Genomic DNA, 114418 nt, shown 5'->3' with positions numbered 1-114418 from the left:
CCACGTTGACGATGGCGCCGCGCCCGGCGGCGCCCATGCGCTGGACGACCGGTCCCATGACGTGCACGTAGGCGAAGAATTTGGCGGCCATGGCGTCGTGCCAGGCCTGCGCCGACAGCTCGGCGAAGGGCGTGCGGCGCGCGGCGCCGGCGCAGTTGACCAGCACGTCGAGCGGGCCCCGCTCGTCCCATGCCCGCGCCACCACGTCCTCGGCTGCGGCGGCCTCGCGCAGGTCGGCGCACCAGCCCTGCGCGTCCACGCCCGCGTCGGCGAGCTGCCGCACGGCGGCGTCCATCGCGGCTGCGTCGCGCGCCACCAGCGTGAGCCGGGCGCCCTCGCGGCCGAAGGCCTGCGCGCAGGCCAGTCCGATGCCCTTGCTGCCGCCGGTCACGAGCACGTGGCGGCCGCGGAGTTCGAGATCCATGGTCAAGACCTTCCGCTCACGCGCGCTCGAAGACGGCCGCGATGCCCTGGCCGCCGCCGATGCACATGGTGACCAGCGCATAGCGGCCCTGCACGCGCTGCAGCTCGTACAGGGCCTTGGTGGTGATGATCGCGCCGGTGGCGCCCACCGGGTGTCCCAGCGAGATGCCCGAGCCGTTCGGGTTCACCCGCGCCGGATCGAAGCCGAGTTCACGCGCGACGGCGCAGGCCTGCGCAGCAAAGGCTTCGTTGGATTCGATGACGTCGAGGCGATCGACGCTGAGCCCCGTCTTCTCGAGCACGCGCCGGGTGGCCGGCACCGGGCCGATGCCCATGACCTTCGGATCGACACCGGCGTGGGCATAGCCCACCAGGCGCGCGAGCGGCCGCAGCTTGTGGGCGCGTACGGCCTCGCCGGTGGCCAGCACCACCGCGGCCGCACCGTCGTTGATGCCGGAGGCGTTGCCAGCGGTGACGGTGCCACCCTCCTTGCGGAACGCCGGCTTCATGCCGGCGAGCAGTTCGACCGTGGTGGCGGGCTTGACGTGTTCGTCCGTGTCGAACACCACCTCGCCCTTGCGGCTTGCGATGCGCACCGGAACGATCTGCTCCTTGAAGCGGCCTTCGGTGATGGCGGCGGCGGCGCGCCGGTGGCTCTCGGCGGCCAGTGCATCCATCTGCTCGCGCGTGATGCCGAACTGATCGGCCACGTTTTCGGCCGTCACGCCCATGTGGATGCGGTGGAAGGGGTCGTGCAGGATGTTCAACATGTAGTCGAGCAACTGCATGTCGCCCATGCGCGCGCCCCAGCGTGCCGCGGTGGCGAAGTACGGCCCGCGCGACATCGATTCGGCGCCGGCGCCGATGGCGAGCTGCGCGTCGCCCAGCATCAGCGACTGGGCCGCCGATACGATGGCCTGCAGGCCCGAGCCGCAGAGCCTGTTGACGTTCATGGCCGCGACCTCCTGGGGCAGGCCGGCCTGCATCGCCGCGACGCGGCTGAGGTAGGCGTCGCGCGGTTCGGTGGGGATCACGTTGCCCATGACCAGGTGACCGAACGCGTCGGCGGGTGCACCGCTGCGCTCCAGGGCGGCGCGCACCGCCGTGGTGGCGAGGTCACAGAGGGAAACGTCTTTCAGGCTGCCGCCGAAGGTGCCGATGGCGGTGCGGGCAGCGGAGACGACGAAGACTTCGGGCTGGGACATGGGAGGGCTCCAACGTCAAAAAGGGGATGTACGTGGGGGAAACGAAACCGGGAGAACGAATCGGAGGACCGAAGAAAAAGGAAAGTCGGCAGAAAGCGCGAGACGGAAGCAGGCGAGCCGAAGCACGGAAGCCGGAGGCGCCATTGTCGGGCAGGCAAGGCCCCCGCGCGCGCAGGAAAGCCCCGCGCAGCGCTAGGTCAGCACCAGCGGCCGGCTGCCGCTCGCGCCCAGCCAGAAGTTGAGTGCTCCGCCCAGCAGGCCTGCATCGATCGGCTTGGCCAGATAGTCGTTCATCCCGGCGGCGAGGCACCGATCGCGGTCGTCGCTCACGGCACCGGCCGTGAGCGCGATGATGGGCATGTCGAAACCCAGCTCGCGCAGGCGGCGGGTGGCCTCGAAACCGTCCATCACCGGCATCTGGCAATCCATCAGCACGGCGGCGAAAGGCTGCTCCTGGCACAGGCGCACCGCTTCTTCGCCGTTCTCGGCGACGCGCACCGTGCTGAAGCCCAGCTTGTCGAGCAGGGCTTCGGCCACGAGCTGGTTGATCGGGTTGTCCTCGACCAGCAGGATCGCGTCGGAGGCGCCTGCGCTGGACGCCTCGGGCGCAACGGCAGGTTCGCCGGCGGCTTCCACCATCGGTATCTCCAAAGTGAAAGTGGCACCGCAGCCGGGTGCGCTGGACAGGCGGATATCGCCACCCATGAGCACCGCCAGGTCGCGCGAGATCGCCAGGCCGAGACCGCTGCCCTGGAAGCGGCGGGTGCTGGAGGCGTCCACCTGGGAGAAGCGCTTGAAAAGCTTGGCCTGGTCTTCGGCAGCGATACCGATGCCGGTATCGGTGACATCGAAGCGCAGCGAGCGCTGGCGCGCGAGGGCGCCGGTCGTGACGGTGAGGCTGAAGCCGCCGTCGGCGGTGAACTTCAGTGCGTTGCCGAGCAGGTTCAGCAGGATCTGACGCAGCCGGTGGTTGTCCACCGTGACCCACCGCGGCACGCAGGGCTTCACGTCCACGCTGAAACCGATCCCCTTGGATCGCGCGCGATCGGAGAAGACGTCGCTGACCTCCTGTACCAGCGCCTGCAGGTCGCAGGCCGTGGGCTCCAGCACCATCTGGCCCGCATCGATCTTGGAGAAATCGAGAACGTCGTTGACCATGCCGAGCAGGGACTTGGCGCAGCTGTTGATCAGCCGCACGTAGCCGGCCTCCCGCGGGGGCAGCTCCGACTGCTCCAGCACGCGGGCCAGGCCGATGACGCCGTTGAGCGGCGTGCGGATCTCGTGGCTCATGGTCGCCAGGAACTCGGCCTTCGCGCGGCTCGCGCTCTGCGCGGCATCGGCAGCGGCCTGCAGCGCGCGCTCTTGCTCCTTGCGCTGGGTGATGTTGCGGGTGGTGCCGACCACGCGCAGGGCGCGGCCGTTCGCATCGCGCGCGGCCACCTGCGCCTCGCTTTGCAGCCAGACCCGCGTGCCCGAGGCCTTCACCGCCTCGTGCTCCACGCAGATGTGGCTCGACACGCCCTTGAGCAGGTCGATCAGTTCGGAGTGGAACGGCTCGGCGCCGCCGGCGACGGCCATTCCGAGCAGCTCGCTGGAGGGAACCGTCCGTGCCTCGGGCGCGAAGCCCATGATCTGCTGCCAGCTGGGAGACAGATAGACCATGCCGTCATCGGGCGTGAACTCCCACAGCCCCACGCCGGACACGTTCAGCGCGAGGGCCAGCCGCTCCTCGCTGGAGCGCATGCGCAGTTCGGCGGCGCGCTGCGCCGTCACGTCGTGCAAGGCGTGGACTTGCCAGCCGCTGGCCATGTGGTTGATGCACAGCTGCAGCACGCGCCCGTCCGGCGTCGCGAGCTCCAGCTCGGAGTGCGAGCGGACAAGCCGCACCTGCTCGGCCACCTGGTGCGACAGCTCGCCGGGGCCGTAGTCGCCGCGCCGGGCAAGATAGGTCACGAGCGACTCGAGGCCGGCGTCCGGCTGCTCGAACAGGTCGTGCGGCAGCGAGACCATCTCCCGCACCCGCGCGTTGCTCGCGACATGCCGCAGCCGCTCGTCGAAGACGATCAGGCCACAAGGCATGTTCTCGATCACCAGCTCCAGCAGGGCGTTGCGCTGCTGGAGGGCGGGGTCGGACAGGAGGGATTGGAGATTCATGCGGCAAAGGCGGACGCGGTCGAAAGTCGCAGCGGATCCGGCTGGCGCATCCTAGCGCACTGCACAGCCGCAACCGGCGCCAAGCCCCTTCGATGTGGCGGCGATGCCGCCTGATGGGGGCGGTGGCGTCAAGAATGCACGGTCGCGCGTCAGGCTCCGGGCTGCGAGCTCTCATGGGCGCAGCGCGCCGCGACCGCGCGCCAGGGCGTGCCTGCCGTCAGCGTCGGCGCGGCTCCAGCGGGATCGCCAGCACCACGCGTGCGTGCCGCTGGTCCTGGGCGCCGCCCTGCTCGCCCAGGTGCAGCGCCAGGCTGCGCCCGCTCGCCAGGCCCCAACGCAGCGACAAGGCCACCACATGTTCGGCCGGAGCCTCCCAGACGTGCTGGTGCCCGACGCTCAGCCCGGCCTCGAGGCGCCGACCGAGGCTGCCGCGCACGGCTGCCTCCAGCCGCGAGCGCAGGGCGGCCTCGCCCGGCACGGCACCAGCCGGTGTGAACTCGCGGTCGAACGTGTCCCAGGACAGGCGCCACGCCGCGCCCAGCGCCTGGCGCGCGAGTCCCAGCCCCCAGCGCCGGCCGACTCCACCGTCGGCCTCGGACTGCGCCACCACCCCGTGCACCAGGTTGCCTGGTGCGCCAAACCCTCGCACCAGTTCCAGCCCGGCCGCCCGGCGCACGCTCGAGACTTCCGCGCGCGCCTCGCCGGTCATGCGCCCGCCCAGGCCACGCCGCCAGGCGGCGGCCGCGAACCCCCGGCCGTAGGCGTCCGCTTCGGTGCCCCAGCCGGTGCGCAGAAGCCCGGCCTCGAACTCATAGTCGGATGCGCCGGCCGCCAGCTCGACCGGGCCGGACACCGGCAGCAGGCCGGGCGCGGGCGCGCGACCGAAAAGGCCTGCCAGCCGGTCCGACGACGCCTGCGCCCAGGCTAGCGACATCGGCGCTGCGGCCGTCGGCAGCGCCGCGGCGCCGGCGACGCCGTTCGGGGCGAGCGCATCGAACCCTGGTCGCAGCGCCAGCGGGCGCCCGATGCGCAGACCACCGAGTCGCACCGGACGGCTCCAGCCGCCGCCGCTGGCCAGGGTGTCGCCCAGCACCACCGTCTGCAGGGGTCCCGATGCACGCCACTGCCAGCCGGTGTCCAGCCGTGCCATGCGGTGCGAAGCCTGCGCCTGGGGACTCAGAAGCGCGCTGCTGCGCAGCTCCCACCGGCGGCCGGACACGATGCCTTCGAGCCGGCCGGGGCTGGTCGGGATGTCTGTGTCCTCCAGCCGGCGGTAGCGGATCTCGACACCCGAAGCCGGCTGCACCGACACCACGGAAGGCAGGCGCAGCGGCACGGGCAGCGTGGGCGGCCCGGCGGAGGCCGAAGCGGACACGCAGGCCAGACCGGCGGCGAGCGCCGACCATGGCAGCAGCCGAAGCGAAGGCAGCGGGTGACGACCGGACATGGGCATGCTTGAGCTGGCCATGGTAGAGCCAGGCGACGGTCGTGCACATGGGATGAGCTACGGGACGCGCGGCGCACGCACATCCGGCAATACGTCACACCTGATGGAGCCGGTGGACCCGCGGACCGCCGTGCCGCTGCCGCCGGACGCGGTGGCGCTGCAGACAGCTCAGTCGGTCCTGCCGCGCAGCAGGTACGGCAGCCAGGCGGGCGCTGCGGCCAGTGCCACGCCCACGCAGGCCCACGCCGGCCACGCCGCGCTGCCGGGTGCAGGGAACAGCAGCCAGCCAACGCCGACGAGCAGCCCGAACAGCGACAGCGCAGCTGCCAGCGTGGCGCCCAGGGCGCGAGCCATCCCGGTCGCCGGCGCGGGGGTTTCGCCGGCCGCACCCTGCGCTGCAGGAGTGCCACCGCCACCGCCGCCGGCGGCTGCGCTGGCCTGCCCGGCCAGGCGTGCCGTGCGCCGCCACCAGCCGATCGGACGCACCCGCAGGTAGAACGCGGCAAGCGTGGCGTCGTCCGTGGCAGGCGTGGCCAGGCTCGCGGCAATGGCGGCCGCCGTGGTCACCAGCGCCATGATCGCCAGCCGCAGCCACTCGCCCTGGGGGTCGGTGCCGAGGGTGACGAGGAGCACCGGCGCCGTGACCAGCGAGCTCGCCATGGCCGCCAGCTCGCCCCACAGGTTGATGCGCTCCCACAGCCATCGCAGCACCAGCACGCCGCCCATGCCGGCGCCGAACAGCAGCGAGATGAACCAGGCCGTCTGGATCGAGCCGAGCTGCGTCATCACGGCCACCGCAAGCCCCAGGATCAGCACGCCGGACAAGCGCGCGACCAGCACCAGTTCGCGCTCGCCCGGCGCGCGCTGCAGCAGCCGCCGGCACAGCGCGGCGTCATACAGGTCCCGGCTCCAGTACGAGGCGCCCCAGTTCAGATGCGTGTCCACCGTGGACGCGAGCGCCGCCAGCAGCCCCACCAGCATCAGGCCGCGCAATCCGGGCGGCAGCAGGTCCTGGATGCCGGTGACGAAGAGCATCTCGCGCGCCGCGGCGAAGCCCGGCTCCTGCGCCGCCCCGGGTGCCACCGGATAGAGCACCAGCAGCCCGAGCGCGATCGCCAGCCACAGCAGGCTGCGCAGGAAGATCTGCAGCCAGGCGAACACCACCCCCGCGCTGCGGGCGTCGGCGTCGCTGCGGCAGGCCATCGCGCGCTGGGCGAGGTAGCCGGTGCCGTCGGCGTTCATCTGGAACATCCACTGCATGCCGATCAGCACCAGGAAGGGCAGCAGCACCGCACCGGCGTCCTGCTGCGGCGGACCGAAGGACATCAGACGCTGCGCCTCGGCTGCCCCGTACAGGTCCGCCAGGCGCCCGCCGAGCGCGTCGAGTCCGCCCACCGCATCGACCACGAACAGCGCGTAGGCAGCCGTTCCGACCAGCGCCAGGGCCAGCTGCACGACGTCCGTGCGGACCACCGCGCGCAGGCCGCCGGTGATGGAATAGAGCGCCGTGAACGCCAGGATCAGGCCAATCGAGATGGCGTTGTTCACGCTGGCGACTTCGGGCGCCAGTCCCGTGATGCTCTCGCCCAGCCGCCACCCGCCGGCGCGCGCGCCGTCGGCCAAGGGTGCGTACAGCGCCTGCGGAAGCCAGAGGTGCCAGGGCAGGAAAACCTCGGCGATGCGCACCGCCGCCACCAGCACCATCGCCAGCACCACGCAGTTGATCACGGTGCCGTAGTAGAGGGCCTTGACGATGCGCAGCGGCAGCACGCCCGACCCGCTGTAGCGCACCTGGGTCAGTTCGGCGTCGGTGAGCACGCCCGCGCGGCGCCACCAGGCGGCGAACAGGAAGGCGAAGAAGAGAAAGGCGAGGCCGTAGATCCAGAGGCGCCACAGTGCATATACCCCCGCCGTGGCGACCAGGCCCGTCACCAGCAGCGGTGTGTCGGCGGCGAACTGCGTCGCCGCCATCGAACTGCCGGCCTGCCAGCCGCGCAGGCTGCGCCCTGCCAGGAAATATTCCTGCAGGCTGCGCGAAGCCGTGCGCCGCGCCCGCAGTCCGCTGACCAGGCCATAGAGCACGAAGGCGACAAGGATGAGGACGTCGAGGAAGGGCAATCGCGTGGAACTCCGGCCCGGCCATTATGCGAACACGACATGCGGCCGTGGGCGCAGCCGGAGCCAGGCGCCTTCGCGCGCGGCGCTGCCGACCGGCAGCGATCCGACTGTGATGCGATGCGATGCGATTAGCATCCGTGCACCCGCGCGCGGGAGACAAGCACACACCACAACAGGAGAACAGCCTTGCGCATCGCCACCTTCACCCACGCCGGCACACGGCACGTCGGCCAGGTGTCCGCCGACGGCCAGCAGGTCACCCCCTTCCAGCTCACCCCCGACGAGGCCCGGCGCGGTGCGCTGACGCTGGTGGAGGTGCTGTCGGCCGGCGGCGTTCTGCCGCCGCTGGCCGGGCAGCCGCTGCCGCTCGAATCCGTCCGACTCGAAGCGCCCATTCCGCTGCCCCGGCGCAACCTCTGGTGCGTGGGCCGCAACTACCACGCACACGCCAAGGAGCTGGCGGCGTCGGTGTTCAAGAACAACGCGGCCAACCCCCAGGAGTGGCCGATCGTGTTCACCAAGGTGCCCGAGTGCGTGGTCGGCCCCACCGACCCGGTCTCGCTGCCGGGGCCGGCCGTGTCCGAGCAGATCGACTACGAAGCCGAGCTGGCGGTGGTCATCGGCCGAGGCGGCAAGAACATCCGTCGGGACGACGCCATGGGCCATGTGTTCGGCTACACCATCGTCAACGACGTCACTGCGCGCGACGTGCAGATGCGCCACCAGCAGTGGGACATGGGCAAGTCCTTCGACACCTTCTGCCCCATGGGCCCGTGGCTGGTCACCGCCGACGAGCTCGACGGCACCCGCACCCGCGTGCGCTGCTGGGTCAACGGCGAGCTGCGCCAGGACGGCCCCACCGAAAACATGATCTTCGACATCCCGACGCTGATCGAAACGGTCTCGCGCGGCATCACGCTCTACCCCGGCGACGTGATCGCCACCGGCACGCCGGCCGGCGTGGGCATGGGCTTCAGCCCGCCGCGCTACATCCTGCCCGGTGACGTCATCCGCATCGAGATCGACGGCATCGGCAGCATCGAGAACCGCTTCGCCTGAAGCGCCGCCGCGCGCTCAGTGCGGGCGCGCGGCCTGCAGCAGTTCGCGGTGCAGCTGCTGCGTCGCCGGGCTGGGTGCGGTGCCCAGCTCCGCGCGCATGCGCTGGCGCAGCCGTTCGTAGACCAGCAGCGCCTCGGCCCGGTTGTCGCCGCACATCAGCGCCCGCATCAGTGCGCGGTGGCCGCTCTCCCGCATCGGGGCAAGCTGCACCAGCGCACGCGCCGCCCGCTCGGCGGTCGCGACCTCGCTGCCGCCCAGACCCAGCGCGCTGGCGGCCACGCACTCGTGGGCCCGCACCAGCAGCTCTTGCAGCTCCTCGCGCATGCGTGCCACCCAGGGGGCGTCGAGTCCGTGCAGGAAGCCGCGCGCGGCGATGTGCGAGCTGACGCGCGCCGGCCCCCAGGCAGCGGCCCAATCGCTGCGCGCGACGGCGGACTCGGCGCGGTGCAGCGCCTCGCGCGCCGCCTCCAGATCGATCCAGCTGCCCGTCGGCAGCTGCAGGCGCAACTCGTGGCGACCTTCGATGGTGGCCGGCGCCAGGGCGCGCCGCAGCTTGGCCAGCAGCGCGGACAGCGCACTGTCCGACGCAGCCGGGCTGCTCTCGGGCCAGAGCAGCGTCAGCAGGTCTTCGCGCGGTACCCAGCGCGCACGCTGCGCCGCGAGATACGCGAAGAGCAGACGGCCCTGCCGCGCCGGTAGAGCGTCCTCGACGCGGCGGCCGTCGATGCGCGCGCACAGGCGCCCGCAGAGATAGACACGGTGGACGGTATCCGCCAAGGTTTCACCAAGCTGCTTGCAGGGTCGGGCGTTCATCATAGGCACCCCCTTCCCAGGAGAACACCATGTCCAAAGTCATCCATTGCGAGTGCGGTCAAGACGTGCGCGGCGCCACCGACGATGCGCTGGTGCAGGCTGCGAGCGAGCACGTGCAGCGCGACCATCCCGAACTCGTGGGCAAGCTCAGCCGAGACGACATCCTGGCAATGGCGGAAGAGGACGACTCGGCCAAGGTGTGAGGGCGCGGGCCCCGGGCGCCTGCGCCCTCAGAGCGGGCGCATCGCGCTGAAATCCGGCAGGGCGGCGCTGGCGAACCCCGTGCAGTCGAGCGAGCCGATGGCAAGCCGCCCGGCGCGTATGTCCAGCCGCACGGCCCCCTCGCGCGTGGTGTACAGGTCCGGGTGCGCCCGCGCGAACGCCTGCTGCTCGGCCTCGGGCACGGCACTCAACCCGTTCACGTAGTGGTGGCCGTTGCGCTCGACGTGGTCGATACCCAGCAGGTTCACCAGGGCGATGTCCTGTTGCACCGCCAGCCCGGCCTGGGTGGTGAGGTCCTCGGCCGACATGAAGTAGCGGGGCCTGCCTTCGGCCGCGTTCCAGGCGGCGCAGCGCGCCGCGTTCAGCACCGACTTGTACAGGCCCTTGCAGGTCTTGGACGAAACACCTTCGTAGCCGCGCGCCCGCGCCTGCACGAAGCTGTCCAGCGTGCCGTCGGACTCGTCGATGATGACCGGCTTGCCCAGCGCCCGCGCATCCAGCGGCACCTCCAGCGCGTGCTTGCGCGCGATGGGCTGCTCGATGAAGAGGATGGAGTTCCACAGGCGCGCGAGCGCCGGGCGCGAGCGGACGGCATCGACCAGCGCCTGCACGCCTTGCGCACTGTCGTATTGCTCATTGCCGTCGAGCGTCGCGACGTAGGGCTCGTCCATGCGGTCCAGCACCGCGGCGATGGCTTCGAGCCGCTGCAGGTCCGCGTCCACCTGGCCGCCGACCTTGAGCTTGAAGTGGCGGTGGCCGTAGGCGCGCACCACCTCCTCCAGCGTTTCGGGCAGTCCGTCGTTCACGCGCTCGCGCAGGTCGGCCTGCGTGATCGCATCGACCAGCCCCACCGTGTGGCGCACGGCGATGCTGGTCGCCGGCCGCCGCGCGGCAAGGAAGCCGTCGAAGTCGAAGCCGGCGAATTCCGGGTGGATCGGCCCGATGCCGGGCAGGTTGGCCTGCAGTGCGCGGTAGAACGACACGCCCTCGCCCCGGCACAGGGCGTCGAGCACGGCGCGGTCCACCAGTGCGGGGCCGTAGCTCGCCAGCAAGGGGTTGAAGCCGGCCTGCGCGCCTTCTGCGAGGCAGGCGTCGTAGGTGCGGGCGAAATGGCCGAACGCGGTGGCCGGCATGGCGTCGGCCAGCGTGGCCTCGCGGGCGATGCGCAGCACCGCGCGCAGCTGCTCGAAGTTGTCGTCGTTGCTCAGGGCCAGGTTCTTGTCGAACCACTTGGGTGCCATCAGCTCGGCGGCGGCGCCCCAGGCGCTGCGCCCGTCCTCGAACTCGATGCGCGCGCGCACGAAGGCCTGCGGCGCTTCGGTGAGCGTCACCACGCCGAAGCGGAACGGCAGGCGCAGCCGCACCGCGCGCTCCAGCAATTCGATCTCGCGCACCCGCAGGCGCGGCGCGTCATGGGCCATCGGCCACTCCTTCCAGCACACCTCTGAGATAGCCGATGGCCCGGGCGGCACAGCCCGGCCCATCGGGCACGTAGTCGAAGGGCTCCACGGCCAGGATGCCCTGGTAGTGCCCGGCGCGGCGCATGCGCTCGATGCTGCGCAGCACCGGTGCGAAGGCGAGTTCACCCTGCCCGGGTCCGCGGCGATTGGGGTCGTTCACCTGGACATGGGCGATGAGGCCGGTGGGCATCCAGCGCTCCACCAGCGCGTGCACCGGCTCGGCCTCGGCGCTGCCGGCGGCGCTGCAATCGATCATGGTCCTGAAGGCGGGGGACGCAACCGCGCGCACCATGCGCGCCGCTTCTTCGATCGAGGTGATGAAGTCGGTCTCCCGCGGCGCGAGCGGCTCGACGCAGTAGGTCACGCCGCAGCTTTCGGCGCGTCGCGCGGCCCGGACGAAGCAGGCGCGCGCGTGCTCCCAGGCCTGTTCGCGGTCGGCGCCCGGCGCCACGCTGCGCTGCCGCGGCGAGCCGTGCACCAGGTACCGCCCGCCCATGAGCGCGCACAGCTCGACGAGGCGTTCCATCACGGTGGACGTGCGCTCGCGCAGCGCGGCGTCGTCGGCCACGATGGACAGCCCCGGCGGAGCCACCAGCAGCCAGTGCAGCCCGTCGATGGACAGGCCATGGTCCGCGGCGACCTCGCGCAGCCGCCGCGCTTCGGCGTCGGTCAGCGCCATCGGGTCGGGCCCGAGCGTGAAGGGTGCGACTTCGAGCCCGTCGTAGCCGAGCTCGGCCGCCAGCCGGCACTGCGCCTCGAACGGCAAAGGCTGCAGTACCTCGTTGCACAGGGCGATCTTCATGGCGTGTCCGGGTGGTGTTCAGGTGGCGCGCAGCCTGGGCAGCCGCCGCAGCAGCCGCTGCGTAGGGCCGAGCCGCAGCAGCACCACCAGCACGATGATGCCGAACAGCACGGCGCAGATCGGCCGCGTGAAGAAAGGCGTGAGGTCGCCATCTGAGAGCACCAGGCCGCGTCGGAAGTTCTTCTCGAGCAGGTCGCCCAGCACGATGCCCAGCACCAGCGGCGCCACCGGATAGCCGAAGCGCCGCAGCAGGAAACCGATGATGCCGAAGGCGACCATCACCCAGATGTCGAACAGGCGCGAGGCCAGGGCGTAGGTGCCGATCACGCACAGCACCATCACGATGGGCACGATCAGCGGCGTCGGCACGCGCAGCACCTGCACCAGCAGCTTGGTGAGCGTGAGCCCGTAGAACAGGATGCCCAGGGTCGCGAGCAGCATCATGCCCACGATGTCGTACACGAAGTGCGGCGACTCGATCATGATCATCGGCCCGGGCGTGACGCCGTGGATCAGCATGGCCGCCATCAGCACCGCCGCCGGCGCGCTGCCCGGCACCTGCAGCGTGAGCACCGGGATGATCGCGCCGGGCACGCAGGCGTTGTCCCCGGTCTCGGCCGCCATCAGGCCCTCGACCGAGCCCTTGCCGAACAGCTCCTTTTCGCGGCTCGCGCGCTTGGCCGCCGCATACGACGACCAGGCCGCCACGTCCTCGCCCACCCCGGGAACGATCCCCATCGAGGTGCCGATCACGCCCGAGCGGATGATGGTGCGCCAGTACTTGAACACGTCCCGCAGGCGCGGCACCACCGAGTCGAGCGCGTTCAGCTTCACGGGAGCGCGCTTCTCCTGCATCGCCACCAGGATCTCGGCGAAGCCGAACGCGCCCACCAGCGCCGGCACCAGGGAGACGCCGCCGGCGAGGTCGCGGTTGCCGAAGTGGAAGCGTTCGTAGGCGTGGATGCCGTCCTGGCCGATGGTGGCGATGAACAGCCCCGCGAACCCGGCGATCCAGCCCTTGAGCGGATCGCCGCCGGTGAGCGTGGCGGCGATGATGACGCCGAACACCGCCAGCCAGAAGAACTCATAGGCCCCGAAGCGCAGCGCGAACTCGCCGAGCACCGGCGTGAACAGCGCCAGGAAGAAGATGCCGATCAGCGTGCCCAGCACCGAACCCGTGGTGGCGATGCCCATGGCCCGCCCCGCCATACCCTGCCGAGCCAGCGCATAGCCGTCGATGCAGGCGGCGGCCGACGCCGGCGTGCCGGGAATGTTCAGCAGGATGGCGCTGCGGCTGCCGCCGTAGATGGCGCCCACGTAGGTGCAGATCAGCACCAGCAGCGCCCAGCTGGAGGGCAGCTTGAGCGTCAGCGTGGTCATGAGGGCCACGCCCATGGTGGCGGTGAGGCCCGGCAGCGCGCCGACGATGACCCCCACGAGCGTCGCACCCAGCACCAGCAGGATGGTCTCGACGGTCATGAGGCCGGCCAGCGACTGGCCGAATGCGTGCAGTCCCTGGAACATCAAGGCAGCCTGACGTAGAACACGTGCTCGAAGCCGAGGCTGACCACGGCGCTGGTGGCGGCGCCCATCGCCAGCGCCAGCGCCACCTGCTTCCAGGCGGGGCGCCCGAGCGCCGACTGGCGCGCGCGATCGAACAGCAGGATGAACCCGGTGACGAACACCAGCGTGGAGAGCCAGAACGGCAATCCGTGGCCGACCATCACCAGCGCATACACGAGCATGGTGGCCAGCACCAGCGCCATGGTGGCGCGCCCTGCCCCGCCGGCCGCGCCTGCCCGCGGCTGCGTCACGCTCTCCGCGCGACGCAAGGCGCCCCGGCGCAGCGCGCGAAGCGCCAGCAGGACGCCGAGCACCGCCAGCATGCAGCCGAGAAGCCCGGGGACCAGCCCCGGGACTTCGTAGGTGTTGATGTGCAGGTTCTCCAGCCGGTCCATGCGCCAGGCAGCGAGCGCGATGGCCCCGCCGAAGGCGACCCACACCAGCGCACCGAGGAGATCGGACCGGGGCGACGCCCCGCCGCCGCTGGAGGGCGCGCTGCTCACCGCTGCCGTGCTCCGCTGCGCATCAGGCATTCCGTATCGGGCCTCGCCGCCTCGGCAATCGCCGCATCATGGCTTGGGGATGCCCACCGTGTCGGGCGACACCTTGGTCTTCCCCGTCGAGTGCAGCAGCCAGGCGTTGGCCTGGATCGCCGGCATTGCCGCCTGCTGCGCGGCGTCGCCCGCCACCGGGGCGAACAGCGCGCCCTTGCTGGTCGCGTAGGTCTTGATGGCGGCGCTGTTGGCGATGTTCTCTTTCCAGATCTTCTGCACCGTGGCGACCACCTCGGGCGGCACGCCCTTGGGAATGAAGATGCCGAAGTAGTTGGCCGGCGCCGTGAAGCCGGGGATGAACTTGCTGATCGGCTCGATGGTGCCGAAGCCCTCGATCTCCAGCGGGCGGTCGGACACCGTGGCGAGCGGGCGGATGCGCTTGCCGCGGATCATCTCGGCCTGCTCGACGGCCAGCTGGGTGGTGAGGTCGGTTTCGCCCGACACGGTCGCCACCACCGCGGGGTTGCCGCCGTCGTAGGTCACGTGGCGGTACTTGACGCCGGTGGCGCGCGCGATGGCCTCCATCGCGTTGTGCCCGCCGGAAGTCACCCCGGCCGTGGCCACCTTGATCTCGCCGGGCTTGGCCTTCATGGCGTCCAGCAGCTGCTGCATGTTCTGCCAGGGCCGCGAGGCGTTCACGCCCACCACCGGCAGGTTGGCCACGGTGAGGAACATGTGCCAGTCCTTGGCCGGGACGTCCAGCATGCCCAGCGCCTGGTAGGTGCCCAGGTCCTGCGCCGCGCCGGCGGCCCAGGTCGTGCCGTCCTTGGTTGCCTCCCAGGCGTTCTTGGTGCCGATCGATCCGGAGGCGCCGGGCTGGTTGACGATGATCACCTTCTGGCCGAGCGCCTTCTCCAGTTCGGCGGCGGTGACGCGGGTGATCTGGTCCGTGGAGCCGCCGGCGGCCCACGGCACCACGATGTTGATCGGCTTGCTGGGCGTCCACTGCTGCGCGAGCGCCGGCGCCGAGAGGCCCGCCGCGACGCAGGCACCGGCCACGGCCTTGAGGAAAAAGCGTTTGTCCATGCTGTGACTCCTGAGTGCGAGATGCGCCGCCGGATGCTGCGCGATCGATTCACCAAACGGTTAATAAGTCCGAGGCGACCGCTCACGGCATGTCCGCAGGACCGGCCGTCCCCGTGGCGCAATCTATTCACTTGGCAGTTAATTGGGCATTCCGGAGAACCCTTAGAACCTAGCGGCGACGCTGCCCTGCCGCGGCGCCAGCGTGCAAACCCGGTCGCACAAGCCGACGGCCGGGGGATACAGTGCGCGCACCGCCCAGCACTTCGATTCATGCAGTACCCACCCGCAGCACGCCCCCGCTCCGCGAGCACGTCCCGGACCGGCGCCGACACTGTTGCCACGCTGCAGGCGCGCAACGCGGAACTCGAATCCATCTTCGCGGCCGCGCCAGTGGGCATTGCCGTGCTGGACCGGGGATCGCGCTTCCTGCTGGTGAATGCGGAACTGGCCCGCATGCACGGCATCGACCTCGCCGACCACGTCGGGCGGTCCGTGCGGGACGTGGTGCCTGCGCTCGCCGAGGGCATCGAGCAGACGGTGGCGCAGGTGTTCGCCACCGGCGAGACGCTGCGCGGGCTGGAGTTCAGCGGCGACCTGCCCTCGCAGCCCGGCCTCGTGCGCCACTGGCTCAGCGGGTTCTATCCGGTGCGCAGCGCCGCGGGGCGCATCCGCGCAGTCGGCGTGTGGGTGACCGAGATCACCGAGCACAAGCAGGCCCAGGCCGCGCTCGAGGCCAGCCGGCTCAAGCTGTCCATCGGCATTCAGGCCGCGGGGCTGGTGATGGCCGAGATCGACTACCGCAGCAACCAGAACCACCTGTCGGCCGAGCTCGCGCGCCTGCTCGAATTGGGCGACGGTCCCATGACCGTCACCCGCCAGGCGGTGTTCGACCGCATCCACCCCGAAGACCGCCCGCGCTACCTCGAGGAAATCGCACGCACCACCAACCCGGCGGGCGACGGCCATCTCGCCATCGATGTGCGTCTTCTGCTCCCCAGCGGCGCGGTGCGCTGGCTCCATATCCGGTTGCAGGTCACCTTCAGCATGGTCGATGGCGAGTTGCGCGCCGACCGCGGCATCTGCGCCGCGCGCGACGCAACGGCCGAGATCGTGGCCGGGCACAGGCTGCGCGCTGCCCAGCGCCTCACCGCATCGATCATCGAGAGCGCCGGCGCACTGGTGTTCGCGAAGGACCTGCAGGGGCGCTACATCCTGTCGAACCAGTCATGGCGCGACGCGGTCGGCCTCTCTCCGGAACAGGCCGAGGGCGTGACGGACGATGCGCTGTTCGGCCCCGAGGTGGCCGCCACGCTGCGCAGCTCCGACGCACAGGTGGCGCGCACCGGTGCGCCGCTGCGGGTCGAGGAGCACGGCCTCATGCGCGGGCGCCCGGTCACCTACCGCACCAACAAGTTCCCGCTCTACGACGAAGCCGGACACATCTTCGCGGTGTGCGGCGTTTCGACCGACATCACGGATGTCGTCGAGGCCGACCGGCGCAAGGACGAGTTCATCGCGACACTGGCCCACGAACTGCGCAACCCGCTCGCGCCCATCCGCAACGGGCTGCACCTGCTGCAGCACGGCGGTGAGCTCAGCCCCTCGGGAGAGCGGGTGCGCAGCGTCATGGAGCGCCAGCTCACTCACCTGGTGCGCCTGGTCGATGATCTGCTGGACGTCTCGCGCATCAGCGGCGGCAAGGTCGAGCTGCGACCCGAGCCGGTCACGCTGCAGCGGGTTTTCGAGCATGCGGTCGAGGCCTGCCAGCCGGCGCTGGACGCCGCTGGTCACACCCTGCTGGTTACGCTGCCGCCCGAGGCGCTCTGGGTGCGTGCCGACCTGGTGCGCATTGCGCAAGTGGTGAGCAACCTGCTGAACAACGCCGCGAAGTACACCCCGCCCGGAGGACGCATCGAGCTGCGCGCCCGTGGCGATACGGGCTGCGCCGTGATCGAGGTCTGCGACAACGGCGCCGGCATCGCCCCCGAGATGGCGGCGCGCGTCTTCGAGCTCTTCGCTCAGGTCGAGGGAACCGTCAACCGCGCCCAGGGCGGACTCGGAATCGGCCTGTGGCTGGTCAAGAAACTGGTCGAGCTGCACCAGGGGAGTGTCCGGGTGGACAGCCCGGGCCTGGGACGCGGTTGCACCTTCACCGTGCGACTGCCCCTTCTGGGGTAGGCGCGCGCAGAGTTCGACGCGGCCACTCGGCACTCGGGGGCACTCCCTTCGCCTTGGTTCCACCGCGGGCATTGCCGGGTTGCGCGCGGCGGACGACCTTGGCACGCGTAGGTGGTGTCCAGACGCGCCAGCAACCCGTGGCCGGGCGAACTCTGCTCAGGCCGGCTCGCTCCGCGCCCACCGCTCGCACTGCGCCAGCACGTCCTCGAGCGGCGCTGCGATGGAGACCGCTGCAACTCCCGGCTCGCCCACGGGCGGCTCCAGATCCTGAAACTGGCTGCGCAACATGCCAGCGGCCATGAAATGTGCGCTGCGGCGCTCCATGCGCGCGCGGATGGTGGCTTCGTCGCCGTGCAGATAGAGCACCTGCAGCCCCGGCAGGCGCGCCCGCAGGAAGTCGCGGTAGCTGCGCTTGAGGGCCGAACAGGCGATGAACACGGGCGCTTCGGGGCGCGCGCTGGCTGCCCGCACGCCCGCCTCGGCCACGGCTGCAAGCCAGGGCCAGCGGTGCTCGTCGTCCAACGCCTGCCCTTGGCGCATGCGCTCGACGTTGCGGCGCGGGTGGTAGTCGTCGGCATCCAGCAGCACGCCGCCGAGCCGCTGGGCCAGCCCCTGTGCCACGCTCGACTTGCCGCTTCCCGAAACGCCCATCACCAGCCAGAAACCGCTCGCATCCTTCACCACGCGACCTGCCCTTTCCGTTTGTCGTCGCTCCATCATCCCACCGGCTGCGCACCGGCGGGGGCGCGCACGTGTGACCGGGATCTCGCGTGCCAGCCACCTCCCGTCACCGGGCACGAACCGGCAGGCGGCATGTGACGGCGGGCCGGATCGCGGCTCGCAGCAGCGCCATCGCGCCGCGCCGCACCCGTCACTGGGCCACCTCCGCTCAGATGTGCAGCGCGTGCCCCAGCGCCCGCAGGGCCGCCTCCTGCATGGCCTCGCCAAGCGTCGGGTGCGCGTGGATGGTGGCCGCCACGTCCTCCAGGCGCGATCCCATCTCCAGCGAATAGCAGAACGCCGCGCTGAGCTCGGACACGCCGCGGCCGACCGCCTGCCAGCCCACGATGGCGTGCGTGTCCTTGCGGGCCACGACCCGCACGAAGCCCTCGCCGCCTTCCATCGTCTGCGCACGCCCGTTGGCGGCGAACGGGAACTGCGCGACCAGGCAGTCCAGCCCCTGCGCGGCCGCTTGCGCGGGCGCCAGGCCGGCGCTCACCACCTCCGGGTCCGTGAAGCACACGGCAGGAATGGCCGAGGGCTCGAAGCGCCGCCGCCGGCCCGCCACGATCTCGGCCACCATCTCGCCCTGCGCCATGGCGCGGTGCGCGAGCATGGGCTCGCCGGTGAGGTCACCGATGGCCCACACGTTGCGCATCGAGGTGCGGCATTCGGCGTCGATGCGCAGGGCGCGGCCCTGCATGTCGAGGCCCAGCGATTCGAGGCCGAAGCCCTCGGTGCGGGGCCTACGCCCGACGGCCACCAGCACCCGGTCGGCCGGCAGCACGAACTCGTCGGCCTTGGCGCTGCGCACCCGCAGGCCGTCGCCGGGCTCGCTCAGTCCCTCGGCAGTGCAGTCGAGGTGCAGCGTGATGCCCAGGCGCCGCAGGCTGGCCAGCACCGGCTGCGCAAGTTCCTCGTCGTAGCCCGGCAGGATGCGCGAGGCGCTCTCGACGACCGCCACTTCGGCGCCGAGCTTGCGCCAGGCCATCCCCAGTTCGAGCCCGATGTAGCCGGCGCCGACCACGACCATCCGCTGCGGACATTCGGGCAGGGACAGCGCTTCGGTAGACCCGATGACCGACCCGCCGAACGGCAGGTGCGGCAGCGCCACCGGCTCGGAGCCGGTGGCCAGCAGCAGGTGCTCGCAGTGCACGCGCACCGGCTCGTCGTCGCCGGTGACCTCCACGGTCTTGCCGTCGATGATGCGGCCCCAGCCCCGCAGCACCTGCACGCCGGCCTTGCGCAGCAAGCCGCCGACTCCCGTGCTGAAGCGGCTGGTGATGCCGTCCTTCCAGCGCATGGTCTGGCGCAGGTCGATGGCGGGCGACTCGACCCGGATCCCCAGCTCCGAGTCGCCGGCGAAGCGGCAGGCCCGCTCGAACTCGTCGGCGGCGTGGATCAGGGCCTTGGAGGGAATGCAGCCGATGTTCAGGCAGGTGCCCCCCAGCCGCTCGCCCTCGACCAGCACCGTAGGCACGCCGAGCTGGCCGGCCCGGATGGCCGCGACATAGCCGCCTGGCCCGCCGCCGATCACGAGAAGCGTGGTGTTCTTGTTCTTCATCGGCGTCACTCCACGAACAGCAGCGCAGGGCGCTCGAGCAGCGCGCGCACCGCCTGGATGAAACGGGCCGCGTCCATGCCATCGACCACGCGGTGGTCGAAGGAGGAGGACAGGTTCATGAGCTGTCGTGCGACGACGGAGGTGCCCACGAAGACCGGCCGCTCCACGATGCGGTTGACGCCGACGATGGCGACTTCCGGGTGGTTGATGACGGGCGTGCTGGCGATGCCGCCGAGCGCCCCCAGGCTGGTGAGCGTGATGCTGGAGCCCGAGAGCTCCTCACGCGCGGCCTTGCCGCTGCGCGCGGCCTCGGCCAGGCGTGCGACCTCCCGTGCGATGCCCCAGAGATCGAGCGCCTCGGCATGGCGCACGACCGGCACCAGCAGCCCGGCGTCGGTCTGGGTCGCGACGCCGAGGTGCACCGGGTGCAGTCGGGTGACGACGCCGGCGTCGTCGTCGAAGCGCGCATTCATCTGGGGGAACTCGTCGAGCGCGACGACCATCGCGCGGGCGATGAAGGGCAGCAGGGTCAGCTTGCCGCGGCTAGCGCCGAAGCGTGCGTTGAGCTGCACCCGCAGCGCCTCGACCTCGGTGACATCGATCTCCTCGACATAGCTGAAGTGCGGGATGCGCCGCTTGGCCTCCTGCATCTTCTGCGCGATCTTGCGCCGCAGCCCGATCACCGGCACCGCCTCTTCGCCATGGCGCTGGCGCAGGCCGCTCGTGCCGACGACGGGCGCCTGGCCGCGTGCGGCGAGGTACACGTCGAGGTCTTCGTGGGTGATGCGCCCTGCCGGGCCGCTGCCGTGCACGAACTGCAGCTCGATGCCCAGGTCCCAGGCGCGCCGCCGCACCGCGGGCGAGGCGATGGGCCGCTCACCCGGCGCCCGGGTGTGCGCCGGTGCCACGCCCGGCTTGCCCGGTGCGCGCTCGTCGCGCGGTCGCGGCGGTGCCTCGCTGCGCGCGCCGGCCGTCTCGGCATGCGTGCGCGCCGGTGACGGATGCGGCAGCGCGGGCTCGGCGGTCTGCGCCCTTGCGTGCTCTCGGATGGGCGGAGTGCCGGCTTCCCGCGCCAGCGCCTGCGCGGGCTCCAGCGCACGCTCCTCATGTGCCGTGTCCCGTGCCGCTTCCCGTGCGGGTGCTTGCCCGGCCGCGGCTTGCGCAGCGCCGACGGCTCCGTGGCTTTCGCGGGAGCCGGTGAGGTTGCCCTCCCCTTGCACCTCCAGCCGGATCAGTTCCGAGCCGACTGCCATCACCTGGCCGGGCTCTCCGCCGAGCGCAGCCACGGTGCCGCGCACCGGCGCCGGGATCTCGACGGTGGCCTTGTCGGTCATCACGTCGGCGAGCACCTGGTCTTCCTCGACGGTGTCGCCCAGGCGCACGCGCCAGGCGACCAGCTCCACCTCGGCGATGCCCTCGCCGATGTCCGGCATCTTGATCGAATACATGCCCATGCCTCAGGCCTCCACCGCGCGTTGAAAGGCCGCGCCGACGCGGGCGGGACCGGGAAAGTACGCCCATTCCTGGGCGTGCGGATACGGCGTGTCCCAGCCGGCGACACGCTCGATGGGCACTTCCAGGTGGTAGAAGCAGTGCTCCTGCACCAGCGCCGCGAGCTCGGCGCCGAAGCCGCTGGTGCGGGTGGCCTCGTGCACCACGACGCAGCGGCCGGTCTTCTTGACCGAGGCGAGCACGGTGTCGAGGTCCATGGGCCAGATCGCGCGCAGGTCGATGATCTCGGCGTCGATGCCGGTTTCCTCGGCCGCGCATTGCGACACCCACACCATGGTCCCGTAGGTCAGCACGGTGAGCTGCGAGCCGGGGCGGACCACGGCCGCCGCGTCCAGGGGTACCGTGTAGTAGCCCTCGGGGACGTTGCCCAGCGCATGCTTGGACCACGGCACCACCGGCCGGTCGTGGTGGCCGTCGAAGGGGCCGTTGTACAGGCGCTTGGGCTCCAGAAAGATCACCGGATCGTCGCACTCGATGGCCGCGATGAGCAGGCCCTTGGCGTCGTACGGGTTGCTGGGGATGACGGTGCGCAGGCCGCAGACGTGCGTGAACAGCGCCTCGGGGCTCTGGCTGTGGGTCTGGCCGCCGTAGATGCCGCCGCCGCAGGGCATGCGCAGCGTCAGCGGGCAGGTGAAGTCGCCGGCCGAGCGAAAGCGCAGGCGCGCCGCCTCGGACACGATCTGGTCGGACGCCGGATAGAAGTAGTCGGCGAACTGGATCTCGGCCACCGGCCGCAGCCCGTAGGCCGCCATGCCCACGGCCACGCCCACGATGCCGCCTTCGCTGATCGGCGCATCGAAGCAGCGCGAGGTGCCGTACCTGGCCTGCAGCCCTTCGGTGACGCGGAACACGCCGCCGAAATAGCCCACGTCCTGGCCGAACACGACGACGTTGTCGTCGCGCTCCATCATGACGTCCATGGCCGAGCGCAAGGCCTGGATCATGGTCATGGGGCGCTTCTGTCCGGCGGCGGTTTCCACCGCCGCGTTGTCGATCTTTTTCAGCATGGCATCAGATCCCCAGTTCCTGCCGCTGCCGGCGCAGGTGTGCGGGCATCTCGGCGTAGACGTCTTCGAACATCGTCGCGGCGCTCGGGATGTGTCCGTCGAGCAGCGTGCCGTGGCGCTCGGCTTCCTTGAGCGCAGCGCCCACTTCGGCCTCGAGTTCCAGGCGCACCTGCTCGTGCTCCTGCTCGGACCACGCGCCCAGGCCCACCAGATGCTGCTTGAGCCGCTGGATCGGATCGCCCAGCGGGAAGCGCTCCCAGTCGTCCGCGGGGCGGTACTTGGACGGATCGTCCGAGGTGGAGTGCGCCCCCGCGCGGTAGGTGACCCATTCGATCAGCGTCGGCCCCAGGTTGCTGCGAGCCCGCTCGGCGGCCCAGCGCGAGGCGGCCAGGACGGCGAGGAAGTCGTTGCCGTCCACCCGCAGCGACGCGATACCGCAGCCCACCCCGCGCGCGGCGAAGCTGGTCGCCTCGCCGCCGGCGATGGCCTGGAAGCTGGAGATCGCCCACTGGTTGTTGACCACGTTCAGCACCACCGGTGCGCGGTAGACGTGGGCGAAGGTGAGCGCGGTGTGGAAGTCGGCCTCGGCCGTGGCCCCATCGCCGATCCAGCCCGAGGCGATGCGTGTGTCCCCCTTGATGGCCGAGGCCATGGCCCAGCCCACCGCCTGGATGAACTGGGTGGCGAGGTTGCCCGAGATCGAGAAGAAGCCGGCGCGCTTGTACGAGTACATCACCGGCAGCTGACGGCCCTTCAAAGGGTCGCGTTCGTTGCTCATGAGCTGACAGATCAGCTCGACCAGCGGAACGTCGTCACGGGAGAGCAACAGGCCCTGCTGGCGGTAGGTGGGAAAGCACATGTCGCCGGGCTCGAGCGCCTGGGCGTGCGCGACGGCGATGGCTTCCTCGCCGAGGCACTGCATGTAGAAAGAGATCTTCTTCTGGCGCTGCGCGATCTGCATGCGGGCGTCGAAGGCACGCGTCTTCATCATCGCCCTCAACCCCTTGCGCAACTGGCCCGTTCCGACCTCGGGCGCCCAGGGGCCGACGGCACGGCCTTCGCGGTCGAGCACGCGGATCAGGTCGTAGGCCAGGTCGGCCGTGTCGAAATGGCTGGTGTCCACCGGCGGCCTTCGCACGGCGCCCGCTTCGGAGACACGGAGATAGGAAAAGTCGGTGGAACAGCCGGGACGGCCGGAAGGTTCGGGCACATGCAAGCGCAAGGCCTGGTGCTGACTCATGCATCGCTCCCGCGCATTGGTGATGCGCACAGGTTGATGAACCGGCGCACAGGCTGGCGGGTGGGCCGCTTGCGCGCCGAGGCAAAGCCGCGAGGGTGGTGCGGCCGCGTCAGTCTAAGCGGGTTCGGGGGCGCCGGGCGCCAGTTCTGCCACGCGCATGGAACCCGGCTCGGGCAAGCCGTGCCGGGGGTGCGGGGAGCTCACGCCTGCGACGCGCGCGTTCTCGCGGCGATGGCCAGCCAGTGGCCCACGATGGCGGCGAACTCGTCCAGGATGACGGGCTTGGCGAGATAGTCGTTCATCCCGGCTTCCATGCAGGTCTCACGGTCGCGCAGGCCGGCACCGGCCGTCAAGGCGACGATGGGCGCCTCGAAGCCGGCTGCGCGCAATCGGCGCGTGGCCTCCAGGCCGTCGAGAACAGGCATCTGGCAGTCCATGAGGACCAGGTCGAACCCGCCGAGGGCGGCGCGCTCGAGCGCCTCGCATCCGTTCTCCGCCACGACGACATCGCGGATGCCGATCTTTTCCAGCATGGCCATCGACACGATCTGGTTCACCGGATCGTCCTCGACCAGCAGGACGCGCGCGCTGGGCTGCACGGCCAACGCCACAGGAGGCGCAGCGACCGGCGCGGGCTCGCTTTCGCAGACCGCGTACGGGACCTCCAGCGCGAAGCTCGATCCCACGTCCGGTTCGCTGCGCACCGACAGGCGACCTCCCATCAGTTGGGCGAGCTCCTGGGCGATCGCCAGCCCCAGGCCGCTGCCCCGGTACTTGCGGCTGGCCGAACTGTCGATCTGGTGGAAACGGCTGAACAGCCGCGACTGCTCGTGCGCAGCGATGCCGATGCCGGTGTCGATCACCTCGAAACGAAGACCGGGCTGCACCGACGCAGCGCCCGACAGCACGAGCGACACCGAGCCGGACGGCGTGAACTTCAGTGCATTGCCCAGCAGGTTGAGCAGCACCTGCCGCAGGCGGTTTTCATCGAGCGTGGCAAAGCGCGGAACGTCCGGTGCGATCGAAAGCCGGAAAGACAACCCCTGCTCGCGCGCCGTCGCTTCGTAGAGCGTCGCGAGTTCGCCCACGAGGGCATGGACGTCGGACCGCACCGCCGCCAGACGCATCTGGCCCGCTTCGATCTTCGACAGGTCGAGAACATCGTTCACGAGTGCGAGCAGGCTCTTGGCACAGCTTTCGATCATCGCCACGTAGTCCTTCTCGCGCGGCGGAAGCTCGGCCTGCGCGAGCATCTGCGCGAGCCCGATCACGCCGTTGATCGGCGTGCGGATCTCGTGGCTCATCGTCGCAACGAAGCTGGATTTGGCGAGGCTGGCCTGCTGCGCGGCCTGCATGGCCTGGCGCAGGCGCTCGTCGGCCAGCAGGGCCGCGCGCCGCTCGGCAGTGACGTCCGAATAGGTGAGGATCTGCCATCCGCTCTGGGTATTGCGCGACGCTTGCATCTGCAAGATGGTGCCGTCCGGGCGCGTGTGCTCGCGGGTGGCACCGTCCGGCACGGACAGCGCCCGCCCGATCACCTCGCCGACGGTGGCCTCGGTGCTGCCGCTGCCGTACTCCCCCGTCGCGGCGGCGTACCGGACCATCGACTCGAATGGCGTTCCCGGCAGCAGCAGTTCCGACGGGATGTCCAGCAGGTGCTGCATGCGCCGGTTGCTCACGACGTGCCTGCGGTCGCCGTCCAGCACCAGGAGGCCCTGCGGCAGGTGCTCGATGACCGAGTCCAGCAGTTCGCTGCGCTCGATGAACTTGCGCGAGACGTCGCGCTCGCTTTCGCGCAGCAGCAGCGTGTGCACCACGGCTCGGGCCAGTTCGACCAGCAACCCACGCTCTCGGTCGAGCAGGCGGCGCGGGGTCGGACCCGCTACGCAGAGCGTCCCGATGCGCTCGCCTCCCGGCATGATGAGCGGGGCACCCGCATAGAACCGGATGTGCGGCGCTCCGAGCACGGCGGGCTTGTTGCAAAACCGCTCGTCCAGCAAGGCGTCCTCCACCACCAGCAGATCCGCGTCGCCGGCCACCGCGTGGGTACAGAACGAATCTTCGCGGGAGGTCTGGTCGCCCTGCCCAAGGCCGACGGCGGCCTTGAACCACTGGCGATGGCGATCGATCAGCGAGATCAGTGCGATGGGTTCGGCGGTGATCGATGCGGCCAGCGTGGTGAAGCGGTCCAGTACGGGCTCCGGTCCGGTGTCCAGCAGATCGAGCGCATGGAGCCGTGCAATGCGGCGTCGCTCCCGTGCTTCTTCGTCACGGGCTGGGGACTCGTCTCCCTGGGACGAGCCGTCGAATCGAGAGGTCTTGAACACTTTGTGCTCCGTGCAACCGGGAGTCGTCCCGTGGGCGTCATGGGGTGGAGAGTTCGAGCAACCTCTTTCTGATGAGCTTTACCTTACGCCGAGTGCCGCGCTTGAGGAAGATGCCAAAAAGCGAACGCGTTCACCCGATTCCGGGGCGCAGCCTGCCGGCGCCCTACTCCCACCGCGGATACACCTGGTTCCCGGCGGCGCCGTAGACCTGCAGGAGGCACTCTCGGAAGGAGGCCGCGGGGGCTGTGAGCGCTACGCCCGAGAGCGCGACCAGCGCGTGCCGCCGCGACGGAAGGTGCAGCCCCGGCGCCCGCACCGGAGCCAGACCGCCCGCGACGAGTTCGGGAAGCGAGGATTCCGGCACCAGGGCGACGGCATCGCTTTCGCCCACCAGGGCCATCGCGATCAGTGGGTCGCAGTCGATGATCTGCTCGGGAGGCGATACGCCGGCAGCGCGGAACGCAGCGCGCAAGCGCCCGGCCTCGAGCCCGTCGGGCATGCGCGACTTGATCCACTGCAGGCGACTCAGCGCCTCGGCGGTGGGATGGCGCAGGATGGGGTGGTCTGTGCGCACCACGGGCACCTGCGCGATGGCTGCCAAGGGATGCGCCGCCAGCTGCGCATCCAGTTCGCCCGGCTCGTCGATGACGGCAAGGTCGCGGGAGCCATCGCGCAACCCTGCGAGCGCCACGCCCGTGGTGGACTGGCCGAGCACGAGCCGGATGCCGGGATGGTCCGCGCGGAATGCGGCGACCACCCGGTGCAGCCGCTTGCCCGCAATCGCCGGCGTCACGGAAACGGCCACCCGTCCGCCGGGCTCGCCCTTGAGCATGGCCAGCTCGGCTTCCAGACTCGTCAACTTGCGCAGGATGAACCGTGCGTGGCGCAGCAGCGCCTCCCCCGCCTCGGTCGGCGTGACGCCGCCATGGCGGTGAATGAGCAACGGTTGCCCGGCCGCTTCTTCCAGGGCCTGCATCCGCTTGGCCAGTGCCGCCTGGGTGACGCCGAGTCTGCGGGCCGCCGCCCGGATGCCTCCGCTATCGACTACTTCGACCAGGGCCTTGAAATGATGCAGCTTCGGATCGGCCTTGCGCGCGCCCACCGTCATAGGGCGCGCGCCGCCTCGACGATGCATTCGGCGAGGTACTCACTGGAATCGGAGAGCGGGAGATCGCGCCTGCGCACCACCGCAAGGGTCAACGCGGGCGGCTGCAACAGCTCGAGGACCGCCAGTTGGTCGAGGCCGAATTCCCCCAGCAGGGCCTGCGGCAGTACGGTGAGCGCGTCGCCGGCCGCCACGAGTTGCGTCGCGACGAAGTAGTCGGCATGGATGAAGCGGCGCGGCCGGGGCAGCTCGGCGGCGTCGAACAGGCGCAGGAAACGCTCGGACGCTATCGCACCCTGGGTGCCCGGGCAGATCCACTCGAAGTCGGCGGCCCCCTCCGGCGAGCAGGCGTCGATGAGCGGGTGGCCGCGCCTGGCAACCACCGAACACGCGAAGCTGCCGACCACATCCTGCTGGAACTCGTCTTCGCGGGCGCCGGTCGTCTCCTCGATCACAGCAAAGTCGAGCAGCCCGGTGCGCAGCCCTGAGATGGCGTCCATGCTGGAAGGATCGTAGAGGGACAGCCGGGGCCCGGCGTACCGGGCCCGAAACCACCGCAGCGCCTGCGGCACGGCCTTGCAGCCGAGGGGCTGCGCCACCGCCACCGAGACCCGCTGCCTTCGGCTGTCCGCCAGCCGGGTGAGCTCCTCGGCCGTTGCGTTCATGGCGCGGGTGATGGTGCGCGCAGTCGAGAGCACGACCTCTCCGGCCGGAGTCAGCACGAGCCGGCCGTCTTCGCGGTCGAACAGGGGTTCGTCGATGACGCCTTGGGCTTCCTGCAGCGACCGCGTGAGGGCGGCCTGGGTGACTCCGCTGCTGCGGGCTGCCGCCCGGATGCTGCCGGCGTCAGCGACGCTGACGAGCGCCCGAAAGTGTTGTAGCTTGAGTTCCATTCCCACGGCCCGAGTGACCGAATGGGTCGGCGATGTCGATTGAAGTGCTTCACTGGTGCAGCGCCCCCGCATGGTGCTACGCTGGTCCAGCAAACTGCCGGGGCGAGTGTGCCTCAAAAGCGGCCCGGGTCCGGCGTCACTGCCGCACAGGCGCACACATCGTCCTTTTGATGAGTTTTGTCACAGCGAATGGCTTCGATCATGCATTCCGGACGACGCGTTCTCGTCGTACAAGATCAAGAGCGTGCAGGCGAGGCCCTCGCGGACATCCTCACCATGCATGGCCACCAGGTGCGCACCTGCTGGCGCCTGTGCGACCTGCCACACCAGCTGGGCAGCTTCGTTCCCGAAATCATCATCCTGGAACTCGCGCCGGGCCCCGCGCGCGATGCGTGCCACATCATCCGCTCCGACCCCCGAACAGCGGCGGCGGTGCTGCTGGCGGCAGCCGACCCGTCCGCGTGCGGCGAACTCCGCGCACTCCAGCTGCACGCCGTCCTGCCGAGTCCCGCACCAGCCAAGCCACTCCTGCGGCTGCTCGAGACGCTCACGCCCCGCGGATAGCGGCACTTGGCGCATCGGGCCGCTCGGGTGCGCACGCATCGGTGCTCACTCGAACCCGCCGTGCAACCGCGCGGTATCAACTGCCGAGTTCGGTTTTTCACTCTGTTGCCAACAGCGGGAAGCGGCGCGGGCACCATGCACCGCACCCCACATCACCGCAATTCCGCGGCTTGTTCTATTTCTTGGAGGTTGAAATCAGATGGGACGACTCGTAACCATGGCCGCACTCGCTGTCGGCGGCCTGCTCCTTTCGAAGCAGATGAAGAAAATGCGCGGCCCCGATGCAGGCTCCTCGGTGTCGGCTTCGATCGATGTCGATGTGCCGGCCAGCACCGCGTACAACCAGTGGACGCAGTTCGAGGACTTTCCCAAGTTCATGGACAGCGTCACCGAAGTGAAACAACTTGACGACACCCACCTGCGCTGGTGTGCCACCGTGGCGGGCAAACCCAAGGAATGGGTGGCGGAGATCACGGAACAGATTCCCGACAAGCGGATCGCCTGGCGCAGCACCGGTGGCGTGCACAACGCGGGCGTGGTCACCTTCCACAAGATTTCCGACCAGCGCACCCGCGTGATGCTGCAGATGGACTACGAGCCGGAGACCATGGCCGAGCGCGTAGGCGACGCGGTCGGCGGCGTCAAGAAGACCGCCAAGGGCAACCTCGAACGCTTCAAGGAACTGCTGGAAGAGCGTGGGCACGAAACCGGCGCCTGGCGCGGCACGGTGCCGCAGCACTGATCCTCTTCGGGGCGGGCAAGCCCCTCCTGCGTGCATGCCACGAACAGCCTCGCAGGCGCCTGCCCGCGCTTCGGGGCTCACGCACATCACCGCGCCGTGAGGCGCTCGCAGGCCTCGCGGCGCAGTGCGAACTCCCTGCCACGGGCCGCAGTGCGCAGCCCAAGGCGCCTCAGTCCGGACGACGGCTGCGCATCGCCGAGACGAATCGCTGCGTCGCCTCGCCGCGCAGTTCGGACACGGTCGTCAGGAGCTTCGAAAAATCGGCTTCCGAGACATCGGCCGCGCCGGAGGCCTCGAAGGCGGCCTGCTCGGCCAGGCGTGCATCGCGGTCTCCGTCCAGCCAGCTCTGAAACTTGTTGTTGGAACTCACGTACTTCCTTTCGCGCCGAGGGGTTCGACCGTGCGGCCCATCGTACACGCCCGAGCCGGCGCCTTTGGCGCGCGGCTTGTGCCGCTGAGCCTCTCGCGCCGACCCGCCGCGCAGCTTTCGTGCGCCGGTGAGAGGCATCGCTCGTGCATTCACAGATTTCGTGCAGCGCCTCGCCGGCACGATGCGTACGATCAGGCCCTCGAAGGTGCCGAGCGAAGGAGACACGCCGTGAACCGAACCGAAGCCGCCCCCCATACGCCGGAGCCGGATGCCAAGCACGGGCTTGCGGCCGGCGAACAGCCCGCCCCGCCGGAGCGCAGCGACTGGACCATCGCGCAGGGCTGGGAACGCTACACGGCCGAAGAGCATGCCGTGTGGAAGACCCTGTTCGATCGGCAGACGCGGCTGTTGCCGGGCCGCGCCTGCGATGCGTTCGTGCGCGGCATGCAGGATCTGCCGATCGGCCCTGACCAGATTCCCGACTTCCGCCGTCTTTCCGACGTGCTGATGCAGCGCACCGGCTGGCAGATCGTGGCGGTGCCGGGGCTGGTGCCCGACGATGTCTTCTTCGAGCACCTGGCGAATCGGCGCTTTCCGGCCGGCAACTTCATCCGCAAGGCACACCAGCTCGACTACCTCGAGGAGCCGGACGTGTTCCACGACGTCTTCGGGCACGTTCCGATGCTGATGAACCCGGTGATCGCCGACTACATCCAGGCCTACGGCCAGGGCGGGCTGCGGGCGCAGCGCCTGGGCCGCCTGCCGCAGCTCGCGCGGGTCTACTGGTACACCGTGGAGTTCGGATTGCTGCGCCAGAGCGACGGTCTTCGCATCTACGGAGCGGGCATCGCATCGTCGTACACCGAGAGCCGCTTCTGCCTGGAGAGCGCTTCGCCCAACCGCATCGGCTTCGACCTCGAGCGCGTGATGCGCACCCGCTACCGCATCGACGATTTCCAGGAAACCTATTTCGTGCTCGACGACCTGGACGAGCTGCTGGAGTTGTCGCGCATCGACTTCGCACCTCTGTACGAGCGCCTCGGGTCCGGGCCCGAATACGAGCCGGGGGATGTGCTCGCCGCGGACACCGTCCTCACGCGCGGCACGGGCGAATACCACCGCACGCGTAGCAAGGAGCAGTGAGCCATGGCACAGGCATCCCGAGTGGTGATGATCAGTGGCGCGGCAGGCAATCTCGGTAGCGCCGTGGCGCGTGCCTTCGCTGCGGACGGTGAGCACCTTGTTCTGGTGGATTTGCGCAGCGACGCACTGGAGCTCTGTGCCGCTGCCCTGCAGGGCGCGGAGGTGCTGCCCGCGCCGACCGACCTGCTGCAGCAGACTTCGGCGCAGGCGGCGGTCGATGCCGCGCTGGCGCGCTTCGGCGGCATCGACGTGGTCTGCAATCTGGCCGGGGGCTTTCACATGGGCGAGGCGGTGCACGAGACCAGCGACGCGACCTGGGAGCAGATGATGGGCCTGAACGCCCGCACGCTGCTCAACCTGACGCGCGCGGCGGTCCCGGTCCTGCTGCGCCAGGGCGGCGGCCAGGTGGTGAACGTGGCGGCGGGCGCCGCCGTGCGTGGCGGTGCACACATGGGTGCTTACGCGGCCGCCAAGTCGGTGGTGATGCGCCTGACCGAATCGATGGCCGGCGAACTGCGCGAGCACGGCATCAACGTCAACTGCGTGCTGCCCTCGATCATCGATACGCCGGAGAACCGCCGGGCCATGCCCGACGCCGACCCGTCACGCTGGGTCGCACCCGACGAGCTGGCGCAGGTGATCCGGTTCCTGGCGTCGCCGGCGGCGCGCGCGGTGCACGGGGCCGCCATTCCGGTCAGCGGCCTGTCCTGAGATATCGGGTGGACCCACGCCCGGCGCCGTGGGCGTCCCGGGCAGCAGGTTGCCGCGGCGTGGCTCAGTGGGACGTTGCGCGCTGCGAGCGGTCCAGCGTGAGCTCTGCAGCGTGCGCGTGCGCCTGAAACTCGCGGTCGGTCATGACATACAGGGCCACACGCTGGTAGTTGCCTTCCATCTGGGCCTCCACCAGGTACTGCCCGCGCGAGCCGGGCCGCGGTCCCTTGACCCACCACCGATGACCGCTGCGGTCCACGAAACAGCTGCCGACCAGTTGGGCGAGGGGTGCGGGTTGGGTACTCATGGCCTGAACGGTAGCCCGACAAGGTCGCGCCATCCAATCAGCATTTGCGCCGCCGGCCTGTAGGCGAGCGCCTACGCGTCACCTTGTGCGCCGCTCCGGCCCTGGCCGGCTGAGCCTCAATGCCGGTGGTTCTTGTCCCATCCCACCGCCCGCCCGGGGGGCCGGCCGTGCTTGTGCTTGCGGCCATGGCGATGCGGCTGCTGCACCACGACTGCAGGGGCCATCGCCTGTACGGGTATCACCGGTGTCGCGGCACCCGTCGTCGGCTTCTTCTGGGTCATGGATCGCCCAAGTTCGGCGCCAACGGCCCCACCCGCACCGGCCCCGATTACCGCCCCGGTGCCGCCGCCGACCTGCTGCCCGACCGCCGCACCGGCCGCGCCGCCCAGCGCGCCGCCCACAATGGCACCTTTCTGGCCGGAGCCGGAGGTGGTGGTGCCCGCGCCAAGCGCCCCGCCGATCGCCCCGCCAATGACGGCGCCGTCCTTGCCTCCGACTTCCTTGCCCACTGCGGCACCAGCGGCACCCCCCAGGCCGCCCCCGATGGCGGTGCCGAGGTCGGCGACGGCCGGGAGGGCAGACAGTCCGCACGCGGCGGCGCAAGCTGCGCCGCGCAACAGCTTGGACAAGCTGGCAGATAGGTTCTTCATGATTTTCTTCTCCTCGTGTCTGCGCATGGCGCGCTATCCAGTTCAGCTGGCGTGCGCAATTCTAGGAAGCCGCTGCTGAGCCAGCGTCCCGGATGTGCTTCAAGACGTAATGCTTGCGGCCCTACACTGCCGCGCCGGGTGCACGCCTGCCCCACTGGAGCTTCCCATGAGCCCGATGCAAGACCGCGCCGATGCCACGGCCCCCACTGGCCCCAAGGATGCCGATGCCGCAGGGGCCGCAGAGCTCGCCAAGCCGCGCCAGCGCACCCGCGTCGTTGCCGTGGCCGGCGCGACCGGCCTGGTAGGGCGCGAGCTGCTCGACGGGCTGCTGCACGACGCCTCGGTCGGCGCCGTGCACGCGCTGGTGCGTCGGCCGCTGCCGCACCAGCACCCGAAGCTCGCGGTGCACCTGGTCGATTTCCACGATCCGAAGTCGGTTGCGGCCGCCCTGCCGCACACGCTCGACGAGGCGTACCTGGCTTTGGGCACCACCATCGCCGCGGCCGGCAGTCGAACCGCCTTCCGGGCGATCGACCACGATGCGAACCTGGCTGTGGCCCGCGCGGCCATGTCCGCGGGGGCACGCCGCATCGCGCTCGTGAGTGCCCTGGGCGCGGACGCCCGCTCGCGCGTGTTCTACAACCGCGTCAAGGGCGAACTCGAAGATGCACTGGCCGCTCTGCGCTGCGATGCGCTGGTCATCGCGCGCCCTTCTCTTCTGGTGGGTGACCGCCCGGCCCTCGGCCAGCCCGAGCGGCCTGGCGAGCGTTGGGGCTTGCGTCTGAGCCGGGCGCTGGGGCCGCTGGTCCCCCGCGGTTGGCGCCCGATCGCCGCAGCCGCGGTAGCGCGCGCGCTGCTCGTGCGGCTGCCCACGGCACAGGGGGTCGAGCGGCTGTCGTCGGGCGACATGCAGCCGCGCTGACGGAACCCGGCGGCCGGGTATTCGGCTCCGCGTCGGCTTCATTCGAAGGTTCACCTCGCACCTGCGATCGATCTTCCCTGCCCCGCTCGAGCCTGGCCCGATCGGGCTATTGCACACGCTGTCGCGCTTGAGCCGACCGATCTACTCCGCACAATGGCCGAACTTCACTAGCAGAGTCGGTCTTTGGCCGGGCTGATCGATTGGTAGAAATGACAGGGAGACAGTGCATGGCCAAGAGCGCTCTGCGCATCAGCATCGGAGCGGTGACGCTTGCATTGACCACGCTGGGTTGGGCGCAGCAGCCCTCCAACGTGATCCGCCTGGAGAACGCCAAGCGCGGCGACAGCGACTGGCCGCTCACGGCCCTTGCCGACAACCCGACGGTGGAGGGCTATGCCTCGCACACCAGCGTCAACCGGGGCGAGACCATCCGGTTCTTCGTGAACAGCGCCGCGCCGACCTACACCCTCACGATCTACCGCATGGGCTGGTACGGCGGAGCAGGCGCGCGCCGGATGCACAGCGTCACGCTGACCGGTGTGCGCCAGCCCCTGCCCACGCCCGACCCCACCACGGGCCTGATCGAAGCGCAGTGGTCGGAGTCGTATCGCCTCACCATCCCCAACAGCAGCGACAAGACCGATTGGGCGACCGGCGTCTACCTGGCAAAGCTCACACCGAGCACCGGTTCGCAGAGCTACATCATGTTCGTCGTGCGCGACGACAGCTCGACCGCGCCCTTCGCGTTCCAGAGCGCGGTCACCACGCACCAGGCATACAACAACTGGGGCGGCAAGTCGCTCTACCCCTACAACAGCGGCGGCGCACCGGCGCGCAAGGTGTCCTTCAACCGGCCGTACAAGCGCCAGGGCTGGGCCGATGCCGGCACGGGGAAGTTCCTCAACTGGGAGATCTACTTCCTGCGCTTCCTGGAGCGCGAGGGCTACGACGTCAGCTACCTCACCAACCTCGACGTGCATGCCGACCCCCAGCGGCTCGGGCGGCACAAGGCCTTCCTGGTAGCCGGGCACGACGAATACTGGTCCTATCGCATGAAGGAGGGCGTGCACCAGGCGCAGGCCCAGGGCGTGCACCTGGGCTTCTTCTCGGCCAACCAGACCTACTGGCAGATCCGCCTGGAGCCGGGCGCCGGTGGCGCGCCCGATCGCACCATCGTCGCCTACAAGGAAGCCGCGCAGAGCCAGGACCCGCTGGCGCTGGACGGCGATCCCTCCAACGACAAGTTCATCACCGCGCGCTATCGCGACCTTCGGCCGGTGTTCGGCGTGGTCGATCCGATCGCGCAGCCCGAGAACGGCCTGGTGGGCGTCATGTACCACGGCGACCCGTTCAACGGCGACCTCGTGGTGTCCGAGCCCGGACACTGGAGCTTCGGCGGTACCGGCGTCGTCGCGGGCACGCGCTTTCGCGGCCTCCTGGGCTATGAGACCGACGCAGTGTTCGACAACGGCTACTCGCCACGCGGGCTGCGCCGGCTTGCGGAGTCTCCCGACCCCTGGGGCGGGTCGCAGGTGACCACCTACACCACCGCCAGCGGCTCCGTGGTGTTCGCCACCGGATCCATGCAGTGGAACTGGGGCCTGGACAACTACGGCTGGCGCAACCTCGAGGACGAGGCGGTCAAGCAGACCACGCGGAACGTGCTCGCCCGCTTCCTCAGCGACGCGCTGCCGGTGCCCACCAATCTGCAGGCGAGCGCCGGAGCCGACCGCGTCGATCTGAACTGGACCGGCAGCACGGGCGCGACCTCCTACAACCTGTACCGCGGCACCGCGCCCGACGAGCTCGGCTCGCAGCCCTACCGCACCGGCATCACGGCCACCAGCTTCACCGACACCGGACTTACCGCCGGCACCTACTACTACCGCGTGAGTGCCGCCAACGGCCAGGGCGAAAGCTCGCCGAGCGAAGCCGTCGATGCGGTGGTGTCGGCGGGCGCACCTGCACCTGCACCTGCACCTGCACCTGCACCTGCACCTGCACCTGCGCCGGCTCCCGCTCCCGCTCCCGCTCCGGCTCCGGCTCCGGCTCCGGCTCCGGCTCCGGCTCCGGCTCCGGCTCCGGCTCCGGCTCCGGCTCCGGCTCCGGCTCCTAGCTGTGCGTACCCCGCCTGGAACACCACGACGCGCTACCTGCCCGGCGATATCGTCACGCGCCTTGGCATCTACTACATCGCCACTGCGAACAGTGCGAACGCCTGGAACGTGAACTCGCCGCCCGAGTGGACGCCGAGCCTCTGGGCGGTGCATAGCTGTGCGCCCGCGCCAGCGCCCGCTCCGGCTCCGGCTCCGGCTCCCGCTCCGGCACCGGCTCCGGCACCCGCTCCAGCACCTGCTCCGGCACCTGCTCCGGCACCTGCTCCGGCACCTGCTCCGGCACCTGCTCCAGCACCCGCTCCAGCACCTGCTCCAGCACCTGCTCCAGCACCTGCTCCAGCACCTGCTCCAGCACCTGCTCCAGCACCTGCGCCGACACCTGCTCCAGCACCTGCTCCGGCTCCGGCTCCGGCACCGGCTCCGGCTCCGGCTCCGGCTCCCGCTCCGGCTCCCGCTCCGGCACCGGCACCGGCTCCGGCACCCGCACCCGCACCGAGTTGCACCTTCCCCACGTGGAATACGACGACGCGCTACCTGCCGGGCGACACCGTCACGCGCCTCGGCACGTTCTACATCGCCACGGCCAACAGCGCGAACGCCTGGAACGTGAACTCACCCCCGGAGTGGACGCCGAGCCTGTGGGCGTTGCACAACTGCGCGCCTGCGCCTGCGCCTGCGCCTGCGCCTGCGCCTGCGCCTGCACCTGCACCTGCACCTGCACCTGCACCTGCACCTGCACCTGCACCTGCACCCGCGCCTGCGCCGGCTCCGGCTCCGGCTCCGGCTCCGGCTCCGGCTCCGGCCTGCAGCTTCCCCAACTGGGTGCAGGGACGCCAGTACGCCGCCGGCAGCATCGTCACCTACCAAGGCCGGCTCTACCGCGCCAAGTACGCCAACCCGGGCTACAACCCGACCATCAGCACCTACTACTGGGCGCCCCACACCTGTTGACGAGGACCCCCATGCGACGCCTGTTCCTGCTGCTTCCCCTGCTCGCCGCCACCAGCATCACCACCGCCACGCGCGCGCAGGAGATCGGCACCGAAGCCTGGTACGCCGTGCCCGACCAGCGCGGCGTGCAGCGCGTGCACGTGGAGTGCGGGCGCGACTATCTGGACCCGCGCGAAATCGTGGTGCAACCGGGCATTCCGGTGGAGTTGGAGGTGCGCTCCGCGCAGCCGGACGAAGAGTTCGACGCCGGTCCGGGCGGGCGTGTCCGCCTCGACCGGCAGCATCCGCGCACCGTCCGCTTCACGCCCGCCGCGCGCGGCCGCCATGTACTGGCCTGCGGCCAGCGCGGCGCCGGCGGACCGGGCGCGGCGAACCCGCGCAAGCGCGGCCTGCTGCACGTCGATCACCCGCGCGGACGGGAACACCCGCACGCCGGCGAGCACCCGCGCGGCGGCAGCCAGCCGTAAACGGGTTGCGGCTCAGATCGCGTCGTCCTCGTCGCGCTTGATGCCGCCTCCCACCGGGGTGAAACGCATCACCTCGGACAAGGCACGGTGTCCGTGCGCGGCCCGCGCCACCAGCGTGGCACCGACGAACATGCCGAGCGTGCGCACTCCGAGCGAGGGGTGCTTGCGCGTGGCGAACCATGCAGCCAGGCCGGCCGCGAGCGTCACCCAGTTTTCGCCTGGAAACAGCGGGGTGGGGTCGTCGAAGCGCTTGAGTACGGCGGGTTTTTCGATGTGCATTGGGGACCTTCCGAAAAGAATGCTCAGACGCTAGCGCAAGCCCGCGCGCGCACGCCGTCGCGCAGCCGGCCAAACCCCTGTCGGACGACTTCCACGGCTGCGATACTCGGCAGTTCGCCCGGCGCAGCCTCGGCGGTTCGCCGCCGCAGCCGCCGCCCCCCATCCCGTTCAACCCGCCCGGCGCACGCTCTCCGGCAGCCACTCCACAACGATCGCAGCTCGCCCATGGGATCCGCACTTGCCGTTGCTTCCGGCGCCGCCATCGGCGCGCTCTTGCGCTGGCGCCTCAACATCTGGCTGAACCCTTCCAGCGCACTGGTGTCCGTCGGCACGCTGGCAGCGAACCTGCTCGGTGCGTACCTGATCGGACTGGCGCTGGCCTGGTTCGCCCAGCGTCCCGACCTTTCGCCCCAGTTGCGGCTGCTCGTGGTCACAGGCTTTCTCGGAGGGCTCACCACCTTCTCCACCTTTTCTGCCGAAGTGGTGCAGCAGCTGCAGGAAGGCCGCCCCGGCGCCGCCCTCACCGCCACGGCCCTGCACGTGGCAGGCAGCCTGGCGCTGACCTGGCTGGGAATCGCCACCTTCGGCTGGCTGCGTCGCGTCGGCGGGGCCGGCTGATGTTGGTCGCGTAAGCCGCCGGCCCCGCGCGCGGACGGCACACGCGATCGCCTGATGCAAGAGCCCTCCACCGCCTCCGTCAGCGCCGTTCGCGCGCAGTCCGGCCCTCAGCTTGGCCCGCCGCCTGGGCCTGGAAGACCGGCCAGTCCCCTCCTGCCTCGTCGGGGGACCGCACGTCGCGCCATGCGGGCTCGAAGGCACCCTCCTGCAGCTGTGTGAGGTTGTGCAGGATGCAGGCCTGGAGCGCCTGCACGGCTCTGCCCTTCGCTCCGTCGCCAGAGAACGGGCGCGTCACCAGCACGTTTTCGGCAGCCAGGAATTCCATGTTCCATGCATCCACGTTGTCGTAGTTCTTGCGCACCTTCTGGTAGGGCCGCTGCACCGGCAAATCGAAAGGGACCAGCTTCACGCCGTCCGCGCGGCGCAGCGCCTGCACGGGGCCGTTAGGCCAGCCGCTGGTGGTGAACAGGGCCGCAACCTCTCCGCGCTGGACCATGGCAATGCCGGCGTCGTCGGTCTCGACATCGACGAAGCGGATGTCCAGGCCATGTGCCTCGCTCACGGTGCGTCCCAGCTTGCGTGCCGAGCCCACCACCGCGACCGCGAGGCCCCGCAGGTCGGAGACCTGGTGCACGTGGCGATTGAACCAGGCGTTGTCCAGCGGCCAGACCAGCGGGACGATTCCCCGGCGTGGGTAGCCGTCCCGCCGCGCGACGACGTGCAGGAGGTTGGAGTTCATGGGAAGCACCGTCCTGAGCTTCCCGATGGCATCGTCCGAGGCCTTCATCTCGCGCAGCGTGTCGAGCTGCACGAAGCCCAGGTCGGCCCGGTTGGCCACCAGCACCGAGAGGTTCTGCAAGCCGCCTTCGGTCGGCACCTCGGCCAGGGCGACCCGGCTGCCACAGGCGTACTGGATGTCCGCGAAAACGCGCGAGAAGCCCTTGCCTTTCGCGCCGGTGGCGATGCGCAGCACGTGGTGGGCCTGCGGCATGCCTGATTCGGCCTGTACGGGCGCCTGCGCCTGGGCGGCGGAAGCGGCGGTGGTTGCCAGCACGGCCGCGACGGCAAATCGTGTGCAAATGGCTTTCATGAGACAGCTCCTTGGGTCGGTTAAAGGAAGGATCACAGTCCGGTGGTGATGCCGCTTCCTGCAGGCACATGGCCGGTGAGGAACATCGCCAGCAGGGCGACGACGGCGATGAACACGAGCAGCGCGCGGGCGACGCGCAGGTAGCGTTGCCAGAAGTTCATTCCTGGCTCCCTGCGCGTTCGCGCATCGACGCTTCGACCACCGGCAGGGCAAAGGCGCCGGTCGGCTCAAGCAGCCGGCGCGTCGGCGCGTCCAGGCTGTTCATCTGCAGGTCGAGTTCGGCGAACACGCTGTTGAAGCGTTCCTGGACGGTGCGCAGGGCGGTGTCCGTGAGCAGGTCCTGCAGCATCGCATCGGCCGAGCGCGGATCGAGCATGGCGCTCGCTTCGCCGATGGCCAGCGCGATGCGCCACTCGCTGTCCTTGCGCTCGATTACCTCCCGGAACTCGTCCAACGCGGCCTGTGCCTGCTGCAGGCGGGCGATGTTCATCCGGTGGAATTGCTGCAGGCGTTGCAGGGCGCGCTCGTGGCGCTCCAGGACATGCTGCGGGTCGCGCTCGCGCCGCTGCGCCACCATCTCTTCGATCGACTCGACCTGCGCGCCGACGGTGACCAAAGCCTCGCGGAACGCCACGAGACGCTCGGCCCGCCGGAGCAGCTCGTTCTGCAACTGCTCGATCGGATTGCGCCGCGCCTCCGCCTTGCGCTGCCCGAGCATTGCGTTCTCGACCCGCTGCCCGAGCCAGGGCAGCACCTGCACGAAGGCGGCGGCCACAGCGAACAGCAGCATCAGCGCGATCAGGCCGGCGCCTGCCAGTACGGCTGTCCAGACCAGCGGCAGCAGCAGGCCGAGCAGGCCGATGCCGGCCGCCACGGCGGCCCATCGCAGCCAAGGCACGGCGTGTCGGGGAGCTGCGGTGATATCCATGGTGGTTTCTCCTTGGTGGTTGTGAACTGAGTGAAATGCGAAGGCGTGCGCCTGCCCCCGGGGCGCGCCTGCGCACCGTGCAACGGACGAACAGAAGGAAGCGGCGGAGCCGCCGGCGTCAGGACGGGGGAGCGCCGGCGCGGCGCATCGCCTCGATCAGTGCCGGGCTGATCCAGGCCTGCGCAGCCGCCTGCAGCGGCACCATCGCGCGCTGCCACTGCGCCAGCTCCGCCGCCGAAGGGGTGTGTACCTGCACCTGCCCGCTGGCCTGGATGCGCTCGAGGGCCGACGCGTTCACCTGCGCGGCGATGCGGTTGGCGTGGACCGTCGCCTCGCGCAGGGCCGCCTGCAACACGTCGCGCAACTGCGAAGGCAGACGGCTCCAGAACGACCGGTTCACGATCACGGCATACGCCAGGTAGCCGTGGCGCGTGAGCGTCAGATGCTTCTGCGCCTCGTGCAGGCGCTGGCTCTCGATGTTGCTCGGCACGTTCTCCTGCCCGTCAAGCCGACCGCTGCGCAGCGCGTCGTGCACGTTGGCGAGCGGTGACACCGACACCTCCGCGCCGAGCATCCGCATCTGTTCCACCAGGGTCCGCGAAGCCTGCACGCGCACCTTCAATCCCCGCAGGTCCGCCGGAAAACGCAGGGGTCGGTTGGCCGTGAAGACCTTGTAGCCGTTGTCCCAGTACGCCAGGCCCTGCAGCCCGAGCGGATCGAGTGCACGCAGCAGCCCGGCGCCGAGCTCGCCGCCGGTGACGGCCCGGAAAGCATTCTGGTCGTGGAACAGGAAGGGCAGGTCGAACACCTCGAAATCCGGCACGCCCAGCGCGGAGAGCTTGGACAAGGAGGGCGCCAGCATCTGCACCGCCCCCAAGCGCAGGGCTTCGAGTTCCTCGCGGTCCTTGTACAGAGAGCTGTCGGAATACACCTCCACCCGCACGCGCCCGCCGCTGCGGGATTCGGCGAGTTCCTTGAAGCGCAGGGCCGCCTGCCCCTTGGGTGTGCCCTCCCCGACCACGTGGCTGAACTGGATCACCACCGGCCGCTGCGCGTGGGTCGCGCCGCAGGCGATGGCCGCGGCCGCGCCGGCAGTGCGCAACACGGCACGCCGTGAACAGCCGGCAAAGGGCGTCTCTGGGTTTGGATGCATGGTGTTCTCCACGGGTGCAGCTTCGATGGGACGCAGTCTAGGCAGCCACCTGCACTTCGCCAGTGTGGCGTTCCACAGGTGTGGGTTTCCACATCAGGGTCACCCACGAGGACGGCGGTTCGTTTCGGTTCCTAGAATGATTGCATGCCGACGGCCCTGCCTCCCGAGCCTTTCCAGCCCCTGCCGCGCGATGCGAACTGGCGCCGGAACCTGTGGCTTTTTCCGGGCGTTCTGGCATGCGTCTTCGCCGGCCTGGTGGCGGCCTGGGCCAGCAACATCGACGGGAGCGAGCGCGAAGCATTCCGGCGGCTGCTTCAAGCCGATGCGAGCAGCGTGGAGGCGCAGTTGCTCGCCCGGCTGGAGGCCGAGCGTTCCGTGCTGCGCGAGATCGGCGCTCAGCTCTCCGATGCCACCACGCCCGGCGACACCGCACTGCAGGCGGTGCCCGCCATCCGCGCCGGCCTCGATCGCCTCTGGAACCGCGTGGTCTGGCTCGACGCCGACCACCAGGTGGCCGGGCGCGCGGAACGCGCCTCGCCACGCCAGCCGGCCGGCGCCGGAGAGCTGCAGATCCGCACGCGCGGCCTCGCACAGCACCTGCAGGCACCGGTGCACGGCGGCGGGCAGCTGCTGGCGCGCTACGAGATCACCGACCTCCTGGACAGCACCGATCTCGTCTGGCTGAACCAGCGCTACGAGGTTTCCTTCGTGTCCGATCTGGGCGAGGTCATCGCCACCACGGCAAGCTTCGGCCGCCCCGCGCAAGGGCAGATGCACGAGCACGTGCTCGCGGCATCGCCCGAACTGCGGGTGGTGTTGCGCCCGTTCGTCGAGCCTCCCGCGTGGTGGCGCATCCCGCAGACGGTGGCCCTGCTCGCCGGGCTGCTGCTGCTGGGCGCGGCCGGCTCGCTGCTGCTGCGCCGGCAGATGGCGCGGGTGGCCGGCGCCATGGCCGCAGCGCGGCGCGAGGCGGCGTGGCGCCAGGCCATGGAAGACTCCGCCCTGGTCGGTCTGCGCGCGCGCGACTTGCAGGGACGCATCCTCTTTGTCAACCGCACGCTCTGCGAGATGGTCGGCTGGAGCGCGAAGGAGCTGGTGGGGCTGGCCCCGCCGCTGCCCTTCTGGCCACCCGACGCCGTGGACACCATGCTCGCGCGCAACCTCGACACGCTCGCCGGCGGGGCCCCGCGCACCGGCTACGAGACGCACTGGCTGCACCGCGACGGCCATGGCATCGACGTGATGATCTTCGAGTCTCCACTGCTGGACCCACAGGGTCGGCACGTCGGCTGGATGGGCTCGATCGTGGACATCAGCGTGCGCAAGCAGCTCGAAGAGCGCGAGCGGCGCCACACCGAAGTCATGGCGCAGCACGCCCGACTGCACGACCTCGGCCTCGTCGCCTCCGAACTGGCGCACGAGCTGAACCAGCCGCTGAGCGCCGTGATCGGCTACGGCGCAGGCCTGGCCAAAGCCATGCGCAGCCAGCCCGCCTGCGATCCGCAACTGCTGGACGCAGCCGAGCAGGTGCACCAGCACGCGCGCAAGGCCGGCGACATCGTCCACTGGATCCGGAGGCAGGCGCAGCGCGGAGGCGCGCAGTGCCTGCCGGAAGACATCGGCGCGCTGGTCACTGGCGTGTGCGAGCTGCGCGCGCGCGCATTCGAGCGCCTCGGCATCCGTCTCACCTGCACGCTGCAAGGCGCGCCGTTGCCGCCGGTCACCCTGGACCGCGTGGGCATCGAGCAGGTGCTTTCCAATCTGATGCGCAACGCCGGCGATGCGCTGGCTGGCCGCTCGGGCGCGCGCAGCATCGCCGTGCAGGCTGCGTGTGTCGCAGGCGGCGTGGCGATCGAGGTGAGCGACACCGGCCCCGGCCTGGGCGGCAGCTCGCTGGAGACGCTGTGCGCGCCGTTTCACACCAGCAAGCGCGACGGCAACGCGCTCGGACTCGGGCTGGGAATCGCCCGCACCATCGTCGAGGCCCATGGGGGCTCGCTCGAAGCGGGCGACCGCACCGAAGGCGGCGCCTGGTTCCGCTTCACCCTGCCCCTGCTTCCGCCCCACCTAACGACCGCCGCAACCGCCGAAGACGTGGGCGTGGACGCGGCCACGCTGCCATGAAGAACGTGTTCCTGTGCGACGACGATCCGGGCGTTCGCGGCGCCCTCGCCTTCCTGCTGCGCCAGCACGGCTTCGACGTCCATGCCCATGCGAGCGGGCCGGCGCTGCTGCAGGCGCTCGACGCCATGGAGGGCCCGGTGCGCGGCGTGTTCCTGCTCGATGTGCGCATGGAACCTATGTCGGGGCCCGAGCTGCACGAGCAGCTCATCGCCAGAGGCTTGAAGGCGCGCAACCCGGTCATTTTCCTGAGCGGCCATGGCGACGTGCCGCTGGCGGTGGCGGCGATGAGCCGGGGCGCACTGAACTTCGTGGAGAAGCCCTATGCCGACGACGCGCTGGTGGCCCACCTCGACCACGCCTTCGCCGTCGAGCAGGCATGGCAGGCGCAGGCGCGTCGCTGCGAGTTCCTGGCGTCCTTGTGGGACGGACTCACCCCGCAGCAGCGCCGCGTCGCGCGGCTGGTCGCGGCAGGCGACGCGAACAAGGTGATCGCCGGCACCCTGGCTGTGTCCGAGCGCATGGTGGAGGTGCATCGCGCACGCGTGTTCGAGCGCCTGGGAGTGGACTCCGCGGCAGGCGTCGCCACCACTGTGGAAAAGCTTCGCGGATGCGGGCTGCTCGCTGACGCGCAGGACACGCAGCAGGTGGGCCCATGACGTGATCTCCACGGTCTGGTCGTCCGACCAGTGGGCGCGCATCTGCGAGAACAGCGCGTCATCGACCGCGTTCGACACCGCAGCCGAAGCCGAGTTTCCGCTTGAAGCAGGCACGTTCAGCGCCTCCTTCAGCGGGCCTTCGTTCATGAGCCAGGTCTGGTCGTGGTAGCGGTCGGGGATCTTCTTCCTGGCCATCGAGAGCGCGTCCTGCTCGGAGATGAAGAACGGCAGGTCGAGGGCGAGCACGTCGCGCACGCGGGACCTGGCTCTCCTGCAGGTTCTTCCGCAAGGCCTGCGCCCAACGCCTGGTCTCCTCGGCAGCGTCGCGGCTAGGCGTAACGATCAGGACCGTGGGCTGTCCGAGCAGCTTTTGCTCAGTAGCGGTTTCACCGGTCAATGCGGTCGCCTAGAAGGGCGGTATGGCGTTTAGCGCAAGCGCGCGGGCAGTGCTGGCACCGAACAGACAGGACAGCGCGATGTGCTTGCGCTTCATGGCTTTCTCCCGGTGAACCGTTCACGCGGATGGGAGGCGCAGCAGCTGGCCCGGCTGGGCCGTGTGGCTGCGAGCTGCATGTGTGTTCGTGCATGCTCGCGCCGTGGGGTTCACGCCAGGCGGGTCGGACAGCGCCTCGTTCGCCCGCCATCGTTCTCGGGCGTTCAGCTTCGCCATACCCCGGATGTGTCGATCGATGGAACCGGGGCGCCGCCGCGTGCTCCCACCTTGGGCACGCACGGGGCAAAGGCGCGGTGCCATTGCCATTGCACTGTGTGCAAGGAAGCCGCCATGAATGAACTCGAGTCCGAAACCGCAGGCCGCGAGAAGCGCACCGGACCTGCAACGCGCAAGCGTTCACCCGTACTGCTGGCCGTTCTGGGCGTGCTCGTGCTTGCCGCCCTGTACGGAGGATGGATCTGGTGGAGCAGTACCGTCGATCTCGCCCCGGGCGCAGCGGCCCCGCTGGTCAATACCGGGGCACCCGCACCGGCCCTCGATCCGAGGAATCCGCCCCTGGACACGGAGCCGGCGCCGGTTCCCCGGACAACGACACCGCCTTGACGCTGCGCGGTGGACACGGCGGATTGCACGGCCGGCGCGCCCGCACAGCGGCCGCATTGCGTCGCACTCGGGCTGCGCCTTGTGCGCCGGGCCCACCCTGTTGCCTAGCGGGCGAGGAAGCCGCCGTCCACCGCGTAGTAGCTTCCGGTGACGAAGGACGCCCGCGGCGAGCTTAGCCAGGCGACGAGTTCGGCCACCTCCTCGGGCGTTCCGAGACGTCCGATCGGATGCATGGCCTGCAGTGCCTCGCTGGTGGCGGGGTCGTCCTCGAGCCGGGCGATCATCGGCGTGTGGATGAAGGCCGGGCCCACCACGTTGGCGCGCACGCCCTGCGCCGAATACTCGAGCGCCGCCACCTTGGTCAGCCCGACCACTCCGTGCTTGGCCGCCGTATAGGCGCACGCGTTGGCGAACCCGACCTGGCCGAGGATGGACGAGACGTTGACGATCGCTCCGCCGCCGGACCGCAACATCTGCGCGATCTGCCGCTGCATGCAGAGGAAGACGCCGGTCAGGTTCACAGCGATCACCTGCGCCCAGTCCTCCTGCGTGTACTCGCCGATCGGCGCGAGCACGCCGCCGATGCCGGCGTTGTTGCAGGCGACGTCCAGCCGGCCCCAGTAATCGACCGCTGCATCGACCATGCGCTGCGCATCGGTCGCATTCGACACGTCGGCCCGGACGAACACCGCCTCCCCTCCCGCGGCGCACACATCCCGAGCGGTTTGCTCGCCGCCCTTCACGTCCAGGTCGCTGACCAGCACCCTGGCGCCTTCACGGGCAAGCACCTGGGCGATCGCGCGGCCGATCCCCGATCCGGCGCCCGTCACGAGTGCCACCTTGTTCTGCAAGAGCATGGTTTGTCCTTCGTTGGTGATGAACCATTGCACTGCGATCGAGGACCATGCGTGTTGCGCCAGGTCAAGGCCTGGCCGTTGACGTGGCTGCGCGCCGACCCCTGGCCCGCTGACGATCTGGCGCACCGGCCCCGCAACGCACCGCGCCGTGCGGCCGCGCCTGAAGCACGGTGCGCGCATTCCTGGGCGGCGGCCCCTATGAAAGATCCAGCCGCATCGAGAGCACGTCCTGCCCCGCGTGCACCTGCAGGCCCATGCCGCGGGCGAGGCGGGCCATGCGCTCGTTTTCGGGCAGGCAGCTTCCGATGAGGCGGCGGGTACCCCGGCCGCGCAGATAGTCGATGAGCCTGGAAAGGAGCAGCCGCCCGAGGCCACGGCCCTGCCATGCCGGCGCAACCTGCACGGCGAACTCGGCCTCGACGTTGTCGGGGTCGCACATGGCCCGCACCTCACCGACGATGCGCCCTTCTTCCAGGGCAACGAACGCCATCTCGCGTTCGTAGTCGATCTGGCAGAACCGCGCGAGCTCCGAGCGCGGCACTTCGCGGCGGGCGCAGAAGAAGCGCAGGCGCAGGTCGGCCTCGGTAGCCGTGCCGTAGAACTCGACCAGCCGTCGGCCGTCTTCCGGGCGGATGGGGCGCAGCTGCAGCACTGCGCCCCCCAGCGTGAGTGCGTCCTCCAGCTCCGCCGGATACGGACGCAGCGCGAGCCGGCTGGCCTGTCCCGCGGCCGGCGTGGCGATGCGCACGCGCGCGTCGATCGCCAGCACACCCGAGGCATGGGCCAGCAGCGGGTTGATGTCCAGCTCGGCCACCGCCGGCAGGTCGCAGGCGATCTGCGACACCCGCAGGACGACGTCCACCACGGCGGCCTCATCGACGCCGGGCAGCCCGCGATGCCCGGCGAGCAGCGGCCCCACGCGGGTACGCGCGACCAGCGCGCGTGCAAGCTCGGCGTTCAGCGGCGGCAGGTCGAGCGCGCGGTCCTTGTGTATTTCCACGGCAGTGCCGCCGGCGCCGAACAGGACCGCCGGACCGAACACCGGGTCACTCGCGATCCCCACGATCAGCTCGTGCGCGTCGCGCTGGCGCGGCGCCATCTTCTGCACCGTGAAGCCCGTGACGTGCGCGCCGGGTTTGCGCGCGGCGACCGTCTCGCGCATGGCCGCCGCGGCGCCCCGCAACTCGCCTGCCGACGCGAGGTTCAGTGCAACGCCGCCCCATTCCGTCTTGTGCTGGATCTGCGGCGACACGATCTTCAGCGCCACCGGAAACCCCATCGCGGCGGCGGCTGTGGCGGCCTCGTCCGCGTCACGCACGCGGCGGGTCGCAAGCACGGGAATGCCGTAGGCGGCCAGCAGCTCCAACGCTTCGGCGCCGTCCAGCCATTCGCGCCCTTGGGCACGCGCACCGGCCAGCAGCGCCTCGGCAGCCACGCGATCGCAGCGGATCTGTGCCGGCTGCGACTCGGGCAGCTGCAGCAGCGCCTCCTGGTGGCGGTGGTATTGCGCCAGCTGCAGCCACGCATCGACCGCGTGCTCGGGCGTGTCGTAGCAGGACAGGCCGGCTGCCGTGAAGGCCTGGCGTGCGGCCTCGACCGAGCGGCCGCCCAGCCAGCAGCTCAGGACCGGCTTGGCCGTCTCGCGAGCCAGCGGCAGGCAGGCGGCGGCGATGTCGAATGCGGGGACCACGGCAGTCGGCGCATGCATGAACACCATGCCATCGACTTCGGGGGCGGCCGCCAGGATGCGCCAGGCTTCGCGATAGCGCGCGACCGGCGCATCCCCTATGAGATCGACGGGGTTGCGCCGCGACCAGTTCGCCGGCAGCACGGCGTCGAGGGCGGCCAGGGTGGCCGGCTCGAGCTCGGCAAAACGTCCGCCGCCGAGGGCCAGGGCGTCCGCTGCCAGCACGCCGGCGCCGCCGCCGTTGGTCACGATGGCCAGCCGATCCCCGCACCAGGTGCGCGGCCGCGCCAGCGTCTCGGCGGCGTCGAACAGCGCATCGAGCGTGGGCACGCGCAGCATGCCCGCCCGGCGCACCGCCGCGTCGAACACCGCGTCCGAGCCGGCCAGCGCTCCCGTGTGGGAAGCCGCCGCCTGCGCGCCCTCCGCCGCGCGCCCCGCCTTCACCAGAATCACCGGCTTGTTGCGCGCGGCGGCGCGTGCCGCCGACATGAACTTGCGGGCGTGCGTGACCGATTCCATGTACATCAGGATCGCGCGCGTTCCGCCGTCGCTGCCCAGCCAGTCCAGCACGTCGCCGAAATCGACGTCGGCGCTGTCGCCCAGCGAGATGAAATGGGAAAAGCCGATGCCCCGCGTGCCCGCCCAGTCCAGCATGGCGGTGGCCAGCGCACCCGACTGCGTGACGAAGGCGAGCGGACCGGGCGTGGCGTGTCCGGGGGCGAAGCTGGCGTTCAGGCCGATGCCGGGGACCAGCGCACCGATGCAGTTCGGGCCCAGGATGCGCAGCAGCCACGGACGCGCCGCATCCAGCATCGCCTGCTCCAGCGTGCGCACGCCGTCCGGGTCCAACTCCTTCATGCCCGCAGAGATCACGATGGCGGCCCGCGTGCCCTTGCGACCGAGCTCGTCGATCAGCGAGGGGACCGTGGGCGCGGGCGTGCAGATGACGGCCAGGTCGGGCGCTTCGGGCAGCGAGGCCACCCCCGGCCAGAGCTCCACACCCTCGACCTGTCCCGCACGCCTGCTCACCGCCCACACCGTGCCGGCAAACCCGCCGCCACGCACGTTGCGCAGGACCATGGCGCCCAGGTTCCCCGGCCGATCGGCCACGCCGATCACTGCGACCGAGCGCGGTGCGAACAGGGCATCGAAGTTGCGGATGCTCACGAGTCTCTCCCGCGGCCGACGGGCCGCTGCACGTAGCAGCTTAGGCGCGCGGACGCGGCGCACGCTTGCGCCAGCGCAAAGGCACGGTCGGCGCAGCACATGCTCGTTCCTGCCCCTGGACGGGCGCGCCGCGCGGCATCCGCGCCGCCGCAGGGCGACTTGAGTGGCTCGGCGTACCCCGCCACGACGAGACGGCGCGTGACCGGCTGCTGTCCCTGCGTGCGGTCACCGCTGCGGCCGTATGGGCACCGCCGAGTCGGCACGCGTGCCGGAATGTCCCGATTTCCTGCCGCGCGCACCGGCCCGCGCCCGCAGCGCCTTCTCTGCCTCCAGCAGCAGCATCACGCCCGCGCCGGCGGCGAACGCCACGGCCAGGTGGGCGGGCGAGAGCGCAGCCGTTGCGAACAACTCGTTCATGACCGGCAGGTAGGTGAAGGCGCCTTGTGCCAGCGCCACGGCAGCGACGGCCCACAGCACCGCACGGGTACCCTGCGCTCCGCGCCAGGTGAGGGACCGCACGCCCAGGTAGCGCACGTTGAACAGGTAGCCGACCTGCATGGCGAAGAGCGCATTCACCACCAGCGTGCGGGTGGTCTCGAGGGACTCGCCACGCGCCTGCATGCCCGCCAGCAACGCCAGGCTCACGGCCGCGAACAGCACGGACACCAGCACGATGCGCCAGAGCATGAAGCCCGACACCAGCGGCGCGCTGGCCAGGCGTGGCGCGCGCTCCATCACGCCCGGCTCCGCGGGCTCGAACGCCAGCGCCAGCCCCAGCGTGGCCGACGACACCAGGTTGACCCACAGGATCTGGGCTGCCGTCATCGGCAGGGTCAGCCCGAACAGCACGCAGATCACCACGCCCAGCACCTGGCCGCCGTTGGTCGGCAAGGTCCAGGCGAAGACCTTGCGCACGTTGTCGAAGACGGTTCGCCCCTCGTGCACGGCCTGCACGATCGAGGCGAAGTTGTCGTCCAGCAGCACCATCTCGGCGGCCTCCTTCGCGGCTTCGGTGCCCTTGATGCCCATGGCGACGCCGACGTCCGCCTGCTTCAGCGACGGCGCGTCGTTCACGCCGTCGCCCGTCATCGCCACCACATGGCCCTCGCCCTGCAGGGCGCGCACGATGCGCAGCTTGTGCTGGGGGCTGGTGCGGGCAAACACGTGCGTGCGCGAGACGAGAGCGGGCAGCTCGGCGTCGGGCACCTCGTCGAGCTCCGCGCCGGTGATGGCCACCGGGTCGGGCGCGAGGCGCAGCTCGCGCGCGATTGCCAGCGCCGTCACGGCGTGGTCGCCGGTGATCATCTTGGCCTGGATGCCGGCGGCGTGGCATTGCGCGATGGCGTTGCGAGCCTCGGGCCGGGGCGGGTCGATGAAACCGACCAGCCCGAGGCACTCGACTTCGCGCTCCAGGTCCTCGAAGCGCAGGCGCGTGGTGCCTGCCGGCATTCGCTTCGACCCGAAGCCGAGCAGTCGCTCGCCCTGCGAGGCGGCGTGGGCGATCTCCGCCTGCCAGCGCTCGCGCTGCGCCGGCGGCATTGCGCTCGCCATCTCGAACAGCCGCTCCGGCGCTCCCTTCACGAACGCCACCGTCTCGCCCTCGGGACCGCGGTGCAGCGTGGCCATGAAGCGGTGCGACGCATCGAACGGAATTTCGTCCAGGCGCGGCGACGACGCGCGCTCGTGTGCCGCATCGAGGCCGGCCTTTCTGCCCAAAGCGACCAGGGCGCCCTCCATGGGGTCTCCGACGGCCGTCCAGGTGTCGCCGTGCAGCCGCAGCTCGGCGTCGTTGCACAGCACCGCGCAGCGCAGCAGCTCGACGGCCTCGCCCAGGGCGCTCGCATCGTCGCCCTCGCGCGCCTTCAGGCTGCCATGCGGGGCGTATCCCTCGCCATCGACCATCAGCAGGTGCCGGTGGCCTATCACCCGCCGTGCGGTCATTTCGTTGCGGGTGAGCGTTCCGGTCTTGTCGCTGCAGATGACCGAGGTCGCACCCAGGGTCTCCACGGCCGGCAGGCGCCGGATGACGGCGTTGTGCGCAGCCATGCGCTGCACCCCGATGGCCAGCGTGATGGTGATCACCGCGGGCAGTCCCTCGGGAATGACGCCCACCGCGATGGCGACCACCGCCAGCAGCGCTTCGACGGTGTCCCAGCCCTGGACCTGGACCGCGTAGAAGAACAGCACGCCGCCGCCGGCGAGGACGGACAGGGCGAACAGCCGCCCGAATCGATCGACCTGCCGCAGCAGCGGCGTCGCCTCACGCTCGACGGCGGCCACCATGGCGCCGATGCGCCCCAGCTCGGTTGCGGCTCCGGTGGCGACCACCACGCCCGTCGCCTGGCCGGAAGACACGAGCGTTCCCGAATAGGCCATGCAGTGGCGGTCGCCGAGCGAGGCGTCCGCCGGCGCGCTCTCGTCGCGCTTCTGCGCCGCGAGGGATTCACCGGTCAGCAGCGCCTCGTCGATCAGCAGGCCGCGGGCGCGAAGCAGCCGCAGGTCGGCGGGAACGCGGTCGCCGGCCTCCAGCAGCACCACGTCTCCCGGCACCAGGTCGGACACGGGAATGCTCAGCCGATGCCCATCGCGCAGCACGTGCGCGCGCGGCGACACCAGGCTGCGGATCGCCGCAAGCGCCTTCTCGGCCTTGCCCTCCTGCAGGAACCCGACCAGCGCGTTCACGAGCACCACGGCCACGATCACCGCGGCATCGAGCACATGCCCCAGCGACCCCGCGAGCACCGCGGCCGCCAGCAGAACGTAGATGAGCGTGCTGTGGAACTGGAGCAGGAAGCGCAGCAGCGGGTGCCGCGCCGAGGCGGCCGGCAGCGTGTTCGGGCCATGGCGCGCGAGCCGCGCGGACGTCTCCTGAGCGCCGAGGCCCTCGCGCTGCGTGGCGAGGACTTGCAGCACCTCGTCTGCGGACTGCGCGTGCCAGGCGCGGGTGGAGGAGCGGTCGCGATCGGCTTGCATGTCAGCGAAGTATTCGCCCATTGCCGTCGTTCGGCTTGACGGCGGTCAAGCGGGCGCATGTCGAGGCCGCGGCCGCAGCCAGCCAGCCCCTCCCCTGGGCCGGCTCCTGCGAACCCATGCCGGCCGGTCAGATCGACCTGCGCACCAGCATTTCCCGGATCTGCCCGATCGCCTGGGCCGGGTTCAGTCCCTTCGGGCAGACGTCGGTGCAGTTCATGATCGTGCGGCAGCGAAACAACCGGTACGGGTCTTCCAGGTTGTCGAGGCGCTCGGCAGTGGCCTGGTCCCGGCTGTCCGAGAGGAAGCGGAAGGCCTGCAGCAGCCCGGCCGGGCCGACGAACTTGTCCGGGTTCCACCAGTAGCTGGGACAACTGGACGAGCAGCAGGCGCAAAGGATGCATTCGTAGAGGCCATTCAGCGCGTCGCGCTCCTCGGGCGACTGCAGGCGCTCACGCTCGGGCGGAATGCGCTCGTCGTGCACCCAGGGACGCACGGAGTGGTATTGCTTCCAGAACTGCGTCAGGTCCGTGATGAGGTCTCGCACCACCGGCAGCCCGGGCAGAGGCTTGAGCACGATCGGATCACGAAGCGACCGCAGATTGGTCACGCATGCGAGACCGTTCTTGCCGTTGATGTTCATGCCGTCCGAGCCGCACACGCCCTCTCGGCAGGAGCGGCGAAAGGACAGGGTCGGGTCGAGGGCCTTGACCTTCATCAGCGCGTCCAGCAGCATGCGCTCGCTGCCGTCCAAAGGCATCTCGACGGCCTGCATGTAGGGCCTCTCGTCGCGGTCGGGATCCCATCGGTAAATGTGGAAAGTGCGTGTATTCATGAGGTGCGCCGACGAGGAGACGGCGGCACGCGGGCGTGTTGCAGGAGAGTGCCGCAGACCTCTCCCGTCGCTCGTAGGCCGGCATCCGCCCGCGTCCGTGGACCGCGCTGACGACAAGAAGCTCCTGGCCGGAGAGCGAAGCACGGCCGGCTGCCCGATAGACGCGCATCGACGCCGAACGCGATCATCTCGCGAATCGTTCGTGTCCATGAACCGGTGGACGCCATCGCGACTAACATGTCCTGGTGAGACTTGCGTTCGCCGCAGCCGTTGGCGAACGTCGCAGACAAGCTCGAGGCACGAGGAATCACGTACATGACCTCAACAGGCACGCCACCACTACATGGCACGAGCGACGAGGTTCGCCAGTCGGTCGCCGGCGAAGAAGACCCGGGAGCCGCGGCTGCGGATGCGGGACTGCGGCATCAGAGCAGTCGATCAGACGCCTCGCTGCTGAAAAAGGCAATCAACCGATGGGAAGACGAAGGTGGTGGCGCCAACCAGCAAGGAAACGGAATGAGCACCTCGGCCTCACCCGACGAAGCCGGGTTGCAGGTGGACCTGACCAACGCTGAGCTCGTACAGCTCCAGCTGCGCGTGATCGCCCTTGAAAACCTGGTGATCGCTCTTCTGGCCGGGGCATCGGAACAGACGTCGGAATTCGCACGCGCCATTGCCAGCAACATCTCACCCCGGCCGGGCTCGACCCCCCACCACCTCACCATCCGGGCTGCGGCGCAGATGGTTCATCTGCTGGAGCGGGCGACGATCTCGAAAGACGCGGGCAGATGAGATCGTCGAGGATGCACTGGAGACCGCTGCGGACAGCTGCAGGGCGCGCGTGCCGCGCTCGATCCGGGCAGTGTGTCGTGCGCCTGGCGCCCGTCCTTTGCTCGCGCCACCGACGCCCCGAGCAACGATGGCGAACGCCGATCGAACGCGATGGTCCTGCTACCTGAGCAGCACCTCGGCCTCGATTTCGACCGGAATGTTGAACGGCAGCTCGAACATCCCCACCGCCGACCGCGCATGCGCGCCTACCTCGTCGCCAAAGACGCTCAGGATCAGGTCGGAAAAGCCGTTGATCACCGCCGGCTGCCGCTGGAATCCGGGGGCGGACTGCACCATCCCGAACACGCGCAGCCACCCGGCGATGCGATCGAGATCCCCCAGCTCGCGCTCGAGACTGGCGAGCACCGAAAGCGCAGTGAGCCGCGCCGCTTCGTGCGCCGCCTCCTCACTCACTTCGGCGCCCACCTTGCCGAGCGGACCGCAGATCGAGCCGTCCGGCCCCTGGGGGCCATGGCCGGAGATACAGGCGCGCCCGCCCACCACACGCACCATCCGAAACGGCAGCGTGATGCCCGCTGGCAGCACCAGCGGCGGCGGCAGCACGAGCCCGAGTGCGCGCAGTCGATCCTTTACTTGCCCCATGCGGAAGCCCCTCCTTGCCCAGGTCGCTGGCCCGACGGCCGGCGCGATGAACAGACCGGCGGATCGTACTGCGCCGGTCGGGCTGGCAATGAATCCTGTGCGTTGTGCCGAGCCAGACCTAGAATCGCCGCACCTCGCATTTCGAGGGCTACCAAGACTGAAGCGAATATGGCTACTGCAAAAAAAGCAATGAAGACCGCACCCGCTGCGGCGAAGAAATCGGCGAAGTCGGCAAAGACCCCAGCGAAGGCCGCCGGCAAGGCTGCTGGTGCCAAGCCGGCGGGCGGCATGAAGCCGATCAAGGAGTCGTTCAACAAGAGCGGCCTGCTCAAGCACCTCGCGGAGACCGCGGACGTCGAGCCGAAGACGGTCAAGGCCGTGCTGGCTGCCCTCGAGGACACGATGGTCGCCTCCATCAACAAGAAGGGCGCGGGCAGCTTCGTGCTTCCGGGCTTGCTGAAGGTGACGGCGGTCGCCGTGCCCGCGACCAAGGCGCGCAAGGGCATCAACCCGTTCACGAAGGAGCCGACCGTCTTCAAGGCGAAGCCTGCCTCCGTCAAGCTGAAGGTTCGGCCGCTGAAGAAGCTCAAGGACGCCGCGGCCTGACGCGTCGCACGCATTCGCGAGCGGGAAGGGGCTGCCATGGGCAGCCCCTTTTCCTTGCGAGGGCTCAGGGGGCCTCACCGGAGCCGAGCTCAACGCGCGCGCTGAGCCCTGGCGACTTGCCGGCGTGCCACACTCGAACGCATGCCCGCCCACGCCGAACCGCTGTCACTTCGCCTGCGCTCCGGCCAGACGGTGTCCGCCCTGGTGTTGCGACCGCCGAAACCGCGTGGCTGCCTCGTGTTGGCCCATGGCGCCGGGGCCGGCATGCATCACCCTTTCATGGCATCTCTGGCTGAGGCGCTGTCGGGTCGAGGCATCGCCACATTGCGATTCCAGTTTCCTTTCATGGAAAGCGGCGGCAAGCGCCCCGACCGCGCCGACGTGGCGCAGGAGGCGGTTCGCGAGGCGGTGGCGGAGGCGGCGCGTCACTTCCCCGCACTGCCGCTGTTCGCGGGCGGCAAGTCCTTCGGGGGCCGGATGGCCTCGCAAGCGCAAGCCGAACGACCGATGCCGGGCGTCGCCGGCCTGGTGTTCGTCGGCTTCCCCCTGCACCCCGCGGGCAAGCCCGGCACCGAGCGCGCGGTCCACCTTCGAGACGTGCGCACGCCGATGCTTTTCCTCCAGGGCGATCGCGACGCGCTGGCCGACATCGCGCTGTTGCAGGCCACGACCGCATCTCTCGGGGACGCTGCGACCTTGCACGTCGTCACCGGCGCCGATCACGCATTCCATGTGCCCGCGCGCTCGGGTCGTACCCAGTCGGAAGTGATGCAGGAGCTCGCCGACCGGATGGCGCACTGGATGGGTAGCATCGACCTGCCGCAGCGATAGCAGCGCGCCGCGGCAAGCGATCCCATGTTCCGGGCGCACGTCGTGCGCAGCAGGGTATAGCCTCGGCTCGATGCCCGAGCCGCTCCCTCTTCGTGCATCAGCCGGCGAACTCGTCCTCGTGACCCGCGTCGTCGCTTGCCAGCAGCTGATCGAGGCGCCGCGCATGGTGGTTCAGGAAGTCTTTCGTCACCACGTAGTGCTCGGTGTCCTCGAAGGCGACCTCGGTCAACCCTGCGCCGTCGAACTGGATGATTTTCGCGTGCGGATAGGACAGCAGGATCGGCGAATGGGTTGCGATCACGAACTGCGACGCGTCTTCTACCAGCTGGTGAATGGCGCGAAGGGCAGCGAGCTGGCGATTGGGCGACAGGGCCGCCTCAGGCTCGTCCAGCAGGTAGATGCCGTCGCCGCGCATCTTGTGCATCAGCACCGACATGAAGGCTTCCCCGTGGGACTGCCGATGGAGGGAGCGACCACCGTACCCGTCGAGGTATCCGGTCTGGTCCATGTAGGTGGCCAGGTTGAAAAAGCTTTCGGCCCTGAGGAAATACCCATCTTTCGGCTTTGGGACACCGCGTGCCAGCCGCATTGCGTCGTGCAAGGGCGAGACCGACTCCACCGACTTGAGCTGAACGTTTCTGGTGCCACCTTCGCTGCCGAAGCCCAGTGCGAGCGCCAAGGCTTCCAGCACCGTGGACTTGCCCGCGCCGTTCTCTCCCACGAAAAAGGTCACGTTGGGATGGAAGTCGATGCTGCCGAGTTCGCGCACGGCCGGGATGCTGAAGGGATAGGCGTCGAAGTCGATATCCAGGCCCGGTCGATAGTCGGCACGGATCAGGTACGGTTTGGATCGCTTGGGCATGAGTCTGTCCCGGATGCACGCCACGAGACGTGCGACCCTGGTGCTGGCCGGGGCTGTCGCAAGGGAAAGAGCCATTGTCCCTCAGCACAGGAACAAGGTCCGCCAAGGAGGTACGCGCGTGCGGTCGATGGCGAGCCGGCGGGCAGCGCGCGGGTCGAGCGACAATCGACGCCACCCGGAACTCCGTTCTTCACGACGCAGGAGCAGCACGGCGCGTGGGCATCCCGGCGGCGCGGCCCGCGGTGACTACGCGGGTCCATCACTCATGAACGGGGGCGGCAGGCGCGTGCGGAACCCCGCCTTGCGCGTACGAATCTCAGCACCATGACTCGGCTCGTCTCCATCAGCCCGCCCGGCGGGAGCCCGGCGCCCACCTTCGAGCAGCCGTTCGAGATGCTGCACGCGTGCCACGAGCGCATGCAGCGCATGCTTTCGCTGCTGGAGCGGCTGCGGGCGCATGCCGCGGCGCATGGTGTGGACGGGGACGTCCGGGAGGCCGCCCGGGATGTGATGCGGTACTTCGACCTCGCGGCCCCCCACCACCACCTCGACGAGGAGCTGCACGTCTTTCCGGCATTGCGTGCGCTCGGCAACCCTGAAATCGACACGATGGTGGCTCGACTGCAAGACGAGCACCGGCGCATGGACGCGGACTGGCAAGCGGCCCGCGCGGTGCTCGCACGCCTGGCCGCAGGTGGTGGCGAGGCGCCCGCAGACGACGAGGCATGTGCGCTCGACAGATTTGCGGCTCTGTATGACGCTCACATCCATTCCGAAGAGGCTGTCGCCTACCCGGCGGCCGCGTCCCGCCTGGACGATGCGGCCACCCGCGCGATGGGCGAGGACATGATGCGCCGGCGCGGCGCGCGCTGAGGTGCGCGGAGAACCGCAGACCGGCGGCGCCCGCGCTTACGAGCTTCGCTCGGTTGGCAAGCGCAGTGCTGCGGGTGCGGCTACGCGATGTGGCTCGCCAGCCTTCGTGCTTGTCTCTTGAACACCCCGACGAGCTCGGAGCTCTGGTGCCCGTTGCGACAGTGGAGCCAGACCGCCCCGTGCCTCATCGACCAAGACCCGGCGATGGGACATGGGTGATCTGGCGCTGCTCAAAAAGTAACGCGGGGGAACCTGGCGCCAGCAGTGTGACCTTACCTCTGTCACGTCACGGCACTTGGGGTTGTGCGTGATCTGCAGAAGCTCCTGCTCCTTTGCCTCGCAAGCTCTGCTTCGGGGCGTTTTTTTTTTGACGAGCTCAGATCGGAGCGCGTTCGGTCTGGCGGCAGCACACCTGTGCCGCTGGCAGTCGCCCGACCGCTGGGACGGGCAAGGCAACCGGCGATGCCAAGACGGTGGTCACCGGAACGTCGTCACCCACTCGCCTTCCTGCCATGACCGATGGGAGTTCGCGACGGCCCGGCCCCGCTAACTCTCGGCTAACTCGTAGCGGCTACTATGGCCTCGTCCCTCACCCTGCCCCCTGATCCGCATGCGCGTCCTGTTGGTTGAAGACGATGAAATGATCGGCCAGAGCCTGAAGCAGGCACTCGCGGCCAGCGGCTGGTCGGTCGATTGGGTCAAGGACGGATTGCTGGCGCAGAGCGCGCTGGCCGATGGCGACTACGCCTGCATGCTGCTGGACCTGGGCCTGCCCAAGCGGGACGGAATCGAGACGCTTCGGCTTGCGCGCAGCGCCGGCGACCGGACCCCGGTCCTGGTGCTCACCGCCCGGGATGGGCTGGACGATCGCGTCGCGGGACTCGATGTCGGCGCCGACGACTACCTGGTCAAACCGTACGAGCTGCGCGAACTGCTTGCCCGCATGCGTGCCGTCATCCGCCGCCGCGACGGAAGCGCGCATTCACTGGTCGGTTCGGAGCCGCTGCAACTGGACCTCACCACGCGCGAAGTGATCGTCGCAGGCGAGCGCTCGCAGTTGAGCGCTCGCGAGTTTTCGCTCCTGCACGCCCTGCTGGAGCGGCCCGGCGCCATCCTGTCGCGCGAGCAACTGGAGAACCGCATCTACGGCTGGGGCGAGGAGGTGAGCAGCAACGCAGTCGATGTCCTCATCCACGGCATGCGGCGCAAGCTCGGCCAGGACACGATCCGCAATGTGCGGGGACTGGGCTGGCGCATCGCAGCGCCGCACGCGCGCAGCTTGTCGGGGGCTGCATGAGCGCAAACGGCGCCCACGTCGCCGGCGACGACTGTCCGGCCGGCGTCGGCACGGGGGAACGCTGGAGACTGCATGTCTTCCCCCGGGGACGGCTGTGCTCGCTGCGCCAGGCGCTTCTGCTGTGGCTGGTGCCCGGCTTCCTGGTGGTCGCCCTCCTCTCCGCCGCCTCGGCCTACTGGAGCTACACCAGCATGACGCGGCAGTTCCTGGACAACCAGATGGAGCAGCTCGGCGCTTCGACCGTCAGGCAGCAAGGCGGTGCGGTGCTCCTGCCGACCAGCGCGGAGCGGGTGCACGAATGGGGCGATTACGTCGTGCAGGTGTACGGGCCCGATGGCCAGCTGCGCGCGAGCTCATGGCCGCAGCTCCGTGCTGGCCTGCAGGCCACTGCGGGCTTCGACGACATCCGCATCGACGGCCAGCGCTGGCGGGTGTATTCGACCGAAGCGCTGGCTGGCGGCCAGCGTGTACAGGTATTCCAGAGCGGCTCGTTCCGCGCCCATGTTGCGGTGGAGCGCGCCGGCGCCGCCGTCGCCCCGGTGCTCGTGCTGATGCCGCTGGCGCTGGCGGTGCTGTGGTTCCTCTCGGGCGCCATGTCGCGCGCGGTCCAGCAGATCGGCAGCCAGGCGGCGCGCCAGGACGAGAACAGCATCGAGGAGCTGTCGCTGGATCGTGTGCCCGCGGAGTTGCAGCCCCTGGTGACATCGTTCAACAGCCTGCTCACACGTGTGCGCAACGCGCTCGCCACGCAGCGCCGGCTGGTGCAGGATGCCGCCCACGAACTGCGCACGCCGATCACGGCGGTGGCGCTGCAATTGGAGAACGTGCGCCGCGACATGCCACCCGGCGCCTGTGCGGAAAGCCTGGCGCAGCTGTCCTTGGGCGTCCAGCGCGCCAGCCGCACGGTCGACCAGCTGTTGAAGCTCTCGAGGCAGCAGGCCGCCGAGAGCGAGCCAGCCATGCAGGTAAACCTCCACGCGCAGGTACGCGAGAGCGTCAACGTGGTGATAGCCCTCGCAGACCAGCGCGGCATCGACATCGGGGTGACCGGAGACGAGCGCATCGGCGCGGTGCTGCACTGCCCGGTGAACGACCTGCGCACCGTGCTGGACAACCTCCTCGAGAACGCGGTTCGCTATACGCCCGAAGGGGGCGTGATCGATGTCGAGGTGGGGGTGCAGGGCGGCAAGCCCTTCGTCCAGGTGATCGACAACGGACCGGGCATCCCCCCCGAGTCCATCGACCGCGTGTTCGACCGCTTCTTCCGCGTACCCGGCAGCACCCCCGGCGGCAGCGGCCTGGGCCTGGCCATCGCGCAGGCGGCTGCGCAACGCTGCGGCATGCGCATCGCGCTGCGCAATCGCACCGACGGCCCTGGGCTGGTGGCGCGCATCGAACTGGCCTGAGGTGGTGCCGCGGCGCGCGCCGCAGGCCCGCCCACGGACTCTCCCGACACGGAGCAGGCAACCTGTGTGCTGCACGTTCTGCCTTGCGTGCGCCCTCACGTGCGTGCACGCATCGGGCTTTTCTGCGGGTCACCGCAGCGATGGCCGCAACGGCTAACGCGCAGCTAACAAACCGCTAAGTCCCGGCTAAAGCGGGACTCCTACAGTGACTACACGGTCGATGCAAAAGAGCAAACCGATGCACCGGCCGCCACCAGTACCTGTTCCATCCCAGTTCCAAGAAAGGTCGTTTCCCATGAACCGCAAGCCCCTCCTCGTCCTCGCCGCCGCCTTCGCAGCGCTCGCATCCACCGCCAGCTTCGCCGGCGAAGCCGATCCCGCCGGCCAGTTCGCCGAGCCGGTGCAGTCCGTCAAGAGCCGAGCACAAGTCGCTGCCGAACTGGCGCAGTTCAGGCAGTCCGGCGTGAACCCCTGGTCGATCCGCTACAACCCGCTGACCGCTGCCCAGAGCACCAACAGCCGCCAGCAGGTGCGCGCCGACTACCTCGCCGCCCGCGAGAGCGTCTCGGCACTGACCGCCGAAGACAGCGGGTCGGCCTACCTGTCGCACGCGGCCGCGGCACCCCGCGCGGCTGGCGCGACCCTGGCGGGCACCCCCAGCAACGCGCAGTAAGCGCGCGGCGTCCGGCTGCGCACCGATTGCGTACCGCTCGCCCCGCCGTTCGAGTACTCCCTGCCGCTCTCATGCCGCAGGGAGTTCTTCATTGCGCGTTGCATTCCCAATACAAGCCAAAACCTTGCTCGACTCATGCGTGGTTCGCTCTCTCGGTGCGTACACGCTGCACGGCGGCGCCACTACGCATGGGCCTCCGACGCAGAGGTCTCCCTCCGGGTGATTGCGCCTCGTTCGAGGGCTCTACAAGAGCTCGACCACCCAGTCCGCAGCGTGCTTACGGCAACGTGCCCAAGAATTTCCACTGCGGCTTTCCTGGACGGCCGCGGAAACATGTGAAGGCAGAACGTAGGCGGCGCCTTCAATGGCCCGGAGGGGGTTGAACAAACCACCGAAGGCGCGCCCAGCCCTGGCCTTCCACTCGGTTCACCGCCCGCTCGTTCCCCCGCACGTTCCCCGCTCCGTTGAGCTTGCAGGGGGAACGAACCGGAGGCCGTCGGTACGGAGGGGATCTCGGTAAAGGCACGACCCCCTCTACGACGACTCGTCCGGGCAGTGGAAGTGAAAGGGAATCGCGGCGGTTTACGTTAGTGGGGAACCGTGCGCAGAGGCTTTCTTCCGTATCACCAACTCTCTGCTCCAGGACTCCAGTACCCGTACGCACTGCAGCCGCGGACCGGATCGAGCAGAGATGCCGCCTGCCGCCTTAACTGTGAACAGTCGCTTGCGTTTCCGTGGGCAATAAGCTTGTAGTCTGTCCCGTTCGATCTGTAAAGATACTGCTCCTGTCCATCGCGATTGCGTCTCGGGTCACGCGGAAGTGCTGGTATGTGCTTCGGTGCTAGCCCTGTTATCCAATCGTCCGAAGATCTGCCCCAAGGCGAATAGAGCCCGTCCCACTTTTCGCTCGCAGGATAGTTACCGTGCTCGTTGAAGTAGTCAGTCAGTGCGGCTTTCAGCTTGGCCAAGTCTGCCAGCCTGATTGCAACGTGTGGATTGGGCGCATTAAGCTTTTTGCGGTATACCTCATCTGCACGTAGGCGCGCAACTTCCTCCGGAGATCGACCAACAGTCTTTTGACGACCATCGAAGACTTCATTTAGTAAACAGTCACTGAGGAGAGTGGTCCGAAGCACAGCGCCTCTCGCATTCAAATGATAGCTCGTGTCAAAAAACCGATCCACGTTGAAATTAGATTCGGTAGGGTCGCAGATGAACGCTAGTCCCGAATCCGTTATGCGAGTTCTAAGAGCTTCGGCACGCGCGCGAACATGAGGATCATCCAGATCGAACATGCTGTTTTTTATTGTCGGGGGCCATGTAATGTACAGACGAGCGCCGCTTCGTTTCAGTTCTAAATGGAGTTTATTTAACCTCTTGAGAACCGTGGGATGCACTTCGGCGGATTTCAAATAGGGAATACCTTTGTCGAACTCCCCCATCAACGATTGCGTTGGAGGAAGTGTCGGCAAAAAATCACCCCTGAATGTAAGCGAGCTGTAGTTGTAGCTTTGCCAGCGCGGGAAATTGACCCCCCTCGAGCCCTCGTTAACCTCAATGGCATCGTCAACTGCATCTTGTGGCGGCAAAGGGTTGGCAATCCGATGTGCGGCCTTGAGCAAAGATGTATGTCGAAAAAAAGACACGATATCAGCAAGTTCGCCGTTTCTCACATGCTGGTGCCCCCATGATTGCATATTTGCGAGTTGCCAATCGGTTATAGATTCAGCCGACTGCTCATAATACGCATATTCGAGCGGCAAGACCACCACATCACCAGCCCGCACCACCGTTTTGATGACATCGCTGTGGAAAGCCAAGCTCAAGGAGGCGTGCCCGGCCATGTTAATCACATCCACGCCTAACGAGTCAGTAAGCAGGCTGCTGTCGATGCCGAACAAGGAACTGGATCCGCCCGCGATAATCAACTTGGGCTTGTGAATCTGGTTTGCGCGATATACCTTGACGTCATAGACCCGATCCAGCCAGTACTCTGCTTTTTCATAGCCCCCCAGAGAGGCCCACCAGAACAAGAATGCAGCCGCAAATGTACCTGCCGCCGACGCAAAAAGAATCCCGAGCTTCATTAACCGCATGCAGTAGGGACTTTTAAAAATTGAAATAAAGGAATTCGGAGACGGCTGCGCCTATGGAGATACTGCAGACTGCGGCGATACCCAGCAACACTCCGCTACAGGCAGCATAACGCACGGGGACTTGTCTAGCGCGGAAAATTGTAGAGCTACTTACTGGGAACAGAACGATGCCAGTTGCAAGAAGCAAAAGCATCAGCTGACCCGAATGGGGTCCGCTCCCTAAGTCGAGGCTCGACAGTGCCTGAAGGACATATGTCACCTCGAACACAGCATCCACGTTGACAAACATCGCCGCCAATAGGCGCCATGCGGCCTCCAAGTCTTTTGCTCGGAAGAAAACCCACGCCACGTTCACAAAGTTGAAGGTGATTATCCAGCCGAGCCACGTCGGCATATGGAATCCCATTCGATTCCACATCCGGTGTACCACGAGCGCCCCTCCATGAAGCGCGCCCCATATTACAAACATCCAGCTCGCCCCGTGCCACAGCCCGCCCAGCAGAAATGTCAACATCAGATTCTCGTATGTCTTGTAGGAGCTTCTCCTGTTGCCGCCGAGCGGAACGTAAACATAGTCGCGCAGGAAGCTGCTGAGGGTGATGTGCCAGCGCCTCCAGAAATCTTGAATGCTTGTTGCTCTGTATGGAGAGTCGAAGTTGATCGGCAGCCGGATGTTGAAAAGCAACGCGGAGCCAATTGCCATGTCGGTATAGCCGCTAAAGTCGAAGTATAGTTGAAAGGTGTAACTCAGACTTGCGCCCCAAGCGGCCCAGAATGAAATTGGTCCGGCCGAGTCGAATCCGGGGGTTGCCCAGGATGCAAACGTGTCTGCCAGCACAACCTTCTTGAAGAGACCGATGCTAAACAGCGTTATGGCCAATACTGCGTTGTCGAAGATGAGTTCCCGCGCGTCATTCCGCTCGAACTGGGGGACGATTTCCTTGTGGTGGACAATTGGTCCGGCAATCAGCTGGGGAAAGAAGGATACGAACAGTGCGTAATCAAGGAAGCGATATCCGCGGGTTTCGCCTCGGTAGCTATCCACAAGATAAGCAATTTTCTGAAAAGTAAAAAAGCTGATCGCAAGCGGCAACGCGATTTTGGCCAAACCCAGTTGAGCGCCGGTGAGCGCCTCGAAATTATCTACCAAGAAGTTCGCATATTTGAAGTAGCACAGGAGGCTCAGGTTGAATGCCAACCCGCAGACCAGGAGAGCTTTTCGACTCAGGAGCTTCCGAATGGGCAAAGATTTCCTGTGCCCACCCAATGCTGTGCCAATGCCATAGTTGACTAGCATACTGCCAACAATGAGCGGCAGATGCGCCAACCCCCACCAGCTATAGAAGAAGAAACTGGCGAATACAAGCCATATCTTGGCCTGTGTCCGACTTTTTCTTGCATTAAGCCAGTAAAAGACAAGAAATACGGTCGGGACAAACGCGAAGATGTATTCGGCCGAGTTAAAAAGCATCGCCTTGTATGTTCTAGTTAGTCTGGAATTCGAAAGATATCGGCCATGCTGCTTTTTGACCGGGTGGCCCTACCATCCAGCGCGCGCAAGGAAGAGCATGTTGAGATTCTCGCAGCAACGGCGGATGAGCACTCTGCCCCCCCCCCCGTCTCAGCGACCAGCAGGCGCTACCCGGTATCTGAGCTCCGAGAGCGACGCTCTCACTCCCGGCGGGGCACCCGAATTCCCCGCGACCTAGCTGTGAAGACTCAAGCGGTTCTTTCGAGGTACCGAGCGACGCGATACGGGCGGCATCAGATCGATGCCGTGGTGTGGGCGATGCCAGTTGGAGAAGTGCGTCCAGACCGGCAAGGCCTGCCGACGCTGATCCGAGTTCTCGTAGATGGGCCCGTAGGCCCATTCACGCAGAGCCGATTGGATGAATCGCTCAGCCTTGCCATTGGGCTGCGGCCGGTAAGCACGGGTGAACTTCTGCGTGATGCCCAGCTCCATGCAGGCCTCGGCGAACAACCCAGATCGAAAGGACAGGCCGTTGTCCGTGAGCACCCGCTGCACGGGCACTCCCCATCGCTTGAACTGCGCCACGGCAGCGCGCAAGAACGCTTCGGCGCTATGCCGGGTTTCGTCTGGATAAACCTGGGTGAACGCCACCCGGCTGTGGTCAGCCACGGCCACGAAGACGTAGTCCCAGCCGTGTCGCGAGCGCGCTGGCGACGATCGCCAGTGATGCGATGGCCCACCTTGTCAAAGCGTCCGAGCTTCTTGATATCGATGTGCAGCAGCTCGCCTGGATGCTCGCGCTCGTAGCGTTGCACCGGCTCGTCAGGCCGCAGATCACATAAGCGTGACAGGCCGGCGCGGCGCAGCACTCGGCTGACCGTGGCCTTGGCCACACCCACGTACGAGGCGATATGCGCCTGCAAGAACAGCTTGCGGCGCAGCTCCGTGGCCTGCCCGGAGGGAATCGAACCCCCGACCCACGGCTTAGAAGGCCGTTGCTCTATCCGACTGAGCTACGGGCAGACGGCGAGCGGCGATTCTCGCATTGTCGCCACCGGCCGGAGGGGCTGGGCCACCTGCGCTGCCCACCAGCAGGGAACGCCGGCAACCGCGGCAGCCGCTGGTCCTGCGGCGTGCGGAGCCTTAGACTCCGGCAATGTCCTTGCGCCTGACCTTGCACTGCCTGCTGCTGCTTCTCGTAGCGCTTGCGCATGGTTTGCCCTCCGCGCAGTCAACGGCGACGGGCGCCCGGCCGGTGTACGTGGTGCAGATCGAGGGCATGATCGACCTGGGCCAGGCTCCCTATGTCGAACGGGTGCTCAAGGAGGCGCAGGCCGCGGGAGCGCAGGCGGTCGTGCTGGATATCAACACCTTCGGCGGGCGGGTCGATGCGGCGGTGAAGATCCGCGACGCGCTGCTGAACAGTCCGGTGCAGACCATCGCCTTCATCGACAAGCGCGCCATTTCTGCTGGCGCCTTGATCGCGCTGGCCACCCACCGCATCGCCATGGCCGGCGGCGGAACCATCGGGGCGGCAACGCCGGTGCAGATGGGCGGCTCGGGCGGCGAAACGCGGCCCACCGACGAAAAGACCGTCTCCTACATCCGCAAGGAGTTCCGCTCGACGGCCGAGGAGCGCGGCCGCCCTCCCCTCGTGGCCGAAGCCATGGTCGATGCGGACGTCGCCATCGAAGGGCTGGTCGAGAAAGGCAAGCTGCTCACGCTCAGCACCAACGAGGCGCTGCAGCAGAAGGTGGCCGATTTCCGCGCCGACACGCTGGAGCAGGTGCTGCAGCAAACCGGCCTCGCCGGCGCCGAGGTGCGCAGCACCGAGCCCAACTGGGCCGAGAACGTGGTGCGCATCCTCACGCAGCCACTGGTCAGCTCGCTGCTGGTCACCGTGGCCATGCTGGGCATCATCCTCGAGCTGCGCACGCCCGGCTTCGGCATCCCCGGCATCCTGGGCGTTTCGGCCCTCGGGCTGGTGCTGTGGGGCCACTGGCTGGCCCAGCTCGCCGGCATGGAGGAAATGCTGCTCGCGGTCATCGGAGTGGTGCTGCTGGCCGTCGAGATTTTCGTGATCCCGGGCTTCGGCATCGCCGGTGTGCTGGGCATCGTTGCGCTGCTGGCCGGCCTGGTGCTGAGCATGACGGGGGCCGGCAGCACGGTGGTGCTGCTGATGGCGGTGGCCACGCGCGTGATGCTGTCGCTGCTGGTGGCCATCGGGCTCAGCCTGCTGTTGCTGCGCTTCATGAACAAGGTGCCGGGCGCTCGCCGCCTCATCCTGGAGGACAAGCTCGCCGCCGGCTCCGGCTGGGCGTCGCCGCCGCCGGAAGAAGAGTCGCTCGTCGGGCGCACGGGCCGCGTGTGGTCGGTGCTGCGCCCGGCCGGCATCGTCGAGATCGACGGCACCCGTTACGACGTCGTCTCCAACGGCGAAATGATCGAGGCCGGCGAAGCCGTCGAGGTCCTGCGCGTAGACGGCAACCGCATCGTGGTGCGGCGGCTCTATCCCCCGGTAACAACAAGAAGGAATCCCCCATGATCGAAGGAAGTCTGGTCGGCGGCTTTGGCCTGCTGATCCTGCTGCTGGTAATTGCGTTTCTGGTGCTGTACATGGTGCCGATCCGGCTGTGGGTCTCGGCCTGGGCATCGGGCGCGTACGTGGGGCTGTTCACGCTGGTGGCCATGCGGCTGCGACGGGTGCCTCCGCACACCATCGTCACCGCGCGCATCAGCGCCGTGAAGGCCGGCATCGACATCTCGCTGAACGACCTCGAAGCGCACTACCTGGCCGGCGGCAACGTGGTGCGGGTGGTCAACGCCATGATCTCCGCGGACAAGGCCAGCATTCCCCTGCCCTTCAAGCGCGCGGCGGCGATCGACCTGGCGGGGCGCGACGTGCTGGAGGCGGTGCAGATGTCGGTGCTGCCCAAGGTCATCGAGACGCCTCGCATCGCGGCGGTGGCCAAGGACGGCATCCAGCTGATCGTGGTGTCGCGGGTGACGGTGCGCACCAACATCGACCGCCTGGTGGGCGGTGCCGGCGAAGACACCATCATCGCGCGCGTGGGCGAAGGCATGGTGAGCACGATCGGCTCGGCGGCCAACCACAAGAGCGTGCTGGAGAACCCCGACCACATCTCCAAGCACATCCTCAGCCGCGGCCTGGACGCCGGCACCGCTTTCGAGATCCTGTCGATCGACATCGCCGACGTGGACGTCGGCGCCAACATCGGCGCGAAGCTGCAGATCGATCAGGCGGACGCGGACAAGCAGATCGCGCAGGCCAAGGCCGAAGAGCGGCGCGCGATGGCCGTGGCACAGGAGCAGGAGATGCGCGCGCGCGTGGTGGAAGCCGAAGCCGAGGTGCCGCGCGCCATGGCCGAGGCCTTCCGCAGCGGCAACCTGGGCATCATGGACTACTACCGCATGCAGAACCTGCAGGCCGACACCGGCATGCGCCGGGAGATCGCCGGCCCCGGTGACCAGGCGCCGCCGCCCACCGGCCGGAGGTAAGTGCGGATGGAACTCATCGAACTGATCGTCTGGGGTTTCGCGGTCGTTGCGGTGATCGTCTACAACCTGCTGCGCCAGCGGCGGCCCAAGCTCGGTGACAGCCTGGAAAAGGTCGAGGACCGCTACGCAAACGCAGCTCCGGAGGCGCCCGAGCCGGCGCCGCCGTCGGGGCAGGAGGTGTGGGGCCGCGCGCCCATTCCGCCAGAGGCTGCGCCGCGCGAAGTACCCCGCGAGGTGGTGGTGATCCCCTCCGCGCGGAAGTCTCCCGCCCCGCTGGTGGTGGTGGCGCCCTCGAGCGCCGCAGCGCCGATCGTTGCCGCCGTTCCACTGGCCGATCAGCCGACCCGCCGTGCCCAGGCGGTTCCGCAGGCGTCCCGGCGCGGGCGCAGGCCGTTTCGCACGCCCCAGGAGGTGCGCCAGGGCATCATCGCCATGACCGTGCTGGGCCCCTGCCGGGCACTGCAGCCCTACGGGCAGGAAGACGAGGAGCGCAGCAGCGGGCGCAGCTGAGGGATTTGCCCGCGCAGACAAGGCGAAGTCGGCGGCCGAAGGCATGCCGCCGCAGCCGCCTCGATCAGGCCCTGCCCGCCTGCACGCTTACCGCCGCTCGACGCGCACGCCGAATCGGCTGAACTCCTCCCGGCTCACCCGGCCGTCGCTGTTGCCGTCGGCAGCGTTCCAGTGACGGCCCAGCTCAGGCACGGCATCGAACTCGGCGCGGTTGAGCGAGCCGTCCTTGTCGGTGTCCAGCCGGCCGAACAGGTCCGCGTTGGCGCCCATGGTCTGCTCGCCCGATGCGAGATTAGCCGTCATGATCCCCGGCACCGAGTTCAGGAGGTAGCGGTCCATGTCGGCCACGTACTCGGGATTGTTCAGGTTGTTGAACCAGTTCCGGTCCAGTTCCCGCAGGGCGGCCGCGCGCTCCCGGGTGATGCTGAGGATCAGGTCCTCACGGCCGGGCGGCATCTGGAACGCCGTGATCGGCAAGGCCACCTTGCGCTCGGGGGCCAGCCAGCCGGGATCGAACTCCATCACGACGTAGTGCACGCGCGAATTCGCGAGATTGACGACCAGAGTCTCGATCTCGCCGACATCGTCGTTGCCGGCGGTGTCCACGTCCTTGTCGAGGATGGTGCTGGCCAGCATCGCGCGCGTGGTTCCGGTGGGCTGCTGGACGCCCCAGGCGCGGTCGATGCGGCCCCAGAGATCACGGTTACCCAGGAGGTTGTTGCCCCAGATGCCGTCGTAGTCGGTGCGTCGAATCGCCGCGTCCGCCAGCCTGGCCCGGCTCATGTTGGGATAGACCATCACGTCGCGGCCCTGGGACAGCTGCAACTCCTTCAGGGGCACGGCAAAGCGTGCTTCCTCGCTGAAGATGCCGCGGTCGAATTGCAGGATGGCGTAGCGGATGTCGCCGCTCTGCATGTCCACCAGCAGGTCCGAGATTTCGCCCAGCTTCTGCTGCTGTTCGCTGCGCACCGGCATGCCGATGATTTCGTTGGCACGGATTCCCTGGTACTTGCCCATCGGCTGCTGCTGTGGCTGTGCGTTCACGCTGCCCGCGCTGCCCTGCGTGGTGGGCACACCGAGGGTCTGGCCGGTTCCGCCGGGCGTCACCGGTTGCGTCTGGGCTTGCGCATGGTGCGCGGCCGCTCCGATCAGCAGCGCACTGGCGGCGATCAGTACCGTGGTGCGGCGGCTGCGGGGTCGCGCCAGGGGAAGTCTGGTAGCTCGCATGCGGGTTCTCCTTTCCGATGGAAACATGGGTCATGCATGACAGGGCGAGCAGGCATGTGCATGCCCCCATATTCCGACGCGCATGCGGCTCACTTGCGAGGGCTGGTAACAGCCGCATGAAGGATTTGCCCCAGCCCTGCGCGCGCACGGAGCGGATCGTCGGCAGGGGTTTCCGCCACGACACACGCCTTACGGTGGGACAAGCTACCAGGGGAACTTCCGGGAGCCGACTCGTGGCGAGCGGACGCAGACCTCAGGCAGGCGCAGGAAGCACCAACAAGGGATCTGCGGGCGGAAGTGAAACGAAGGCCTGCCGGGGCGGGAAGCGCGTGAGAAGCACACGCCAGAGGGATGGATGGTCGGAGCGAAAGGATTCGAACCTTCGACCCTCTGGTCCCAAACCAGATGCGCTACCAGGCTGCGCTACGCTCCGACTGCCCGCATTCTAACGGTGCCCTGGCCCAACCGGATGGCACAGTGCCGCGCTTTGGATTTCGTGCGGGCTTCTCCTGCAACGCCGGGATGATCGGCCACGGGTCACCGGGCCCCGCGCGATCCACGGCCGATCCGCGCCGATGCGGGGCAAAGCTGGACGTGCCCGCTGCCGCAGACGCGGCCCGTCGCGACGCAGCCACAACGGTGGCCTGCCCACCCTGCGAGTCGGTGCCCACCTACCGACAGCAAGGCGCCTCACGCACAGCCGGCATCCACCGAGTGCGAAGAATGAGCCGCTTGTATCGCCATACGGCCATGACCCAGCCTTCCAATCCCCACCAACCCGAGCTCACGGTGCCCGTCATCGAGGAGCAGCTCGAAGTGCAGCGCCGCGTCGTCGAGACCGGCACGGTGCGCGTGCGCAAGCATGTGGACGAGGTGGTGACACCTGTTCACGAGCCTGTTGTCACGCACAGAGTCGATGTGGAGCGGATTGCGTTGGGCCGGGTCATCGACGCACCGATGGAGGTGCGGCACGAAGGCGATGTGATGGTGATTCCGGTGATGGAGGAGCGCATCGTCACCCGAAAGGAGCTGGTCCTGGTCGAAGAGATCCGGATCCGGCAGCGCCGGGAGACCGCCCCCACGCAGCACGAGGTAACGCTTCGGCGCGAGCGTGTGGTGGTCGAGCGCTTCGACCCGGAATCGCAGCAGTGGCGCCCCGAAGACGGCGCCTGACCCCCAACCCCAACCCGAAGGAGCACCACATGCATACCGTAATCGGAGCATTCGACGACAAGACCACTGCGCAACGGGCCGTCGATCGCCTGCTGGACGCAGGTTTCGACCGCAAGGACGTCCACCTGGAGCACAAGGACGCGTCGTCCACCACCGCGACCAGCGGCTCCACCGATACGCGCCACGAGGGCGGATCCGGCGGCATTTCCGGCTTCTTCCAGTCGCTCTTCGGCACGGACGACAGCAGCGAACGCTATGGAGATACCTACGACGAGGCGGTCCGCCGCGGCAGCTACGTCGTCGTGGTCGATGCACGCAGCGACTCCGAGGCCGACCGCGCCTCCACGCTGCTGGACGACCTGGGCGCGTTCGACATCGACGAGCGGGCAAACCAGTGGCGCTCGTCCGGCTGGACGGGTGGAACGACCGGGACCACCGGGTCCACCGGAATGACCGGAACCACGGGTGCCGCGGCCGGCACACGCGGCACGACCACCGGCACGGCGGGCACCACCAACACGCAGTTGAAGGCAGGCCAGGAGGGCGTGGCCAATGTCGTGCAGGAAGAACTCCAGGTCGGCAAACGCTCTGTCAACCGCGGCGGCGTGAGAGTCATCCAGCGCGTCTCCGAAAGGCCGGTGCACGAGGTGGTGCGCCTGCGTGAGGAGCACGCCACCGTGAACCGCCAGAAGGTGGACCGCCCCGCCAACGAGGGCGACCTGCAGAACTTCCGCGAAGGCACCATCGAAGTGCGCGAGACCTCCGAGCAGCCGGTGGTGTCGAAGCAGGCCCGCGTGGTCGAGGAAGTGCGCGTCGGCAAGGAAGTGCGCGAGCGCGAGCACACGGTCGATGACAAGGTACGCCGCAAGGACGTTGACGTCGAGCGCATCGACGGCACGCGAGAGTCCGCGGCGGCGTCCGACCGGACGCTGGGCAAGACCGACAAGCCCACGCGCTGAGTCAAGGGCGCGCATGACCGCGGGCGCGCCGCCCGCGCGGCGCGCCCGCAAGGAAAAAGCCGGCTCGCAGCCGGCTTTTTCATGCAGGGCCGAATAGGCCGCCGCTTACAGCTTCACGTACTGGTACTCGACGGGCTGCGCATTGATGCCGCGGTCCGGCGGTGCAATCCAGGCAGCCATCTTTCCGGGCTCGGTCACGCGCTGCATCAAGCTCTTGACGAAGGCCTTGTCGGCGTCGCTGGGCAGCCACTCGCCCTTCTTCGCATCGAACTCGGCCTGCGAGATCGGCTGGCCTTCAGGGTTGGTCGGGACGTTCGCCCACACGCCCACTTCACGGCGGAACCGGGTGGAAGGCAGCTTGAGCTCGAAGTCGATGCCGGCGCGCTTGATCGCCATGTTCCAGCGGGTCACACCGACGTTGCAGTCCTTCACGTATTCGAGGCGGGTGACCTCGTTCATGCCGTTGCGCACCGCGATGGTCTCGCTCTTCAGGCCGCCATTGCCGTCGGGCACCTGGATCGTCATTTCGGTGTCGGTTTCGACGTGGTCGGCAAACTTGGCTTCGTCCGGACGGCCCTTGATGCCGTTGGCGAAGTAGTTCGCGGCATTGGAGGACGACTCCGAACCGAACAGGTCGAGCGAGCTGGTGAACCAGAAGTTCAGGTACTTCTGGATGGTGGGCAGATCGACCACGCCTGCCTTGCGAAGGGTGGCCACGTCGTCGGTGTCCAGCTCCTTCATGACTTCCAGGGTGCGCTTGATCACTCGGCCCACGCCCGTCTCGCCGACGAACATGTGGTGCGCCTCTTCGGTCAGCATGAAGCGCGTCGTGCGCGCGAGCGGATCGAACGCGCTCTCGGCGAAGCTCTTGAGCTGGAACTTGCCGTCGCGGTCGGTGAAGTAGGTGAACATGAAGAAGGACAGCCAGTTGTCCATGGGCTCATTGAAGGTGCCCAGGATGCGCGGCTTGTTCACGTCGCCCGAATGACGCTCGAGCAGTTCTTCGGCCTCTTCGCGGCCGTCGCGCCCGAAATGCGCGTGCAGCAGGTAGACCATGGCCCAGAGGTGGCGGCCTTCCTCGACGTTGACCTGGAACAGGTTGCGCAGGTCGTACAGCGAGGGCGCGGTGTGGCCCAGCAGGCGCTGCTGCTCGACCGACGCCGGCTCGGTGTCGCCCTGGGTGACGATCAGGCGGCGGAAGGTGGAGCGGTACTCGCCGGGAACGTCCTGCCAGACGTCCTCGCCCATGTGGTCGCCGAAGCCGATCTTGCGGCCTTCTTCCTTGTCGGCCAGGAAGATGCCCCAGCGGTAGTCGGGCATGGGGGTGTAGCCATAGCTGGCCCAGCCCGATGCATCGACGCCGACGGCGGTGCGCAGGTACACCTCCTTGGCCTTGAAGTCGCTCGGGCCCATTTCGTCCCACCAGTTCAGGAAGGCGGGCTGCCAGTGCTCGAGGGCTCGTTGCAATTGGCGGTTCTCGGACAGGTGCACGTTGTTGGGGATGCGCGCTTGGAGGTCGATGGTGGTCATGAATTTCTCCGGGGTGTAAGTGGCTTTACTCGTGGTCGGCGGTCGTGGCGCCGCGTCAGATCCGCTTCCAGTCGAACCGGGCCTTCTTGCCGGTGCCGAACAGCTTCAGTGCGCCCTCGTCGCCCACGGCGTTCGGGCGGATGAAGATCCAGTTCTGCCAGGCCGAGAGGCGGCCGAACACGCGGGTCTCCATGGTCTCGGCGCCAGGAAAGCGCAGCGAGGCTTCCATGCCCGTGAGCGCATCGGGCGAGAGGGAGGCGCGCTCCTCGAGCATCAGGCGGATCTCGTCCTCCCAATCGATGTCGTCCGGCGTGAGGGTCACCAGGCCCAGGCCCAGCGCCTGGTCGGCGCGGATCGGGCTGTCTTTCAGGTCCTGCAGCTGGTCGATGACGCCAGGCTCGCCGTGAAAGCGCGTCTGCAGGCGGGTGAGGCCGTTGACTTCAGGATAGCGGCCGAAGTTGGCCGGCGACAGGCGCAGCGCAGGCGCGGCATCGGGCGCGTCGGGCAGGTCCAGCATGTAGATGCGGTCGCAGGCCAGCGCCAGTTCGTAGAAGGTGCCTGCGAAGCAGGAGCCCTCGTCCACCAGGGCGATAAGCGAGCGGCTGGTCACGTCCAGGCGGGCCAGCGTGCGGCGCAGTGCGCCCAGCGTCTCACGCACCAGCCAGTGCTCCTTGTGCTGCTCCAGCACCGCATCGGCCTGCATGACCAGATCGGCCCTGCCGCGCGTCTGGATCACCCAGGTGCCGACTTCCAGTTCGTTGGTGCGCAGGTTGAGGATGGCGTCGTCGAGCTCGCGCGCGACGCGCAGCGGCCACCAGTCGGCGCCGGCGGCGACGATCGCATCCGGCGTGGCTTCGATCGACTGCTCGGGCGCCTTCACCGTCAGCGTGGCGATGCGGCGCTCGCGATCGACCTGCGCATCGACGAAGCGGTAGTGGTAGCCCTGCTCGTCGATGGTCGCATTCAGCGGCGAGAGCGACACGCCCTGCTGCGGCCCATTGCGGCTCGACTGGCGACGAAGCGACGCCACTTCGGACTCCACCAGCTGCGCGAACTGCTGGGGCTTGGCGTGGGCGTCGATCAGCTTCCAGTCCTTGGCCCGGTCGGCGCGCACACCCTCGCTGGTGGTGCAGAAGATGTCGGCCAGGTCGCGGCGCACCTTGCGCTTGTCGGTCACGCGCGTGAGGCCGCCGGTGCCGGGCAGCACGCCCAGCAGGGGCACCTCGGGCAGGCTCACCGTCGAGGAGCGGTCGTCCACCATGGCGATGCGGTCGCAGGCCAGGGCCAGCTCGTAGCCGCCGCCGGCGCAGGCGCCGGTCACGGCCGCCACCGACTTCAGGCCCTCGTGGCGCGAAGAGTCTTCCAGACCGTTGCGGGTCTCGTTGGTGAACTTGCAGAAGTTCACCTTCCAGGCGTGGGAGGACACCCCCAGCATGTAGATATTGGCGCCCGAGCACCAGATGCGGTCCTTGCCCGATTCGAACACCACCACCTTCACCGCCGGGTGCTCGAAGCGCACGCGGTTGAGGGCGTCGTGCAGTTCAATATCCACGCCGAGGTCGTAGCTGTTCAACTTGAGCTTGTAGCCGGGCTTGATTCCGCCGTCCTCGTTGATGTCCAGCTTGAGGCGCGCGACGTCGCCGTCCACGCTGAGCTGCCAGTGCTGGTACTTGCCGGGATGGGTGGCGAAGCTCACCAGCTCGCGGTCACCCTGCTTGAACAGGAGGGGCTCGGTCATCGCATTCATGTTGTCTCCAGGAAAGAGGTGGTCGGTGGGGGTGCGGGCAGGTCGCGGCCGGATCGTCCTCGCGGACGCCGGCCGGCAATCAACCCGTCCGGCTGTTCGCGACCTCGGGCGTGCGGGCCATCTCGGGCACTGCACGCTCCAGGTCCTTGAGGGATTGCTTCACGGTGCGCGCCGCGGTGTCCACCACGGCATCGGCGCGCGCATACAGGGCCTCGCGGCTCGCGAGGATGCGGCGGATGTCCTCCATCGCCTCGGTCATAGCGCCTTGCGCAGCAGCGCCCTCGCGGTGGCCGTGGAACGGCCGCATGTCGCCCTGGGCGACCACGCGGCTCATGTGCTCCTCGGGGCTCGCCTTGAGCCACACGCAATAGAAGCGGCCTTGCAGCAGATCGAAGGTTTCGCGCTCGCTCACGATGCTGCCACCGGTGGTCATGACCACGCCCTCTGCGTGGTCCTCCGCGATACGCATCAGCGCCCGGCGCTCGTAGCGCCGGTAGCCGGCCTGCCCGTGCAGCAGCAGGATCTCGTTCATGCTGGTGCCAGCCTCGCGCTCGATCTCGCGGTCGAGTTCGACGAAGGGCACGCCGCGCTGCGCGGCGAGCTGCGCGCCAAGCGTGGACTTGCCGGCACCGCGCAGGCCGATCAGGGCGATGCGCTGTTCGCGGCCGCGCTCATCGCTGAGCCCGAAGCTCGAAGCCAGCAGCGCGTAGGCCTGGTCGAGCTGGTGCTCGTCGAGCCGCACCAGCAGATCCTGCACCCGCGCGAGCGCCGGGCGCGGTGCGTCCTGCAGCAGCTCGAGAATGGTGATGTTCAGCGCCCGCGCCGCAGCTTCCAGCGAGTTGATGGAGACGTTGCCCTTGCCGCTCTCCACGTCGGCCAGGAAGCGCTCGGACAGGCCCGAATCGGCCGCGAGCTGCCGGCGCGTCATGCCGCGCCGCGCCCGCCAGGCGCGCACGCGGGCACCCAGCTCGGCCATCGTGGCCCTGGCTTCGGTGTCGATCATGAGTTGCATGGTGGCCTGCTTTTTTTCGGGGGAATTGCGCTGGATCAAGGAGATTGCAGTATACTGCGTGCAACCGAGATGTCAAGCAGTTTACTGCATCACGAACCGGAGACCCTCATGAAACTGAAGATTCTCGTCGGCACCATGACCAGCACCGCCGACTACGTTGCGCAGGCTATTCAGATGGATTGCGCTGACCTTGTGGACGAAATCGAGATCCAGCTCATGGACGGGCTGGACGGCAGCGTGTTCGATGAAGATGCACTTTATCTCATCTGCACCTCCACCTACGGCTCCGGCGACGTGCCGGACAACGCCCGCGGTCTGTACGAGTCGCTGGACAGCGAACCGCGCTACCTGGGGCATGTGCGCTACGGCGTGCTCGCGCTGGGCGACCGCACCTACATGCAGACCTTCTGCTTCGGCGGCAAGAAGTTCGACGAGCGCCTGCAGAACCTGGGCGCGCAGCGCATCGGTGAGGTCTGGTGCCATGACGCGAGCGCCGGCACCATGCCTGAGGAAGAAGGCACCGCCTGGTGCCGCGAGTGGCTGCAGCAGGCGCTCAAGCCGGCCGACGCGACCGAGACCGTATAAGCGTGGGGGCGGCGCATGGCGCGCCGCTGCGGCACCGGCCGCCGTGCACCGGCGCCGCCCGCATCGCGCAGCCGGACAGAAGAACAACCAGGAGACGAAGACGTGGACCTGAGCTATGCCGACCACAACAGCAGCCCGCCCAGGGTCGATATCCCGCGCGACTACAACGCTGCACACGACCTGCTCGCACGCAACGCGGCCCGTGCCGACAAGGCCGCCTTCGTCGATGCGACGACCGGGGCGCAGCTGACCTACGGCCAGCTGGCCGAGCAGGCACACCGCTTCGCCAACACCCTGCGGGCGCAGCGCATCGCGCCCGAGACCCGCGTGATGGTCGCCATGCTGGACACGCCGGAGTGGCCGGTCGTGTTCCTGGGGGCGATTCTCGCGGGCGCGGTGCCGGTCGCCGTCAATACGCTCCTGACCACCGCCGACTTCGAGTTCATGCTGCGCGACTCGCGCGCGCAGGCGCTCTTCGTCTCGAAACCCGTCCTTCCGGCGTTCGAGCCGCTGCTGGGCCGCATCGACTCGCTGCGGCATGTGGTGGTCGCCGGCGGTGACGGTGAGGACAGCGTTGCAGGCTGGATCGCCGCCGGCGGCAGCGAGCGAAGCGTGGCGCCCACCTGCGCCGACGAAGCCTGTTTCTGGCTGTATTCGAGTGGCTCGACCGGCACGCCCAAGGGCACCGTGCACCTGCACGCGCACCTGATCCAGACCGCCGAGCTGTACGGACGCGGCGTGCTGGGCATCCGCGAAGACGACGTCGTGTTCTCCGCGGCGAAACTGTTCTTCGCCTACGGCCTGGGCAACGCCCTCACCTTTCCCATGGCGGTGGGCGCCACCACCATCCTGCTGCCCGCGCGGCCCACGCCCTCTGACGTGTTCCGCGTGCTGCGCGAGGCCCGCCCGACCATCTTCTACGGCGTGCCCACGCTGTACGCGGGCCTGCTGGCCGACCCGGCCCGGCCGGCACGTTCCGAGCTGCGCCTGCGCGTGTGCACCAGCGCGGGCGAGGCGCTGCCGGCGGAGATCGGCCGACGGTGGACGCAGGAGTACGGCTGCGAGATTTTGGACGGCATCGGCTCCACCGAGATGCTCCACATCTTCCTGTCCAACCGCCCCGGCGCGGTGCGCTACGGCACGACCGGCCTGGCCGTTCCGGGTTACGAGCTGCGCATCGTGGACGACGAGGGCCGCGAGTGCGGCGACGGCGAGATCGGCGAGCTGCAGATCCGCGGCCCGAGCGCCGCGCTGATGTACTGGAACAACCGCTCCCGTACCAAGACCACCTTCTGCGGCGAGTGGACGCGCAGCGGCGACAAGTACACCCGCGACGCCGATGGCTACTACACCTACGGCGGCCGCAGCGACGACATGCTCAAGGTCGGCGGCATCTATGTGTCGCCCTTCGAAGTCGAAGCCTCGCTGGCGAGCCATCCGGCGGTGCTGGAAGCGGCGGTGATCGGCGTGGCCGACACCGACGAGCTGGTCAAGCCCAAGGCATATGTCGTGCTCAAGCCGCAGCAGTCGGTGAGCGCCGCCGAGCTGCAGGCGCACGTGAAGCAGCAACTCGCACCCTACAAATACCCGCGCTGGATCGAGTTCGCCGCGGAGCTTCCCAAGACGGCCACCGGCAAGATCCAGCGCTTCCGCCTGCGGGCGGGCAATGCGCGCTGAGCGCGGCCGCACGGGGCGCGGTCTGCGGGTTAGCCATGTGGCACGTCCCTCTGCCATAGAGTAAAAAAACGCGTTCGCCGAACGGCTCGTCGGCCGCTCGCCATCACCAATCCAAAGGAGACTTCATGACCACTCGCCGACTCGTCCTCTCGCGCGGTGCCGCCCTGGTGGGCGCCGCCTCCACGGGCCTGCTGCTGCCCCAGATCGCGCGTGCGCAGTCCGACCGCATCCGCGTCGGCCTGATGCTGCCCTACACGGGCACCTTCGCGCAGCTGGGCGTCGCAATCGAGAACGGCGTGCGCATGGCCATCGAGGAAAAAGGCGGCAAGCTCGGTGGCCGCACCATCGAGTGGTTCAAGGTGGACGACGAATCCGAGCCGTCGAAAGGCGTGGAGAACGCGCAGCGCCTGGTGCAGCGTGACAAGGTCGACGTGCTGATCGGCACCGTGCACTCGGGTGTGCAGATGGGCATCCACCGCGTCGCGCGCGACTCGGGCGTGCTGAACATCATCCCTAACGCCGGCGTGCACGCCGCGACCCGCGCCCTGTGCGCGCCCAACGTCTTCCGCACCTCCTTCACCAACAGCCAGCCCACGCTCGCCCTGGGCAAGCCGATGGTGGACAAGGGCCTCAAGCGCGCCGTCTGGATCAGCTGGAAGTACGCTGCAGGCGAGGAAGCCTTCGAGGGCTTCCGCGACAGCTTCACCAAGGCCGGCGGCACCATCGTCAAGGAACTGGCCCTGCCCTTCCCCAACGTCGAATTTCAGGCGCTGCTCACCGAAATCGCCTCGCTGCGCCCCGACGCGGTGGCCTGCTTCTTCGCCGGCGGCGGCGCCGCGAAATTCATGCGCGACTACGCGGCCGCGGGCCTCAAGGACCGCATTCCGCTGTGGGGTTCGGGCTTCCTCACCGAGGGTGTGCTCGAGGCGGCGGGCCCGGCGGCCGAAGGTGTCATGACCACCATGCACTACGCCGACTCGCTCGACACCAAGCGCAACCAGGAATTCCGCCTGGCCTATGCCAAGGCCTTCCGCATGCAGCCCGACGTTTACGCGGTGCAGGGCTACGACTCCGGCCAGCTGCTGGCGCAGGGTCTGGCCGCCGTCAAGGGCGACATCAGCAACAAGAAGGCCCTCTACCAGGCGCTGGAGAACCAGACCATCGACAGCCCGCGCGGCAAGTGGTCCATGAGCAAGTCGCACAACCCCATCCAGGACTTCTACCTGCGCCAGGTCGAGAACAAGGACAACAAGGTGGTCGGGATCGCCGCCCGCGCCCTGGCGGATTCCGGCGCGGGTTGCCGGATGGCCTGAGCTTCGCGCTCAAGCCAGCGGGGGCGAGGGCTGGAGGCTGTAGGCTAGGGACGACTTGCCCGGCCAATCGCCGGGTGCGCAGCACGTCCCTCGCCTCAGCGTCCTGCCTCTCGCCCCCTTTCACATGACCTTCGCCAGCTTCCTCATCCAACTCCTCAACAGCGTCCAGTACGGACTGCTGCTCTTCATGCTCGCTGCCGGGCTCACGCTGATCTTCGGGATCATGGGCGTGGTCAACCTCGCCCACGGCAGCTTCTACATGCTGGGCGCCTACCTCGCCTGGTCGCTGGCCGCCCAGCTCGGCAGCTTCACGCTCGCCATCGTCGTGGGTACCTTGCTCGCGGTGGTGTTCGGGCTGCTGCTCGAGCGGCTGTTGTTTCGCCACTTCTACCAGCGCGACCACCTCGACCAGGTGCTGCTCACGTTCGGCCTGATCTACATCTTCGAGGAGTCGCGTTCGCTGATCTGGGGCGACGACGTGCACGGCGTGGCCGTGCCCGCGCTGCTCTCGGGCTCCATTCCGCTGACCGAGAACATGTCCTACCCGGTGTACCGCCTGTTCATCTCGGGCGTGTGCATCCTGTTGGCGATCGGCCTGTACCTGCTGATTTCCAAGACGCGCCTGGGCATGAAGATCCGTGCCGGCGCCTTCAACCGCGACATGACCGAGGCGCTGGGGGTGAACATCCGCCGCATCTACGCCATCGTGTTCGCGCTGGGCGTGGCGCTCGCCACGCTGGCCGGCATGATCGCGGCGCCCATCTCGAGCGTCTACCCCAACATGGGCTCGCAGGTGCTGATCATGGCCTTCGTGGTGGTGGTGATCGGCGGCATCGGATCGGTGCGCGGCGCCATGATCGCCGCGCTCCTTGTGGGCCTGGTCGATACCTTCGGCAAGGTGATGCTGCCGTCCGTGGCAGGAATGCTGGTGTACATGCTCATGGCGGCCGTGCTGCTGTTCAAACCCGAAGGACTGTTCAAGCAATGAGCGCGGCGACCTCCCATCTCGAAGCCCTGCCCCGCAGCGTGCAGGTGCTGCTGGCCCTGGCGCTGCTCGCGCTCGCGGCCTTCCCTTTCGTGTCCACCGACTACTACACCTCGGTGGTCGCCCGCATGATGATTCTGGCCATCTTTGCCATGAGCCTGGACCTGCTGCAGGGCGTCACGGGCCTGGTGTCGCTGGGCCACGCGGCCTTCTTCGGCCTGGCCGGATACGCCCTCGCCTTCATCACGCCCACCAGCGAGCCGGTAAGCCTCTACTGGACGCTGCCGGTGGCCATGGCGGCATCGGCGCTTGCGGCGCTGGTCATCGGCTTCCTCGTGGTTCGCACCCACGGCATCTACTTCATCATGGTCACGATGGCCTTCTCCATGATGTTGTTCTACCTGTTCTTCGACAACAAGGCGCTGGGTGGATCCGACGGCCTCTACATCAACTTCCGCCCCACCGCCCTGCTCTTCGACCTGGAAGACAGGCGGGTCTTCTACTACTTCACCCTCGCGATGCTGGTGGCGGTCTACGCCTTCCTGCGGCGACTTCTGTGGAGCCCCTTCGGGCGCGTGCTGGCCGGCATCCGGGTCAACGAGCACCGCATGCGGGCCATGGGCTTCGGCACCTTCGGCTACAAGCTTTCGGCCTTCACGCTGGCCGGCGCGCTGGCGGGACTGGCCGGCTACCTGTGGGCCATCCAGACCGGCTTCGTCAACCCCGAGCTCATGGGCTTTCACATGAGCGCGCACGTCATCATGATGGTCATCCTCGGTGGCATGGGCAACTTCGCCGGAGCCATCATCGGCGCCTTCGCCTTCGAGTACCTGCTGCACTGGTTCAAGGACCTGCCCTATATCGGCGACTTCAACACCGGCAAGCACTGGCAGCTCTGGATGGGGCTGTTCATCGTCGCGATCGTCGCCTTCGCGCCGCAGGGCTTGCTGGGCCTGGCGGCGCGGGTGCTGCGCGGACGGGGAGCGCGCGATGCATGACGTGCTGCTGTCCGCCAGCAACCTGACCAAGCGCTTCGGCGGCCTGGCTGCCGTCAACGAGGTCTCGCTCGATCTCTGGCGCGGGCGCATCCACGCGGTGATCGGACCCAACGGCGCGGGCAAGTCGACGTTGACCAACCTGCTCTCGGGCGACCTGCCGCCCACCACCGGCCGCATCGTGCTGGGAGACCGCGACGTGACCGGCCGCAGCCCGCAGCGCATCTCGCGCGCGGGCCTCGGCCGCAGCTACCAGAAGACCAACATCTTCCTGGCCTTCACCGTGCAGGAAAACGTGCGCCTGGCCGCGCAGTCGCGCGCGCCACGCCCGATGCGCTGGCTGTCCCGCGCCACGGCGTTTCGCGACACCAACGAGCGCGCCGACCGGGCCCTCGAACTCGCGGGCCTGACCCACCGCCGCGACATGCTCGCCGCCGCCATCAGCCACGGCGAGCAGCGGCAGCTGGAGATCGCGATGACGCTGGCCACGCAGCCGCGCGTGCTGCTGCTGGACGAGCCCCTTGCCGGCATGGGCACGGTCGAAGCCGAGCGCATGGTCGATCTGCTGCAACGGCTCAAGGCCGAACACGCCGTGATGCTGGTGGAGCACGACATGGACGCCGTGTTCGCGCTGGCCGACCGGCTCACCGTCATGGTCAACGGGCAGGTGATCGCCAGCGGCGAGCCCGCGGCCGTGCGCTCCGACCCCGGTGTGCAGGCGGCGTACCTCGGGGAGGAGCACTGACATGGCGGACCTGCTGATCGAGGCCCGCGGCCTGAACACCTACTACGGGCAGAGCCATATCCTGCGCGGCATCGACTTCGACGTGCGCCGCGGCGAGACCATCGGCCTCATGGGCCGCAACGGCATGGGCAAGAGCACGCTGCTCAAGACGCTGATGGGGCTGGTCAAGCCGCGCGGCGGCCGTGTCGTCATCGACGGGCGTGACATGACCGGCTGCCGGCCCTACGAGATCGCGCAGCGCGGAGTGGCCTACGTGCCCGAGGGGCGGGGCATCTTCGGCAACCTGAGCGTCACCGAAAACCTCCGGATGGCGGCGCGCCCCGGCACCCGCGGGCAGCGCGACTGGACCTTCGAGCGGGTGATGGAGACCTTCCCGCGCCTCAAGGAGCGGCTGAACCACGGCGGACAGCAGCTCTCCGGGGGCGAGCAGCAGATGCTCACCATCGGCCGTGCCCTCATGACCAATCCGGACGTTCTGATCCTCGACGAAGCCACCGAAGGCCTCGCACCGCTGATCGCGCGCGAGATCTGGCGCATCTGCGGCCTGATCAAGGAAAGCGGCATCTCCAGCGTCATCGTCGACAAGAACTGGAAGCACGTGACGCAGGTCACCGACCGTAACGTCATCCTGGTCAAGGGCGAGGTCGTGTTCGCCGGCAGCTCGCAGGAACTGCGCGAGAAACCCGAGTTGCTGGAGCAGCACCTGGGCGTGTGAGGCGGTTTCGGCAGCGGCTGCGGCTGCGCTCAGCCGATCCAGCCGCACTCCTGCGTCACCTGCGCCGCTTGCACTGCCAGCGTAGCCCGCCTCACCTCGCGCGCATCGGGCACCTATCGTCGCGCCGGCGGGCCGGCGTCACCGTCGCGCATCGACCAGGGGCACGTTGACGCAGGACGACGCCGCCTCTTCTTCGCGTCATCGTCGCTAGCTTGTCTTCACGCGCCCCCGCACGAAATCCGCATAGGCCTGCATCCACTTCTGCAGGAACTTGCGCGTGTCCTCGATGCCGATGTCGTCGTTGCCCGTGAACAGCCCGGGCTTGTTCTGCACGTAGCCCTCGGGCTGTCCCATCGTGGGCATGTCGAGATAGGCCAGGATGGTGCGCAGGTGCTGCTGCGCCACGGCCGTGCCGATCGCGCCGATGGTGATGCCGATGATGCCGGCCGGCTTGCCTGCCCAGGCGCTCTTGCCATAAGGCCGCGACGCATGGTCGATGGCGTTCTTCAGCACGCCCGGCACCGAGCGGTTGTATTCGGGCGTGACGAACAGCACCGCCTGGGCATCGGATATTTCCTGCTTCAGGCGCTTTACCGCCTCGGCCGGGTTGGCGTCGTCGTCCTGGTTGTACAGCGGCAGGTCGTCGATGCGTGCGAAGCGAAATTCCAGCTCCTGCGGCGCCAGCTTCACCAGCGCCTGGGCAAGCTGGCGGTTGAACGATTCGCGGCGCAGGCTGCCGACGACTACAGCGATTCGAATGGCCATGGGGCACTCCAGTGAGAAGGGGTGATCCGGGCCATTATTCGATCCGACCGCGCACCATGCGACGCACGGTGACAATCCGCGCCGCGCGTTACGTTCGCCGCGTTACGTTCGCTGCGTTTGCCGCGTTGCGTTCCCTGCGTTGCGGCGCTGCGTTCCGTCCCTACCGGCGCAGCGTCACGCGTGCTGAGTCACCTGGGCGAATAGATCCGGTCGAACGACGCGCCGTCGGCGAAGTGCTCGCGGCTGGCCTTGCCCCAACCGCCGAACGCCTCGTCGACGGTGCACAGCGCCGGCCGCGGAAAGCGGCCGACGACCTTCGCCAGGGCGGCCGGCAGCACCGGCCGCAGGAAATGCCTGCCTGCCATGTCCTGAGCTTCTTCCGTGTAGAGCCCACGCAGGTATTCCTGTGCCACGGCGCGGGTGCCCTTGCGGTCCACGTTGCGGTCCACCCAGGCCACGGGCGGCTCGGCCAGAATGCTCATGGAGGGCGTCACCACCTGCAGCTTTCCTGCGAATTCCTTCACCAGCAGGTGGGCCTCGTTCTCCCAGGCGATCAGCACATCACCCTGTGCCCGCTGTGCGAAGGTGATGGACGCCGCGCGTGCGCCGGTGTCCAGCACGGGCACGTTCGCGTACAGGGCGGCCACGAACTCTTGCGAGCGCGCCTCGCTGCCCCACCTGCGCCGCGCGAACTCCCACGCGGCCAGGTAGTTCCAGCGCGCACCGCCGGAGGTCTTGGGATTGGGGGTGATGACCCGCACGCCCGCGCGCGCCAAGTCGTCCCAGTCGCGGATCTGCCTGGGGTTGCCGCTGCGCACCACGAAGACGACGGTCGAGGTGGCGGGCGCCGAGTTGTGAGGAAGGCGCTTCTGCCAGTCCTTGGGAACGAGCGCGGCCTGGTGGTGCAAGGCGTCGATGTCGGCGCCGAGCGCCAGCGTCACGACGTCGGCGTCGAGTCCGTCGATCACCGAGCGGGCCTGCTTGCCCGAGCCGCCATGCGACTGGCGGACCGCAAGCTCCTGGCCGGTGCGCTCTTTCCAACTGCGGGCGAACGCGCGATTGAACTCGACGTAGAACTCGCGCGTGGGATCGTAGGAGACGTTCAGAAGCGTCACGGGCGCGGGTGCGGCTCGCACGCGTGTCGCCAGCACTCCGAGCGCGCTTGCGGCCGCGACACCGGCGAGGGGTCTCGCCGCGGCGGCGGCGAGGGGAATCTTGATAAAGTCGCGCCGATGTCTCATGGGATGCGATGGTCGAGTGATTGCTGGGCCATTCTGTGAGCCTCCCCGCCGAACTGGAACGACTTCGTATTCAGTTGCATTTCCGCATTAGCTATTTCGAAGAGACGCCGTGCCCCGTACCGTTCATTGCATCAAGCTCGGCCGCGAAGCCGAAGGCCTGGACCTGCCGCCCTATCCGGGCGAGCTCGGCAAGCGCCTCTACGACAACGTGAGCAAGCAGGCCTGGGCCGACTGGCTCAAGCACCAGACCATGCTGGTCAACGAGAACCGCCTGAACCTCGCCGACCAGCGCGCTCGCGAATATCTCAAGCGCCAGATGGAGAACCATTTCTTCGGCTCCGGCGCGGACCAGGCCGCCGGCTACGTGCCGCCGAGCGCCTGACGCTGCGCTGCCGACACGGCGCATGACCGCACCCGCACCCGCGCCGTGGGCGGGCCACGCGCAGTGGTGCGAGCTTCACGACTCCTTGGACGACGGCGCCACGTTCCTGCAGCTGTGGCGGGCCTGGCGCGACGATCCCCAGCGACCCGGCCTGCTGCACGTCGTGGCACTCGCGCCCTTCCCTCCCCCTGCCGACGCGGTGCGCACCCGCGCGCCCGAAGGGTGCGCGGCGCTGGCCGAGCAACTCGCGCAGCAGTGGTGGGGGCTGCTGCCGGGTGCGCACCGGCTGGCATTCGAGTCCGGCCGTGTACTGCTGACGCTCCACGTGGGTCTGCCCCTGGACAGCCTGCGCGAGTGCAGCTTCACGGCGGACGCGCTGCGCCTGAGTGCGCCCGGACCGGCCACGCCCCGCGGACCCGGCGAGCTCAAGGCGCTGGCGCGGCTGTGCCGGCGCGGCACCCTGCTGCGCGCAGCGCACTGCGACGCGACGTTCCTGCGCGACGCCGCATCGGCGGGGTTCATGGCGTCGGCGAGCCGGGGCGCCGTACATGCACACGAAAGCTTCGAAGGCGTGTACGACCCGGCGTGGTCCCCGAAAGGGCTGCGATCCGCCTCGCGCCGTGCCGCCGACCACTGCATCGTCGTCGGCGCCGGCCTGGCCGGCGCGGCGGTGGCACAGGCGCTTGCCCGCCGCGGCTGGGAGGTCTCGGTGATCGATCAGGCCAGCACGCCCGCCTCAGGCGCGTCGGGGTTGCCGGCGGGCCTGATGGCGCCCCACCTTTCGCCGGACGACGGCCTGCTCTCGCGCCTGTCGCGCAGCGGTGTGCGCCTCACGCTGCAGCACGCCCAATCCCTGCTGCAAGCCGGCCGCGACTGGGGCGCAGAGGGCGCACTCGAACATCGCAGGCGCTCGCCGACCCGGCCCATCGCCGCAAGCGGAGCCGCCGCAGCCGATTGGTCGCGCGCCGCCGAGCCCGACGAGAAGCAGCAGGCGCTGCTGCCGCCGGACGCCCCCGCCGCCTGGCATCCGCGGGCAGCATGGGTCCGCCCGGGGGCGCTGGTGCAGGCGTGGCTCGCTCAGCCGGGCATCACCTGGCGCGGCGGGGTGCAGGCGGCGCGCGTGTGCCGCGTGGGTGGCGAATGGCGACTTGAGGATGCCGAGGGCGCGTCGCTGGGTGCCGCCCCCCTCGTCGTGCTCGCTGCCGCGCTCGGTTCGGGACCGCTGTCCGGCCACCGCCTCACGCTGCAGCCGGTGCGTGGCCAGGTTTCCTGGGGACTGCGCGAGCCGGGCCTCGCGCTGCCGCCGTTTCCCGTCAACGGCAACGGCCATTTCCTGCCCGCCGTGCCCACCGAGGAAGGCAGCGCCTGGATGTGCGGCTCGAGCTACGTCCGGGGCGACACCGCGCTGGAGCCCCGCGCATCGGAGCACCAGGCGAATTTCGAGCGGCTGTCCACCTTGCTGCCGACGGTCGCTGCGCAGCTCGCGCCGGCCTTCGTTGCCGGCCGCGTGCGGGCCTGGACAGGCGTGCGCTGCGCGAGCGGCGACCGGCGCCCGCTCGTGGGGGAGCTCGAGCCCGGCCTGTGGGCCAGCACCGCCATGGGCTCGCGCGGCCTCACCTTCGCCGCCCTCTGCGCCGAGGTGCTGGCGGCCCGCCTGCACGACGAGCCCCTTGCACTGCCGCTGTCGCTAGCAATGGCGCTGGACCTGCGCAGGCAGCTGCCCGCCTCCGCCTGAAAGCCGGTCGCGTGCGGAGGGAGGGGTGCCTCGACCGCTGTGCATGAGGCGGCCATCGAGGGCGCAGCCGTCGCGGCACCGATCGGGATCGGCTCGAGATCGGCATCCAGTCCCGACAGCATCGGCCCCGTGCGACACCCGCGCCCGTCGCCCCGCACCGCCCCACAGCAGAGGCTGAGCCCCGTACACTGGCCCGCACTTTGCACGGCTCCCAACGATAGACGCCCTCACCTTCCGATGATTGCCATCAATTTCGCCATCGGCCTCGTGGCGCTGATTGCCGGCGCCGAGCTGCTGGTACGCGGCGCCTCGAAGCTGGCGCTGTCCTTCGGCATCTCGCCGCTGGTGGTCGGGCTCACCGTGGTCGCATTCGGCACCAGCGCACCGGAGGTGGCAGTGTCCCTGCGCTCGGCCTACGCCGGCCAGGTGGACCTCGCCATGGGCAATGTGGTGGGGTCGAGCATCTTCAACGTGCTCTTCATCCTCGGGGTCTCCGCCCTGGTGGCGCCGCTGATCGTGTCGCGCCAGCTCATACGCCAGGAAGTGCCGATCATGCTGGCGAGCTTCGTGCTGCTGTTCCTGCTGGCGCTCGACCAGCGCATCGCGCGGCTCGACGGCATTGCCTGCCTGGTGCTGCTCGCGCTCTACAACGTGTTTCTGGTGCTGCAGAGCCGCCGGGAGCAACGGCTGCAGAACGCGCGTGCAGAGGCGGACGGCGCCGAGCCGGCAGAGAAGCCCGATCCGAACGCCTGGGATGCGCGGGCCTGGGTGCAGATCGGCCTGGTGCTCGCGGGCCTGGTGCTGCTGGTTTTCGGTGCCCGGGCGCTGGTCGATGCCGCGGTGGCCGTGGCCCGCCTGCTGGGCCTGAGTGAGCTGGTGATCGGGCTGACCATCATCGCGGCCGGCACCTCGCTTCCGGAAGTGGCCGCGTCGGTCATGGCCGCGTACCGCGGCCAGCGCGACATCGCGGTGGGCAACGTCGTGGGCAGCAACATCTTCAACGTGCTGGGCGTCTTGGGTGTGTCCTCGCTGCTCGCGCCCGACGCGCTGCCGGTGGCACTGTCGATGCTGCGCTTCGACCTGCTGGTGATGATCGCCATCGGGGTCGCGTGCCTGCCCATCTTCTTCACCGGAAACGTCATCGCCCGCTGGGAAGGTGCGCTGTTCCTGGGTTACTACCTGGCCTACACGGCCTACATCATCATGGCCGCCCAGGACCGCGACGCCCTCGAGCCCTTCAGTTTCGCCATGGCGGCGTTCGTGCTGCCGATCACCTTCCTGACCCTCGGGCTGATCGGCTGGCGCGAATGGGACCAGCGCCGCAGGCGCAGGCGCAGCGGCTGATCGGTCCGCGCGTGCTGGTACCGCGACGTGCCTCCGCATATGCTTATTCGGATATGAGCCCGACGAAAATGTAGTTTGGGATCGCATGAGGCGTGGCTAGAGTCGCTCCGCATGTACCAGTACACCGAATTCGACCGGCAGTTCGTGCGTGCCCGCGCTGCCCAGTACCGCGACCAGCTCGAGCGCAACCTGCGTGGCGAACTGGGCGAAGACGAGTTCCGGCCCCTGCGCCTGCAGAACGGCTGGTACATCCAGCGCTTCGCGCCCATGCTGCGCATCGCCGTGCCCTACGGCGAGATTTCCAGCGCCCAGCTGCGCGTGCTGTCCCGCATCGCCCAGGAATACGACCAACCCACCGCCGAACTGTTTGCCGAAGCGCGTGCGCGCCAGGACGCGCTCGGGCCGGTGCCGCTGCCCGGCGGCGGCTTCGCGCACTCGCGGCTGACGGTGGGCTACGGCCACTTCACCACGCGCCAGAACGTGCAGTTCAACTGGATTCCGCTGGACAAGAGCGCCGACGTCATGGACCTGCTGGCCAGCGTGGACATGCATGGCATCCAGACGAGCGGCAACTGCATTCGCAACATCACCAGCGACGCGCTGGCCGGCATCGCGCCCGACGAGATCGCCGACCCCCGCCCCTTCTGCGAAATCATGCGGCAATGGAGCACGCTCCACCCCGAGTTCGCCTTCCTGCCGCGCAAGTTCAAGATCGCCGTCTCGGGCGCCCACGAGGACCGCGCCGCCACCTTCTGGCACGACGTCGGCCTGCACCTGGTCACGGACGACTCCGGCGCGCTGGGCTTTCGCGTGCTGGTGGGCGGCGGCATGGGCCGCACCCCGGTCATCGCGACCGTGGTGCGCGAGTTCCTGCCCTGGGACCAGGTGCTCAACTATCTCGAGGCGGTGGTGCGTGTCTACAACCGCTGGGGCCGCCGCGACAACATGTACAAGGCGCGCATCAAGATCCTGGTGAAGGCCGAGGGCCCGCGTTTCGTCGAGGAAGTCGAAGCCGAGTACCGCGCGATCGTCGAGGTCGATGGAGCCCCCCACACCATCACGCAAGCCGAGTTCGACCGCGTCGCCGCGTCCTTCGTGGCCCCGGCTCTCGCGCAGGCCCGCGTGGCGCCCACCACCGCAAGCGATACCGACACCGACCCCGCCTTCCAGCGCTGGCTGCAGACCAACGTCGCGGCCCACAAGCTGCCCGCGCTGCGTGCGGTGACGCTGTCCTTCAAGCGCCTCGGACAGGCTCCCGGCGACGCCACCGGCGAGCAACTCGCGCAGGCGGCCGAGCTGGCCGACCGGTTCTCGGCGGGCGAGGCGCGCGTCACGCACGACCAGAACCTGCTGCTGCCCTGGGTACGCGAGTCCGACCTGCCGGCGCTGTGGCAGGCCGCCCGCAAGGCGGGCCTGGCCAAGGCCAACGTGGGCCTGCTCTCCGACATGATCGCCTGCCCCGGCGGCGACTTCTGCTCGCTGGCCAATGCCCGCTCGCTGCCCATCGCGGAAGCCATCACCCAACGCTTCCAGGACCTGGACGAGCTGCACGACATCGGCGAAATCGACCTGCACATCAGCGGCTGCATCAACTCCTGCGGCCACCACCACAGCGGCCACATCGGCATCCTGGGCGTCGATAAGGACGGCAAGGAGTGGTACCAGGTGACGCTCGGCGGCTCCGACGGCTCGCTGCTGTCGGGCGCGGCCGCGGCCGGCAAGGTGGTCGGGCCCTCGTTCTCCGCGGCCGAAGTGCCCGAGGTGATCGATGCCGTGCTCGACACCTACCGCCGCGAGCGCCGCAGCGCCGGCGACCGGGCCGAAACCTTCATCCAGACGCTGCGCCGCGTCGGGCTGGACCCCTTCAAGGCCGCCGCCAACGGCGCCCGGATCGCCGCGCAGGAGGTGGCGTGATGCAGATGCACCTGGAGCTTCTTCGTGCCGCCGACCGCGAGGCCGGTGACCTGGACGGGCGCGCTGAAATCGGCGTGCTGGTGCTGGCCAACGACGCTGACCCGCTGGAGGTGTCGCTCGAGGGCGTGCGGCGCATCGAGCTGCACTTCCCGAAGTTCAGCGACGGGCGCGCTTTCAGCCAGGCCTTCCTGCTGCGTCGGCGCCGTGGCTTCCAAGGCGATATCCGCGCCACGGGCGACGTGCTGATCGACCAGCTGGTGCAGATGCAGCGCACCGGCTTCTCCAGCGCGGAGCTGCGCGCCGACCAGGACATTGCGCGCGCGCAGCCCCAGTTCGACCGCTTTCCCGCGTACTACCAGGGCGATGCGGTGGCGCCGGAGCCGCTGTTCCGCAAGGCCGCCTGATGGGCGCCGCCGTCGATCAGCACGCCCGGCCCTCACCCCATTTCGAGGCCAAGCTCGCCCGCACCCGCGCCGTGCTGCACCAGGCCGCCAGCGAGTTCGCGCCGGTGACGCAGGCCTCCAGCCTCGGAGCCGAGGACGTCGTGATCACGCACCTGGTGAACGCGCTGGGTCTCGACATCCCGGTGTTCGTGCTGGACACCGGCGCGCTGCACCCCGAGACCCTCGCGCTGCTGGAGCGCAGCCGCGGTCACTCGCGCGCGCCGCTCACGGTCTATCGGCCGGTGCAGGAAAGCATCGTCGCCTTCGTCGCCCGGGAGGGCCAGGACGCCATGTACCGCAGCATCGCGCTGCGAAAAGCCTGCTGCCACATCCGCAAGATGGAGCCGCTGGCGCGGGCGCTCGAGGGACAGCGCGCCTGGATCACCGGCCTGCGGCGCGAGCAATCGGCCGCGCGCGCCGAGGTGCCGCACATCGACACCAGCGAGCCGCGCGCCAAGATCAGCCCGCTGTCCGACTGGACCTGGGGCGAGGTGTGGCACTACATCGCAACCCGCGGCGTCGATTACAACGCGCTGCACGACCAGTTCTATCCCAGCATCGGCTGCGCACCCTGCACCCGCGCCATCAGCCTGGGCGAAGACTTTCGTTCCGGGCGGTGGTGGTGGGAGCAGGAAGACCTCAAGGAATGCGGGCTGCATGTCAAGCCGCAGGCGAGCGATGGCGCTGAAGTGGGTTCTGCACGCGCGCGCAACGCCCGGGTCGATGCAGCACGCCCCGGGACGAACGGCCTGCAATCGCAGGAAGCGGCCGGCTGACGCGGCCCCGCACAAGAACAACCAACTACGAGCCGCCCAGGGAGAACAGCCCCGCATGAACGCACGCACGGAACCCCATCACCTGCTCACGCGCCTGAGCGACAGCCACCTCGAGGCGCTCGAAGAAGAAGCCGTCTTCGTGTTGCGCGAAGTCGCTGCCGCTTTCGAGCGGCCGACCCTGCTGTTTTCCGGCGGCAAGGACTCGCTCGTGCTGCTGCGCTGCGCCGAGAAGGCCTTCGGGCGGGGCCGCATTCCCTACCCGCTGCTGATGATCGACACCGGGCACAACTTTCCCGAGGTCACCGACTTCCGCGACCAGCGTGCGCGTGAGTTGGGCGCCGAGCTGATCGTGCGCAGCGTGGAAGACTCCATGCGCCGCGGCACGGTGCGCCTGGCCCACCCTGGCGAATCGCGCAACGTGCACCAGTCGGTCACGCTGCTCGAGGCCATCGACGAATTCCGCTTCGACGCGCTGATCGGCGGTGCCCGGCGCGACGAGGAAAAGGCCCGTGCCAAGGAGCGCATCTTCTCGCACCGCGACAGCTTCGGCCAGTGGCAGCCCAAGGCGCAGCGGCCCGAACTCTGGACGCTGTTCAACACGCGGCTGCAGACGGGCGAGCATTTCCGCGTGTTCCCGATCTCCAACTGGACCGAGCTCGACGTGTGGCAGTACATCGCCCGCGAACGCATCGCGCTGCCCTCGCTGTACTACGCGCATCCGCGCGAGGTGGTCGAGCGCAAGGGCATGCTGGTGCCGGTGACGGCGCTCACGCCGCCGCGCGAGGGCGAGCAGGTCACGGTTCGCAGCGTGCGCTTTCGCACCGTGGGCGACGTCACCTGCACCTGCCCGGTGGCCAGCACCGCGGCCAACGCTGCCGATGTCGTGCGCGAGACGATCTCCGCGCAGGTGTCCGAGCGCGGCGCCACCCGCATGGACGACCGGACGTCCGAGGCCTCCATGGAAAAGCGCAAGAAAGACGGCTACTTCTGATGACGACTCCCGCCAGCCCCTCACTCCTCGCGCGTGCGCCAGAGCCATCGATCGATCTGAACGCCGGCGCGCTTCGCTTCATCACCTGCGGCAGCGTCGATGACGGCAAGAGCACGCTCATCGGCCGCCTGCTGGTGGACAGCCGGGCCGTGCTGCAGGACCAGCTCGCCAGCGTCTCCCGCTCGGGTGAGACCGACCTCGCGTTGCTGACCGACGGGCTGTCTGCCGAGCGCGAGCAGGGCATCACCATCGACGTGGCCTGGCGCTACTTCGCCACCCCGACGCGCAAGTTCATCATCGGCGACACGCCCGGACACGAGCAGTACACGCGCAACATGGTCACGGCCGCTTCCGGCGCCGACGCCGCCGTGGTGCTGGTGGATGCGACCAAGCTGGACTGGCGCAACGCCGCCCTCGCGCTGCTGCCGCAGACCCGTCGCCACACCCTGCTCGTGCACCTGCTGCGCGTGCCCTCCATCGTCTTCGCGGTCAACAAGCTCGACGCCGTCGAGGATCCGCAGCGCGCCTTCGTGCACATTCGGGCCGCGTTGCAGGGCTTCGCCGACGAGGCTGGGGTGGCGGTGCGCGCAGTCGTTCCGATCTCCGCCCTGAAGGGGCACAACGTCGCCACGCCGGCACCCCACTGGTGCGGCTACGAAGGCCCGACGCTGCTGCAACTGCTCGAGCGCCTCGAGCTCACCCCCACCGCCGATGCCGAGGCATTCGCCTTCCCCGTGCAATGGGTCGAGAAGTTTCACGATTCGGCCGACACCTCGCGCGGGCGCCGCGTGTTCTGGGGCCGCGTGGCGGCCGGCACCGCCCGTTGCGGACAACGCGTGACCCTGCTGCCCAGCGGGCAGTCGGCCGTGGTTGCGCAAGTGCTGAGCCACGTGCGCGAGTCGCGTGATGTGCCCTCGGGACAGGGGGCCGGGCTGGTGCTCGACCGCGAAGTCGATCTGTCGCGCGGCGACTGGCTGCTGGCGCCCGACTCGGCCCAGCCCACCCGGACGCTGTCGGCCACGGTAGCCTGGCTCGACGACGAGCCGCTCGTTCCGGGCCGCACCTACTGGGCACTGCACGGCCACCGTTGGGTCAAGGCCAAGGTACAGCGGCTGGTGCACCGGCTCGACATCCACACCCTGGACGAGGTCGAGGCGGACCGCCTCGAGCCCAACGCGATCGGCCACGTCGAGCTGGCGCTGCAAGAGCCCTTGGCCACCCTGCCCTACTCCCGCGCGCGCGTGCTGGGATCGCTGGTGCTCGTCGACACCGCCACCCACAAGACCGCGGGCGCCGTGCTGGTTCGCGGCGGATAGGAGGCAGAGCGGCCACGAACGGGTGGCTCGGCGTCCGGAAACAGCCCGCAAACGCGGGGTGCATCCCTCGCCGGCGCCCTCTCGCCGCAGCCCCGCGCTTTAAAATCTCGGGTTTTCCCCCGGCATCAGAATCACAACATGACCCACGTCGTCTCCGAATCCTGTATCCGCTGCAAGTACACCGACTGCGTCGATGTCTGCCCCGTGGACTGCTTCCGCGAAGGCCCGAACATGCTGGTGATCGATCCGGACGAGTGCATCGACTGCGCGGTGTGTATTCCCGAATGCCCCGTCAACGCCATCTATGCAGAGGAAGACCTGCCGGCGGACCAGATGGCCTTCACCAAGCTCAACGCCGACCTGGCCCGCGCGCCGGGCTGGAAGAGCATTACCAAGCGCAAGCCGGCGCTGCCGGATGCCGACGAATGGAAGGACAAGGCGGGGAAGATTTCCGAACTGGTCCGCTGAACACATCATGGAAGTGCAACTGAACCGAGAAGTCCTCAAGACCGCGGCCGCGCATGACGGCCCGATCGAAACCGATGCCGTCATCATCGGCGCAGGTCCCGTGGGCCTGTTCCAGGTGTTCGAGCTCGGCCTGCTGGAGATCAAGGCGCATGTGATCGATTCGCTCGCCTATCCCGGCGGACAGCCGATCGAGCTGTACCCGGACAAGCCGATCTACGACATCCCGGCCATCCCGGTGTGCACCGGCCAGGAACTCACCGACGCACTGCTCAAGCAGATCGAGCCCTTCGGCGCCACCTTCCACCTCGGCCAGACGGTGACCGCCGTCCAGCGCCAGAACGACGGGCGCTTCTTCGTCGAGACCAGCAAGGGCACGCAGTTCCTTACCAAGACCATCTTCATCGCGGCCGGAGTCGGCGCTTTCGAGCCGCGCCTGCTCAAGGTCGATGGCCTCGACCGCTTCGAGGGCGAGCAGCTGTTCTATCGCGTCAAGAACCCGGCCGACTTCGCCGGCAAGAACCTCGTGATCGTCGGCGGCGGCGACTCCGCCCTCGACTGGACGCTGAACTTCACTGCCGAAGGCCCGAACAAGGCCGAGAGCGTCATCCTGGTGCACCGCCGCGACGGCTTCAAGGCGGCACCCGCCTCAGTCGCCAAGATGCGCGAGCTGTGCGAGCAGTACGAAATGCAGTTCATCGTCGGCCAGGTCACCGGCTACGAAGAACAGGACGGCCGCATGACCGGCGTGAAGGTCACCGGCGGCGACGGGGTCACGCGGGTGGTGCCGCTCGACGTGCTGCTCGTCTTCTTCGGCCTGTCGCCCAAGCTCGGTCCGATTGCCGACTGGGGCCTCGACATCGAGCGCAAGCAACTGGTGGTCGATACCGAGAAGTTCTCCACCAACGTGCCCGGCATCTTCGCGGTGGGCGACATCAACACCTACCCGGGCAAGAAAAAGCTGATTCTCTCGGGCTTCCACGAATGCGCCCTGGCGGCCTTCGCGGCGGCCCCGATCATCTTCCCCGACAAGGGCAAGATCCACCTGCAATACACCACCACCTCGCCCAAGCTCCACAAGGTCCTGGGCGTCGAGACGCCGGTGTTCGACTGATCTTGCGAGCACCGCAAGCAGCCGCGCCCACCACGTCGAAAATATCTGCTGAGTTCGGCGAGCCCCCTCTCAAAACGCCTCGAAAAGCTGTCTATAATCTAAGGCTTGTTCCCCGATAGCTCAGTCGGTAGAGCGCCGGACTGTTAATCCGTAGGTCCCTGGTTCGAGCCCAGGTCGGGGAGCCAAAATGTCAAGCGCAGGTACTGCAAAGTGCCTGCGCTTTTGGCTATAAAGTTCCTGATCTGCCAGCGTTTTTTCTGGACTCCGCTAGTCCGCCGGTTTTTCCGGCTTCTTTCGGAGATTCATATGAACGTTCAGCAGAAATTCGCGGATGAGGCGATTCCTAGCGCCAACGCCGCTTCTCTCGCTCAGCGCCTGAAGGCGCTGGCCGTGCGCCCTCAGGAGCTGAAGGTGCGCGACTTGATTGATCGCTACATGGCCGTTTACGCTGGTGCCGACACCACGCGCGCGCAGCGATTAGCTGCGTGGACGGCCCTGATCGGCGATTTCAGCCTTGAACAAGTTGACAGCGACCTGATGCACGCCGGCCGGTCCGAACTCGCGAGTCAGCCGGCTCTTGTGTACTTGGGCCTCGACTATCAAGGGCGTCGCATCTTCCGGGCCAAAGGTCGTGCGAAGACAAAGACCCCGGCGACGCTCAACCGCTATATGGTCGCAATGGCGGCAGTGTTCACATGGGCCATCGAGGAACGACTGGCACCGCGAGGCTGGATACATCCCTGTCGGGGCATCAAGCGGCTTCCCGAGCCCGACGGTCGGGTCCGGTTTCTGGACGAGGCTGAGCGCGTCCGCTTATTCGACGAATGCAAGGCCTCTAAGTACCCTCGGCTGTATGCCTTGGCTTTGATGGCGATGCTCACGGGGGCGCGAAAGGGGGAGCTTCTAGCGCTCCGCTGGCGGCAGGTCGATCTGGACACTGGCGTCGCGCTGCTTGGGAAGACCAAGAACGGCGACCGCAGGACTTTGGTGCTTCTGCCACAGCTTGTCGAGGCACTGAAGCCATTTGCAGGTGATCGCGATCGCTACGTTTTTGGCTCCGTGGCGAGTCGATATCAGTTGCCAGCGCGAATGGATTCCGCGTGGCGGGACGCTGTTGCTCGCGCTCAGATCCGTGACTTCAAGTTCCATGATCTCCGCCACTGCTGTGCATCCTACCTTGCCCAAGCTGGGACGCCGTTGAACGTCATCGCGGAAGTCCTTGGCCATAGAAAACTTGATATGAGTAGACGCTACGCGCACTTGACCACACAGACAAAGGCAACAGCCATGCGCCATGCACTTGCAGCGATTGGCTCAGTCGAGACTTAGAACCGACCAGTCTGCGTGCTTTCGCCGTTGTATTACCTGGCGCCCTGTGATCCTGAGGTCTTATGGATCCTGGAGGACTGGGTGCGAACTCAAGGTTTGCACCTGTTCACGGTGGCCTGCCGAAGGGAGTTGGCAGCTCTGATCGGTGACGCGCGGGCCGTCTCACTCATCGAAGCAGACTGCACGATCTCTGATTACGGAGACGCAGCGGAGCACAAGCGCCACAGAGCGAGAGTCTTGAAGCGGCTCCAGGACAGTGGCACCAAGCTTCCTCCCGGTAAGAAGCCGCGCCCTGAAATGAAGGCTATGGTTGGCTCGGTCGTCGGAATCATGGTCGCTTTTGGCATGCAGGTGGGCTCTGGCGAGAACTCGAAAATGGTTCAAGCTCTCCGGGCGATAGCCTCCGAGCTCGACATGCGCGGCGACCCGCGCGATGAGCTTCGACGGATCATCAAGTTAACCAAGTCGTTACAGGCCCGGGATCAAGCAAGACACGCGGCCCACCTTGCGGCTTTGGAGGAGTTCGTGAAGGCATTCCGATAGTTGGTTGACAAAAAGCGGGCGTATATCCCCCCCGAACTCATCAATGAGTTGCCACAGTTGAACTCTGCCGGTGTCTAGGAAACCACGGGATCCCCCGTGGGACGCTGCGCAGATCAAGGAACAACATGGCCTCAAAGCACACTCAGGAAAGCGAGTCCGAGCGGGTGCGCGCAACTGACGCACCACCACTTCTTCGGGACTTCAGACCGGTAGCGGCACTCTGGGAAGGCGACGCGCCGCCCTACCCGTCGCAGCAATCAGCACTGTGGGCGATCCGTCAGCTGCGCGGAGCTCTTGCCGAAGCGGGAGCTATCGCGCTGCACCGCGGTCGGACGTTTATTCACTTAGACCGGATGGCGGTGGTCGTTGAACGAGACGCGCTGGATAAGGCGCGCAAACGCTACTGCAGGAGCTGACCAAGTGTCAGCTGCGAACACGAGCTCGCTGTTGGCAAATTCGCAGGCAACAGGCATTCTCTGCCCTGCGTTTTGCTCTGTGCCGTAGCCCCATGAGACCGAAAAGCAGGCGAGCTAACCAGTGAACTTTTACAAGCATCACCTGGGCGACTATTCAGCGGCGACTGCCCATCTGACCTGGAACGAAGACTGCGCATATCGTCGCCTGCTGGACGCCTACTACAAACGTGAGCAACCCATCCCCTCCGACGTCGGTGCTGCGTGTCGCCTTGTACGTGCGACGACGGCGTCCGAGAAGAAGGCTGTGGCAGCAGTCCTCGAGGAGTTCTTCGATCTGGAGGATGACGGGTGGCACAACCGGCGGTGCGACGCCGAGATCGCGGCCGCTTCCCTACAAGCCGAGACCAATAGACGTATTGCTCAGGACCGAGAGGCGAACCGGCGTGCACGTGTAGCGCACGAACCGACCACGAACCGTTCACGCCCGCAGGTGTCTGCCGTTCACCTCTCCAGACTCCAGACGCCAGACTCCAAAAGCCACACACATGCGGGGCTCCCCCGCAATGGGGTGGATTCGACGGGCATTTCGGAACAAGTCAGTGTGTGTTTTGAGGGACTTACTAAGGAAAAGCAAGAAGTCGTTCGGGGCATTGTGGACGCGCTAAACCAGGCGCAAGTAACGGGCGCTGACCTGAATCACCCCAGGCTGCTCGTGCAGGTTCTGAAAGGAGCTTCGGCGGAGCAGTACCGGCGGGCCGCTCACGATGCGAGCAGGAAGGGAAAAGGTCTTGAGTACGTGCTGGGCATAGTCCGCAACCAGCTCGAGGCCGCTGAGTCCGACGCACGCGAACTCCCAAGCGCGCCGCGACCGGCCCCACCAGTAGCAAGCACGCCCTCACCACAGCCGCTCACTCCCGAACAGCTCCAGCTGAATAAAGAGAGGGCGGCTGCAGCACTGGCGCTCGCGAAGAAAACACTAGCCAGGTCCCTGCATCAGGCGCCGACCTCTGCCCCCATATAGGTACTTCTGCCGTGAAGCGCTTGCGGGTAATTCGACCCCCATGGAAAACCTAGCGACTATATTTTTCAACTAGTTGACAGTTGACAAGAACCCCGAATGAGGAGAAGTGACCAATGATCAGCGATCGCGAACTTGCATACGAGAAGTGCTTCCGCCCAGTCGCCCATTACTACTGTCCATCCGAGGCTCCTGGCCTCAGAAAGGGAACCGAAAAGTTGGTCGCGATGATAATCGCGTGGGAAGCTGACGAAAGCGGCGTACTGCTGGAGTGGGACACCGAACGTCTGGCGGATCTGTGCCGCCTTTCGCCTCGTACGTTCCGGCGCTATGTGAGCGTGTTGTTCGACACAGGCTGGCTAATCGATCAAACTGCAGAAGCAGGAACGCGTATCTGCATCGATCCTCAATGGCTACAGAGCTTGCCGCCTGTGCCGAGCAACCCGTACAACTCGCCTCGCCGATAGCGACGGAAATCCTGCAGACCGACGGATGAACGATCCGTCGATTATCGGCTGTTAACGCGACAGCGGAAGACATTGGATGCGAGCCTCGTTAGGTGGCTGCCGGGTGATCCAGCGTCGGGAAATTCACTCGCCCGTTTACTATCACAACGGTGCGGTCAGCCTGCAGCCTCTCCAGCACCGCAGTGACCTCACCGTCGGACAACTGCTTGTTGAATAGCGCATCCACGGCGCTGCGAAGCCCCTTTTCTGAACGCGGCTTGGGAACAAGCAATCCTTGCAGCTTCGCGAAGACGAGGGTTGCGCGCTCTTGTGGTGACTTGGCCTGCGCCGCCTTGACAGCTGGAATGGACTCGATATCTGGCCAACGCGCGGAGAATATGTCGTGCTCTTTCAAATGCTCAACGAGCGGACCAAACCCATTGTCTCTGGAAATAATGTGGAAGAAGACGTCAGGATCGGCTGCTGCGAGTTTGCCGATGTAGTACGCGATGTGGAAGTCGAGCGCGTTTCGGCCCACCCCGGAGATCTTCACGAATTCTGCTCGCTCGCCAAGCCTATGAATGCGATCCACGACTTCAAAGGGCAACTTGTTCTGAGTAGCCCCGACAAATACCAGCACTCTGAAGTACACCGGCGCGAGCAGATCGAAGGACTCTGGCTGCACGCTCTCCCAGTCCACCATGACTATGTTGGTGCGCATCGGCCTCAGATCCTCATCCGCGCGAAGCTGCCCGTAACTGCAAGTCCGCAGCAGTGAGCGAAGGCATTGTCACTGACAGCGAATCTCAAATTGTCGGTCGCGGGCCTGCTTGCGCTCCGACCTAATCCGGTCGTGCAGCTGGGCACCTTGTGGCTGACGTGCCAGAGCATCCAAATGCGTAACTCGAGCATCGAGCGCCTTGCATTCGCTCTGCCGAGCAGCATGAATGTTGACTTCATTTGACATCAAGCGATGTTGGGGCTGACGGTTCCCGTTCCGCTGCTGTTCCGCCAAGGCGACCTGCTGGTCCCACGGAATACCGTCGGGCACACTCACGATGCTCTCGATAAGCGCGTTGTGTTGATTGCAGTGCGCCTGCGCCCAAAAAGTCCCGCCGTTGTAGGCTTTGCAAAGGTAAATGGATCCCGAATGCGCTGCAGCCATGGGCAGCAGTAGCAGAAGTCCGAAAAACTTCATACGCCCTCCAAGAGCCCGAACTCTACAGCAGCCGAGACGACGGCTCCTGACCGAAAGTGGGCCGCTGCATTTACCAGGAGCCAAGCGAGGACGACAGTCGGACTGGACGGATTCGTTGTCTGAACGCCTATGGCGACTGGCGGATGAACAATCCGGCGATTGCGAGGCCTTTCGACTAAAGGCCGACATTCGCTTCCAGTCCAGTCAAAGAAGGCAGCTGGCCACCTTCGAGGATCAGTAGTGAACGAGGGGCTGACGATCAGCTGCCGAGTGAAGCCTTGACCCCCACAGGTGCTTGCGGCATGAGCGGGCGTAGCCCCGCCCACCAGCACGGCGGTCTGGGTGATGTTCGCGCGACGATTTGACGGTCACTCGCGCCGAAAGCAGCGGCGGAAACTTTCGTAGGCGCAGGCGGCCACCTCGATGAGCCGAAAGGGAAGCGACGACGCTGCAGCTATTCCTGTGGACCTAGTTGATCAGACCTGCGCCTAGACGTCATGCCACCTTCGGGCGCTCGGCCGCTCTCAGGCATCCGAGGTCGGTGTCGCCAGCCGTCCGCCCGACGGTGGGCGGATGCGTCCCATCGCAGGTGCAAAGCGACCTCGACCAGAGCATTGAGCCTAGCTATTTGAGCACCGGTGTCTCACCGATTTTCTTCTTCTGGCCTGAGCGCCGCCTTGAGCTGCTCGTTCATCTTAGTCAGTGCTCTGACCTGCTCCTCCGCTCGAATCTGAACTGTTCGAAACAACAACCACGCCAGGACCACTACGCCAAGTGAGCCGATGATGAAATGCACCAGTTCCAAGGTCACTGCATAGCCTTTTTGTCAGGTTTAGCCATCTTCGCCTTCAACCTCAACGCATAGAAGTTGCCTGCCCGCAGGAGGTCCGCCATGCGAGCCGCCAATTCGCCTGGATGCGTTGAGGCGTTTTGCCTGCACCACGCCTGGTGCTCAGACCACTGCCGGCGATCGCTGGGTCGTCGGCTGCTCTCGTCCATAACGGCGCTCCTGATGCCTTCGCCGGAGCGTACTGCATCCGGCGGTCGGGTGACAGATGCGACACCGAGCCGCCATGCTAGTTCTGCTAAGTCGGGCAGGTGTAGCGGAAGCCAATCCTCCAAAAGCGCGGGTCTCAGGAGGACGGGAAACTGCGGCCTTGCAGACTCGGGAACCAAGAGCATCCGGCCACCCTGCCCGGTTTCGCCAAACAGGAACAGCAATCGGAACTCACTCCGTGTCAGCCGTCGCCGAGGAATGAGCCAAGTCGGCTCTTTACAGCGACCTCGAAGAGTCGATACGTAGACCTGAAGGCAAAGCGCGTCATTCACCACTATGGTGTTTCGCCGCATGTGCGTCACCACCTTGCAGCCTTGACCGCTAAGCAAGCTCGCTACTAGTGCGACGTGCTCCTGAGTCGTCGCCTTTGTCTTCCGCTCGCGCGAGAGGGAAGACAGCCTAACTGCTCCAGGGTCGCGCCCAAGTAGGGCATAGGCGGCCTCCATGCTGCCAAAGGCGTTCCAATACGCGTCTGAGGAGGCGCATCCTGCAGCCTGAAGGTCCGGCGCCGTCAATGCGGGGTTGCGCCGAAGGGCGACTGACAGCTCGTCGAGCAGTCGCTGAGGATTCCTGCGGGAAGCTCCCCTTCTCCGATGCTTCTGCTGAACCTTCTCCCATATCTCTCTGCTGATGATTGGTTCGATCAAGCCATCAAAGCGCACATGGCGCTCCGGCGGTGCAGGAACTTCGCCCTCAGGTGTCTGCATCTGCTTGCCCCACACATAGTCCCCCATGAGGGTCTCGTGCGTTATGAGGCGGTGGAGAAAGTGATCCGTGAACTCGACTCCTGACCGAGTGCGATACCCCTCCGCGTTTAAGCGAACAGCGAGCTGCGACACGCCGATGTCAGTGTCGGCATAGAGCTGGAAAATTCGCTGCACCAGAGCGACTTCAGCATCGCCAGCGGGGACCAGCCGCACGCGATCAGATTGAATGGCTTTGCGCTCCCCCCTGCCGAGGGTCGTCCGTTGGAGGCCATCTCGAGTGACCGCCTGCCGCACCAACCCTAAAGCAGGTCCGCCGCCGGCCGAAAACCCTTGCTGAATTACTCTAACTTGCCCAGCACGGACCTTCACGCCGAGCTCCCTGCTGTACTCCGCCGCCATAGCGCGCTTCATGTTCTTGAGAAGAACGGCCATCGGACCCGCCTCCTGATCGAACGACTCCGCCACGTAGACGACCTTCACGCCAAACAGGCGGCAGTGATAGTCGTAGTAGGCGGAAGCGTCCGTGTTCTGAAATCGTCCCCAACGGCTCACGTCGTAGACAAGAACGGCAGAAAACGGACACCGCGGGTCCATGACGTCCCTCACAAGCTGCCGCATCCCGCTTCGATTGGCTATGCGAAGGCCGCTCTTGGCCTCGTCCTGGTACGTGGCGACGATCTCAAGACCATGCGCAGCCGCGTAGCGCTCTATAGCTGTCTGCTGCAGCCCAATCGATAGGTCCTGCTGATCGGTGGACATGCGCAGGTATTGCGCTGCTTGCTTATGGCGAAGGTGGACGTGCATCCCCATTACGTAACGGAAACTCTGCGCCAGTTCCCGTGGATGGAAGCACCTCCGGCGCCTGCGAAACCCCACTCGCCCAGCCAACACTTCCGGTCGAAGAGTCCGCCGGCGACCATCGGCACGCTGAGTAGCTGGGTACAGCTACTTGAAGAGGGTGTGCTGGGCGACTTAGTCTGTGCTAACGAAGGCTGTCAATTCGGCTTACAACCGGAGTGAAGCCGACCGCCGACTGCAAGCCGATGTCAGCTCCTGCCCGAGAGCGGCCCTCACATCGCGCAAGCGTGTTGCGTCCGCTCACCGAGTCCTGGTGCCGACCAGAGCCGCCGCGCCGCAGCACGCGCGTTTTGCTGCACCGACTTGGCTCACCGCTTGCGACCGAGGATCGCTCGCATCGCTAGCCAGACTTCAATGGACGTGATCTTCGAAGCCTTTCCTTCATTGGCGGGGAAGAGCCTGCCGGGAGTGTGCGGAGATGGCAGCCACCCACTGTCCAAAAATTCCTCTGCTTGGCCCTGTACTTCTTCCGGCGAACGACGGCGCATTCGGAGACGATACTGAACCCCGAAGCGGCATTTCGCCGGGGCTTTCCCCTACAACAGAGACACTGCCTCCGTCCTTTCGGGGGATGCGCGGCCTGGCTACCCTACAGCAGACGCCTGTTCATGGCCGGGAACTGTCGTCCGCGCCCCCCGCCGCTTCGTCGAGAGAAAGCAGCAGGCTCCTCCGGTGTCGCCACGCGACATCTCCGGCCTCGAGGGCCGACTGAGGGTTCAACGAGAGGGGTCGACCGCTCCGACTTACCTTGGCTACCGGTGCCTGTGTGGCAAACGACGCAGGTGCCTGCGCCAAAAAAAGAGGCAACTCCGCGGGAAGCCTTGTCAACCGGGCCATTCGGAAGCACACGAGCAAGTTCGCCACAGACTTGTCCACAGCAGCTGTGGGTAGTGTTTGACACGGTGGAGCCTTGAGGCGCGGGGTATGTGGCCACCGTCGATTTGAAGGCCCTGTCCGCGTATCAGCGGACTGGGGAACGGCCGCTCCTCCGTCTTGTCCGTCATGCAACGATCGCTCGAGATGGTTGGCTGGCTGAAGACCACACGGTATTCGGCCGGATCTACGATAAAGGCACCCAGGTCAAGGAGCTTGTGGTGCAGCGCAGAAAGGCTCAGTCCGATAGCCTCCACCCCGGCCCGCCGGCCCGCCGGCCCGCCGGCGATATTCAAGTGGATGTGGGCAGACTCGAGACTTGCCGGCATGCCCACTCGCAAGTCGAACCCGCACTGCCCCTACAGAGGCGCGTCACACCACAAGCATCTGCCAATTCGAAGCTGAGCCTGGAGGTTCAGAGTGCATGCATTCCCCGATCTCACAGGCGCAGATGCTTCGCGGCTTTGCAAGCGGCGGGCACCCCTTTGTCAGTACTGGCCCTTCCGCGCCCGCTCCCCTTTCCAGGCCCGAATCCTCCGAATGGTCAGAAAGTTCAAACTCTCGATATTTCTTTGGCGGCATGCGAAATCGTACCAACAATGAGAACGGATCGTTTGGCTTCGCTGGCAGAACTGCACGGGCACCACCCGTCCGGCGTAGGGCCCTTAAAGCACCGCTCAACGGTGCGAATCCCGTCTGACGTGGTCCACGCCCCCGTCATCGCCCGCTGGCAGGTCCTACAACGCCGCCTGCGGACCACAGCCACCGGCTGCTCCTGGCCGGATTCAGACATGTTGGATCAGAAGGCCTTGAGCGCGGCAGCCAACGCTAGCGCAGAAGCCCGTGGAAAGCGAAGGATCGCGTCTGGGCTGTCCGATCGCGGTGAGCGTCAGCTAGAACTGCGATCTGAGCGCGTCCCGCCGGTGGTGGCGGAACCGACCACCAGCGGCCAGCATCAGCATTGAAGCTCAAACTGAGCGTCGCGAGCCCGCCGTCTCCGGGAAGCGAGATGGTCTTGCTCACTTGGCGGCAATGCTTGCCGTGCACGGGCGTCAATCCGACGGATCTCTTGATCGAGAGCGGCACACTGGTCTTGAACACGGCCAGCCCCGTCGATACGCTCCGTCGTTGCGGCTGACGTCACGTTCGTTGCCGGCCGCCCAGTTGCATGAGGCGCCGGGGAACGAGGCACGCCTACGTGTTCCGCCACGTTTGTTCCACTGTCGATGTCAAGCCGGGTACCGCTCCCGACCCTGCAATCCTCATCTGAGTACGTCACGGCACCGTTCACCACGCACTTAATCACCACGGTCATGGACCGCGTGGTCCCTGGGGAAGTCGTTATAGGACCGGCGGGAGCTTGTTGCACCTGATACCGCTGCAGCGCTTCGTTGCTTTCCAACCAACGGTACACCTGAGCAGGCGGTTCATGCCGCGGAAGGACGTGCGGCGGCGGAGAAACGTGCTTCTGTATCGACCGGGTGTCCCGCTGCAATTCCCACCACGCGAACAGCTTGAAGAACCCGTAAGCCACGGTGATCCAGAACAAAGTAGCCCAGACCCACGACTCGAAAAACGATGCAATCACCCTTGGAAGCCAACGAGCCTTGTACGTTCTTCTATGACGCTCGTGCATGTAATCGCGGTCAGCTAGTCCCATGTATCTCCTCACGCTCCTTCGCAAGCATAGCAAGCGAACACTCGCCGCCCGCCGCCCGCCGCCAGTGTCTAGCCGCCCCGATCGTACATAGGTCTGTTTCCTACCGAATCCAGCCGTATGCAATGCCCAAGTAGCCTGCGACCTCGCGGACGCGAGCGCTGACGAGTTGGCCCTCTTCAAGAACCGGAGAGCAATGCGCGCGGAGAATCGGCTTGCGCCGTCTGCGTCTAGGGCAACATTGCATGCGCCCGAGCGGCTGGAGATCCGCTTGTAATGTTTATCGAACAACGTTGTCCTTGAGCGCGGGGTCGAGAGTGTGGCGAGTTGCCGGCCAGGGTCGGATGACAGGCGAGCCTGTCACACCTCCGAACCTCGACGGAGGCCAGCTGGTCTTGACCAGAGGTACGCTCCCCCGGGAGAGGAAGAAAAACGCAACACGCAGAAGGAGGTGAGCAGCAATTGCCTTCTGGTTCATGGTGCCGCTTGCGAGTTCGCCCAGTACCAGAGCCACGCCCCCGTCAAGATAATTTCGGCGAACTGGTGTCGGAAAGACTCCTCGCCTACTCGCGCAGCGAGTGAAAGCGCGCTTCTGTGCTCACTTGGCTGAATCAGCATCGACCGGCGCGCAATCGGCGCCGGAGGCTCTCACGCGAGGAGGTGGACCTCCAACACAAGTTCCGGGGAGCAAGTATGCGCTCGACTGCTTGAGGCTTGTTCGGCCGCTCCTGGCCGAGAGCGGCCGCCCGGCTTCCACTACTGGCCGCTCATGGGGCGATGCGGCGAATCTGGTCGTTCCATGTGTCTGCGACGAAGATGCTTCCATCGCGTCCAACAGTTAAGGCTTCTGGATTGAAGAAGCTTGCGCTGAGAGCCGCGCCATCCAAGTTGCCCAGGTCTCCACTGCCGGCCAGCGTGGTGACGACCGCGGCCGGACTGATTTTTCGAATGCTGTTGTTGTAGCTGTCCGCCACGTAGATGTTGTCTGATTCATCGATCGCTAGGCCAGCAGGTGCAAGAAACTTCGCAGCAGCCCCAACTGCGTCTATCAGCGTAGCCGTCGTCGCGGCTCCACCCGCAAACGTCGTCACCAGGCCTCCAGCTGTGATCTTCCTGATGCGCTCTGCGGTGTAGTCCGAGACAAACAGATTTCCTTTCGAGTCGATGACGATACCCGAGGGTTTGTCGAATCGCGCAGCAGTTCCCGTGCCGTCCAGAGTCCCGAACGTCGATGTTCCCGCCAACGTGGTGACCACCCCATTCGGCGCAATCTTGCGGATCCTGTAGTTTTCTGTATCGGCCACGTACAAGTTCCCGTCCGGACCGACAACCACACCCCTGGGCCCCCGGAATGAAGCCGAATTTCCGGTTCCATCCGAATCCCCCTCGGCGGTGCTTCCGGCGACGGTCGTCACCGTCGCCGCTGGGGTGATCTTACGGACGCTGTTGCCGTCGGTCAGATAGAGATTGTCACTTCCATCGATGGTCATTCCCCACGGCTCGACAAAGCGCGCAGAAGTGCCTTGCCCATCGACCAGACCGCACGCAGTAGAGCCCGCGAAGGTCGTCACGACGCCGGAAACAGAGATCTTCCGAATGGAGCAGTTCCCGGTGTCGGCGACATATAAGTTGCCGCTGCTGTCGGAGACCACCCCGCGCGGTCGGTTGAACCTGGCGGCCGCCCCTGACGCGTCAATGCTTCCATAGGACGGAGCACCGGCGAGGACGTTGGTCGATCCAGTTCCTGTGTCGATCGACTGGACGCGGTTATTCCAGGTGTCAGAAACATAGAGGCGCCCATTTCCATCGACCGCAATGCCGAAGGGCTTGCTCGCGGTCTGCCATGCGCTGTTGAACACCGGCAGCTGGCGGACGATATCGGGGGCACCGACCGCAGTTGTCATGGGTCCAGGAAATGCTAGCCGCAGCAATGAGCCTCGCATGAGGCTGACGTAGAAATGGCCGGTCCGGTTATCGACCGCCACGTTAGCGACATCGCCGAGGCCAGTCGCCAGCGTTGTAACAACGCCAAGTGGAGTGATCTTCCTGATGGACTGGTTGTTGGTGTCGGCCACGTACACGTTGCCGGAAGCATCGACGGCGAGGCCTTTCGGGTTGCTGAACGATGCGGAAATGCCGCTGCCATCTGCCGACCCGCGTACAGCGAAATTGCCTGCCAGGGTAGTCACAACTCCCGCCGGCGTGACCTTTCTGATCTGGTTATTGCCAGTGTCTGACACGTACACGTTGCCGGAACCGTCTACAGCGATGCCTTCGGGTTGGCTAAAACCAGCGGATGTCCCGGTGCCGTCCCTCGCCATGGCAAGGCCCGTCCCCGCCAGCGTCCTCACAGAACCATCGGGAGAAATCCTTCTGATCAGGTGATTGCCAGTGTCAGCGACATAGACGTTTCCAGCGCCATCGACAGCGACACCGAACGGACCCCGAAATGACGCAGTTAGCCCGTCACCATCGCTGGACCCAGGAACTCGGGAGCCCGCAATGACCGTCACCCCTCCCGTGGGCGATATTTTCCGGATCTGGTTGTTGCCCGTGTCGGCAACATAGGCGGCCCCGACACCATCAACGGCAATCCCCATGGGGTGATACAGGGAGGCTAGGTTTCCTGTGGCATTGACTGCCTGAGCGCCACCTCCGGCAACCGTACTGACCATTGACTTAGCCGGGACGGCCTCCGGCGTGGATGGTGCATCCGCACCACCAGCGTTTCCGCTGGCACCCCCTCCTCCGCAAGCAGTGATCAGAGCCAAGGACGAGATGGCGCATAGGTACTGGAAATACTTCATTTCTTTATTGGACTGACGTTCGCCGAGCGCGACCGCCCTCGACAGCCTGGCAACCATACTCCAAGGAATACCGCAGCCCAGAGTGGAAACCGGGCCTCGCAAGCGCTCTCGGAAGAGCATGTCGCTTAGAAGCGTCGAAAGATGAGGTTTTTGCACGTCGGCTTCGAAGTGTGTGGAGCGAGCAGGTCTGGTGCTGGCCAGGAACCTGACATTGAGCAGGCAACCTCGTCATCGGCGGCCATCGGCCGCGTTCTAGGCGTTGACCCGCGGTTAAGGATGGACAGCAACCAGGGTGAACGCGACCTCGCGATACGTAAGGTCGCTCTGCACGAATTGCATAACGTGCTAACCTGCGGCCTGCTAGACGTTGAACAGATCGTCGCTCTTCAAGGCATTACTTTCTCCCTCCCGCGGACTTGCACCCCGCCGCGTCGTTGTCTGAATCCCTCTCGATGTTCTTTGGCGTTGCGCATCGCGCGGCATGCCGCCGCGCGGCACCTTCCTCAATGGAGACATCATGGAAAACAAGCTTTACGTGGGCAACCTGCCCTACACCTTCAGCGACGACGACATGTATCGCACTTTCGGTGAGTTCGGGTCGGTCAGCAGCGCCAAGGTCGTTATGGACCGCGACAGCGGTCGGTCAAAGGGCTTTGGCTTTGTCGAGATGAGCACGGCCGCTGAAGCCACTGCCGCCATCAAGGCCCTGCATGGTCGGGACTTGGGCGGCCGCGACATGGTCGTGAACGTCGCCAAGCCAACGGAGGCGCGTGCCCCCCGCGCTGGCGGCTACGGCGGCAACCGCTACTGATATTCGCGCAAGCGTTCCGACAGGTCGCTTCGCCCGCAATACGCCCGACCGCTGCAGCCGCTTTCGTGCCGGGCCCCAACAACTTGCGCGCACTGGCCCGACTCGTGCGGTCACGCAATCCTGGATGCAGACGATCATGCTACATCTCCCTTGCATTGATGGTCTGCTCGACGCAGATCCGATGTCCAGGCGTCCAACTCCGGTTCGCCTACCCGCCTCCGGTGCGCACTGCGCGCCCTCATTGAGAAAGGCTCTTCCATGAGCAGCAAAATCTACGTGGGCAACCTGCCCTACTCCGTGACCGACTCCATTCTGGAAAGCAACTTTTCCGAGTTCGGCAGCGTTTCTTCCGCGAAGGTCATGATGGATCGTGAAAGTGGACGCTCCAAGGGGTTTGGTTTTGTCGAAATGGCCTCTGCGGAAGTTGCGCAGGCTGCCATCAAGGCGCTGGACGGCATGTCGGTTGATGGACGCTCGATCACCGTGAACCTGGCCCGCCCTCGTGAAGAAGGCCGCGGCACGGGTGGCTACGGTGCAGATGGTTTCAGGGCAGCCCAGCGAGCGGACGTTGGCTATGGCAACGGCGGCTACGGCGGTGGTCGTTACTGACGCGAGTCGCTTCAGCAAGAACCGGATCCGCCAGTTTTTTTGAGTCGGGCGAACTGAAAGGTGTTCTTGAGCGGTGAATCTTCCGCTCGCGCGAGCAGGTCGATCAGCAGGGCGACGGAAAGTCCAGTAGCGGCGCGACCGTTCATGCGGCGCAGGATTCTCGGTAAACGCCCATTGTTGATCTTGGCGCTTCGGCGAGAACGGCCGCGGGGTATAGGCCCGCGGCCCGCAAGCGAACATGGCTGCTTCCGGCCGGAAGCAGACATCAGCTGGCGGACTCGCAATCCGGCGGCCGTAAATGCTGCCGCCGGGGGATGCTGGATCGAATCCTCCTCGCCGAGTGCCTCGTAGAACGCCCTGAGGTGCTCGAATCTCACATTAATTCCTCGGTCGCTCAACGCAGCGTCCCTCGCGGAGTGCAGTCTCTTGATGATTAGTCGTTTGTCTGCTGGACGACCTACGTGCGTTTGCCGTGACAATTCGGACATAGCGCAACGATGTTCTCCTCCCCGTCTAGGCTATGAAAGTCCTCCTCTCGACTCATCGGCACATGATGGTGCGCCTTTAAATAATCTGCTTGGCGCGCTTGGGCTAAGGCCAGTTCCCGAAAGGCAACCTCGGGGTCTCTGGCGAACGCTCCTTAGCCATGCCGCGGAACCTTGGGCGGTTTTGGTGGCTGCCCCCTTGGTAGGATCGACGCTGTCTTCAGCGTTCCCTGCCGGCCCGGTGCAAGACCAGCGTGATGGGCTCAAGCAGGTATTCGAGGGCCGTGCGCGCCTCGCCGGCGATGAACACCTCGGCCGGCATGCCGGCCTGCAGGGACAGGCGCCCGGCCTTGGCCAGTGAGTTGGCCTCGGCCTCGATGTGGACCACGTAGTAGGGCTGCTGCGTTTCGCGCTGCAGCAGGCGGTCGGCCGACACGTAGAGCACCGTGCCTTGCACCATCGGCGTGGTCAGCGCGTGGAAGGCGCTGAAGCGGATATTCGCCGTCTGCCCCTGATGCACGCGGCGCACGTCCTCGGGGCGGATCTGCGCCTCCACCACCAGCCGCGGGTCGGCTGGCACGATGTCAGCCACCGGCTCGCGCGGCGAGATCACGCTGCCCGGGCTGGTGTAGCGCAGGTTCATCACCTCGCCAGCGGCGGGCGCCGTGATCACCTGGCGACGCGAAGCGTCGGCCGGCTTGCGCAACTCCTGGTCGATCTCGGACAGCCGCAGCACGGCCACTTTCAGTTGATCGCTCGCCTGCTGGCGGTACTCGCTTGCGAGCGAGGCGATGCGCAGCTCGGTATCGGACACGCGCTGGTCGGCACGCGCGAGCTCCGAGCGGCGCTCTTCGAGCTTGACCCGGTAGTCAGCCACCGAGGCTTCGAGCTGCGCGATGCGCGTGTCGGCGATAAAGCCTTCCTTGAGCAGCTGCCGGTTGCGATCGAGTTCGAAGCGCTGGTGCCCGAGCGAGGCCTCGGCCTGTGCGATCTGCGCCCTCAGCGCGACGATCTCCTGCGCGATCTTTCCGCGCTGCGCCCGCAGCAAGGTCACCTGCTGGTGCAGGCTTTCGCGGCGCGCGCTGAACAGGCTGCGCTCCTTGTCGAGCTGCTCAGCCAATCGCGCATCGGCTTTCGCTGCCCGCAGCAACTCGGGTGGGAAGGCAAGGGCGGCGGCGCCGGCCTGCTCGGCTTCCAGCCGCACCACGCCGGCCCGCTCGGCGAGCTGCCGGTGCGACAGGCGCTGCACGTCGGCATCCACCGCCACGTCACCCAGCACGATCAGCGGCTCGCCCTGAGCCACGCGCTGGCCGTCGCGCACCTTCACTTCGCGCACGGTGCCGCCTTCGGCGTGCTGCACGGGACGCCGGTCGAGGTCGACCTTGACGTAGGCCTGGGCGACGACAGCGGCGTCGAGGGGCGCGTAGGCCAGCCAGGCGCCAGCTGGCACGAGTCCCAGGCCCAGCAACAGAAGCCCGCTGCGCAACAGCCGGCGGGCCTCGGTCAGGTGCGGCGCCAGCGAATCGACTGCCGTGGTTCCAAGTGGCGGGTTGAGCTTCGCGCTCATGCGGCTCTCTCCATCGTGGCGACCGGCATGGCCGTGACCTTGCTGCCGGCCGCAGGCTGGGCCTTCGCCTGCATGGCCTTCAGCACCTCGGCCACCGGGCCGAAGTGCTGGGGCTTGCCGCCGTCGATCACCAGCATCTTGTCCACGTGCTGCACCAGCGCTGTGCGGTGCGTGACCACGACCACCGTGACCTCCCCGCGCAGTGCCCGGATCGCATCGGCCAGCGCCTGCTCGCCGCTGCCGTCCAGGTTGGAATTGGGTTCATCGAGGATCAACAGGCGCGGGTCGCCATAGAGCGCGCGCGCCAGCGCGATGCGCTGCCGCTGTCCCGGAGAGAGCAGTGCGCTGCCCGGCTCGACCGGCGTGTCGTAGCCCTGGGGCAGGGCCTGGATCAACTCGTGCACGCGGGCGCGCTGTGCCGCCCGGACCACGCCCATCGGGTCGACCGGGCCCAGTCGCGCGATGTTTTCGGCGACAGTGCCTGCGAACAGTTCCACGTCCTGCGGTACGTAGCCGAGCCAGGGCCCGATCTGCTCGCGCGGCCACTGCGCCAGGTCCGAACCGTCGAGCCGCACGACGCCGGCCGTGGGCTGCCAGATGCCCGTCAGCAGGCGCAGCAGGGTCGACTTGCCCGCCCCACTCGGCCCGATGATGGCCAGGGCCTCGCCTGCCTCGAGGTGCAGCGAGACGCCCGCCAGCAGCACGCGGTCGCTGTTGGGCACGCGGTACACGAGGTTGTGCGCGACCAGCTGGCCACGCGGCGCCGGCAGCTCCATGCGCTGCGGCTCGGATGCAGCGGTGGCAAGCACCGCGGAGAGACGGCGGAACGCGGCGCGCGCCTCGGCCAGCACTTTCCAACTGCCCACGATCTGCTCGACCGGCGTCAGCGCGCGCCCGAGCAGGATGGTGCAGGCGATGGTCGCGCCCGGAGAGGCCAGGTTGTTGATCACCAGGTAGGCGCCCACGGAAAGCATCACGATCTGCACGGCCTGCCGCAGCGTGCGCGTGACGGATGCCATGCCCACGGTCTTGCGGGCCGTGGGTCCCTGAAGTGCCACCACGTCGGCGTTCTTCAGGCGCCAGCGATGGAGCAGAGCATCGGTCATGCCCAGGGTCTGCACCACCTCGGCATTGGCCAAGGAGGTCTCGAGATACCGGGTCGCGCCCGAGGCGGATTTCTGCAAGTTCTCTATGTCGCGGTGGGTGATCAGGTCATTCACCACCGCCAGCAGCAGCATCACCGCGGCCGCCGCCAGGGCGGTCATCCCCAGCCAGGAATGCACGAACCAGATGAGGGCGACGTAGACCACCAGCCACGGCGCGTCGAACACCGCGAGCAGGCCTTGCGCAGAAAAGGCGGCGCGCATCAGGCCGATATCGCGCAGCCCTTCGGCGTACGGCCTTCCGCTCTGGCGGGCACCCTGCGCGACGATCAGTTTCGTGACCACCGGCGAGAGGGATTCCGCGATGACGTTGCCGGCCACGCCTTGCAGGCGCGCCCGCAGGTAGTCGAGGCCCAGGAGGATCAGCAGCGCTATGCCGGCACCAATGCCGAGCATCAGCAGCGTCTCGTGGCTGCGGCTGACCAGCACGCGGTCGAACACCTGCAGCATGAACACCGAAGGGGTGAGGAGCAGGAGGTTGATGAAAAGTGAAAAGCCCGCTACGGCAAGGAGCGGGCTTTTCAGGTGGCGGAGCAGGGGCTGCATAGACCTCCCGGTCTCAGGTCGGGGTTGCCCGAAGGCGCGCATAGAGGCGCACGCTTCGGGCAGGGGTGACGATGAGCCGATTAGATGACCTTGAAATCGGTCGCGTCAAGGTCACTCGGCTTGTTCGAAAGCGTGGCGAAGTGATGAATCGTGCCGCCGCTCGCGCTGCCGTTGCTGTCGTAGGACAGTGCGCCGGTGGTCGGGTCGTAGACGATGCGGGTGGCGGCAGTCGCCGAACCGGCCAAAGCGAACTGGCTCGCCGAAAGTGTTCCGTCGGCCGTGGCGGTAATGCCGGCGAAGAACGATGCATGAAGCTCGATCATGTCGTGCTCCGCCGCGTTGGCGTTGTTGGCATTGAAGTCCGTGATGATGTCGGTGCCGGGCGCGTTGTTTCCGCCGGCAGTCAGGGACGTGTTGAATACGAAGACGTCTGCTCCCGGGCCGCCGGTGAGTGTGTCGTTGCCCGCACCGCCAACCAGGCGATCCGCACCGCCCGAGCCGGTCAGGGTGTCGTTGCCGGAACCGCCGATGAACACGTCCTGCGCAGTGCTGCCGCTCGGTGACGCCGCCGTGTCGTTTCCGTTGCCGAGATCGATGTACGACGCTGCATAGGCGCCGGTAAGGCTGCTGGAGACGTTGTCAACGTTGCCCGCCGTTTGCAGCGTGCGCACGGTCACGGTGCCCTTGACGTTCCCGGTGAGTGTGTATTCGAATGTGGCCTCGTTGGAGGTGCTGCCAGTGTTGTCGAAAGTAATCGTCCGGGTCGAGGCGTCGTAGACGAACGAGCCCTGCGCAATGTTGCCGTCGTTCACCAGAGACATACCCGTGATGTCCACGCCAGCCCCCAGCGTGTCGTTCGCCAACAGCGCATCGGCTGAGATCCGGACGCCGCGCGTGTCGTTGGACACGTAGACCAGATCGGCTTGCGCGATGGAAGTGGGCGCTTCGTTCTGCCCCAACACGGCGACCGTAATGGCTTGCGTCGCGGTTCCGTCAAGCGAGGACACGGTCAGCGTGTCGTACACGGTCGTTCCTGTGTTCAGGGCCTGCACGTTCGCGGCGTTGTTGCGAAGGGTGTAGGTCCATGCACCTGTATCCGCATCGAAATCGAAGTCGCCATAGATTCCCGCCAAGCTCGCAGGCGTGACGAAGCCAGCCTCGCCCCTGTCCGGATCAGAAGCCTGCAAGGAGCCGCTGGTTGTGAGCACGCCATCTTCCTCCACCGAGCCGCTCGCCAACCCCGAAATCGTCGCGTTGTCGTTGGTGCCGGTCAGGTTGATGGTGAGGGTGCTGGCGGCGGTCTCGCCGTGCTCGTCGGTCACCGTGTAGTGCGCCACCACCTGGGCGCTCTCGCCATTGCCCAGCTGCTGGTAGTCCTCATGGCGCGCATCGAAGCTATAGCTGCCATCGGCGCTGAGCGTGAGCCCGGGCACCGGGGCATTCAGCGTATAGGTCAGCTGAGCGCCGTCGTCTGCGTCGCTGTCGTTGGCGGCCACCGAGCCGGTGATGGTGGTGTCCTCATCGCCGCTGTTCGTGTCGGCCACGGCCATCGGGCCGTCGTTGGTACCGGTCAGCGTGATGATCAACGTGCTGATGCTGGTGGCGTCGTGCTCGTCGGTGACGGTGTAGCTGGCGACCACCTGGGTGGTCGCGCCTGCGGCCAGGTGCTGGTAGGCGGCGTTGGCGGCTTCGAAGCTGTAGCTGCCATCGGCGCTGAGCGTGAGCCCAGGCACCGGGGCATCCAGCGTGTAGGTCAGCTGGGCGCCCTCGTCTGCGTCGCTGTCGTTGGCGGCCACCGAGCCGGTGATGGTGCTGTCCTCATCGCCGCTGTTCGTGTCGGCAAC

102 protein-coding genes, 3 tRNA genes and 1 pseudogene (1 of these 106 cut by a window edge) are annotated in these 114418 nt (G+C 67.6%); 52 read left to right on the top strand and 54 right to left on the bottom strand.

Annotation, left to right across the window (positions count from 1 at the left end):
• The 5 genes from WG922_RS17915 to WG922_RS17895 all read right to left on the bottom strand — a co-directional run.
• Window positions 1-424: the 5' portion of an SDR family oxidoreductase gene (locus WG922_RS17915; RefSeq protein WP_340284173.1), read on the bottom strand. The gene continues 365 nt to the left of window position 1, outside the view; the window shows 424 of its 789 coding nt (coding positions 1-424); its start codon is at window positions 422-424; the stop codon falls past the left edge of the window.
• Window positions 425-440: 16 nt separating this feature from the next.
• On the bottom strand, window positions 441-1628 hold the full coding sequence (locus tag WG922_RS17910; RefSeq protein WP_340284172.1) for an acetyl-CoA C-acyltransferase family protein: 1188 nt from the start codon (window positions 1626-1628) through the stop codon (window positions 441-443).
• 192 nt (window positions 1629-1820) lie between these two features.
• A complete protein-coding gene (locus tag WG922_RS17905) occupies window positions 1821-3782 on the bottom strand; it encodes an ATP-binding protein (protein ID WP_340284171.1) in 1962 nt (653 codons plus the stop codon).
• A gap of 217 nt (window positions 3783-3999) precedes the next feature.
• Window positions 4000-5229, bottom strand: coding sequence for a hypothetical protein (locus tag WG922_RS17900; protein ID WP_340284170.1), 1230 nt, complete (start codon window positions 5227-5229; stop codon window positions 4000-4002).
• 168 nt (window positions 5230-5397) lie between these two features.
• Window positions 5398-7347: a sodium:solute symporter family protein gene (locus WG922_RS17895; protein ID WP_340284168.1), complete on the bottom strand. Its 1950-nt coding sequence runs from the start codon at window positions 7345-7347 to the stop codon at window positions 5398-5400.
• A gap of 186 nt (window positions 7348-7533) precedes the next feature.
• Here WG922_RS17895 and WG922_RS17890 point away from each other — a divergent pair, with 186 nt between their 5' ends.
• Window positions 7534-8406 (top strand): fumarylacetoacetate hydrolase family protein, encoded by an 873-nt coding sequence (locus WG922_RS17890; protein WP_340284167.1) that lies wholly within the window; start codon window positions 7534-7536, stop codon window positions 8404-8406.
• Between the two features lie 15 nt (window positions 8407-8421).
• Here the strand turns inward: WG922_RS17890 and WG922_RS17885 are convergent, their stop codons facing one another.
• Complete coding sequence (locus WG922_RS17885; protein WP_340284166.1) at window positions 8422-9183, bottom strand: AfsR/SARP family transcriptional regulator; 762 nt, start codon at window positions 9181-9183, stop codon at window positions 8422-8424.
• 65 nt (window positions 9184-9248) lie between these two features.
• Here WG922_RS17885 and WG922_RS17880 point away from each other — a divergent pair, with 65 nt between their 5' ends.
• Complete coding sequence (locus tag WG922_RS17880; protein WP_340284165.1) at window positions 9249-9422, top strand: hypothetical protein; 174 nt, start codon at window positions 9249-9251, stop codon at window positions 9420-9422.
• Between the two features lie 27 nt (window positions 9423-9449).
• Here WG922_RS17880 and WG922_RS17875 read toward each other — a convergent pair whose 3' ends face one another.
• From WG922_RS17875 to WG922_RS17855, 5 genes are all read right to left on the bottom strand, one after another.
• The gene (locus WG922_RS17875) at window positions 9450-10862 is read right to left on the bottom strand and encodes an enolase C-terminal domain-like protein (protein WP_340284164.1); all 1413 of its coding nucleotides are present in this window, start codon (window positions 10860-10862) and stop codon (window positions 9450-9452) included.
• Window positions 10852-11703 carry a sugar phosphate isomerase/epimerase family protein gene (locus WG922_RS17870; RefSeq protein ID WP_340284163.1) on the bottom strand — a complete coding sequence of 284 codons (852 nt, stop codon included), beginning with the start codon at window positions 11701-11703 and terminating at the stop codon, window positions 10852-10854. The genes WG922_RS17875 and WG922_RS17870 overlap by 11 nt, the downstream gene beginning before the upstream one ends.
• An 18-nt stretch (window positions 11704-11721) precedes the next feature.
• Window positions 11722-13227, bottom strand: coding sequence for a tripartite tricarboxylate transporter permease (locus WG922_RS17865; RefSeq protein ID WP_340284162.1), 1506 nt, complete (start codon window positions 13225-13227; stop codon window positions 11722-11724).
• On the bottom strand, window positions 13227-13769 hold the full coding sequence (locus WG922_RS17860; RefSeq protein WP_340284161.1) for a tripartite tricarboxylate transporter TctB family protein: 543 nt from the start codon (window positions 13767-13769) through the stop codon (window positions 13227-13229). Before WG922_RS17860 ends, WG922_RS17865 begins: the two co-directional genes overlap by 1 nt.
• A gap of 66 nt (window positions 13770-13835) precedes the next feature.
• Window positions 13836-14846, bottom strand: coding sequence for a Bug family tripartite tricarboxylate transporter substrate binding protein (locus tag WG922_RS17855; protein ID WP_340284160.1), 1011 nt, complete (start codon window positions 14844-14846; stop codon window positions 13836-13838).
• Between the two features lie 270 nt (window positions 14847-15116).
• Between WG922_RS17855 and WG922_RS17850 the strand changes: the two genes are divergently transcribed.
• Window positions 15117-17024 carry a PAS domain-containing sensor histidine kinase gene (locus WG922_RS17850; RefSeq protein WP_340284158.1) on the top strand — a complete coding sequence of 636 codons (1908 nt, stop codon included), beginning with the start codon at window positions 15117-15119 and terminating at the stop codon, window positions 17022-17024.
• 156 nt (window positions 17025-17180) lie between these two features.
• Here the strand turns inward: WG922_RS17850 and WG922_RS17845 are convergent, their stop codons facing one another.
• From WG922_RS17845 to WG922_RS17810, 8 genes are all read right to left on the bottom strand, one after another.
• The gene (locus WG922_RS17845) at window positions 17181-17705 is read right to left on the bottom strand and encodes a gluconokinase (protein ID WP_340284156.1); all 525 of its coding nucleotides are present in this window, start codon (window positions 17703-17705) and stop codon (window positions 17181-17183) included.
• Window positions 17706-17913: 208 nt separating this feature from the next.
• Window positions 17914-19308 (bottom strand): dihydrolipoyl dehydrogenase, encoded by a 1395-nt coding sequence (gene lpdA, locus WG922_RS17840; protein ID WP_340284154.1) that lies wholly within the window; start codon window positions 19306-19308, stop codon window positions 17914-17916.
• Between the two features lie 5 nt (window positions 19309-19313).
• Entirely contained in the window at window positions 19314-20762 is a 1449-nt protein-coding gene (locus tag WG922_RS17835) for a dihydrolipoamide acetyltransferase family protein (RefSeq protein WP_340284152.1), read from the bottom strand.
• A 3-nt stretch (window positions 20763-20765) separates the two neighbouring features.
• Window positions 20766-21770: an alpha-ketoacid dehydrogenase subunit beta gene (locus tag WG922_RS17830; protein WP_340284179.1), complete on the bottom strand. Its 1005-nt coding sequence runs from the start codon at window positions 21768-21770 to the stop codon at window positions 20766-20768.
• A 61-nt stretch (window positions 21771-21831) separates the two neighbouring features.
• Window positions 21832-23067 carry a 3-methyl-2-oxobutanoate dehydrogenase (2-methylpropanoyl-transferring) subunit alpha gene (locus WG922_RS17825; protein ID WP_340284151.1) on the bottom strand — a complete coding sequence of 412 codons (1236 nt, stop codon included), beginning with the start codon at window positions 23065-23067 and terminating at the stop codon, window positions 21832-21834.
• 200 nt (window positions 23068-23267) lie between these two features.
• The gene (locus tag WG922_RS17820; protein WP_340284150.1) at window positions 23268-25394 is read right to left on the bottom strand and encodes a hybrid sensor histidine kinase/response regulator; all 2127 of its coding nucleotides are present in this window, start codon (window positions 25392-25394) and stop codon (window positions 23268-23270) included.
• Window positions 25395-25557: 163 nt separating this feature from the next.
• Window positions 25558-26502: a LysR family transcriptional regulator gene (locus tag WG922_RS17815; RefSeq protein ID WP_340284148.1), complete on the bottom strand. Its 945-nt coding sequence runs from the start codon at window positions 26500-26502 to the stop codon at window positions 25558-25560.
• Window positions 26499-27392, bottom strand: coding sequence for a LysR family transcriptional regulator (locus WG922_RS17810; protein ID WP_340284147.1), 894 nt, complete (start codon window positions 27390-27392; stop codon window positions 26499-26501). The genes WG922_RS17815 and WG922_RS17810 overlap by 4 nt, the downstream gene beginning before the upstream one ends.
• 201 nt (window positions 27393-27593) lie before the next feature.
• Here WG922_RS17810 and WG922_RS17805 point away from each other — a divergent pair, with 201 nt between their 5' ends.
• The gene (locus tag WG922_RS17805; protein WP_340284146.1) at window positions 27594-27956 is read left to right on the top strand and encodes a hypothetical protein; all 363 of its coding nucleotides are present in this window, start codon (window positions 27594-27596) and stop codon (window positions 27954-27956) included.
• Window positions 27957-28173: 217 nt separating this feature from the next.
• The gene (locus WG922_RS17800) at window positions 28174-28698 is read left to right on the top strand and encodes an SRPBCC family protein (RefSeq protein WP_340284144.1); all 525 of its coding nucleotides are present in this window, start codon (window positions 28174-28176) and stop codon (window positions 28696-28698) included.
• A 169-nt stretch (window positions 28699-28867) separates the two neighbouring features.
• Here the strand turns inward: WG922_RS17800 and WG922_RS17795 are convergent, their stop codons facing one another.
• The gene (locus tag WG922_RS17795; RefSeq protein ID WP_340284143.1) at window positions 28868-29293 is read right to left on the bottom strand and encodes a hypothetical protein; all 426 of its coding nucleotides are present in this window, start codon (window positions 29291-29293) and stop codon (window positions 28868-28870) included.
• A gap of 3 nt (window positions 29294-29296) precedes the next feature.
• Between WG922_RS17795 and phhA the strand changes: the two genes are divergently transcribed.
• Together phhA and WG922_RS17785 are read left to right on the top strand one after the other, a co-directional pair.
• Window positions 29297-30211 carry a phenylalanine 4-monooxygenase gene (gene phhA, locus WG922_RS17790; protein ID WP_340284142.1) on the top strand — a complete coding sequence of 305 codons (915 nt, stop codon included), beginning with the start codon at window positions 29297-29299 and terminating at the stop codon, window positions 30209-30211.
• Window positions 30212-30214: 3 nt separating this feature from the next.
• Window positions 30215-30922, top strand: coding sequence for an SDR family NAD(P)-dependent oxidoreductase (locus WG922_RS17785; RefSeq protein WP_340284141.1), 708 nt, complete (start codon window positions 30215-30217; stop codon window positions 30920-30922).
• A 64-nt stretch (window positions 30923-30986) separates the two neighbouring features.
• On the opposite strand, the gene WG922_RS17780 is transcribed toward WG922_RS17785, so the two are convergent.
• Window positions 30987-31229 carry a hypothetical protein gene (locus tag WG922_RS17780; RefSeq protein WP_340284140.1) on the bottom strand — a complete coding sequence of 81 codons (243 nt, stop codon included), beginning with the start codon at window positions 31227-31229 and terminating at the stop codon, window positions 30987-30989.
• Window positions 31230-31345: 116 nt separating this feature from the next.
• Complete coding sequence (locus WG922_RS17775; RefSeq protein ID WP_340284138.1) at window positions 31346-31879, bottom strand: glycine zipper domain-containing protein; 534 nt, start codon at window positions 31877-31879, stop codon at window positions 31346-31348.
• 166 nt (window positions 31880-32045) lie between these two features.
• Here WG922_RS17775 and WG922_RS17770 point away from each other — a divergent pair, with 166 nt between their 5' ends.
• The 3 genes from WG922_RS17770 to WG922_RS17760 all read left to right on the top strand — a co-directional run bounded on the left by WG922_RS17770 (window position 32046) and on the right by WG922_RS17760 (window position 36336).
• Entirely contained in the window at window positions 32046-32801 is a 756-nt protein-coding gene (locus tag WG922_RS17770; protein WP_340284137.1) for an NAD(P)H-binding protein, read from the top strand.
• 227 nt (window positions 32802-33028) lie between these two features.
• Complete coding sequence (locus WG922_RS17765; RefSeq protein WP_340284135.1) at window positions 33029-35869, top strand: N,N-dimethylformamidase beta subunit family domain-containing protein; 2841 nt, start codon at window positions 33029-33031, stop codon at window positions 35867-35869.
• Window positions 35870-35880: 11 nt separating this feature from the next.
• Window positions 35881-36336: a hypothetical protein gene (locus WG922_RS17760; protein ID WP_340284134.1), complete on the top strand. Its 456-nt coding sequence runs from the start codon at window positions 35881-35883 to the stop codon at window positions 36334-36336.
• A gap of 12 nt (window positions 36337-36348) precedes the next feature.
• Here WG922_RS17760 and WG922_RS17755 read toward each other — a convergent pair whose 3' ends face one another.
• Entirely contained in the window at window positions 36349-36615 is a 267-nt protein-coding gene (locus tag WG922_RS17755; RefSeq protein WP_340284133.1) for a hypothetical protein, read from the bottom strand.
• A gap of 225 nt (window positions 36616-36840) precedes the next feature.
• On the opposite strand from WG922_RS17755, the gene crcB reads away from it, so the two are divergent.
• The gene (gene crcB, locus WG922_RS17750) at window positions 36841-37233 is read left to right on the top strand and encodes a fluoride efflux transporter CrcB (protein WP_340284132.1); all 393 of its coding nucleotides are present in this window, start codon (window positions 36841-36843) and stop codon (window positions 37231-37233) included.
• A gap of 79 nt (window positions 37234-37312) precedes the next feature.
• Here the strand turns inward: crcB and WG922_RS17745 are convergent, their stop codons facing one another.
• From WG922_RS17745 to WG922_RS17730, 4 genes are all read right to left on the bottom strand, one after another.
• The gene (locus WG922_RS17745) at window positions 37313-38323 is read right to left on the bottom strand and encodes a hypothetical protein (protein ID WP_340284131.1); all 1011 of its coding nucleotides are present in this window, start codon (window positions 38321-38323) and stop codon (window positions 37313-37315) included.
• A 32-nt stretch (window positions 38324-38355) separates the two neighbouring features.
• Window positions 38356-38484: a hypothetical protein gene (locus WG922_RS17740; protein ID WP_340284129.1), complete on the bottom strand. Its 129-nt coding sequence runs from the start codon at window positions 38482-38484 to the stop codon at window positions 38356-38358.
• Window positions 38481-39251 (bottom strand): hypothetical protein, encoded by a 771-nt coding sequence (locus WG922_RS17735; protein WP_340284127.1) that lies wholly within the window; start codon window positions 39249-39251, stop codon window positions 38481-38483. The genes WG922_RS17740 and WG922_RS17735 overlap by 4 nt, the downstream gene beginning before the upstream one ends.
• Before the next feature lie 118 nt (window positions 39252-39369).
• On the bottom strand, window positions 39370-40404 hold the full coding sequence (locus tag WG922_RS17730; protein ID WP_340284126.1) for a DctP family TRAP transporter solute-binding subunit: 1035 nt from the start codon (window positions 40402-40404) through the stop codon (window positions 39370-39372).
• A 144-nt stretch (window positions 40405-40548) separates the two neighbouring features.
• Between WG922_RS17730 and WG922_RS17725 the strand changes: the two genes are divergently transcribed.
• From WG922_RS17725 to WG922_RS17710, 4 genes are all read left to right on the top strand, one after another.
• A complete protein-coding gene (locus WG922_RS17725; protein ID WP_340284124.1) occupies window positions 40549-42528 on the top strand; it encodes a PAS domain S-box protein in 1980 nt (659 codons plus the stop codon).
• Window positions 42525-43184, top strand: a complete 660-nt coding sequence (locus WG922_RS17720) for a response regulator transcription factor (protein ID WP_340284123.1) — start codon at window positions 42525-42527, stop codon at window positions 43182-43184. Before WG922_RS17725 ends, WG922_RS17720 begins: the two co-directional genes overlap by 4 nt.
• A 1-nt stretch (window position 43185) precedes the next feature.
• The gene (locus WG922_RS17715) at window positions 43186-43353 is read left to right on the top strand and encodes a hypothetical protein (RefSeq protein WP_340284122.1); all 168 of its coding nucleotides are present in this window, start codon (window positions 43186-43188) and stop codon (window positions 43351-43353) included.
• A gap of 615 nt (window positions 43354-43968) precedes the next feature.
• Entirely contained in the window at window positions 43969-44241 is a 273-nt protein-coding gene (locus tag WG922_RS17710; RefSeq protein ID WP_340284121.1) for a hypothetical protein, read from the top strand.
• Between the two features lie 104 nt (window positions 44242-44345).
• On the opposite strand, the gene WG922_RS17705 is transcribed toward WG922_RS17710, so the two are convergent.
• The 4 genes from WG922_RS17705 to WG922_RS17690 form a co-directional block, all read right to left on the bottom strand.
• Window positions 44346-45098, bottom strand: a complete 753-nt coding sequence (locus tag WG922_RS17705) for an SDR family NAD(P)-dependent oxidoreductase (RefSeq protein ID WP_340284120.1) — start codon at window positions 45096-45098, stop codon at window positions 44346-44348.
• 196 nt (window positions 45099-45294) lie between these two features.
• Window positions 45295-47952, bottom strand: coding sequence for a bifunctional acetate--CoA ligase family protein/GNAT family N-acetyltransferase (locus WG922_RS17700; protein ID WP_340284118.1), 2658 nt, complete (start codon window positions 47950-47952; stop codon window positions 45295-45297).
• Between the two features lie 225 nt (window positions 47953-48177).
• Window positions 48178-50925: a cation-translocating P-type ATPase gene (locus tag WG922_RS17695; protein ID WP_340284117.1), complete on the bottom strand. Its 2748-nt coding sequence runs from the start codon at window positions 50923-50925 to the stop codon at window positions 48178-48180.
• Between the two features lie 127 nt (window positions 50926-51052).
• The gene (locus WG922_RS17690) at window positions 51053-51757 is read right to left on the bottom strand and encodes a succinate dehydrogenase iron-sulfur subunit (RefSeq protein WP_340284115.1); all 705 of its coding nucleotides are present in this window, start codon (window positions 51755-51757) and stop codon (window positions 51053-51055) included.
• A 315-nt stretch (window positions 51758-52072) separates the two neighbouring features.
• Between WG922_RS17690 and WG922_RS17685 the strand changes: the two genes are divergently transcribed.
• The gene (locus WG922_RS17685; protein WP_340284114.1) at window positions 52073-52549 is read left to right on the top strand and encodes a hypothetical protein; all 477 of its coding nucleotides are present in this window, start codon (window positions 52073-52075) and stop codon (window positions 52547-52549) included.
• 159 nt (window positions 52550-52708) lie between these two features.
• On the opposite strand, the gene WG922_RS17680 is transcribed toward WG922_RS17685, so the two are convergent.
• Window positions 52709-53191, bottom strand: a complete 483-nt coding sequence (locus WG922_RS17680) for a RidA family protein (RefSeq protein ID WP_340284113.1) — start codon at window positions 53189-53191, stop codon at window positions 52709-52711.
• A 168-nt stretch (window positions 53192-53359) separates the two neighbouring features.
• On the opposite strand from WG922_RS17680, the gene WG922_RS17675 reads away from it, so the two are divergent.
• Together WG922_RS17675 and WG922_RS17670 are read left to right on the top strand one after the other, a co-directional pair.
• Window positions 53360-53797: an HU family DNA-binding protein gene (locus WG922_RS17675; protein WP_340284112.1), complete on the top strand. Its 438-nt coding sequence runs from the start codon at window positions 53360-53362 to the stop codon at window positions 53795-53797.
• A gap of 141 nt (window positions 53798-53938) precedes the next feature.
• Entirely contained in the window at window positions 53939-54628 is a 690-nt protein-coding gene (locus WG922_RS17670; RefSeq protein ID WP_340284111.1) for an alpha/beta hydrolase family protein, read from the top strand.
• Between the two features lie 97 nt (window positions 54629-54725).
• On the opposite strand, the gene WG922_RS17665 is transcribed toward WG922_RS17670, so the two are convergent.
• Window positions 54726-55490 (bottom strand): AAA family ATPase, encoded by a 765-nt coding sequence (locus WG922_RS17665; protein ID WP_340284110.1) that lies wholly within the window; start codon window positions 55488-55490, stop codon window positions 54726-54728.
• A gap of 324 nt (window positions 55491-55814) precedes the next feature.
• Here WG922_RS17665 and WG922_RS17660 point away from each other — a divergent pair, with 324 nt between their 5' ends.
• The 4 genes from WG922_RS17660 to WG922_RS17645 all read left to right on the top strand — a co-directional run bounded on the left by WG922_RS17660 (window position 55815) and on the right by WG922_RS17645 (window position 59739).
• Window positions 55815-56363, top strand: a complete 549-nt coding sequence (locus tag WG922_RS17660; RefSeq protein WP_340284109.1) for a hemerythrin domain-containing protein — start codon at window positions 55815-55817, stop codon at window positions 56361-56363.
• A gap of 610 nt (window positions 56364-56973) precedes the next feature.
• Window positions 56974-57660: a response regulator gene (locus WG922_RS17655; RefSeq protein WP_340284107.1), complete on the top strand. Its 687-nt coding sequence runs from the start codon at window positions 56974-56976 to the stop codon at window positions 57658-57660.
• A complete protein-coding gene (locus WG922_RS17650; protein WP_340284106.1) occupies window positions 57657-59066 on the top strand; it encodes an ATP-binding protein in 1410 nt (469 codons plus the stop codon). The genes WG922_RS17655 and WG922_RS17650 overlap by 4 nt, the downstream gene beginning before the upstream one ends.
• Window positions 59067-59361: 295 nt before the next feature.
• Window positions 59362-59739, top strand: coding sequence for a DUF4148 domain-containing protein (locus tag WG922_RS17645; RefSeq protein WP_340284105.1), 378 nt, complete (start codon window positions 59362-59364; stop codon window positions 59737-59739).
• A gap of 623 nt (window positions 59740-60362) precedes the next feature.
• Here WG922_RS17645 and WG922_RS17640 read toward each other — a convergent pair.
• The 4 genes and pseudogenes from WG922_RS17640 to WG922_RS17625 all read right to left on the bottom strand — a co-directional run bounded on the left by WG922_RS17640 (window position 60363) and on the right by WG922_RS17625 (window position 64329).
• Complete coding sequence (locus WG922_RS17640; protein ID WP_340284104.1) at window positions 60363-61826, bottom strand: hypothetical protein; 1464 nt, start codon at window positions 61824-61826, stop codon at window positions 60363-60365.
• 22 nt (window positions 61827-61848) lie between these two features.
• Entirely contained in the window at window positions 61849-63306 is a 1458-nt protein-coding gene (locus WG922_RS17635) for an MBOAT family O-acyltransferase (protein ID WP_340284103.1), read from the bottom strand.
• A gap of 234 nt (window positions 63307-63540) precedes the next feature.
• Window positions 63541-64247: pseudogene (locus WG922_RS17630) on the bottom strand (IS481 family transposase); the annotation flags it as partial.
• Window positions 64248-64252: 5 nt separating this feature from the next.
• Window positions 64253-64329: transfer RNA gene (locus WG922_RS17625), tRNA-Arg, on the bottom strand.
• Between the two features lie 133 nt (window positions 64330-64462).
• On the opposite strand from WG922_RS17625, the gene WG922_RS17620 reads away from it, so the two are divergent.
• From WG922_RS17620 to WG922_RS17610, 3 genes are read left to right on the top strand one after another with little or no spacing between them, the layout of a single operon-like run.
• The gene (locus WG922_RS17620) at window positions 64463-65851 is read left to right on the top strand and encodes an NfeD family protein (protein WP_340284102.1); all 1389 of its coding nucleotides are present in this window, start codon (window positions 64463-64465) and stop codon (window positions 65849-65851) included.
• Complete coding sequence (floA, locus tag WG922_RS17615; protein ID WP_340284101.1) at window positions 65848-66825, top strand: flotillin-like protein FloA; 978 nt, start codon at window positions 65848-65850, stop codon at window positions 66823-66825. Before WG922_RS17620 ends, floA begins: the two co-directional genes overlap by 4 nt.
• A 6-nt stretch (window positions 66826-66831) precedes the next feature.
• A complete protein-coding gene (locus WG922_RS17610; protein ID WP_340284100.1) occupies window positions 66832-67335 on the top strand; it encodes a hypothetical protein in 504 nt (167 codons plus the stop codon).
• Window positions 67336-67422: 87 nt separating this feature from the next.
• Here the strand turns inward: WG922_RS17610 and WG922_RS17605 are convergent, their stop codons facing one another.
• Entirely contained in the window at window positions 67423-68562 is a 1140-nt protein-coding gene (locus WG922_RS17605; protein ID WP_340284099.1) for a PRC-barrel domain-containing protein, read from the bottom strand.
• 356 nt (window positions 68563-68918) lie between these two features.
• Window positions 68919-68995 (bottom strand) — tRNA-Pro (locus WG922_RS17600).
• A gap of 317 nt (window positions 68996-69312) precedes the next feature.
• Here WG922_RS17600 and WG922_RS17595 point away from each other — a divergent pair.
• Both WG922_RS17595 and WG922_RS17590 read left to right on the top strand, forming a co-directional pair.
• Window positions 69313-69735: a YsnF/AvaK domain-containing protein gene (locus WG922_RS17595; RefSeq protein ID WP_340284098.1), complete on the top strand. Its 423-nt coding sequence runs from the start codon at window positions 69313-69315 to the stop codon at window positions 69733-69735.
• Between the two features lie 29 nt (window positions 69736-69764).
• Window positions 69765-70694, top strand: a complete 930-nt coding sequence (locus WG922_RS17590; RefSeq protein WP_340284096.1) for a YsnF/AvaK domain-containing protein — start codon at window positions 69765-69767, stop codon at window positions 70692-70694.
• A gap of 105 nt (window positions 70695-70799) precedes the next feature.
• Here the strand turns inward: WG922_RS17590 and boxB are convergent, their stop codons facing one another.
• The 3 genes from boxB to WG922_RS17575 all read right to left on the bottom strand — a co-directional run bounded on the left by boxB (window position 70800) and on the right by WG922_RS17575 (window position 75022).
• Entirely contained in the window at window positions 70800-72224 is a 1425-nt protein-coding gene (gene boxB / locus WG922_RS17585; RefSeq protein ID WP_340284095.1) for a benzoyl-CoA 2,3-epoxidase subunit BoxB, read from the bottom strand.
• Window positions 72225-72279: 55 nt separating this feature from the next.
• Window positions 72280-73971 carry a 2,3-epoxybenzoyl-CoA dihydrolase gene (boxC, locus tag WG922_RS17580; RefSeq protein WP_340284094.1) on the bottom strand — a complete coding sequence of 564 codons (1692 nt, stop codon included), beginning with the start codon at window positions 73969-73971 and terminating at the stop codon, window positions 72280-72282.
• A 79-nt stretch (window positions 73972-74050) separates the two neighbouring features.
• Window positions 74051-75022, bottom strand: coding sequence for a helix-turn-helix transcriptional regulator (locus WG922_RS17575; protein WP_340284093.1), 972 nt, complete (start codon window positions 75020-75022; stop codon window positions 74051-74053).
• A gap of 69 nt (window positions 75023-75091) precedes the next feature.
• Here WG922_RS17575 and WG922_RS17570 point away from each other — a divergent pair, with 69 nt between their 5' ends.
• From WG922_RS17570 to WG922_RS17540, 7 genes are all read left to right on the top strand, one after another.
• Window positions 75092-75568, top strand: coding sequence for a flavodoxin domain-containing protein (locus tag WG922_RS17570; RefSeq protein WP_340284091.1), 477 nt, complete (start codon window positions 75092-75094; stop codon window positions 75566-75568).
• 102 nt (window positions 75569-75670) lie between these two features.
• Window positions 75671-77245 (top strand): benzoate-CoA ligase family protein, encoded by a 1575-nt coding sequence (locus WG922_RS17565; protein ID WP_340284090.1) that lies wholly within the window; start codon window positions 75671-75673, stop codon window positions 77243-77245.
• Window positions 77246-77370: 125 nt separating this feature from the next.
• Window positions 77371-78558, top strand: coding sequence for an ABC transporter substrate-binding protein (locus WG922_RS17560; RefSeq protein ID WP_340284089.1), 1188 nt, complete (start codon window positions 77371-77373; stop codon window positions 78556-78558).
• A gap of 124 nt (window positions 78559-78682) precedes the next feature.
• Window positions 78683-79546: a branched-chain amino acid ABC transporter permease gene (locus WG922_RS17555; RefSeq protein WP_340284088.1), complete on the top strand. Its 864-nt coding sequence runs from the start codon at window positions 78683-78685 to the stop codon at window positions 79544-79546.
• Window positions 79543-80541, top strand: a complete 999-nt coding sequence (locus WG922_RS17550) for a branched-chain amino acid ABC transporter permease (RefSeq protein ID WP_340284087.1) — start codon at window positions 79543-79545, stop codon at window positions 80539-80541. Before WG922_RS17555 ends, WG922_RS17550 begins: the two co-directional genes overlap by 4 nt.
• Window positions 80534-81283: an ABC transporter ATP-binding protein gene (locus tag WG922_RS17545; RefSeq protein WP_340284086.1), complete on the top strand. Its 750-nt coding sequence runs from the start codon at window positions 80534-80536 to the stop codon at window positions 81281-81283. Before WG922_RS17550 ends, WG922_RS17545 begins: the two co-directional genes overlap by 8 nt.
• A 1-nt stretch (window position 81284) precedes the next feature.
• A complete protein-coding gene (locus WG922_RS17540; protein WP_340284085.1) occupies window positions 81285-81998 on the top strand; it encodes an ABC transporter ATP-binding protein in 714 nt (237 codons plus the stop codon).
• A 207-nt stretch (window positions 81999-82205) separates the two neighbouring features.
• Here WG922_RS17540 and WG922_RS17535 read toward each other — a convergent pair whose 3' ends face one another.
• Window positions 82206-82763, bottom strand: a complete 558-nt coding sequence (locus WG922_RS17535) for an NADPH-dependent FMN reductase (RefSeq protein WP_340284084.1) — start codon at window positions 82761-82763, stop codon at window positions 82206-82208.
• A 188-nt stretch (window positions 82764-82951) separates the two neighbouring features.
• Window positions 82952-84004 carry a sulfate ABC transporter substrate-binding protein gene (locus tag WG922_RS17530; protein ID WP_340284083.1) on the bottom strand — a complete coding sequence of 351 codons (1053 nt, stop codon included), beginning with the start codon at window positions 84002-84004 and terminating at the stop codon, window positions 82952-82954.
• Between the two features lie 109 nt (window positions 84005-84113).
• Between WG922_RS17530 and WG922_RS17525 the strand changes: the two genes are divergently transcribed.
• The 16 genes from WG922_RS17525 (at window position 84114) to WG922_RS17450 (ending at window position 98257) form a co-directional block, all read left to right on the top strand.
• Window positions 84114-84386 carry an oxidative damage protection protein gene (locus WG922_RS17525; protein WP_340284082.1) on the top strand — a complete coding sequence of 91 codons (273 nt, stop codon included), beginning with the start codon at window positions 84114-84116 and terminating at the stop codon, window positions 84384-84386.
• Between the two features lie 22 nt (window positions 84387-84408).
• Window positions 84409-86121 carry an FAD-dependent 5-carboxymethylaminomethyl-2-thiouridine(34) oxidoreductase MnmC gene (mnmC, locus tag WG922_RS17520; RefSeq protein ID WP_340284081.1) on the top strand — a complete coding sequence of 571 codons (1713 nt, stop codon included), beginning with the start codon at window positions 84409-84411 and terminating at the stop codon, window positions 86119-86121.
• Window positions 86122-86358: 237 nt separating this feature from the next.
• The gene (locus WG922_RS17515; RefSeq protein ID WP_340284080.1) at window positions 86359-87465 is read left to right on the top strand and encodes a calcium/sodium antiporter; all 1107 of its coding nucleotides are present in this window, start codon (window positions 86359-86361) and stop codon (window positions 87463-87465) included.
• A 111-nt stretch (window positions 87466-87576) separates the two neighbouring features.
• A complete protein-coding gene (locus WG922_RS17510; protein ID WP_340284079.1) occupies window positions 87577-89379 on the top strand; it encodes a nitrite/sulfite reductase in 1803 nt (600 codons plus the stop codon).
• A complete protein-coding gene (locus WG922_RS17505; protein ID WP_340284078.1) occupies window positions 89379-89783 on the top strand; it encodes a DUF934 domain-containing protein in 405 nt (134 codons plus the stop codon). The genes WG922_RS17510 and WG922_RS17505 overlap by 1 nt, the downstream gene beginning before the upstream one ends.
• Window positions 89783-90598, top strand: a complete 816-nt coding sequence (locus WG922_RS17500) for a phosphoadenylyl-sulfate reductase (RefSeq protein WP_340284077.1) — start codon at window positions 89783-89785, stop codon at window positions 90596-90598. The genes WG922_RS17505 and WG922_RS17500 overlap by 1 nt, the downstream gene beginning before the upstream one ends.
• Before the next feature lie 55 nt (window positions 90599-90653).
• Window positions 90654-91589, top strand: coding sequence for a sulfate adenylyltransferase subunit CysD (cysD, locus tag WG922_RS17495; protein WP_340284076.1), 936 nt, complete (start codon window positions 90654-90656; stop codon window positions 91587-91589).
• Window positions 91589-92905: a sulfate adenylyltransferase subunit 1 gene (locus WG922_RS17490; RefSeq protein WP_340284075.1), complete on the top strand. Its 1317-nt coding sequence runs from the start codon at window positions 91589-91591 to the stop codon at window positions 92903-92905. The genes cysD and WG922_RS17490 overlap by 1 nt, the downstream gene beginning before the upstream one ends.
• 138 nt (window positions 92906-93043) lie before the next feature.
• Entirely contained in the window at window positions 93044-93373 is a 330-nt protein-coding gene (fdxA, locus tag WG922_RS17485; RefSeq protein WP_340284074.1) for a ferredoxin FdxA, read from the top strand.
• 7 nt (window positions 93374-93380) lie between these two features.
• Window positions 93381-94484, top strand: coding sequence for an NAD(P)/FAD-dependent oxidoreductase (locus WG922_RS17480; protein WP_340284073.1), 1104 nt, complete (start codon window positions 93381-93383; stop codon window positions 94482-94484).
• Window positions 94485-94593: 109 nt separating this feature from the next.
• Window positions 94594-94669 (top strand) — tRNA-Asn (locus WG922_RS17475).
• 121 nt (window positions 94670-94790) lie between these two features.
• Window positions 94791-95813, top strand: coding sequence for a tyrosine-type recombinase/integrase (locus tag WG922_RS17470; RefSeq protein ID WP_340284072.1), 1023 nt, complete (start codon window positions 94791-94793; stop codon window positions 95811-95813).
• A 15-nt stretch (window positions 95814-95828) separates the two neighbouring features.
• Window positions 95829-96356 (top strand): hypothetical protein, encoded by a 528-nt coding sequence (locus tag WG922_RS17465; protein ID WP_340284071.1) that lies wholly within the window; start codon window positions 95829-95831, stop codon window positions 96354-96356.
• Between the two features lie 125 nt (window positions 96357-96481).
• Window positions 96482-96772, top strand: a complete 291-nt coding sequence (locus tag WG922_RS17460) for a hypothetical protein (RefSeq protein WP_340284070.1) — start codon at window positions 96482-96484, stop codon at window positions 96770-96772.
• A gap of 121 nt (window positions 96773-96893) precedes the next feature.
• The gene (locus tag WG922_RS17455) at window positions 96894-97793 is read left to right on the top strand and encodes a YdaU family protein (protein WP_340284068.1); all 900 of its coding nucleotides are present in this window, start codon (window positions 96894-96896) and stop codon (window positions 97791-97793) included.
• A gap of 113 nt (window positions 97794-97906) precedes the next feature.
• Window positions 97907-98257, top strand: a complete 351-nt coding sequence (locus tag WG922_RS17450) for a hypothetical protein (protein WP_340284067.1) — start codon at window positions 97907-97909, stop codon at window positions 98255-98257.
• Window positions 98258-98345: 88 nt separating this feature from the next.
• Here the strand turns inward: WG922_RS17450 and WG922_RS17445 are convergent, their stop codons facing one another.
• From WG922_RS17445 to WG922_RS17420, 5 genes are all read right to left on the bottom strand, one after another.
• Entirely contained in the window at window positions 98346-98957 is a 612-nt protein-coding gene (locus tag WG922_RS17445) for a PIN domain-containing protein (RefSeq protein WP_340284066.1), read from the bottom strand.
• 69 nt (window positions 98958-99026) lie between these two features.
• Window positions 99027-99434 carry a hypothetical protein gene (locus tag WG922_RS17440; RefSeq protein ID WP_340284065.1) on the bottom strand — a complete coding sequence of 136 codons (408 nt, stop codon included), beginning with the start codon at window positions 99432-99434 and terminating at the stop codon, window positions 99027-99029.
• Between the two features lie 643 nt (window positions 99435-100077).
• Window positions 100078-100245, bottom strand: coding sequence for a hypothetical protein (locus WG922_RS17435; protein ID WP_340284064.1), 168 nt, complete (start codon window positions 100243-100245; stop codon window positions 100078-100080).
• A complete protein-coding gene (locus WG922_RS17430) occupies window positions 100242-102002 on the bottom strand; it encodes a recombinase family protein (RefSeq protein WP_340284063.1) in 1761 nt (586 codons plus the stop codon). The genes WG922_RS17435 and WG922_RS17430 overlap by 4 nt, the downstream gene beginning before the upstream one ends.
• 3351 nt (window positions 102003-105353) lie before the next feature.
• Window positions 105354-107186 (bottom strand): hypothetical protein, encoded by a 1833-nt coding sequence (locus tag WG922_RS17420; RefSeq protein ID WP_340284062.1) that lies wholly within the window; start codon window positions 107184-107186, stop codon window positions 105354-105356.
• Window positions 107187-107910: 724 nt separating this feature from the next.
• On the opposite strand from WG922_RS17420, the gene WG922_RS17415 reads away from it, so the two are divergent.
• On the top strand, window positions 107911-108204 hold the full coding sequence (locus WG922_RS17415; RefSeq protein WP_340284061.1) for an RNA recognition motif domain-containing protein: 294 nt from the start codon (window positions 107911-107913) through the stop codon (window positions 108202-108204).
• Between the two features lie 258 nt (window positions 108205-108462).
• Complete coding sequence (locus WG922_RS17410; RefSeq protein WP_340284060.1) at window positions 108463-108813, top strand: RNA recognition motif domain-containing protein; 351 nt, start codon at window positions 108463-108465, stop codon at window positions 108811-108813.
• 11 nt (window positions 108814-108824) lie between these two features.
• Here WG922_RS17410 and WG922_RS17405 read toward each other — a convergent pair whose 3' ends face one another.
• The 5 genes from WG922_RS17405 to WG922_RS17385 form a co-directional block, all read right to left on the bottom strand.
• Window positions 108825-109190, bottom strand: a complete 366-nt coding sequence (locus tag WG922_RS17405) for a hypothetical protein (RefSeq protein ID WP_340284059.1) — start codon at window positions 109188-109190, stop codon at window positions 108825-108827.
• Between the two features lie 80 nt (window positions 109191-109270).
• Entirely contained in the window at window positions 109271-109414 is a 144-nt protein-coding gene (locus WG922_RS17400; RefSeq protein ID WP_340284177.1) for an HNH endonuclease, read from the bottom strand.
• A gap of 104 nt (window positions 109415-109518) precedes the next feature.
• Complete coding sequence (locus WG922_RS17395) at window positions 109519-110865, bottom strand: HlyD family type I secretion periplasmic adaptor subunit (RefSeq protein ID WP_340284058.1); 1347 nt, start codon at window positions 110863-110865, stop codon at window positions 109519-109521.
• Window positions 110862-112574: a type I secretion system permease/ATPase gene (locus WG922_RS17390; RefSeq protein WP_340284057.1), complete on the bottom strand. Its 1713-nt coding sequence runs from the start codon at window positions 112572-112574 to the stop codon at window positions 110862-110864. The genes WG922_RS17395 and WG922_RS17390 overlap by 4 nt, the downstream gene beginning before the upstream one ends.
• Window positions 112575-112654: 80 nt before the next feature.
• Window positions 112655-114418, bottom strand: a 1764-nt coding sequence (locus WG922_RS17385; protein ID WP_340284056.1) for a VCBS domain-containing protein, incomplete at its 5' end; no start/stop codon positions are given.

Source organism: Ramlibacter sp. AN1015, assembly GCF_037726105.1.
Classification (GTDB): Bacteria; Pseudomonadota; Gammaproteobacteria; order Burkholderiales; family Burkholderiaceae_C; genus Ramlibacter.
This window is presented reverse-complemented; position numbering and strand designations above follow the sequence as displayed.

Bases quoted from the DNA above. Each gene is read 5' to 3' on its own strand.
- WG922_RS17765 (WP_340284135.1), top strand. From the start codon at position 33,029: ATGGCCAAGAGCGCTCTGCGCATCAGCATCGGAGCGGTGACGCTTGCA.
- WG922_RS17785 (WP_340284141.1), top strand. From the start codon at position 30,215: ATGGCACAGGCATCCCGAGTGGTGATGATCAGTGGCGCGGCAGGCAAT.
- WG922_RS17605 (WP_340284099.1), bottom strand. From the start codon at position 68,562: ATGCGAGCTACCAGACTTCCCCTGGCGCGACCCCGCAGCCGCCGCACC.
- WG922_RS17745 (WP_340284131.1), bottom strand. From the start codon at position 38,323: ATGAAAGCCATTTGCACACGATTTGCCGTCGCGGCCGTGCTGGCAACC.
- WG922_RS17460 (WP_340284070.1), top strand. From the start codon at position 96,482: ATGGCCTCAAAGCACACTCAGGAAAGCGAGTCCGAGCGGGTGCGCGCA.
- WG922_RS17675 (WP_340284112.1), top strand. From the start codon at position 53,360: ATGGCTACTGCAAAAAAAGCAATGAAGACCGCACCCGCTGCGGCGAAG.
- WG922_RS17635 (WP_340284103.1), bottom strand. From the start codon at position 63,306: ATGCTTTTTAACTCGGCCGAATACATCTTCGCGTTTGTCCCGACCGTA.
- WG922_RS17760 (WP_340284134.1), top strand. From the start codon at position 35,881: ATGCGACGCCTGTTCCTGCTGCTTCCCCTGCTCGCCGCCACCAGCATC.
- boxC (WP_340284094.1), bottom strand. From the start codon at position 73,971: ATGAATGCGATGACCGAGCCCCTCCTGTTCAAGCAGGGTGACCGCGAG.
- WG922_RS17610 (WP_340284100.1), top strand. From the start codon at position 66,832: ATGGAACTCATCGAACTGATCGTCTGGGGTTTCGCGGTCGTTGCGGTG.
- WG922_RS17595 (WP_340284098.1), top strand. From the start codon at position 69,313: ATGACCCAGCCTTCCAATCCCCACCAACCCGAGCTCACGGTGCCCGTC.
- fdxA (WP_340284074.1), top strand. From the start codon at position 93,044: ATGACCCACGTCGTCTCCGAATCCTGTATCCGCTGCAAGTACACCGAC.
- WG922_RS17740 (WP_340284129.1), bottom strand. From the start codon at position 38,484: ATGAACTTCTGGCAACGCTACCTGCGCGTCGCCCGCGCGCTGCTCGTG.
- WG922_RS17825 (WP_340284151.1), bottom strand. From the start codon at position 23,067: ATGAGTCAGCACCAGGCCTTGCGCTTGCATGTGCCCGAACCTTCCGGC.
- WG922_RS17880 (WP_340284165.1), top strand. From the start codon at position 9,249: ATGTCCAAAGTCATCCATTGCGAGTGCGGTCAAGACGTGCGCGGCGCC.
- WG922_RS17670 (WP_340284111.1), top strand. From the start codon at position 53,939: ATGCCCGCCCACGCCGAACCGCTGTCACTTCGCCTGCGCTCCGGCCAG.
- WG922_RS17515 (WP_340284080.1), top strand. From the start codon at position 86,359: ATGATTGCCATCAATTTCGCCATCGGCCTCGTGGCGCTGATTGCCGGC.
- WG922_RS17665 (WP_340284110.1), bottom strand. From the start codon at position 55,490: ATGCCCAAGCGATCCAAACCGTACCTGATCCGTGCCGACTATCGACCG.
- mnmC (WP_340284081.1), top strand. From the start codon at position 84,409: ATGACCGCACCCGCACCCGCGCCGTGGGCGGGCCACGCGCAGTGGTGC.
- WG922_RS17450 (WP_340284067.1), top strand. From the start codon at position 97,907: ATGATCAGCGATCGCGAACTTGCATACGAGAAGTGCTTCCGCCCAGTC.
- WG922_RS17800 (WP_340284144.1), top strand. From the start codon at position 28,174: ATGGCCGCACTCGCTGTCGGCGGCCTGCTCCTTTCGAAGCAGATGAAG.
- WG922_RS17415 (WP_340284061.1), top strand. From the start codon at position 107,911: ATGGAAAACAAGCTTTACGTGGGCAACCTGCCCTACACCTTCAGCGAC.
- WG922_RS17500 (WP_340284077.1), top strand. From the start codon at position 89,783: ATGGGCGCCGCCGTCGATCAGCACGCCCGGCCCTCACCCCATTTCGAG.
- WG922_RS17640 (WP_340284104.1), bottom strand. From the start codon at position 61,826: ATGAAGCTCGGGATTCTTTTTGCGTCGGCGGCAGGTACATTTGCGGCT.
- WG922_RS17590 (WP_340284096.1), top strand. From the start codon at position 69,765: ATGCATACCGTAATCGGAGCATTCGACGACAAGACCACTGCGCAACGG.
- WG922_RS17390 (WP_340284057.1), bottom strand. From the start codon at position 112,574: ATGCAGCCCCTGCTCCGCCACCTGAAAAGCCCGCTCCTTGCCGTAGCG.
- WG922_RS17905 (WP_340284171.1), bottom strand. From the start codon at position 3,782: ATGAATCTCCAATCCCTCCTGTCCGACCCCGCCCTCCAGCAGCGCAAC.
- WG922_RS17775 (WP_340284138.1), bottom strand. From the start codon at position 31,879: ATGAAGAACCTATCTGCCAGCTTGTCCAAGCTGTTGCGCGGCGCAGCT.
- WG922_RS17655 (WP_340284107.1), top strand. From the start codon at position 56,974: ATGCGCGTCCTGTTGGTTGAAGACGATGAAATGATCGGCCAGAGCCTG.
- WG922_RS17850 (WP_340284158.1), top strand. From the start codon at position 15,117: ATGCAGTACCCACCCGCAGCACGCCCCCGCTCCGCGAGCACGTCCCGG.
- WG922_RS17805 (WP_340284146.1), top strand. From the start codon at position 27,594: ATGCATTCCGGACGACGCGTTCTCGTCGTACAAGATCAAGAGCGTGCA.
- WG922_RS17875 (WP_340284164.1), bottom strand. From the start codon at position 10,862: ATGGCCCATGACGCGCCGCGCCTGCGGGTGCGCGAGATCGAATTGCTG.
- WG922_RS17865 (WP_340284162.1), bottom strand. From the start codon at position 13,227: ATGTTCCAGGGACTGCACGCATTCGGCCAGTCGCTGGCCGGCCTCATG.
- WG922_RS17710 (WP_340284121.1), top strand. From the start codon at position 43,969: ATGAATGAACTCGAGTCCGAAACCGCAGGCCGCGAGAAGCGCACCGGA.
- WG922_RS17650 (WP_340284106.1), top strand. From the start codon at position 57,657: ATGAGCGCAAACGGCGCCCACGTCGCCGGCGACGACTGTCCGGCCGGC.
- WG922_RS17815 (WP_340284148.1), bottom strand. From the start codon at position 26,502: ATGACGGTGGGCGCGCGCAAGGCCGATCCGAAGCTGCATCATTTCAAG.
- WG922_RS17645 (WP_340284105.1), top strand. From the start codon at position 59,362: ATGAACCGCAAGCCCCTCCTCGTCCTCGCCGCCGCCTTCGCAGCGCTC.
- floA (WP_340284101.1), top strand. From the start codon at position 65,848: ATGATCGAAGGAAGTCTGGTCGGCGGCTTTGGCCTGCTGATCCTGCTG.
- WG922_RS17755 (WP_340284133.1), bottom strand. From the start codon at position 36,615: ATGCACATCGAAAAACCCGCCGTACTCAAGCGCTTCGACGACCCCACC.
- WG922_RS17430 (WP_340284063.1), bottom strand. From the start codon at position 102,002: ATGCACGTCCACCTTCGCCATAAGCAAGCAGCGCAATACCTGCGCATG.
- WG922_RS17395 (WP_340284058.1), bottom strand. From the start codon at position 110,865: ATGAGCGCGAAGCTCAACCCGCCACTTGGAACCACGGCAGTCGATTCG.
- WG922_RS17685 (WP_340284114.1), top strand. From the start codon at position 52,073: ATGACCTCAACAGGCACGCCACCACTACATGGCACGAGCGACGAGGTT.
- WG922_RS17570 (WP_340284091.1), top strand. From the start codon at position 75,092: ATGAAACTGAAGATTCTCGTCGGCACCATGACCAGCACCGCCGACTAC.
- WG922_RS17560 (WP_340284089.1), top strand. From the start codon at position 77,371: ATGACCACTCGCCGACTCGTCCTCTCGCGCGGTGCCGCCCTGGTGGGC.
- WG922_RS17510 (WP_340284079.1), top strand. From the start codon at position 87,577: ATGTACCAGTACACCGAATTCGACCGGCAGTTCGTGCGTGCCCGCGCT.
- WG922_RS17530 (WP_340284083.1), bottom strand. From the start codon at position 84,004: ATGAGACATCGGCGCGACTTTATCAAGATTCCCCTCGCCGCCGCCGCG.
- WG922_RS17810 (WP_340284147.1), bottom strand. From the start codon at position 27,392: ATGGAACTCAAGCTACAACACTTTCGGGCGCTCGTCAGCGTCGCTGAC.
- WG922_RS17730 (WP_340284126.1), bottom strand. From the start codon at position 40,404: ATGCATCCAAACCCAGAGACGCCCTTTGCCGGCTGTTCACGGCGTGCC.
- crcB (WP_340284132.1), top strand. From the start codon at position 36,841: ATGGGATCCGCACTTGCCGTTGCTTCCGGCGCCGCCATCGGCGCGCTC.
- WG922_RS17505 (WP_340284078.1), top strand. From the start codon at position 89,379: ATGCAGATGCACCTGGAGCTTCTTCGTGCCGCCGACCGCGAGGCCGGT.
- WG922_RS17720 (WP_340284123.1), top strand. From the start codon at position 42,525: ATGAAGAACGTGTTCCTGTGCGACGACGATCCGGGCGTTCGCGGCGCC.
- WG922_RS17725 (WP_340284124.1), top strand. From the start codon at position 40,549: ATGCCGACGGCCCTGCCTCCCGAGCCTTTCCAGCCCCTGCCGCGCGAT.
- WG922_RS17855 (WP_340284160.1), bottom strand. From the start codon at position 14,846: ATGGACAAACGCTTTTTCCTCAAGGCCGTGGCCGGTGCCTGCGTCGCG.
- WG922_RS17690 (WP_340284115.1), bottom strand. From the start codon at position 51,757: ATGAATACACGCACTTTCCACATTTACCGATGGGATCCCGACCGCGAC.
- WG922_RS17490 (WP_340284075.1), top strand. From the start codon at position 91,589: ATGACGACTCCCGCCAGCCCCTCACTCCTCGCGCGTGCGCCAGAGCCA.
- WG922_RS17420 (WP_340284062.1), bottom strand. From the start codon at position 107,186: ATGGGGATTGCCGTTGATGGTGTCGGGGCCGCCTATGTTGCCGACACG.
- WG922_RS17545 (WP_340284086.1), top strand. From the start codon at position 80,534: ATGCATGACGTGCTGCTGTCCGCCAGCAACCTGACCAAGCGCTTCGGC.
- WG922_RS17705 (WP_340284120.1), bottom strand. From the start codon at position 45,098: ATGCTCTTGCAGAACAAGGTGGCACTCGTGACGGGCGCCGGATCGGGG.
- WG922_RS17550 (WP_340284087.1), top strand. From the start codon at position 79,543: ATGAGCGCGGCGACCTCCCATCTCGAAGCCCTGCCCCGCAGCGTGCAG.
- WG922_RS17770 (WP_340284137.1), top strand. From the start codon at position 32,046: ATGAGCCCGATGCAAGACCGCGCCGATGCCACGGCCCCCACTGGCCCC.
- WG922_RS17680 (WP_340284113.1), bottom strand. From the start codon at position 53,191: ATGGGGCAAGTAAAGGATCGACTGCGCGCACTCGGGCTCGTGCTGCCG.
- WG922_RS17910 (WP_340284172.1), bottom strand. From the start codon at position 1,628: ATGTCCCAGCCCGAAGTCTTCGTCGTCTCCGCTGCCCGCACCGCCATC.
- WG922_RS17540 (WP_340284085.1), top strand. From the start codon at position 81,285: ATGGCGGACCTGCTGATCGAGGCCCGCGGCCTGAACACCTACTACGGG.
- WG922_RS17535 (WP_340284084.1), bottom strand. From the start codon at position 82,763: ATGGCCATTCGAATCGCTGTAGTCGTCGGCAGCCTGCGCCGCGAATCG.
- boxB (WP_340284095.1), bottom strand. From the start codon at position 72,224: ATGACCACCATCGACCTCCAAGCGCGCATCCCCAACAACGTGCACCTG.
- WG922_RS17555 (WP_340284088.1), top strand. From the start codon at position 78,683: ATGACCTTCGCCAGCTTCCTCATCCAACTCCTCAACAGCGTCCAGTAC.
- cysD (WP_340284076.1), top strand. From the start codon at position 90,654: ATGAACGCACGCACGGAACCCCATCACCTGCTCACGCGCCTGAGCGAC.
- lpdA (WP_340284154.1), bottom strand. From the start codon at position 19,308: ATGAAGAACAAGAACACCACGCTTCTCGTGATCGGCGGCGGGCCAGGC.
- WG922_RS17445 (WP_340284066.1), bottom strand. From the start codon at position 98,957: ATGCGCACCAACATAGTCATGGTGGACTGGGAGAGCGTGCAGCCAGAG.
- WG922_RS17410 (WP_340284060.1), top strand. From the start codon at position 108,463: ATGAGCAGCAAAATCTACGTGGGCAACCTGCCCTACTCCGTGACCGAC.
- WG922_RS17735 (WP_340284127.1), bottom strand. From the start codon at position 39,251: ATGGATATCACCGCAGCTCCCCGACACGCCGTGCCTTGGCTGCGATGG.
- WG922_RS17480 (WP_340284073.1), top strand. From the start codon at position 93,381: ATGGAAGTGCAACTGAACCGAGAAGTCCTCAAGACCGCGGCCGCGCAT.
- WG922_RS17440 (WP_340284065.1), bottom strand. From the start codon at position 99,434: ATGAAGTTTTTCGGACTTCTGCTACTGCTGCCCATGGCTGCAGCGCAT.
- WG922_RS17620 (WP_340284102.1), top strand. From the start codon at position 64,463: ATGTCCTTGCGCCTGACCTTGCACTGCCTGCTGCTGCTTCTCGTAGCG.
- WG922_RS17830 (WP_340284179.1), bottom strand. From the start codon at position 21,770: ATGACCATGATCCAGGCCTTGCGCTCGGCCATGGACGTCATGATGGAG.
- WG922_RS17470 (WP_340284072.1), top strand. From the start codon at position 94,791: ATGAACGTTCAGCAGAAATTCGCGGATGAGGCGATTCCTAGCGCCAAC.
- WG922_RS17780 (WP_340284140.1), bottom strand. From the start codon at position 31,229: ATGAGTACCCAACCCGCACCCCTCGCCCAACTGGTCGGCAGCTGTTTC.
- WG922_RS17660 (WP_340284109.1), top strand. From the start codon at position 55,815: ATGACTCGGCTCGTCTCCATCAGCCCGCCCGGCGGGAGCCCGGCGCCC.
- WG922_RS17835 (WP_340284152.1), bottom strand. From the start codon at position 20,762: ATGGGCATGTATTCGATCAAGATGCCGGACATCGGCGAGGGCATCGCC.
- WG922_RS17695 (WP_340284117.1), bottom strand. From the start codon at position 50,925: ATGCAAGCCGATCGCGACCGCTCCTCCACCCGCGCCTGGCACGCGCAG.
- WG922_RS17870 (WP_340284163.1), bottom strand. From the start codon at position 11,703: ATGAAGATCGCCCTGTGCAACGAGGTACTGCAGCCTTTGCCGTTCGAG.
- WG922_RS17900 (WP_340284170.1), bottom strand. From the start codon at position 5,229: ATGTCCGGTCGTCACCCGCTGCCTTCGCTTCGGCTGCTGCCATGGTCG.